The organism is Pseudomonas imperatae (genome assembly GCF_057128625.1).
The window spans coordinates 1-94,474 of record NZ_JBSKHP010000028.1; the positions used below are offsets into that span (position 1 = coordinate 1).

General features: G+C 67.2%; 78 protein-coding genes, 1 pseudogene and 1 riboswitch. Of the genes and pseudogenes, 48 read left to right on the forward strand and 31 right to left on the reverse strand.

The features are described 5' to 3' along the window. Together ACWKWX_RS26730 and ACWKWX_RS26735 are read left to right on the forward strand one after the other, a co-directional pair. The coding region (locus ACWKWX_RS26730) for a hypothetical protein (RefSeq protein ID WP_483829354.1) at window positions 1-182 on the forward strand (182 nt) is incomplete at its 5' end. 105 nt (window positions 183-287) lie between these two features. Further along, window positions 288-1,082, forward strand: a complete 795-nt coding sequence (locus tag ACWKWX_RS26735; RefSeq protein ID WP_483829355.1) for an SDR family NAD(P)-dependent oxidoreductase — start codon at window positions 288-290, stop codon at window positions 1,080-1,082. Window positions 1,083-1,100: 18 nt separating this feature from the next. On the opposite strand, the pseudogene ACWKWX_RS26740 reads toward ACWKWX_RS26735, so the two are convergent. The 5 genes and pseudogenes from ACWKWX_RS26740 to ACWKWX_RS26760 form a co-directional block, all read right to left on the reverse strand. Then, window positions 1,101-1,793 (reverse strand): annotated as a pseudogene (locus ACWKWX_RS26740) (ABC transporter ATP-binding protein); the annotation flags it as partial. An 86-nt stretch (window positions 1,794-1,879) separates the two neighbouring features. Further along, a complete protein-coding gene (locus tag ACWKWX_RS26745; protein WP_483829356.1) occupies window positions 1,880-2,938 on the reverse strand; it encodes a FecCD family ABC transporter permease in 1,059 nt (352 codons plus the stop codon). Then, window positions 2,938-4,041, reverse strand: coding sequence for an ABC transporter substrate-binding protein (locus ACWKWX_RS26750; RefSeq protein WP_416424978.1), 1,104 nt, complete (start codon window positions 4,039-4,041; stop codon window positions 2,938-2,940). Before ACWKWX_RS26750 ends, ACWKWX_RS26745 begins: the two co-directional genes overlap by 1 nt. Window positions 4,042-4,181: 140 nt before the next feature. Then, the gene (locus ACWKWX_RS26755; protein ID WP_483829357.1) at window positions 4,182-4,862 is read right to left on the reverse strand and encodes a Fe2+-dependent dioxygenase; all 681 of its coding nucleotides are present in this window, start codon (window positions 4,860-4,862) and stop codon (window positions 4,182-4,184) included. Between the two features lie 9 nt (window positions 4,863-4,871). Next, window positions 4,872-7,244: a TonB-dependent receptor gene (locus ACWKWX_RS26760; protein WP_483829358.1), complete on the reverse strand. Its 2,373-nt coding sequence runs from the start codon at window positions 7,242-7,244 to the stop codon at window positions 4,872-4,874. A 228-nt stretch (window positions 7,245-7,472) separates the two neighbouring features. On the opposite strand from ACWKWX_RS26760, the gene ACWKWX_RS26765 reads away from it, so the two are divergent. From ACWKWX_RS26765 to ACWKWX_RS26775, 3 genes are all read left to right on the forward strand, one after another. Then, the gene (locus tag ACWKWX_RS26765) at window positions 7,473-8,183 is read left to right on the forward strand and encodes a response regulator (protein WP_416424975.1); all 711 of its coding nucleotides are present in this window, start codon (window positions 7,473-7,475) and stop codon (window positions 8,181-8,183) included. Beyond that, window positions 8,180-9,559: a sensor histidine kinase gene (locus ACWKWX_RS26770; RefSeq protein ID WP_483829359.1), complete on the forward strand. Its 1,380-nt coding sequence runs from the start codon at window positions 8,180-8,182 to the stop codon at window positions 9,557-9,559. The genes ACWKWX_RS26765 and ACWKWX_RS26770 overlap by 4 nt, the downstream gene beginning before the upstream one ends. A 292-nt stretch (window positions 9,560-9,851) precedes the next feature. Continuing rightward, on the forward strand, window positions 9,852-10,607 hold the full coding sequence (locus ACWKWX_RS26775) for a FadR/GntR family transcriptional regulator (protein ID WP_416424973.1): 756 nt from the start codon (window positions 9,852-9,854) through the stop codon (window positions 10,605-10,607). A 3-nt stretch (window positions 10,608-10,610) separates the two neighbouring features. Here ACWKWX_RS26775 and ACWKWX_RS26780 read toward each other — a convergent pair whose 3' ends face one another. Together ACWKWX_RS26780 and ACWKWX_RS26785 are read right to left on the reverse strand one after the other, a co-directional pair. Continuing rightward, a complete protein-coding gene (locus ACWKWX_RS26780; protein ID WP_483829360.1) occupies window positions 10,611-11,447 on the reverse strand; it encodes an NAD-dependent epimerase/dehydratase family protein in 837 nt (278 codons plus the stop codon). Window positions 11,448-11,485: 38 nt separating this feature from the next. Beyond that, window positions 11,486-12,211, reverse strand: coding sequence for an oligogalacturonate-specific porin KdgM family protein (locus ACWKWX_RS26785; protein WP_416424971.1), 726 nt, complete (start codon window positions 12,209-12,211; stop codon window positions 11,486-11,488). Between the two features lie 360 nt (window positions 12,212-12,571). On the opposite strand from ACWKWX_RS26785, the gene ACWKWX_RS26790 reads away from it, so the two are divergent. The 8 genes from ACWKWX_RS26790 to ACWKWX_RS26825 all read left to right on the forward strand — a co-directional run bounded on the left by ACWKWX_RS26790 (window position 12,572) and on the right by ACWKWX_RS26825 (window position 22,465). Beyond that, a complete protein-coding gene (locus ACWKWX_RS26790) occupies window positions 12,572-13,726 on the forward strand; it encodes a mandelate racemase family protein (protein ID WP_483829361.1) in 1,155 nt (384 codons plus the stop codon). Window positions 13,727-13,796: 70 nt separating this feature from the next. Further along, window positions 13,797-15,407 (forward strand): ABC transporter substrate-binding protein, encoded by a 1,611-nt coding sequence (locus tag ACWKWX_RS26795; RefSeq protein WP_483829362.1) that lies wholly within the window; start codon window positions 13,797-13,799, stop codon window positions 15,405-15,407. Between the two features lie 67 nt (window positions 15,408-15,474). After that, entirely contained in the window at window positions 15,475-16,503 is a 1,029-nt protein-coding gene (locus ACWKWX_RS26800; RefSeq protein ID WP_416427410.1) for an ABC transporter permease, read from the forward strand. 36 nt (window positions 16,504-16,539) lie between these two features. Further along, on the forward strand, window positions 16,540-18,144 hold the full coding sequence (locus ACWKWX_RS26805) for an ABC transporter substrate-binding protein (protein WP_483829363.1): 1,605 nt from the start codon (window positions 16,540-16,542) through the stop codon (window positions 18,142-18,144). A 51-nt stretch (window positions 18,145-18,195) separates the two neighbouring features. Continuing rightward, complete coding sequence (locus ACWKWX_RS26810) at window positions 18,196-19,107, forward strand: ABC transporter permease (RefSeq protein ID WP_473002856.1); 912 nt, start codon at window positions 18,196-18,198, stop codon at window positions 19,105-19,107. 10 nt (window positions 19,108-19,117) lie between these two features. Then, window positions 19,118-19,957, forward strand: a complete 840-nt coding sequence (locus tag ACWKWX_RS26815) for an ABC transporter ATP-binding protein (protein ID WP_416424966.1) — start codon at window positions 19,118-19,120, stop codon at window positions 19,955-19,957. Between the two features lie 10 nt (window positions 19,958-19,967). After that, window positions 19,968-20,729 carry an ABC transporter ATP-binding protein gene (locus ACWKWX_RS26820; protein WP_473002854.1) on the forward strand — a complete coding sequence of 254 codons (762 nt, stop codon included), beginning with the start codon at window positions 19,968-19,970 and terminating at the stop codon, window positions 20,727-20,729. A gap of 35 nt (window positions 20,730-20,764) precedes the next feature. Further along, window positions 20,765-22,465 (forward strand): glycosyl hydrolase family 28 protein, encoded by a 1,701-nt coding sequence (locus tag ACWKWX_RS26825; protein WP_483829364.1) that lies wholly within the window; start codon window positions 20,765-20,767, stop codon window positions 22,463-22,465. 38 nt (window positions 22,466-22,503) lie between these two features. Here ACWKWX_RS26825 and ACWKWX_RS26830 read toward each other — a convergent pair whose 3' ends face one another. Next, a complete protein-coding gene (locus ACWKWX_RS26830; RefSeq protein ID WP_483829365.1) occupies window positions 22,504-23,439 on the reverse strand; it encodes a GlxA family transcriptional regulator in 936 nt (311 codons plus the stop codon). A 168-nt stretch (window positions 23,440-23,607) separates the two neighbouring features. Here ACWKWX_RS26830 and ACWKWX_RS26835 point away from each other — a divergent pair, with 168 nt between their 5' ends. From ACWKWX_RS26835 to ACWKWX_RS26845, 3 genes are all read left to right on the forward strand, one after another. Then, complete coding sequence (locus ACWKWX_RS26835; RefSeq protein ID WP_416424962.1) at window positions 23,608-24,285, forward strand: type 1 glutamine amidotransferase domain-containing protein; 678 nt, start codon at window positions 23,608-23,610, stop codon at window positions 24,283-24,285. Between the two features lie 152 nt (window positions 24,286-24,437). Continuing rightward, entirely contained in the window at window positions 24,438-25,622 is a 1,185-nt protein-coding gene (locus ACWKWX_RS26840; RefSeq protein WP_483829366.1) for an aminotransferase class V-fold PLP-dependent enzyme, read from the forward strand. A 65-nt stretch (window positions 25,623-25,687) separates the two neighbouring features. Further along, entirely contained in the window at window positions 25,688-26,632 is a 945-nt protein-coding gene (locus ACWKWX_RS26845) for a tetratricopeptide repeat protein (RefSeq protein ID WP_483829367.1), read from the forward strand. An 11-nt stretch (window positions 26,633-26,643) separates the two neighbouring features. Here the strand turns inward: ACWKWX_RS26845 and ACWKWX_RS26850 are convergent, their stop codons facing one another. Then, entirely contained in the window at window positions 26,644-27,105 is a 462-nt protein-coding gene (locus tag ACWKWX_RS26850; RefSeq protein ID WP_416424959.1) for a nuclear transport factor 2 family protein, read from the reverse strand. A gap of 54 nt (window positions 27,106-27,159) precedes the next feature. Here ACWKWX_RS26850 and ACWKWX_RS26855 point away from each other — a divergent pair, with 54 nt between their 5' ends. Further along, window positions 27,160-27,657 carry a GNAT family N-acetyltransferase gene (locus ACWKWX_RS26855; RefSeq protein ID WP_416424958.1) on the forward strand — a complete coding sequence of 166 codons (498 nt, stop codon included), beginning with the start codon at window positions 27,160-27,162 and terminating at the stop codon, window positions 27,655-27,657. 33 nt (window positions 27,658-27,690) lie between these two features. Here the strand turns inward: ACWKWX_RS26855 and ACWKWX_RS26860 are convergent, their stop codons facing one another. Next, a complete protein-coding gene (locus tag ACWKWX_RS26860) occupies window positions 27,691-28,197 on the reverse strand; it encodes a P-loop NTPase family protein (protein ID WP_483829368.1) in 507 nt (168 codons plus the stop codon). Between the two features lie 231 nt (window positions 28,198-28,428). Here ACWKWX_RS26860 and ACWKWX_RS26865 point away from each other — a divergent pair, with 231 nt between their 5' ends. The 3 genes from ACWKWX_RS26865 to ACWKWX_RS26875 all read left to right on the forward strand — a co-directional run bounded on the left by ACWKWX_RS26865 (window position 28,429) and on the right by ACWKWX_RS26875 (window position 30,421). Continuing rightward, complete coding sequence (locus ACWKWX_RS26865; RefSeq protein WP_483829369.1) at window positions 28,429-28,920, forward strand: hypothetical protein; 492 nt, start codon at window positions 28,429-28,431, stop codon at window positions 28,918-28,920. Between the two features lie 730 nt (window positions 28,921-29,650). After that, the gene (locus ACWKWX_RS26870; protein WP_483829370.1) at window positions 29,651-29,956 is read left to right on the forward strand and encodes an NIPSNAP family protein; all 306 of its coding nucleotides are present in this window, start codon (window positions 29,651-29,653) and stop codon (window positions 29,954-29,956) included. 123 nt (window positions 29,957-30,079) lie between these two features. Beyond that, the gene (locus ACWKWX_RS26875; RefSeq protein WP_483829371.1) at window positions 30,080-30,421 is read left to right on the forward strand and encodes a carboxymuconolactone decarboxylase family protein; all 342 of its coding nucleotides are present in this window, start codon (window positions 30,080-30,082) and stop codon (window positions 30,419-30,421) included. A gap of 6 nt (window positions 30,422-30,427) precedes the next feature. On the opposite strand, the gene ACWKWX_RS26880 is transcribed toward ACWKWX_RS26875, so the two are convergent. Further along, window positions 30,428-31,315, reverse strand: a complete 888-nt coding sequence (locus ACWKWX_RS26880) for a LysR family transcriptional regulator (RefSeq protein ID WP_483829372.1) — start codon at window positions 31,313-31,315, stop codon at window positions 30,428-30,430. 103 nt (window positions 31,316-31,418) lie between these two features. On the opposite strand from ACWKWX_RS26880, the gene ACWKWX_RS26885 reads away from it, so the two are divergent. After that, window positions 31,419-32,408, forward strand: a complete 990-nt coding sequence (locus ACWKWX_RS26885) for a zinc-dependent alcohol dehydrogenase family protein (protein ID WP_483829373.1) — start codon at window positions 31,419-31,421, stop codon at window positions 32,406-32,408. 3 nt (window positions 32,409-32,411) lie between these two features. On the opposite strand, the gene ACWKWX_RS26890 is transcribed toward ACWKWX_RS26885, so the two are convergent. Then, window positions 32,412-33,947 carry a cryptochrome/photolyase family protein gene (locus ACWKWX_RS26890; protein WP_483829374.1) on the reverse strand — a complete coding sequence of 512 codons (1,536 nt, stop codon included), beginning with the start codon at window positions 33,945-33,947 and terminating at the stop codon, window positions 32,412-32,414. A 171-nt stretch (window positions 33,948-34,118) separates the two neighbouring features. Continuing rightward, window positions 34,119-35,006, reverse strand: coding sequence for a LysR family transcriptional regulator (locus ACWKWX_RS26895; RefSeq protein ID WP_483829375.1), 888 nt, complete (start codon window positions 35,004-35,006; stop codon window positions 34,119-34,121). A 134-nt stretch (window positions 35,007-35,140) separates the two neighbouring features. On the opposite strand from ACWKWX_RS26895, the gene ACWKWX_RS26900 reads away from it, so the two are divergent. The 3 genes from ACWKWX_RS26900 (at window position 35,141) to ACWKWX_RS26910 (ending at window position 39,035) form a co-directional block, all read left to right on the forward strand. Beyond that, window positions 35,141-36,499 (forward strand): MFS transporter, encoded by a 1,359-nt coding sequence (locus ACWKWX_RS26900; protein ID WP_483829376.1) that lies wholly within the window; start codon window positions 35,141-35,143, stop codon window positions 36,497-36,499. A 109-nt stretch (window positions 36,500-36,608) separates the two neighbouring features. After that, window positions 36,609-38,810, forward strand: coding sequence for an OsmC domain/YcaO domain-containing protein (locus tag ACWKWX_RS26905; RefSeq protein ID WP_483829377.1), 2,202 nt, complete (start codon window positions 36,609-36,611; stop codon window positions 38,808-38,810). Between the two features lie 15 nt (window positions 38,811-38,825). Beyond that, window positions 38,826-39,035, forward strand: a complete 210-nt coding sequence (locus ACWKWX_RS26910; RefSeq protein WP_416424949.1) for a hypothetical protein — start codon at window positions 38,826-38,828, stop codon at window positions 39,033-39,035. 735 nt (window positions 39,036-39,770) lie between these two features. On the opposite strand, the gene ACWKWX_RS26915 is transcribed toward ACWKWX_RS26910, so the two are convergent. Further along, the gene (locus ACWKWX_RS26915; protein ID WP_416424948.1) at window positions 39,771-40,064 is read right to left on the reverse strand and encodes a DUF3077 domain-containing protein; all 294 of its coding nucleotides are present in this window, start codon (window positions 40,062-40,064) and stop codon (window positions 39,771-39,773) included. Window positions 40,065-40,927: 863 nt separating this feature from the next. Between ACWKWX_RS26915 and ACWKWX_RS26920 the strand changes: the two genes are divergently transcribed. Next, window positions 40,928-42,043 (forward strand): Gfo/Idh/MocA family protein, encoded by a 1,116-nt coding sequence (locus tag ACWKWX_RS26920; protein WP_483829378.1) that lies wholly within the window; start codon window positions 40,928-40,930, stop codon window positions 42,041-42,043. 9 nt (window positions 42,044-42,052) lie between these two features. On the opposite strand, the gene ACWKWX_RS26925 is transcribed toward ACWKWX_RS26920, so the two are convergent. Further along, window positions 42,053-42,907 carry a CAP domain-containing protein gene (locus ACWKWX_RS26925; protein ID WP_483829379.1) on the reverse strand — a complete coding sequence of 285 codons (855 nt, stop codon included), beginning with the start codon at window positions 42,905-42,907 and terminating at the stop codon, window positions 42,053-42,055. A gap of 164 nt (window positions 42,908-43,071) precedes the next feature. Here ACWKWX_RS26925 and ACWKWX_RS26930 point away from each other — a divergent pair, with 164 nt between their 5' ends. From ACWKWX_RS26930 to katG, 3 genes are all read left to right on the forward strand, one after another. Then, window positions 43,072-43,926 carry a sugar phosphate isomerase/epimerase family protein gene (locus ACWKWX_RS26930; protein WP_483829380.1) on the forward strand — a complete coding sequence of 285 codons (855 nt, stop codon included), beginning with the start codon at window positions 43,072-43,074 and terminating at the stop codon, window positions 43,924-43,926. A gap of 108 nt (window positions 43,927-44,034) precedes the next feature. Continuing rightward, window positions 44,035-44,790 (forward strand): YkgJ family cysteine cluster protein, encoded by a 756-nt coding sequence (locus tag ACWKWX_RS26935; RefSeq protein ID WP_483829381.1) that lies wholly within the window; start codon window positions 44,035-44,037, stop codon window positions 44,788-44,790. A gap of 222 nt (window positions 44,791-45,012) precedes the next feature. Further along, window positions 45,013-47,277, forward strand: a complete 2,265-nt coding sequence (gene katG, locus ACWKWX_RS26940; protein WP_473002826.1) for a catalase/peroxidase HPI — start codon at window positions 45,013-45,015, stop codon at window positions 47,275-47,277. A gap of 45 nt (window positions 47,278-47,322) precedes the next feature. Here katG and ACWKWX_RS26945 read toward each other — a convergent pair whose 3' ends face one another. Further along, entirely contained in the window at window positions 47,323-48,498 is a 1,176-nt protein-coding gene (locus tag ACWKWX_RS26945; protein WP_483829382.1) for an AcvB/VirJ family lysyl-phosphatidylglycerol hydrolase, read from the reverse strand. Window positions 48,499-49,348: 850 nt separating this feature from the next. Here ACWKWX_RS26945 and ACWKWX_RS26950 point away from each other — a divergent pair. From ACWKWX_RS26950 to ACWKWX_RS26965, 4 genes are read left to right on the forward strand one after another with little or no spacing between them, the layout of a single operon-like run. After that, window positions 49,349-51,535, forward strand: coding sequence for a TonB-dependent siderophore receptor (locus ACWKWX_RS26950; protein WP_416424941.1), 2,187 nt, complete (start codon window positions 49,349-49,351; stop codon window positions 51,533-51,535). 9 nt (window positions 51,536-51,544) lie between these two features. After that, window positions 51,545-52,783, forward strand: coding sequence for an enterochelin esterase (gene fes, locus ACWKWX_RS26955; RefSeq protein ID WP_483829383.1), 1,239 nt, complete (start codon window positions 51,545-51,547; stop codon window positions 52,781-52,783). A gap of 34 nt (window positions 52,784-52,817) precedes the next feature. Beyond that, window positions 52,818-53,042, forward strand: coding sequence for an MbtH family protein (locus ACWKWX_RS26960; RefSeq protein WP_416424939.1), 225 nt, complete (start codon window positions 52,818-52,820; stop codon window positions 53,040-53,042). 13 nt (window positions 53,043-53,055) lie between these two features. Next, window positions 53,056-57,021 (forward strand): amino acid adenylation domain-containing protein, encoded by a 3,966-nt coding sequence (locus ACWKWX_RS26965; RefSeq protein WP_483829384.1) that lies wholly within the window; start codon window positions 53,056-53,058, stop codon window positions 57,019-57,021. 77 nt (window positions 57,022-57,098) lie between these two features. Here the strand turns inward: ACWKWX_RS26965 and ACWKWX_RS26970 are convergent, their stop codons facing one another. The 3 genes from ACWKWX_RS26970 to fepD are packed head-to-tail and all read right to left on the reverse strand — an operon-like array spanning window position 57,099 to window position 59,874. Beyond that, window positions 57,099-57,896, reverse strand: a complete 798-nt coding sequence (locus ACWKWX_RS26970) for an ATP-binding cassette domain-containing protein (RefSeq protein WP_483829385.1) — start codon at window positions 57,894-57,896, stop codon at window positions 57,099-57,101. Then, window positions 57,893-58,888 (reverse strand): iron-enterobactin ABC transporter permease, encoded by a 996-nt coding sequence (gene fepG / locus ACWKWX_RS26975; protein ID WP_483829386.1) that lies wholly within the window; start codon window positions 58,886-58,888, stop codon window positions 57,893-57,895. Before fepG ends, ACWKWX_RS26970 begins: the two co-directional genes overlap by 4 nt. Continuing rightward, window positions 58,888-59,874, reverse strand: coding sequence for a Fe(3+)-siderophore ABC transporter permease (fepD, locus tag ACWKWX_RS26980; protein ID WP_483829387.1), 987 nt, complete (start codon window positions 59,872-59,874; stop codon window positions 58,888-58,890). The genes fepG and fepD overlap by 1 nt, the downstream gene beginning before the upstream one ends. A gap of 161 nt (window positions 59,875-60,035) precedes the next feature. Between fepD and entS the strand changes: the two genes are divergently transcribed. Then, the gene (gene entS, locus ACWKWX_RS26985) at window positions 60,036-61,271 is read left to right on the forward strand and encodes an enterobactin transporter EntS (protein WP_483829388.1); all 1,236 of its coding nucleotides are present in this window, start codon (window positions 60,036-60,038) and stop codon (window positions 61,269-61,271) included. Here the strand turns inward: entS and fepB are convergent. Next, window positions 61,247-62,254 (reverse strand): Fe2+-enterobactin ABC transporter substrate-binding protein, encoded by a 1,008-nt coding sequence (gene fepB, locus ACWKWX_RS26990; protein WP_473002810.1) that lies wholly within the window; start codon window positions 62,252-62,254, stop codon window positions 61,247-61,249. The genes entS and fepB overlap by 25 nt on opposite strands. Before the next feature lie 288 nt (window positions 62,255-62,542). Between fepB and ACWKWX_RS26995 the strand changes: the two genes are divergently transcribed. Genes ACWKWX_RS26995 through dhbA form a run of 4 tightly spaced genes read left to right on the forward strand, consistent with a single transcriptional unit; the run spans window position 62,543 to window position 67,024 of the window. Further along, on the forward strand, window positions 62,543-63,733 hold the full coding sequence (locus tag ACWKWX_RS26995; RefSeq protein ID WP_416424932.1) for an isochorismate synthase: 1,191 nt from the start codon (window positions 62,543-62,545) through the stop codon (window positions 63,731-63,733). Then, the gene (locus tag ACWKWX_RS27000; protein WP_483829389.1) at window positions 63,730-65,340 is read left to right on the forward strand and encodes a (2,3-dihydroxybenzoyl)adenylate synthase; all 1,611 of its coding nucleotides are present in this window, start codon (window positions 63,730-63,732) and stop codon (window positions 65,338-65,340) included. Before ACWKWX_RS26995 ends, ACWKWX_RS27000 begins: the two co-directional genes overlap by 4 nt. 10 nt (window positions 65,341-65,350) lie before the next feature. Continuing rightward, window positions 65,351-66,223: an isochorismatase gene (locus ACWKWX_RS27005; protein ID WP_416424930.1), complete on the forward strand. Its 873-nt coding sequence runs from the start codon at window positions 65,351-65,353 to the stop codon at window positions 66,221-66,223. Window positions 66,224-66,277: 54 nt separating this feature from the next. Further along, entirely contained in the window at window positions 66,278-67,024 is a 747-nt protein-coding gene (gene dhbA, locus ACWKWX_RS27010) for a 2,3-dihydro-2,3-dihydroxybenzoate dehydrogenase (RefSeq protein ID WP_483829390.1), read from the forward strand. A gap of 81 nt (window positions 67,025-67,105) precedes the next feature. Here the strand turns inward: dhbA and ACWKWX_RS27015 are convergent, their stop codons facing one another. Beyond that, window positions 67,106-68,008 carry a sterol desaturase family protein gene (locus ACWKWX_RS27015; RefSeq protein ID WP_483829391.1) on the reverse strand — a complete coding sequence of 301 codons (903 nt, stop codon included), beginning with the start codon at window positions 68,006-68,008 and terminating at the stop codon, window positions 67,106-67,108. Window positions 68,009-68,288: 280 nt separating this feature from the next. Between ACWKWX_RS27015 and ACWKWX_RS27020 the strand changes: the two genes are divergently transcribed. Then, complete coding sequence (locus ACWKWX_RS27020; RefSeq protein WP_483829392.1) at window positions 68,289-69,839, forward strand: carboxylesterase/lipase family protein; 1,551 nt, start codon at window positions 68,289-68,291, stop codon at window positions 69,837-69,839. 140 nt (window positions 69,840-69,979) lie between these two features. Then, window positions 69,980-70,048, forward strand: a riboswitch (Fluoride riboswitch). A gap of 80 nt (window positions 70,049-70,128) precedes the next feature. Next, window positions 70,129-71,439: a voltage-gated chloride channel family protein gene (locus tag ACWKWX_RS27025; RefSeq protein ID WP_483829393.1), complete on the forward strand. Its 1,311-nt coding sequence runs from the start codon at window positions 70,129-70,131 to the stop codon at window positions 71,437-71,439. Here the strand turns inward: ACWKWX_RS27025 and ACWKWX_RS27030 are convergent. From ACWKWX_RS27030 to ACWKWX_RS27055, 6 genes are read right to left on the reverse strand one after another with little or no spacing between them, the layout of a single operon-like run. Next, window positions 71,390-72,604, reverse strand: coding sequence for a glycosyltransferase family protein (locus ACWKWX_RS27030; protein ID WP_483829394.1), 1,215 nt, complete (start codon window positions 72,602-72,604; stop codon window positions 71,390-71,392). The genes ACWKWX_RS27025 and ACWKWX_RS27030 overlap by 50 nt on opposite strands. After that, entirely contained in the window at window positions 72,577-76,752 is a 4,176-nt protein-coding gene (locus ACWKWX_RS27035; RefSeq protein WP_483829395.1) for a glycosyltransferase, read from the reverse strand. Before ACWKWX_RS27035 ends, ACWKWX_RS27030 begins: the two co-directional genes overlap by 28 nt. Beyond that, the gene (locus ACWKWX_RS27040; RefSeq protein ID WP_483829396.1) at window positions 76,745-77,431 is read right to left on the reverse strand and encodes a 2OG-Fe(II) oxygenase; all 687 of its coding nucleotides are present in this window, start codon (window positions 77,429-77,431) and stop codon (window positions 76,745-76,747) included. The genes ACWKWX_RS27035 and ACWKWX_RS27040 overlap by 8 nt, the downstream gene beginning before the upstream one ends. After that, entirely contained in the window at window positions 77,418-78,743 is a 1,326-nt protein-coding gene (locus ACWKWX_RS27045) for a polysaccharide pyruvyl transferase family protein (protein ID WP_483829397.1), read from the reverse strand. Before ACWKWX_RS27045 ends, ACWKWX_RS27040 begins: the two co-directional genes overlap by 14 nt. Then, the gene (locus ACWKWX_RS27050; protein ID WP_483829398.1) at window positions 78,740-80,020 is read right to left on the reverse strand and encodes an ABC transporter ATP-binding protein; all 1,281 of its coding nucleotides are present in this window, start codon (window positions 80,018-80,020) and stop codon (window positions 78,740-78,742) included. Before ACWKWX_RS27050 ends, ACWKWX_RS27045 begins: the two co-directional genes overlap by 4 nt. Further along, the gene (locus ACWKWX_RS27055; RefSeq protein ID WP_473002790.1) at window positions 80,010-80,819 is read right to left on the reverse strand and encodes an ABC transporter permease; all 810 of its coding nucleotides are present in this window, start codon (window positions 80,817-80,819) and stop codon (window positions 80,010-80,012) included. Before ACWKWX_RS27055 ends, ACWKWX_RS27050 begins: the two co-directional genes overlap by 11 nt. 323 nt (window positions 80,820-81,142) lie before the next feature. On the opposite strand from ACWKWX_RS27055, the gene wecB reads away from it, so the two are divergent. The 3 genes from wecB to ACWKWX_RS27070 all read left to right on the forward strand — a co-directional run bounded on the left by wecB (window position 81,143) and on the right by ACWKWX_RS27070 (window position 85,523). Then, window positions 81,143-82,252, forward strand: coding sequence for a non-hydrolyzing UDP-N-acetylglucosamine 2-epimerase (gene wecB / locus ACWKWX_RS27060; protein ID WP_473006877.1), 1,110 nt, complete (start codon window positions 81,143-81,145; stop codon window positions 82,250-82,252). A 194-nt stretch (window positions 82,253-82,446) separates the two neighbouring features. Further along, window positions 82,447-84,186 (forward strand): ABC transporter permease, encoded by a 1,740-nt coding sequence (locus ACWKWX_RS27065; RefSeq protein ID WP_473002789.1) that lies wholly within the window; start codon window positions 82,447-82,449, stop codon window positions 84,184-84,186. 14 nt (window positions 84,187-84,200) lie between these two features. Then, window positions 84,201-85,523: an ABC transporter ATP-binding protein gene (locus tag ACWKWX_RS27070; protein WP_416424924.1), complete on the forward strand. Its 1,323-nt coding sequence runs from the start codon at window positions 84,201-84,203 to the stop codon at window positions 85,521-85,523. 93 nt (window positions 85,524-85,616) lie between these two features. On the opposite strand, the gene ACWKWX_RS27075 is transcribed toward ACWKWX_RS27070, so the two are convergent. Both ACWKWX_RS27075 and ACWKWX_RS27080 read right to left on the reverse strand, forming a co-directional pair. Next, window positions 85,617-85,937, reverse strand: a complete 321-nt coding sequence (locus ACWKWX_RS27075) for a HigA family addiction module antitoxin (protein ID WP_473002787.1) — start codon at window positions 85,935-85,937, stop codon at window positions 85,617-85,619. Between the two features lie 9 nt (window positions 85,938-85,946). Continuing rightward, entirely contained in the window at window positions 85,947-86,228 is a 282-nt protein-coding gene (locus ACWKWX_RS27080) for a type II toxin-antitoxin system RelE/ParE family toxin (protein ID WP_416424922.1), read from the reverse strand. 208 nt (window positions 86,229-86,436) lie between these two features. Between ACWKWX_RS27080 and ACWKWX_RS27085 the strand changes: the two genes are divergently transcribed. Continuing rightward, window positions 86,437-87,450 carry a sensor domain-containing diguanylate cyclase gene (locus tag ACWKWX_RS27085; protein WP_483829399.1) on the forward strand — a complete coding sequence of 338 codons (1,014 nt, stop codon included), beginning with the start codon at window positions 86,437-86,439 and terminating at the stop codon, window positions 87,448-87,450. Here the strand turns inward: ACWKWX_RS27085 and ACWKWX_RS27090 are convergent. Then, a complete protein-coding gene (locus ACWKWX_RS27090; protein WP_416424920.1) occupies window positions 87,440-88,147 on the reverse strand; it encodes a CerR family C-terminal domain-containing protein in 708 nt (235 codons plus the stop codon). The genes ACWKWX_RS27085 and ACWKWX_RS27090 overlap by 11 nt on opposite strands. Window positions 88,148-88,247: 100 nt before the next feature. On the opposite strand from ACWKWX_RS27090, the gene ACWKWX_RS27095 reads away from it, so the two are divergent. The 4 genes from ACWKWX_RS27095 (at window position 88,248) to ACWKWX_RS27110 (ending at window position 92,950) form a co-directional block, all read left to right on the forward strand. Then, window positions 88,248-89,354: an HlyD family secretion protein gene (locus ACWKWX_RS27095; RefSeq protein WP_483829400.1), complete on the forward strand. Its 1,107-nt coding sequence runs from the start codon at window positions 88,248-88,250 to the stop codon at window positions 89,352-89,354. Continuing rightward, on the forward strand, window positions 89,347-90,915 hold the full coding sequence (locus ACWKWX_RS27100; RefSeq protein ID WP_416424918.1) for an MDR family MFS transporter: 1,569 nt from the start codon (window positions 89,347-89,349) through the stop codon (window positions 90,913-90,915). The genes ACWKWX_RS27095 and ACWKWX_RS27100 overlap by 8 nt, the downstream gene beginning before the upstream one ends. After that, window positions 90,912-92,351, forward strand: coding sequence for an efflux transporter outer membrane subunit (locus ACWKWX_RS27105; protein ID WP_483829401.1), 1,440 nt, complete (start codon window positions 90,912-90,914; stop codon window positions 92,349-92,351). Before ACWKWX_RS27100 ends, ACWKWX_RS27105 begins: the two co-directional genes overlap by 4 nt. A 107-nt stretch (window positions 92,352-92,458) precedes the next feature. Beyond that, entirely contained in the window at window positions 92,459-92,950 is a 492-nt protein-coding gene (locus ACWKWX_RS27110; protein ID WP_483829402.1) for a sterol desaturase family protein, read from the forward strand. A 2-nt stretch (window positions 92,951-92,952) separates the two neighbouring features. On the opposite strand, the gene ACWKWX_RS27115 is transcribed toward ACWKWX_RS27110, so the two are convergent. Continuing rightward, on the reverse strand, window positions 92,953-93,804 hold the full coding sequence (locus ACWKWX_RS27115) for a LysR substrate-binding domain-containing protein (RefSeq protein ID WP_483829403.1): 852 nt from the start codon (window positions 93,802-93,804) through the stop codon (window positions 92,953-92,955). 108 nt (window positions 93,805-93,912) lie between these two features. Between ACWKWX_RS27115 and ACWKWX_RS27120 the strand changes: the two genes are divergently transcribed. Continuing rightward, entirely contained in the window at window positions 93,913-94,305 is a 393-nt protein-coding gene (locus ACWKWX_RS27120; RefSeq protein ID WP_483829404.1) for a tautomerase family protein, read from the forward strand. Window positions 94,306-94,474: the final 169 nt, after the last annotated feature.

Genomic DNA, 94,474 nt, shown 5'->3' on the forward strand with positions numbered 1-94,474 from the left:
AGAAGCGCCTCCGGTTCCGTCTTCCCCGGCTACGCCAGGGACCGCTTGATCAACGCCTCCAGTCGGCCCGGGCGCTTAACGGGGCCAAGATCAAAAGCCAGATCAAGATCAAGATCAAAAGCCAAAGCCAAAGCCAAAGCCAAAGCCAAAGCCAAAGCCAGATCAAGATCACAAACAGTTAGCGCCGATTGAATGCCTTGTCCTAAAAAGGTGGATATACGACATTCGCGCCATTGCCACCCATCGTACTCTCCCCCCACACCCACCCACAATCCCGGAGAGCCACCATGACCACCCCAACCCCCAAAGGCACCGCCCTGATCACCGGCGCATCCACCGGCATCGGCGCCGTGTACGCCGACCGCCTGGCCAGGCGCGGTTACGACCTGATCCTGGTCGCCCGCAACCAACAACGCCTGGCCGCCCTGGCGGAAAAACTGCAGGCCGAGACCGGCCGCACCGTCACTCCGCTGGCGGCCGACCTCAATGACCTGGCCGACCTGGCCAAGGTCGAAGCCGTGCTGCGCGACGACGCCAATATCACCCTGCTGGTGAACAACGCCGGCGTCGGCTCGGTGGCGTCGATCCTCAAGGGTGATGCAGACGCCATGCAGGCCATGATCGGCCTCAACATCACCGCGCTCACGCGCCTGACCTACGCGGTGGCGCCGGCCTTTGTCGCTCGCGGCGCAGGCACGATCGTCAATATCTCCTCGGTGGTCGGCATTGCCGTGGAGATGCTCAACGGTGTCTACAGCGCCTCCAAGTCCTACGTGCTCAGTTTCGGCCACGCGCTGCAACGGGATCTGGGCGACAAGGGCGTGCGCATCCAGACCGTGCTGCCCGGCGCTACGGCCACCGAGTTCTGGGACGTGGCCGGCTACGCGGCGCAGAAGGCCGGGGCCAACACCATGACGGCTGCGCACCTGGTGGATGCCGCGCTGGTGGGGCTGGACCGGGGCGAGCCGGTGACCATCCCCGGCCTGCATGAGGAGCACGAGTGGCAGGCGTGGGAGCAGGGCCGCCGCGCGCTGTCGAGCAAGTTCAGCCATGCCTTGCCGGCGGCGCGCTACGGTGTGTGAGGGATAACCAGGCTGCCCCTACAGCGCGTGGTCTACCACCACCTGCAATGACTGCCGCGAACAACGCTCCACCCGCGCCTGCACGTTGTACACGTCCTGGAACAGCGTGGGGTTGAGCACCTGGTGCGGAGTGCCGCAGCCATAGAGCCGGCCCTGGTCGAGCACGGCCAGTTGGTCGGCGAAGCGCGCCGCCAGGTTGATGTCGTGCAGCACCACCACGCCGATCAACTGGTGCGTCACTACCTGCGCGCGCACGCACTCCATCACCTTGAGCTGGTAATTGAGGTCGAGGGCGCTGGTGGGTTCGTCCAGCAGCATCACCTGGGGCGTGCGCGCCACCACCTGGGCCAGGCTCACCAGCTGCCGCTGGCCACCGGACAAACTGTCCAGGGCCACGTCGCCCAGGTGGGCGATGCCCAGTTGCTGCAGGGCGGCCAGGGCCTGTTGCAGGGCGGGGTCGCCGCGCAGGCTGGGGTCCTTGGCGCGCACCGCGGCCAGCACGCATTCCAGCACGCTCAAGGCCAGGTTCGGCGGCAGCGTCTGCGGCATGTAGGTCACCCGCTGGCCGCGCTCGGACGGCGCCAGGCGGGCCAGGTCGTGGCCGTCCAGCAGCAGCGCGCCGCTGCACGGTTCAAGGCCGGCCATGGCCCGCAGCAGGGTCGACTTGCCGGCGCCGTTGGGGCCGATCAGCGCCGTCAGGGTGCCGCGCCGCAGCAGCGGCAGGCTCAGTTCATGCACCACCTGCCGGCGCCCGTAGCGCACTGACAGTTGGTTGACCGCAAGGCCGGGCAGGCGATTCATGAGCGCGCTCCACGTTTGAACACCAACAACACGAACACCGGCACGCCCACCAGGGCGGTGACGATGCCCACCGGCACCACCACCCCCGGCAGAATCAGCTTGCTGGCGATGGACGACAGCGACAGCAGCAGGCCGCCCACCAGCACGCTCGCCGGTAGCAGGAAGCGCTGGTCTTCACCCACCAGCAGGCGGGCGATGTGCGGGCCCACCAGGCCGATGAAGCCGATGGTGCCGACGAAGGCCACGGCCACGGCGCTGAGCAGGCTGATGCGCAGCAGCGCCAGGAAGCGCAGGCGCCTGACGTTGACGCCGAAGCTCATGGCGCGGTCCTGGCCCATGCGCAGCAGGGTAAGGCGCGGCGCCGCGGCGAAGCTGAACGGCATCACCACGGCCAGCACCGCCGCCAGGATCGACAGCTTGTTCCAGTTGGCCCGGGTGACGCTGCCCAGGGTCCAGAACAGCAGCTGTTGCAGCACGTCCTCGGTGGCCAGCAGTTGCAGCAGCGACACCAGCGCGTTGCAGCTGAACACCAGGGCGATGCCGAACAGCACCAGGCTCTGCACCCCGGCGCCACGTAGCCGCGACATGAACTGCAGCAGGAACACCGAGGCGCAGGCGAACACGAACGCGGCCAGGGAAATGGCGCTGTCGTTGCTCAGCCACGCCGTGGCCAGCGGGAACACAATCACCAGCGAGGCGCCCAGCGCCGCCGCCGAGGACACCCCCAGGGTGAAGGGGCTGGCCAGCGGGTTGTCGAGGATGGCCTGCATCTCGGCGCCGGCCAGCGACAGCGCGGCGCCCACCAGCACCGCCATCAGGGCGTAGGGCAGGCGCACGTTCCACAGGATCACCTGCTGCATGGCGTCCAGGCTCTGCGGCTGGACGATGCCGCGCAGCAGGGTCGCCAGGCCCATGCCCGACGGGCCGCTGGCCAGGTCGACCAGCAGCGCCACCAGCAACAGCAGGGCCAGGCCGCCGATCAATTGGCAGCGCCGTGCCAGGCGCCGCCGGTAGGCCAGGCTGACGCTGGCCAGGTCAGGCAGTGGCACGGCCATCAGCGGGCGTCCACCCAGTACTGCCCTTGCATCGGAATGCTGAGGAATTGCTGGTTGATCTGCGCCTGGGTCGCGGCCGGGTCGAGGTCCTTGAAGGCCTGGGGGTTGACCCACTTGGCCAGGGCTTCGATGGCCAGCAGGTTGTACGGCGAGTTGTAGAAGTCATGCCACAGGCCATGGGCATTGCCGGCCTGGATGGCGCGCAGGGGCTTGAACTCGGGGCGCTCGAGCACCTTGTGCAGTGACGCTTCGGCCTGCTGCGGGGTGACGCCGGCCCCCAGGATCAGCCCCGGCTGGTGGTTGCCGCTGGCCACGTACACGTCCGGGTCGGCCTGCAGGGCGTATTCCACGCTGACGTCGCCCAGGGCGCCGGGCACCACGTCGGCGGCGATGTTGCGCCCGCCGACCAGCTGGATGATCTCACCCAGGCCGCTCTTGCCGGTGGTGTGGCCAGGGGCCTGCCAGACGCCGGCCAGCAGCTCCAGGAACACTTTCGGGCGCTGGGCCAGGGCCGGGTCGCCGACCACGTCGGTGATGTGCTTGATGTGTTGCTGGTAGAAGTCCAGGTAGGCCTGGGCTTGCGGCTCGCGGCCCAGGGCCTGGCCCAGGGCGGTCAGGCTGGTCTCGGTGCCTTGTACCGGGTTGATGCGGAAGTCGACGAACAGCACCGCGACGCCGGCCTTGGCCAGCACGTCGGCCACCGGGCTGTGCTCGGTGGGGCCGTGGCCGGAAATGCTGAAGATGGCCAGGTCGGGTTTCAGCGCCAGGATCTGCTCGGCGCTGACGCTTTGTTCGGAAGCCTGGCCGATCAGGGGGATGTCCTTGATCTGCGGGAATTTCGCCGCATAGACGTCATAGGTGTGGGCGTCCAGCAGGCGCATGTCGTTCTGCCAGCCGACCACGCGGGCGAACGGCGCGTCCTTGTCCAGCAGGGCCAGGGCGCCAATCAGGCGGCCTTCGCCCAGCACCACGCGGTTGACGTGGTCGGGCACCTGCACGTGGCGGCCGAGCACGTCGGTGACCTCGTGGGCCTGGGCAGCCTGGCCGGCCAGGGCCAGCAGCAGGGGGAGGGCGCAGCGCAACAGCGCTTTGGGGGTGAACATGGAATATCTCCTCAGTGAAGGGGGCACTTGTAGCCGCTGCCGCCAGGCTGCGCTGGCCGGTGTGAACCCTGAAAATCTCCAGTGGGGCACAGGGCCAGCGCAGCCTGGCGGCAGCGGCTACGCAGGTGGGGGGTAACCTTCTACACATCGCTCCAGCGGCGCAGCAGGTTGTGGTACACGCCGGTCAGTTGCAGCAGCGATTCGGCGTCGGCCTGCTGCTGGTCGAGGCGCTGGATGGCCACGTCCATGTCCAGCAGCAGGCTGCGCTGGCTGTCCTCGCGCACCAGGCTTTCCACCCAGAAGAACGCCGCCAGGCGTTCGCCACGGGTGACCGGTTCGATACGGTGCACGCTGGTGCCGGGGTACAGCACCAGGCTGCCGGCAGCCAGCTTCACCCGGCGTTCGCCGAAGGTATCGCGGACCACCAACTCGCCGCCGTCGTAGCTGTCAGGGTCGCTGAGGAACAGCGTCGCCGAGAGGTCGGTGCGCACCCGTTCGCGCACGCCCTTGAGGCCACGAATGGCGTTGTCGATATGGAAGCCGAACGATTCCCCCTCACCGTAGCGGTTGAACAACGGCGGGTAGATCTTCTTCGGCAGGGCGGCCGACATGAACAGCGCGTTGTCGCCCAGCCGCGCCAGAATCTGCCCCCCCAGGTGGATGGCCTGGGGGTTGTCCTCGGCCAGCTGGCGGTTGTGCTTGGCCCGCGCCGAACCCACGCCGGCGGTGGCCTTGCCGTCGCCCCAGGGTTGGGGCAGCAGTTGCTGGCGCAGCTGCTGCAGTTCATCGGCGCTAAACAGCGAAGGGATCTCGATCAGCATGGCCAGGCCTCAGAAGCTGTAGTCGACGCTGGCGGTGAGGGTGCGCCCGGCACCCGGCACGCCATACAGCTGGAAGCCGTCCAGCGAGGCACCGATCTGGCTGTAGTAGAAGGTGTTGAAGATGTTGTTGAGGTTGACGTGCACGGTGGTCTGGGCGTTGACCTTGTACTGCGCGGCCAGGTTCTGCAGCCAGTAGCCGGGGGCCTTTTCGTTGTCCTTCACGTACACCGCGTACACGCCCGAGGCGCCGCTGGCGTAGCTGCTGTTGTTGCTCTGGCCACCCACGTACTTGTTGTCGGTGTAGCGGCGGCGGCCCACGTAGTTGGCGCCGTAGCTCAGGCTCAGGTCATCGGTGACGTCGTAGGTGGTCCACAGGTTGAAGGTCAGGTCGGGGACGTTCTTGGCCTCGCTGCCCTTGTTGGCGCCCTTGGTCTGCACGCTCTTCATGGCCGAGAAGCCGGTGAAGGCGGTCCAGCGGTCGGTGATGTTGCCCGACAGCCCCAGCTCCACGCCGTCCACGCGCTTGGCGGGCAGGGCACGCACGGGCGAGGTCTCGCCCTCGGCGTATTCCCAGGAGTTGTCCAGCTCGGTGCGGAACAGCGCGGCGGTGAGGTTCAGGCGGTCGTGGACCAGGTCCCACTTGGTGCCCACCTCGTAGGTCTTGGCGCGGGCCGGGGTGTAGTTGCTGGTGGTGGCGGCGCCGTAGATCTGGTTGTTGGTGGACGCGCCCACCGCCGAGGGTTGCGCCGCCGAGCTGTAGGAGGCGTAGATGCTGCCGTTGGGCAGCGGTTTGTAGACGATGCCGGCGCGGCCGCTGAGGGCGCCGTCGCTGCTGCTGATGGTGGCCACGTCGCGCTGGGTGGTCTGCGCTTTCCAGTAGTCATAGCGCAGCGAGCCCAGCACTTGCCACTGCTCGTTGAGGTTGATGGTGTCGCCGAAATAGACCGCCGAGTCGTCCACCACCGAGCGCGGGTCGCCGGAGCCTTCCACGGTCCAGGTGCTGGGGAAGTCGTGGGACGGGTCGGCCATGTCGAAGACCATGTTGCCGGTCGGCACTTCGGCGTCGCGGGCCAGGCCGCCGTAGGTCTCGTGGTAGAACTCCAGGCCGCTGGCAATCGAGTGCTGCAGCGCGCCGGTGTTGAAGCTGAAGCTGTAGTCGGTCTGGTTGTCGAGGATGGTGTAGCGCTTGGACTGCCCGTAGTTGTTGCCGCGCAGGATGCCGTAGGCGGTGTTGCTGTTGTTGACGTAGTCGGTGTAGGCATTGACGGTGCTGTTGGGCACCTGGCTCACGGCGCCCACGCCGGTGTAGCCCAGGTTGGCGCAGCGGGTGCCGCTGCAGGTCTTGTTGCCGCTGGCGTCGCTGGCAAAGAAGCGCGCCGGCGACAGCACCGAGAAGCTGTCGGTGCGTTCCCAGCGCAGCTGGTTGCGCAGGTGCGAGTCGTTGTCGAAGTCGTGCTCCACGCGCGCGGTCAGCGACATCGTCTTGGTCTGCTGGGTGTACAGGTCAGAGCCGTACCAGTTGCTGCGCTTGACCCCTGGCATGGTGTCGCCGTTGGTGCCGCGCTGGATCGGCAGGCCGGTGTCGGGGGTGTTGTCGTCCTTCTGGTAGAACAGGTCGAGGAAGTAGCGGGTGTCGGTGCCAAGGCCGGTGGCGAACGAGGTGGCCAGGCCGTAGCGGTCGTAGTCGACGTTGTCGCGCTCGCTGACCTGGTTGTAGTGGCGCATCAGGTTGACGCGCACCGCGCTGGTGTCGTTGAGCTGGTAGTTGAAGTCGCCGGTGACGCGCTTGTAGGCGTCGGTGCCGATGCCGGCCGAGACCTTGTTGGCGTTGCCCAGATGGGCTTCCTTGCTCAGCAGGTTGACGCTGCCGCCCACCGCCGACACGCCCGATTCCACCGAGCCGGTGCCTTTGTAGACCTCGGCCTGGGCCAGGTTGAAGGTGTCGGTGCGGGTGGACATGCCGGCGTCGCGCACGCCGTCCACGGTCAGGCTCTGCTCCGAGCTGAAGCCGCGGATGGAGAACAGGTCGCCCCAGCCCAGGTTGCCCTCGCCGGACATGAAGGTGATGCCCGGCACGTTGCGCAGCACTTCCTGCAGGCTCTGGGCGTTCTGCTCGGTGATCACCTGCTGCGGCACCACGGTGACGCTCTGCGGGGCGTCCAGCAGCGGCGCGCCGATCTTGGCCGACGACGCACGGTCGGTCTTGTAGAGGCTGGGGCGGTCGCTGTCGACGTTGATGTCGGGCAGGCTGATGGTGCCGCTGGCCTGGGCCGTGTCGGCCCAGCCAGGGACGGGTACCACGCCCAGGGTGGCGATGCCCAGCAGCGGTGCCAGGGTGCGTTGCAGGGTGAGGCCTGCGGCCGGTGAAGGGGACGACTTCATTTGTACTACCTTGTGTTAAATTGGAATCGATCTTATTTAGATTGGTAGTCTAATGAGCGCTCCCGGCCTGCAAGGCGGGGCTTTGTATCGAAAACGCAGCGTTATTGCGTTCCAACACATTCCATTACATTTGCGCCCGCCAGGGCGGCGAATTTTGACTATTGGTAGCCGCCTGTCCTCGGCCTGTACGGGGCGGGCTTTCATACGCCGAGATAAAAAGCACCTTTGATGAGCAAGCAAGACCACCTGCTGGTCGTCGACGACGACCCCGAAATCCGCCAGTTGCTGGGCGATTACCTGCGCGACGCCGGCTACCAGGTCACCACTGCCGCCGACGGCCGCGAGATGCGCCGGCGCCTGGAGCTGAACGTCATCGACCTGATCGTGCTGGACGTGATGCTGCCCGGCGAGGACGGCCTGAGCCTGTGCCGCGAGCTGCGCGTGACGTCCAACACCCCGGTGATCATGCTCACCGCCCGCGGCACCCTGGTCGACCGCATCGTCGGCCTGGAAATAGGCGCCGACGACTACCTGCCCAAGCCGTTCGACCCGCGCGAGCTGCTGGTGCGCATCAAGGTAGTGCTGCGCCGGGTGCAGAGCTTCCCTGACCGGGCGCGGGTGGACGACGTGGCGCTGATCCGCTTCGGCGCCTGGCAGCTGGACACCCGCGCGCGCCACGTGCTGTCGCCGGCGGGGGTGGTGATCAACCTGGGCAACTCCGATTTCCGCGTGCTGCGCCTGCTGCTGCAGCACCCCAACCGGCCGCTGAGCCGCGAGTTTTTGCTCAACCATGTGTTCGACAAGGCCAGCACGCCGTTCGACCGCGCCATTGACGTGTGCGTCAGCCGCCTGCGCCAGCAGCTGGACCCCGGCCTGATCAAGACGGTGCGCAACGAGGGCTACATGCTCACCGTCGACGTCGACGCACAGCCGTCATGAGGCTGTGGCCACGCACGCTGTTCGGGCGGCTGGTGATCATCCTGGTGGCCGGCATGCTGGCGGCGCAGCTGCTCACCAGCAGCATCTGGTTCGACGTGCGCCACAGCCAGGTGCTGGAGATTCCCACGCGGCTGATCGCCGCGCGGGTCGCCGACATCGTCCGCCAGGCCCACCGTGACCCGGCGCAGGTGGAGGCACTGGTGGCCATGCTCGACTCGCCGCGCTTCCACCTCAGCCTCAGCGACAGCGCCAGCACCCGGCAGGAGCGCCTGGCCGAGAGCGACGAGCCCACCCAACGCCTGCTGGAGAAGGTGGTGTCGCAGCGCACCGGCTACGTGGAAACCCTGCACCTGCTGCGCCTGGACATGGTCGATGGCGAGAACAAACGCGTGGGCTGGACCCAGCTGATGGCCGGGCACCCGGCGGCGGGGCGCTACCTGATTGACGTGCGCCTGCCCGACAACCGCTGGCTGCAGGTGCAGGCCCTGGAAGACCAGGGCTGGAGCAGCCGCACGCCCCAGGACATCGTGCTGGACTACATCCTACGCATTTACCTGCTGCGTATCGTGGTGCTGGTGCTGATCGCCATGGTGGCGGTGCGCCTGGCGATCCGCCCCCTGACCCAGCTCACCGAAGCGGCCCAGCGCCTGGGCCGCGATATTCATCGGGCGCCGCTGCTGTTGACCGGCCCGGTGGAGGTGCGCCGCGCGGCCGAGGCGTTCAACGCCATGCAGCAGCGGCTGATCGCCAACCTGGCCGAGCGCACGCGCTTCTTGGCGGCCATATCCCACGACCTGCGTTCGCCCATCACGCGCCTGCGCCTGCGCGCCGAAAAGGTCGCCGAGCCCGAGCTGCAGGCGCAGCTGCGCCGTGACCTCGACGACATGGAACAGATGGTGGCCAGCACCCTGGAGTTCGTCGCCGGCGGCCAGGTCAGCGAGGAGCGGCAGCCGCTGGACATCAACTCGCTGCTGCTGAGCCTGCAGGCCGACTTCGACGACCTGGGCGAGCACATCGAGGTGCAGGGCCGCGCCCAGCAGCCGATCCCGGCGTTCGCCCGCAGCCTCAAGCGCTGCGTGCACAACCTGCTGGAGAACGCCGTGCGCTATGGCGGCCAGGTGCAGGTGCTGGTGGAAGACAGCGACGAACAGCTGAGCATCACCATCCGCGACCATGGCCCGGGCATTCCCGAGCATTTGTTGCAGCAGGTGCTGGAACCCTTCTACCGCGTGGAAGGCTCGCGCAACGCCAGCTCCGGCGGCTACGGCCTGGGCCTGAGCATCGCCAACACCGTGGCCGGCGCCCACGGCGGCAGCCTGGTGCTGGCCAACGCCGCCGGCGGTGGGTTGCGGGCGGTGCTGCGGCTGCCCCGATGACGCGGCCTGCGCAACGCCTGTAGCAGCTGCCGCCAGGCGGCGTCCGAACGATGATGCGGTGTTGCCGGTGACGCGGCCTGCGGCCGCTGCTACGGGGCGGCGTGGGCAACGCCTGTAGCAGCTGCCGCCAGGCGGCGTCCGAACGATGACGCGGTGTTGCCGGTGACGCGGCCTGCGGCCGCTGCTACGGGGCGGTGTCTGGGCGATGACGCGGTGGCGCGGTGGGATCGTTGTCGTACAACCAAATGAGCTATGATGCGCGTTCATTCGCCTACCGGGATGTTTGCCGCCGATGGATTATCAAGATGCCCCCACCAGTGTTCGCGCCCGGCACCGCAGCCTGGCCGAGGACCTGGTCGCCGAGCTGTCGCGGCGCATCCACAGCGGCGAGATCAAGCCGGCGGCCAAGCTGCCCACCGAATCCCAGGTGATGGCCGAGCACGGGGTCAGCCGCACGGTGGTGCGCGAGGCCATCTCGCGGCTGCAGGCCGCAGGCCTGGTGGAAACCCGCCATGGCATCGGCACCTTCGTCCTCGACCTGCCCAGTCCCACCGGCTTTATCATCGACCCGGCGAGCGTGGTCACCCTGCAGGACGTGCTGGCGGTGCTGGAACTGCGCATCAGCCTGGAAGTGGAGGCCGCCGGCCTGGCCTGCGCGCGGCGCACCGAGGCACAGCTGCAACTGATGCGCGAATCCCTCGACGCCCTCAACTCGCGGGTCATCAGCGTCGAGTACGCAGTGGCGGCAGACTTCCAGTTCCACCAGCAGATCGCCCTGGCCACCGGCAACGCCTACTTCACCGACATCATGCTGCACCTGGGCGTGAGCATTCTGCCGCGGGCGCGCCGGCACTCCACGCGGGTGGTCAACGACAAGACCGAGCCCTACCTGGAGCGCCTGAGCCGCGAGCACGAAGACATCTACCAGGCCATCGCCCGTCGTGACGGCGACGCCGCCCGGGCGGCGATGCGCCTGCACCTGTCCAATAGCCGCGAGCGCATGCGCCGCGCCTACGAGGCCGCCGACGCCGAGGCGTCGAACGCCTGAGCCTCAGCGCCCGGCGCCGTCCTCGAAGGGCCCGGCGGCCGTGAACGGCCCGCCCTGGAACTGGCTGCCGGCCTCGGCCACGGCGGGCAGCGGCTGGCTCTCGATTTTCCCGCGAAACTTCTCCGAACTGTCCTGCGGCGCATAGCCCAAGTGGGCCGCATGGCGGTTGCTCCACCACAGGTCGCGGTTGGCGGAAACGCCGTACACCACGGTATGGCCTACGTCCCTGGTCAGCAGCGCACGCGCCACCAGTTGCTCAAGGTCCGGGTAGCTCAGCCAGGTGGACAACATTCGCCGGTTGCGCGGTTCGGGGAAGGATGAGCCGATGCGCAGGCTCACGGTCTGGATGCCATAGCGGTGGAAGTAGAAGGTGGCCAGGTCCTCGCCATAGGCCTTGGACAAGCCGTAGTAGCCGTCCGGGCGCCGCGGCGAATGGGCATCCAGCGCCTCACCCTGGGGGTAGAACCCGGTGACGTGGTTGGAGCTGGCGAACACGATGCGCTTGATGCCGTGCTGCCGCGCTGCTTCGTACACATGGAAGGTGCCGCGGATGTTGGCCTCCAGGATCTCCTCGAACGGCCGCTCCACCGACACCCCGCCCAGGTGCACGATGGCGTCCACCCCCTGGCACAGCGCGGCGACCCCGGCCTTGTCGGCCAGGTTGCCCGGTCGCACTTCATCGTGGGCGCCCCGGCTGGGCGCCATGGGGCTGATGTCGGTGGCGCGCACGACGTCGGCGTGGGCCTGCAGGGCCTCGCGCAGTATCTGCCCCAGGCCGCCGGCGGCGCCGGTCAGCAGGATGCGTTGGAAAGGTTTGGGTGTGGCGGCTTGCGTGGTCATGGTCAGTTCGTCCATTGAGCTGTGGGAGGGAAGGGGGCTTACATGAAGTTGTAAACGACCCCCAGGCGCCAGCGCACCTGGCGATCGTCGGACGTGGTATCGACCTTGATGTCGCCGATCTCCATGAACGGCACCCATTGCCTGGTCAGTGCGTACTTGATGATCAGGTTCTGTTCGTAGTCGTCTTTCTTGTTGGCGTAGCGGATGTAGTCGGTCTTGAAGTAGATGAACTGGTACTCGTAGGCCCACTTGCTGGCCGGCGTGTAGCCCAGCCAGCCCTCGAAGCGGTTGACGTGCTGGTCGTTCTTGGCGTTGTCGGCCATGTCCTCGTCAATCGCGTCGCGGTTGAGCTTCTTGGTGTCCAGGCGGTAGCGGGTGGCCACGTAGTAGCGGTCGTTGATCCGGTACTTGTACTTGAGGCCGAACTTGTAGGTGGTGGCGTCGCTGGAGCTGTCCATCTGGAAGGCCGGGGTCAGGGTGGCCTGGGGGTTGAGCGTGTAGTTGTAGCTCACGGTGAACTCTTCGCCGTTGTTGACCATGTTGTCGTAGGCCACGTCCCGGCGGTCACCCGCGGTGCGGTACTTCATCTCCGCTTCGAAACCCAGGCCGCTGGCAAGCCGGTAGTTGAGCTTGATGCGGTCGGCATGGGCGCGGTCGCTGTCGGTGTACTGGTGGCGGTAGTCGATGCTGGCGGTATCGGCGCTGGCGGCGAAGGGCAAGCCCAGGGCCGCAAGCGTGGCAAGCGTGCGTAGGGTGGTGTTCATACGGTCTTCTTTTTTGTTTTTGTTGGGGGCGTTGACTAGCACTACTCACAGCAAGGTGTTGCGTTTGGATCTCATTTGTGGCTTGGAAATACGTTATCGTACGACAAGATGACTCGTCTACGAATAAACCACGAATTTTCACTATTTTTTTTCTGATACACATCTGCAATGGGGCTTACAGGCGCACCTTCCAGCGGCTAAGTTATTGCGAATGCTGGACTAAATCGGCGAATGCGCAAGTTTTTGTCGAGATGGCTGGGTTTTTTCAGGGGCTTTTCAAGTGTTGTACGATGACATATGCTCGCCGCCAACAGACGCAAGCTTTCCCACAAATCCAATAAAAAAAGGCTGAAGACGCCCATGAGAATCACCGCAGTCAACGTCCAGGTTTTTGCCTACCCCACCCGCCGCGCCGTCGACAGCGCCGGCCACGCCCACCCCGGTGACGTCACCCAGGCGCAGATGGCCCTGCTGCGCATCCGCACCGAAGGCGGCGACGAGGGCTATGCCTTCGGCGCCCCGGAACTGATCCGCCCCTACGTGCTGGATGGTTTCGTGCGCAAGGTGCTGATCGGCCAGAACGCCTTCGACCGCGAGAAGATCTGGCACGACCTGGCGCACTGGCAGCGGGGCAGCGCCAGCCAGCTCACCGACCGCGCCCTGGCCCTGGTGGAGCAGGCGCTGTGGGACTGGGCAGGGCGCAAGCTGGGGGTGCCGGTGCACAAGCTGATCGGCGGTTTCCGCGACAAGGTGCCGGCCTACGGTTCGACCATGTGCGGCGACGAACTGCCCGGCGGCCTGGCCACCCCGGAAGACTACGGGCGCTTTGCCGAGACCCTGGTGCAGCGCGGCTACAAGGCCATCAAGCTGCACACCTGGATGCCGCCGGTGTCCTTCGCCCCCAGCCCGCGCATCGACGTCAAGGCCTGCGCAGCCGTGCGCGAAGCGGTGGGCCCGGACATCGCGCTGATGCTCGATGGCTACCACTGGTACAACCGCACCGATGCCCTGTACATCGGCCGTGAACTGCAGAAGCTCGACTTCGCCTGGTTCGAGGAACCGATGATGGAGGAGTCGGCCGAGTCCTACGCCTGGCTGGCGGGGCAACTGGACATTCCGGTGCTGGGCCCTGAGACCCTGGCCGGCAAGCACCTGAGCCGCGCCAGTTGGGTCAAGCACGGCGTGTGCGACATCCTGCGCGCCGGGGTGGCCGGGGTCGGGGGCATTGCGCCATGCCTGAAGGTGGCGCACCTGGCGGAGTCGTTCGGCATGGACTGCGAGATCCACGGCAACGGCGCGGCGAACCTGGCGGTGGTCGGCGCCATCAAGAACTGCACCTGGTACGAGCGCGGCCTGCTGCACCCGTACCTGGACTACGACGAGGTGCCGGCCTACCTCAAGCGCCTGGTCGACCCCATGGACAGCGACGGCTTCGTGCACCTGTCGGCTTTGCCGGGGCTGGGCGAGGACATCGACTTCGACTTCATCGAGACGCACACGCTCAACCACTATTGAGTTGCACGCGGGCGCCCGGCGCAAGCCGGTTGCCCCAGGGCCCTATAACTATAAAAAAGGCACTCTCGTCATGACTATTCTTGCTTCGCTGTGGCCACGGCTGCTGGCGGCCGCACTGGCGCTTACCACGCTGCCGGCAGCCCACGGCGCAACGCCCGCCGACCAGTTGATCGTCGGCATGAGCATGGCCAACCTGCTGTCCCTGGACCCGGCCGGGGCCACGGGCCTGGACGTGGCCGAGGTCAACGCCAACCTCTACGACATGCTGCTGGTGCAGGACGCCGCCCAGCCCGATCGGCTGCTGCCCGCCCTGGCGCAGCAATGGCAGGTCAGCGCCGACCGCACCACCCTGACCTTTACCCTGCGCCCGGGCGTGCGCTTCCAGTCCGGCAACCCGCTCACGGCGCAGGACGTGGCTTGGTCGCTGCAACGGGTGCTCACGCTCAACCTGGCGCTGGCGTCCACCTGGAAGGCCTACGGCTTCACCGCCGACAACGCCGGGCGCTACCTGCGCGCACCCGATGCCAGCACTTTCGTGCTGGAGTTGCCGCGGCCCAGCGACCCGCTGCTGGTGCTCAACACCCTGGCCACCTCGCCCAGCGCGTTTATCCTCGACCGCCAGCAGGTGCTGCAACACCAGCAGGGCAACGACCTGGGCGCCGCCTGGCTGAAAACCCACGCAGCCGGCAGCGGCGCCTTCGTGCTCAATGACTGGCGCGCCAACGACGTGATCCTGATGAGCCGCTTCGACGGCTACTGGGGGGGCCCCGCCAGGCTCAAGCGCGTGGTGATGCGCAACATGAGCGAGTCCCAGACCCTGCGCCTGATGATCGAGCGCGGCGACCTGGACATTGCCAAGGGCATGTCCGCGCCCGACATCGCCGCCCTGCGGGGCAACCCCCAGGTGCGCACCGACAGCGTGCCGCGCGCCACCCTGTATTACGTGGCCCTGAGCCTGAAGCAACCGATGTTCGCCGACGTGCGCGTGCGCCAGGCGGTGCGCCTGCTGATCGATTACCAGGGCATCGACCGCACGGTCATGCCGTACTACGGCGTGCTCAACCAGCGGCCGTTGCCCCTGGGCATGCCAGCGCGCCTACCCGACCCCGGCTACCGCCTGGACGTGGCGCAGGCCAAGGCGTTGCTGGCCCAGGCCGGCTACCCCCATGGCTTCAAGACCACCGTGCGGGTGCTGGCCGAGCCGCCCTTCATCAACATCGCCTCCAGCCTGCAGGCCACCCTGGCCCTGGCCGGCATCCAGGCCAGCATCCTCACGGGCACCGGCAACCAGGTCTACGGCGCCATGCGCGAGCGCACCTTCGACATCATCGTCGGCCGTGGCGGTGGCGGCGCCGAGCGGCACCCGCACTCCAGCCTGCGCACCCTGGTGTACAACCCGGACAACCGTGACCAGGCACGGCTGAGCAACTTCCAGGGCTGGCGCACCAGCTTCTACAGCGCCGCGCTGAACCAGCAGATCGAGCGCGCCGAGGTCGAGCCCGACCCCGCGCGACAGACCGCCGACTACCAGCGCATCCAGGCGCAACTCGATGAGCAGGTGGGCGCCATCCTGCCGGTGTCGCAGATGACCGACACCGTGCTGGTGCACGCCGACGTCGCCGGCTACCAGGGCCACACGGCCGCCACCACCCGCTACAAGGATGTCTACAAGCTGCGCTGAGCGGCACGGATGGAACTGGCGCGCCGGCTGCCCCGGTGCGGATTATCAGGAGCTCACAATGTTTGTCATGACTGCCTCTGCCCTGGGCGCTCGCGCGTCCTCCACCGCCCGGCGCGCCAGCACCGTGCTGGTGACCCTGCTGGGCCTTTTGCTGCTGACCTTCTTCATTGGCCGGGTGATGCCGCTGGACCCGGTGCTGGCGGTGGTCGGGCCTGACGCCGACCGCTCCACCTACGCCCAGGTGTACCAGGCCATGGGCCTGGACAAGCCGCTGTGGATGCAGTTCGGCCTGTACCTCAACGACCTGCTGCACGGCAATTTCGGCAACGCCCTGCTCACCGGCCACCCGGTGCTGGACGACATCCGCCGGGTGTTTCCGGCCACCCTGGAACTGGCCACCCTGGCCATCCTGTTCGGCGTGGTGATCGGCCTGCCGCTGGGCGTGTGCGCCGCCAGCAACCAGGGCCGCGCGGGCGACCACCTGGCCCGGGTCATCGGCCTGTTCGGCCACTCCACGCCGATTTTCTGGCTGGGCATGATGGGCCTGCTGGTGTTCTACGCCTGGCTGGGTTGGGCCGGCGGCGCCGGGCGCATCGGCCTGGCCTACGACGGCCTGGTGCCCGAGGTCACCGGCCTGCTGTTGATCGACACCAGCCTGGCCGGGGACTGGGAGGCGTTCGCCAGTGCCCTCAGCCACATCGTGCTGCCGGCGCTGATCCTGGGCCTCAACTCGGTGGCCTATATCAGCCGCATGACCCGCAGCTTCATGCTCGAACAGCTGTCCCAGGAATACATCGTCACTGCCCGGGTCAAGGGTTTGTCGCGCCGCCAGGTGGTGTGGGGCCATGCCTTTCGCAACATCCTCGTGCAGCTGCTGACGGTGGTGGCCCTGGCCTACGGCGCGCTGCTGGAAGGCGCGGTGCTGATCGAGACGGTGTTCGCCTGGCCTGGCTTCGGCCAGTACCTCACCAGCAGCCTGATGCTGGGCGACATGAACGCGGTGATGGGCTGCGTGCTGGTGATCGGCCTGATTTTCGTGGTGCTGAACCTGATCAGCGACGCGCTGTACAAGGTGTTCGACCCACGCACCCGCTGAGCCGGGCTGGCCCTTATAAAAACAAGGATGCTTGAGATGAAGACTGCCTGTTTGAACCGCTGCCTGCTGGCCACCGTGCTGGCCCTGGCGCCCGTGGCCGCGGCTACCGCCAAGACGCCGGTGGACCAGTTGATCGTAGGCATGAGCCTGGTCAGCCTGTTTTCCCTGGACCCCGCCAACGCCCCCGGCCTGGACGCCTCGGGCATCAACGCCAACCTCTACGACACACTGATCAAGCGCGACCGCGGCAACCCGGAGCAGCACCTGCCGCAATTGGCCGAGCGCTGGGAGGTCAGCGAGGACGGCAAGCAGGTGACCTTCCACCTGCGCCCAGGGGTGAAGTTCCATTCGGGCAACCCGCTCACCGCGCACGATGTGGCCTGGTCGCTGTACCGGGTGATGAAACTCAACTACGGCCTGGCCACCACCTGGAAAGCCTACGGCTACAGCGTCGACAACATCCAGGCGCTGATTCGCGCCAGCGATGACCTGACCCTGGTGGTGGAGCTGCCGCGGGCCATGGACCCGCTGCTGGTGATCGACTCCCTGGCCACCTCGCCCAGCGCCGTGGTGGTGGACCGCCAGGCGGCCCTGGCCCATGAGAAGAACGGCGACCTGGGCGCCAGCTGGCTGGTGACCAACGAGGCGGGCAGCGGGCCGTTCGTGCTGGGCAAATGGAACGCCAACGACGTGCTGCTGATGACCCGCTTCGACGGCTACTGGGGCGGCGCCCCGCGGCTCAAGCGCGTGGTGGTGCGCAATATGACCGAGTCCCAGTCCCTGCGGCTGATGCTGGAGCGCAGCGACCTCGACCTGGCGTTCGGTATGGCCGCGCCGGATATCCGCGCCCTTGACGCCGAGCACCGCCTGCAGGTGCAGTCGCTGGCGCGCGGCACGATGTATTACGTGGCCATGAGCATGAAACAGCCCGAGTTCGCCAAGCCCCAGGTGCGCGAGGCGGTGCGCGACCTGATCGACTACCAGGGCCTGGACCAGCGCGTGATGCCGTACTACGGCACCCTCAACCAGCAGCCCATGCAACTGGGCCTGGCCGCACGCCTGCCGGACCCGGGCTACCACCTGGACGTGGCCAAGGCAAAAAAACTGCTGGCTGAGGCCGGCTACCCCAACGGCTTCAGCACCACCATCCGCACCTTGTCCGAGCCGCCCTACATCGACATCGCCGCACGCCTGCAGGCCACCCTGTCCGAAGGCGGGATCAAGGCCAGCATCGTCACTGGCACCGGCAACCAGGTGTACGGCGCCATGCGCGCACGCACCTTCGACATCATTGTCGCCCGTGGTGCCGAGCGTTACCCGCACCCGTATTTCAGCCTGCGCACCTTCGCCTACAACCCCGACAACAGCGACAACGCTGGCCTGGCGAACTTCCAGGGCTGGCGCGCCTCGTTCTACAGCCCGGCGCTCAACCAGCTGATCGACCAGGCCGGCCGCGAGCGCGACGGCGCCAAGCGCCTGGGCCTGTACCACCAGGCGCAGGCGCTGTACGACCAGCAGGTGGGGCCGATCCTGATGATCTCGCAGATGACCGACACCGTGGTCAGCGCCGCCGACGTCAAGGGCTTCGCCGGCGACGACGCCGAGGCCACGCGCTACCTGGGCGTGTACAAGCAACGCTGACGGCTGCCCGGTGCGCCGGGCGATCCTCATTCCCTGAACGAGAACCTGTTCATGAGCAATCTGTCCTCGACCGATGTCCCCGCCGCCCCGCGGCTGGGCACCCCAGGCTCCAGCTTCGACGCGGCCTGCAAGCGCGGCGTGAAACTGCTGCGCCAACTGCTGCGCGACCCCATGACCCTGGCCGGCCTGCTGGTGGCGCTGGTGCTGGTGCTGGTGGCCGCCTTCGCGCCCTGGCTGGCCAGCCACGATCCCGCCGCCCAGGACCTGGCCGCCGCCCTACAGGCGCCAGGCGCCGGGCACTGGCTGGGCACCGACGAATACGGCCGCGATGTCTTCAGCCGGCTGGTCTACGGCGCACGCATCACCCTCTACATCATCACCCTGGTGACGGTGGTGGTCGGCCCCATCGGCCTGCTGGTCGGCACGGTGTCCGGCTATTTCGGCGGGGCAGTGGACACGGTGTTCATGCGCCTGACCGACATCTTCATCTCGTTCCCCAGCCTGGTGCTGGCCCTGGCCTTCATCGCGGCCCTGGGCCCCGGGCTGGAGCACGCGGTGGTGGCCATCGCGCTGACGTCGTGGCCGCCCATCGCGCGCCTGGCGCGGGCGGAGACCCTGGCGCTGCGCCAGGCCGATTTCGTCGTGGCGGTGCAGCTGCAGGGCGCCTCGGCGGCGCGCATCATTGCTCGCCACATCGTGCCCATGTGCCTGTCGTCGGTGATCATCCGCCTGACCATGAACATGGCCAGCATCATCCTGACCGCCGCCGCCCTGGGCTTCCTCGGCCTGGGCGCCCAGGCGCCGTCGCCGGAGTGGGGCGCGATGATCTCCACGGGCCGGCGCTACATGCTCGAGTGCTGGTGGCTGGTGGCCGTGCCGGGGGCCGCGATCATGCTCGTGAGCCTGGCGTTCAACCTGCTGGGCGACGGCCTGCGGGACATTCTTGACCCGCGCAGCGAGTAACGGAGGCGGTATGTCTGACATCAAGTTGAAGGTCGAAGGGCTGGACGTGCGCTTCGTCAACGGCCAGCGGCACACCCACGCGGTGCGCGACGTGTCGTTTACCCTGGGGCGCGAGAAACTGGCCATTGTCGGCGAGTCCGGCTCGGGCAAGTCCACCGTGGGCCGCAGCCTGCTCAAGCTGCACCCGGCCAGCGCGCACATCAGCGCCAGGGCCTTGCAGTTCGGCGAGGTGGACCTGCTGGCCGCCAGCGAAAAGACCATGCAGGGCATTCGTGGCCGGCGCATGTCCATGGTCATGCAAGACCCCAAGTACTCCCTGAACCCGGTGGTGAAGGTGGGCGAGCAGATTGCCGAGGCCTACCTGGCCCACCACAAGGCCAGCCGCCAGGAAGCCCGCGAGCGGGTGCTGGAGATGCTGGCCAAGGTGCACATTCGCGACCCCCAGCGGGTCTATCACCTGTACCCCCACGAGGTGTCCGGCGGCATGGGCCAGCGCATCATGATCGCGATGATGGTCATCACCCGCCCCGAGGTGATCATCGCCGACGAGCCGACCTCGGCCCTGGACGTGTCGGTGCGCCAGCAGGTGCTCAGCGTGCTGCAGGAGCTGGTGGAGCAGCAGGAGATGGGCCTGATCTTCGTCAGCCACGACCTGCACCTGGTGCGCAACTACTGCGACCGCGTGCTGGTGATGTACGCCGGGCGCGTGGTGGAGTCGCTGGCCGCCAGCGACCTGCACAATGCCCAACACCCCTATACCCGTGGCCTGCTGGCCGCCTTGCCGAGCCTGGACAACCGCCGCGAGCGGCTGCCGGTGCTGCAACGCGACCCGCTGTGGCTGACCAACTGAGGAGCCGTTCATGTCCATGATCCACGCACACGCCCTGAACCTGAGCTTCGGCACCGGCGCCGGCGCCAACCAGGTGCTGCACGACGTCAACCTCAGCGTCGCCGATGGCGAGGCCTTCGGCCTGGTGGGGGAGAGCGGCTCGGGCAAGACCACCGTGCTGCGCTGCCTGGCCGGGCAATACCGGCATTGGCTGGGGGCGCTGAGCATCGCCGGCGTGCCGTTGCAGCACACGCTGCCCAAGGCACACTTTCGCCACGTGCAGATGGTCTTCCAGGACCCTTATGGTTCCCTGCATCCGCGGCACACGGTGGACACTGCGCTGCGCGAGCCGCTGGTGATCCACAAGGTGGCCGACAAGGACGATCGCATCCACGAACTGCTGCTCAAGGTCGGCCTCAACGAGAGTTTCCGCTACCGCTACCCCCACCAGCTGTCCGGCGGCCAGCGCCAGCGCGTGGCCATCGCCCGCGCGCTGATCCTCGAACCGCGGGTGCTGCTGCTCGACGAACCGACCTCGGCGCTGGACGTGTCGGTGCAGGCGGAGATTCTCAACCTGTTGGCGGATTTGCGCCGGCGCGAGAAACTCACTTACCTGATGGTCACCCACGACCTGGGCGTGGTGACCCACCTGTGCGACCGCGTGGCGGTGATGCAGCAGGGCCGCATCGTCGAGCAGTTGGACTGCCAGGCGCTGGGCCAGGACCTGGCCAGCCATGCCTACACCCGCCTGCTGGTGCAGGCCAGCCGTGACTTCAGCCAGCTCGCCGGTTGATCGAACTTATTGCTACTGTGCCCAAGGAACCTCACATGCCCTGCAACCCGATACCCCGCTGCCTGCTGGCGACCCTGGCGCTGGCGTGCAGCCTGCCGGCGTGGGCGCTGGACGCCCCGGCCGACCTGCAAGTGCCGACCCTGGCCTACGACGACCACAGCGTCATCCTGGTGTGGCACAAGCCCGCCGGCCACGCCGCCATCCGCGACTACCGGGTGTATGCCAATGGCACGCTGCTGGGCAGCGTCAACGCCAACCATGACCAGGTGTCGCCGGCCAAGCCGCTCATGGACCGCTTCTACGCCCAGGACAGCGGCCAGTTCCACACCCGCATCGGCCTGCACAGCTACACCGCCCAGGGCCTGAAACCCGACACCGCCTACCGCTTCACGGTGCGCGCGGTGGACGCCGGCGGCCACGAGTCGGCGGACAGCCCGGTGCTGGAACAGCGCACCACGCCAGTGGCGCCGGTGTTCGACGTCAAGCGCTACGGCGCCACCGGCGACGGCACCCACCTGGACACCCAGGCCATCCAGCGCGCCATCGACGCCTGCACCCCCGGCTGCAAGGTGCTGCTGCCCCGGGGCACCTACAAGAGCGGCGCGCTCTACCTGAAAAGCAACATGACCCTGGAGATCGCCCAGGGCGCCACGCTGCTGGGCTCCGAGCGGGCCGAGGACTACCCGCTGGCCGGTTACCGCCAGTACCCGTACTCGACCACGCTGCGCCCGGCCTCGCTGCTCAACGCCTTGCCCCGCGACCCCGGCCAGCACCAGGACTTCGAGAACATCCGCATCGTCGGCCTGGGTACTGTCGACGGTAACGGCTGGAAGCAGCACCCCGAGGGCGTCTATGTGGCCAGCAACAACAGCCGCTATGCCCAGGACGGCATCCTCGCCAAGGCCCAGGTGGAGCAGGCGGTGGCGCGCGGCATGAACGTCAAGGACGCCTATGGGCAGATGCGCTCGTCGCTGATCACCCTGCGCAACGTCAGGAACGTCTTCTATGGCGGCTTCACCGCGGTGAACCCGGCGTACCACGGCATCATGAACCTGGAGACGGAAAACGTGGTGCTGGCCAACACCACCCAGCGCACCTACGACGCCAACAACGGCGACGGCATCGAGTTCGCCAACAGCCGCGGCGCCATGGTCTTCAACAACGTCTTCGACACCGGCGACGACTGCGTCAACTTCGCCGCCGGCACAGGCGCCGACGCGGTGCACCAGCCGCCGCAGCAGGGCGCCTGGATCTTCAACAACTACTTCCGCCATGGCCATGGCATGGTGGTGGTCGGCAGCCATACCGGCGCCTGGATCGAGGGCATCGTCGCCGAAGACAACATCGGCGACGGCACTGACGCCGGGCTGCGGATGAAGAGCACCACCTTCATGGGCGGCGGCGGGCGCGACGTGATCTTCCGTGACTCGGCCCTGCGCGACATGGCCAGGCAGGCGTTCATCATCACCCTGGACTACAACGACCCGAACGCCATCCTCGACTACCGGCGCTCGGCGGTGGCGGCGCAGTTTCGCGACGTGCGGGTGAGTGACGTCAGCGTCGAGGGCAACCATGGCGTTGGCATCGAGATCAAGGGCGACAGTGCTCATGGAATTTATCACCGGGACTTGAGCTTTGAGCGGGTGCGTTTCAGCGGGCCGGCGGCGGTGCAGGTCGACGGTGCGCAGGGCGTGCGCTTCGATCAGGTGAGCTTTGGGGCCCCTGCACACCAGTGACGCGGCCTGCGGCCGCTGCTACGGGGGGCACCCAGTGGTTATGGTGTGGCCAGGCGTTTTTGCAACGCTTGCGGCGGCTGGCCGAAGGCGCGCAGGAAGGCCTGGCGCAGCCGTTCGCGGTCGCCGAAGCCGGTCTCCCGGGCAATGACCTCCACCGGGTGGCGGCTGGTTTCCATCAGCGCCCGCGCCGCTTCCACGCGCAACGCCTCGATGGCCTTGGCCGGCGTGCGCCCGGTCTCTTCGCGAAACACCCGGCTGAACTGCCGCGGGCTGAGCCGCGCCACGGCCGCCAGGGCTTCCACCGACAGGTCGTCGCGCAGGTTCTCCCGCGCGTAGGCCAGGGCCAGCTGGATGCGGTCGGAGCGCGGGTCCAGCTCCAGCAGCGCCGACAGCTGCGACTGCTCGCTGCCGCGGCGCTGGGCAATCACCAGCTTGCGCGCCACCTGGCGGGCCAGGTCGTGGCCCAGGTCGCTTTCCACCAGGGCCAGCGCCACGTCGAGGCTGGCGCTCATGCCGGCGCAGGTCCACAGGTTGCCATCCACCACGTACAGGCGGTCTTCTTCCAGGTGCAGGTGGGGGTAGCGCTTGCGCAGGGTAGGGGCGTGCAGCCAGTGGGTGGTGATGCGCTTGTCGTCCAGCAGCCCGGCCTCGGCCAGCACGAAGACGCCCATGCACAGCGACACCACGCGCCGCGAATGCACCGACGCAGCCTTCACCAGCGCCGGCAGGCTGGCCTCGGGCAGGCGGAAGTCCAGATAGCCGCTGACGATCAGCGTGTCGTAGCCCTCGGCGCGCATGGGCGTAGTATTCACCGAGAATCCCTGGGAGCTCATGACCGCGCCGCCGTGCTCCGACACCAGGTGAAAGGCGTAGGCCGGCTCGCCGCGCAGCAGGTTCGCGCACTCGAACACCGAGCCGATGGACAGGCTCAGCGGCTGGAAATTGGGGTAAACCACAAGGGCGACGCTGTGCATGGGCCGGCTTCCGGGAGGGCGGGGCAAAGGCCTGATTGTCGGCCGCAGGGCACGGACTGGCAACGGCTTTGTCAGATGTCCGGAATCCTTGCGGATACGACATTGTGAGTGTCATCCGCCCGCCCTACCATTCACTTCAACAGCTCCCCACCTTGCGAGGCTACGGCAATGAACGTACTGATGGTATTGACCTCCCATGACCAGCTCGGCAACACCGGGCGCAAGACCGGCTTCTGGCTGGAAGAATTCGCCGCTCCCTATTACGCCTTCAAGGACGCCGGCGCCCACGTGGTGCTGGCCTCGCCGGCCGGAGGCCAGCCGCCGCTGGACCCGAAAAGCGACGAGCCGGACTTCCAGACCGCGCTCACCCAGCGCTTCAAGGCCGACCCCGCCGCCCAGCAGGCGCTGGCTAGCACCGTGAAGCTGGACAGCGTCAAGGCCGGCGACTTCGACGCGGTGTTCTACCCCGGCGGCCACGGCCCGCTGTGGGACCTGGCGGAGTCGCCGGTGTCCATTGCCCTGATCGAAGCCTTCGAGCGCGCCGGCAAGCCGATTTCCTTCGTCTGCCACGCGCCGGGCGTGCTGCGCCACGTCAAGGCCGCCGATGGCCAGCCGCTGGTCAAGGGCCGTCGCGTCAGCGGTTTCACCAACTCGGAAGAAGAGGGCGTGGGCCTGACCGACGTGGTGCCGTTCCTGGTCGAAGACGAGTTCAAGGCCCTGGGCGCCCTGTATGAGAAAGGCCCGGACTGGCAGCCCTTCGTCATCGAGGACGGCCTGCTGATCACCGGCCAGAACCCGGCCAGCTCCGAAGCCGTGGCCCACGCGCTGCTCAAGCGTTTGGCCTGACAGGACGCGGCCTGCGGCCGCTGCTACACCTGTAGCAGCGGCCGCAAGGCCGCGTCACGGCCCACCCCGATCCATCAGGTATACTCCTTGCGCCTTCCCCCTGGCCCCGTAGCAGCTGCCGCCAGGCGGCGTCCGCCTTTCAAGGAGATCCCATGCCCACCCCGTTTGAACTGGCCAGCGACGAGGCCTTCTGGGCCGACATCGCCCGCCGTTACCCCCGCGACCCGCAGGTGATCAACCTCGACAATGGCTACTTCGGCCGCATGAGCCAGGGTGTCGTCGAGGCCTACAAGCAGGCCATCGACCAGGTCAACTGCAGCAACGCGGTGCACGTGCGCGAGCTGTTCGACACCCGTGAAAGCCTGGCCATCCGCCAGCAGCTGGCCGAGCTGATGGGCCTGCCTGCCGGCGAGCTGGCGTTCGCCCGCAGCGCCTCCGAAGCGCTGTTCTCGCTGATTCGCAACTACAACCGCCTGCAACCGGGCGACCAGGTGCTGATCAGCGACCTGGACTACCACGCGGTGCAGGATGCCTTCCGCTGGCTGGCCAAGGCGCGTGGCGTGGAGGTGATCGAGATCCGCCACGCGCACCCCGCCAGCCACGACGCCCTGGTAAGTGCCTACACCGACGCCTTCGTCGCCCACCCGCGCCTGAAGCTGATGGCGCTGACCCACGTTACCCACCGCACCGGGCTGATCATGCCGGTCAAGGCCATCGCCCAAGCGGCCAGGGCGCAGGGTATCGACGTGGTGTTCGATGGCGCGCACTCCCTCGGCCAGCTGGAGGTCGACCTGGTCGACATTGGCATCGACTTCGCCGGCTTCAACCTGCAGAAATGGATCGGCGCGCCCCTGAGCCTTGGCGTGATCCACGTGCGCCGCGAACGCCTGCAGGCCTTCGACCCGGACATGGGCAGCCAAAGCTACCCGGCCGACGACATCCGCTGCCTGTCGCCCTACGGCACCCCCAACGTGCCGGCGCTGATGGCCCTGCCCGAGGTGTTCGCCGAGCATGCCGCCATCGGCGGCTGGGCGGTGAAGGGCGCACGCCTGCGCTACCTGCGCGACCTGTGGGTGGGCGAGGCGCGGCAACTGCCGAACCTCGAGGTGCTGACCCCGGATGACCCGCGGCTGTACTGCGGCATCACCTCGCTGCGCTTCACCCAGGCGGCCGATCAAGGGGCCATGGCCGCGCGGCTGCTGAACGAATTCGGTATCTTTACCGTGGCCCGCAGCGGCTCGGCGTGCGGGCCGTGCATTCGCGTCACGCCGGGGCTCAATACCAGCGTGGCGGATATCCAGGCGTTGGTAGCGGCGCTGAAGCAGTTGGCTGGCTGATCACCCCCCCCATGGAAAGGACCACCATGCGCATTATCCGCTTTGAAACCTTAATGGCGTTGCCAATGTTGTTGATGATGCTGTGCTGCCAGGCGGCGCCCTTGGCCACCAGCGACCAGGCCCAGGCACTGTTTGCAGCAGAGCATTATCAGGCAGCGATCGAGGAGGCCGACCGCGTGTTGGCGATAGACCCGGCCGACAGCGAGGCGCTGAATATCAAGGCCCGCGCGGTGTCCGTGCTGGGCGATGACCGCAGCGCCATACGCCTCGTCACCCAGGCACTTGAGGCGGCCGGCAAAACCGGCCGGGCATCCGTCGTCCAGGAGGCAACCTACTGGAACAACCTCGGTTATTTCAATGAGCGTCAGCGCAACTTCGACTACGCGCTGGACTGCTATCAGAAGTCCTTGAAGATGCGCTTGGCCGCCCTGGGGGCCAACGATCTGCAGACCGCCGACAGCTACAACAACCTGGGTACCACCCTGAGCAAGCTGGGGCGCAATGCCGAGGCGTTCGCCAACCTGCGCAAAAGCCTGGCCTTGCGCCAACGCTTGCTGGGTGAGCACGACGCTACCGTCGCCGTCGCCCTGAACAACCTGGGCAACGCCTATGCCCAGCAGGGCGATTACCGCTCGGCCCTGCCATTGTTCCAGCAGGCGCTGGATATCGACATGGCCTTGCACGGCCCCTCGCACCCCACGGTTGCGATTCGCTGGAACAACATGGGTGACGCCTACCGTGGGCTCGGCCAGTATGACCAGGCCGAAGTGTTCCTGAGCAAGGCGCTGGCCAGCGACCTGGCGACCTTCGGGGAAAACCACCCCAAGGTAATATTGCGCTACAGCAACCTGGCACGGGTCTACGAGGCGCAAGGCGACCGGTCCAAGGCCAGCGCGGCCTACACCAAGGCCCTACAGATCGTGCGGCAGGTCGACCCCGACGATGCGGGGCAGATCCATTACCTTCAGGGCCGGCTGCAGGCCCTGCAACACAGCCCCAACCCGGTGTAGCAGCGGCGGGTTCAGAACATGGTGTTGTCGTTCGCCGCATGTTCCGGCACGGCCTGGATCACGTCCCAATGCTCGACGATCTGGCCATCCTTCACGCGGAAGATGTTGACGATGGCCCGCCCGCGGTCATCCGGCCCGCTTTGCGAGTGGTTGTGCAGCCACACAAGGTCGCCGTCCACCGCGCTGCGCAGGATGCGCGAGCTGGCGTGGGGGTACTGCTTGAAGTAACCGGTGAAATAGTTCACGAAGGGCGCCTTGCCGTCCGGCACCTGCGGGTTGTGTTGCTTGTATTGCGGGGCAACCACCGCCGACGCCTCGGCCACCTGGTGCTGGTTGAAGAAGCGGTTGTAGAAGTCCACCACCAGCGCGCGGTTCTGCTCGGCGCTGTTCTGGGGTGCGGCATAGGCGGCAGGCGCTGCCAAGGCGGTGAGCGATAGGGCAAGATAGAGCGTTGCGAAGCGGGGGCGGGTCATGGCGGCAGGTTTCCAATTGGTCGTGAGTATTCATTGAAGCAGGAGCAAGGCGTGATGACGTGCCCGTTTGAGATTACAAGCGTGCGCAGCGCGGACATTCCCGCCGCGCTGGACTTCGTGCTGGCGGCGCGCGAGCAGATGTTCCCCAAGCTGCGCGACAGCGCCATGCCCGACGACCTGGCGGCGTTCGAGGCGGTCTATGTCAACGGGGCAGGGCGGTTCCTGCTGGCCCGTGACCAGGGGCGTATCGTCGGCGTCATCGGCTACCTGCCGTACGACCGCCGTTTCCCCACGCTGGATTACCCGGGACAGCAGGTGGTGGAGGTGGTACGCCTGTTCGTGCTGCCGCCGTACCGCCGGGTCGGCCTGGCCAGGGCCTTGTACGCCGAGCTGCAGCAGGCCGCCCGGCAAGCTGGCGTGCAGGTGATGTACCTGCACACCCATCCCTTCCTCGCCGGGGCGGTAGACTTCTGGCAGCGCCAGGGGTTCGAGCTGGTGAGCGTGGACCCGGATCCGGTGTGGCAAACCACTCACATGCATCTGCCGCTGTAGCAGCGGCGGGGCGGCCATCCGCCGAAGGCCGCGTCAGCGCCCAAGCAACGCGCCCATCTGCTTACGGCCGCGCACGTGCATCACCGGCACCTGCGGCCCGTTTGCCAGGCGCGCGGCCTCGATGCCTGGGCGGTAGCCGCTGTCGAACCCCCACACATAACGCAGGAACGTCACGAACTCGCGGTCGAACCGCTGCGGGCAGCCTGGTGCCATGTCCAGTCGTGGGCGTTTGCTCAGGCTGCGCCGCAGCACCCGGTACAGGCAGAGCCACCGCGGGGTGTCCAGCCAGATCACCAGGTCAGCCCTGGGCAGGCGCAGGTCGAAGGTGCGTCGCGGGTAGTTGCCCTCGCACACCCAGCCGTTCGGCGTAACGGCCTCGCGTACCTGGGCGCGAAACGCCTCGGCGTCGGGTTCTTTCCAGCCGGGTTGCCAGAACAGCGAGTCCAGGTGAATCACGGGCAGGCCAAGCTGTTGGCCAAGGGCGCGAGCCAGGGTAGATTTGCCGCTGCCGGCGTTGCCCAGGATGACAATCCGTTGCATGAAGGCTTCCAGTCAAAAAGGGGCGTAGATAGTGCGCGGTTGTGGTGACGGATTGAAGACCGATAGTTGACTTTTTGAACCAGGGTGCTTCGATGACTTTTTCGAGGTGCACTTGGCTAATGGCAAGGGGCTGCAAATGCGGGGGCTTGAGGCGAGGATGTTCGATTACGAGACAGAAGTACCTTGGACTGGCAATGAATCGTTGGATACGCCTGGTTCAGGAACGGCGCCGTGACCTCACCTTACTCAAGACTGCTCGACGTCATGCCCGCTGGCGTGCTGCACGGTTTCATTTCGGCCTTCATCGTGATCCTGGCCATCACCCTGATCGGAACCGATGAGCCACGTGATTTCCCCTTGGAGACAGCGGACGGTGTGGTGGCCAGGTACGAGGCGGGGCGGGGCAGCGATTCGATATGGCTGCGAACGACCGGCCCGGAGGACCGACAACTGAGGTTTTTCCCGCAGCGCAGCGCGCTGTTGGGTCATTGGGCAGATTACGAAGGCAAGGCGCTGCGCTTTGAACACTACGGTGGGTATATTGCCAATTGCTGGTTGGGCACCACCCAGGTGTGTTTCTCGAAATGCCGCAGCGACCTGCAGTGCAAGCAGGACCAGGACGTACGGGAACCCCGGCTGTTGCGGTGGGTCTGCGCGGTGATGGCGGCGACCTACGCAGCGGTGTACGTGTGGGCCGTCCACCTGCGCCGCCGCCCGTCGTAGCAGCAACTGTCTTGAAACCGCGTTGCCTGCATCGCGACTAAAGTCGGCTCCTACGCCGTGCGTGGTAGGAGCCGGCCTTGGCCGCGATGCAGGCGACGCGATCGGCGGGCTGCACGCCCCCCCCCCTGTAGCAGCGGCCGCAGGCCGCGTCCAGCCTCACCGCAGTATGCCGGGAAAAGCGCGGCGCCCTGGACGCGGCCTGCGGCGGATGGCCGCCCCGCCGCTGCTACAGAAAGCGAGCGTCGTGCGTGGTAGGAGCCGGCCTTGGCCGCGATGCAGGGAAAGGCAATCGGCGGGGTGCGCGCGTCCCCCGTAGCAGCTGCCGAAGGCGGCGTCCAGGCTCACCGCAGTATGCCGGGGAAAGCGCGGCGCCCTGGACGCGGCCTTCGGCCGCTGCTACAGAAAGCGAGCGTCGTGCGTGGTAGGAGCCGGCCTTGGCCGCGATGCAGGCAAACGCAATCGGCGGGGTGCGCGCGTCCCCCGTAGCAGCTGCCGAAGGCGGCGTCCAGGCTCACCGCAGTATGCCGGGAAAAGCGCGGCGCCCTGGACGCGGCCTGCGGCGGATGGCCGCCCCGCCGCTGCTACAGAAACCGCGTCGTGTGCATCGTGATCGGCGGGCTGCGCGCGTCCCCGTAGCAGCTGCCGCAGGCGGCGTCCGAGGCCCGACGCGGCCTGGTGGCCGCTGCTACGGGGGCGGGTACAATGGCGGTTTACTCAAGGGACTGTTGCCATGATCACCTGCCACGTCAAATACGTCATCGACCCCTACCAGCTCGCCGCGTTCGAGCGCTACTCGCGGCAATGGATCGGCCTGGTGACCCGCCTGGGCGGCCAGCACCACGGTTATTTCCTGCCGGCCGAAGGCGCGAACAACATCGCCTATTGCCTGTTCAGCTTCCCCAGCCTTGCCGATTACGAGCGCTACCGCCACGCGGCGGCCGAGGACGCGGAGTGCGTGAGGCTGGTGGAAGAGGCGACCGAGCTCAAGTTTATCCTGAGCTATGAGCGCAGCTTCTTGCGGCCGGTGCTTGAGTGACGCAGTGCGCGCCTGCGACGCCTGGACAATAAATCGGACCACTGGGACAAGACCGTACCCAGCAGCAGGTAGACACTGAGGTGCTCGCGGCGCAACCCCGCGCCGACCTCAGGAGATACCACCATGTTCAGCCATTGGCCAGACCTGCTCGGCACTGTCAAAAAATCCTTTGGTGCCCTGTCGCAATCCAACCCCAAGATGGTCAAGGCCTACATGGCCCTTGGCGACGCCGCGGCGGAAAACAACGTGCTGGACGCCAAGACCCGCGAGCTGATTGCCCTGGCGGTGGCCATCACCACGCGCTGCGACGGTTGTATCGGCAGCCACTCGGCAGCAGCCATTGCCGCCGGGGCTACCCGCGAAGAGGTTGCCGCGGCCCTGGCCACGGCGATTTCCCTGAATGCCGGCGCGGCGTATATCTATTCGCTGCACGCGCTGGAGGCGTATGACGCGCTGAAGCAATGACGGCGCTCAATACTCCCTGAACGCCGCCGTGGCGAAGTCCAGGAAGCTGCGCAGCTTGGGCGTCAGCTGCCGGTCCGGGGCGTACAGCAGGTGCATTGGCGAGGCGGGGGCCTGGTATTGCGGCAGCAGCGCCAACAGGGTGCCATCGCGCAGGGCATCGCGTACCAGCTCCTGGGGTTGCAGCACCACGCCCAGGCCGGCGATGGCGGCGGCCAGCAGCGGGTCGCCCTGATTGATGGTCAATCTGCTTGTAATCGGCACATCGATCAGGCCTTCCGGGCCTTCGAAACTCCAGTGCGAGCGGCCATCGGCGAAGGCGAAGCCCAGGCATTCGTGCTGTTGCAGGTCCCAGGGGCTGGTCAAGGCCGGGCGCCGCCCCAGGTACGAGGGGGCGGCGCACAGCACCAGCCGGTACGGCGCCAGGGGGATGGCCTTGAGGCTGCTGTCGGGCAGCTCACCGATGCGGAACACGGCGTCGTAGCCGCCGTCCACCAGGTCGACTATGTCGTTGTCCAGGGCCAGGTCCACGGCCACCTGCGGGTAGCGCACCATGTATTCGAGCAGGCGCGGCGACAGGCTGCGCATGCCGAAGGTCACCGGCGCATTGATGCGCAGGCGCCCGCTGGGCACGCCACGGGTCACCGCCGCCAGGTTTTCCGCGGCCTCCATGTCGGCCAGGATCAGCTTGGCCCGCTGGTAGAAGGCCCGGCCGAAGTCGGTGACGCTCTGCCGCCGGGTGGTGCGGCTGAGCAGCGACACCCCCAGGTGTTCTTCCAGCAGTTTCACCTGTTTGCCCACCAGCTGCGGCGACAGCTTGAGCTCGTCCGCGGCGGCGCTGAAGGAGCCCAGCTCCACGGCCTTGACGAAGGTGGCCATTTGGGTCAAGCGGTCCATTCCAAACCTTTTGTTTCTAGTGTCGGCCTATCCTAGGCCTTTATCCCGCTGCCACCAACCACTAGATTGGCGGCCATGTCACCCATCATCTGGAGTTAAGCCCATGGCACGCATTGTCAGGATTCATCAATACGGCGACGCCAGCGTCCTCGCCCTGGAAGCACTGGACGTCCCGGCGCCGGCGGCGGACGAGGTGCAGATCAACGTCAAGGCCATCGGCCTGAACCGCGCGGAAGTGATGTTCCGCAACCACGCTTATTTACAGGAAGCCGAGTTTCCCTCGCGCCTGGGCTACGAGGCGGCCGGCGTTGTCGCCGCGGTGGGCAGCGCCGTAACCGACGTGGCCGTGGGCGACGCGGTCAGCCTGATTCCGCCGCTGGACATCGCCCGCTGGGGCACCTACGGCGAGGTGGCCAACGTGCCGGCGTACCTGGTGGTGAAGCACCCGGCCACCCTCAGCTTCGAGCAGGCGGCCGCGTCGTGGATGCAGTACGTCACCGCCTGGGGCGCGCTGATCGAGCAGGCAAACCTGCAGCGCGGCGACACCGTGCTGGTGACCGCCGCCTCCAGCAGCGTCGGCCTGGCCGCCCTGCAAATCGCGCGCAGGGTCGGCGCCACGGCGGTGGCCATCACCCGCACCCGCGCCAAGGCCCAGGCGCTGCTGGACGCCGGCGCGGCCCAGGTGATTGTCAGCGATGAAGAAGACATCGTCACGCGGGTCATGGCCCTGACCGGCGGCGAGGGCGCCCGTGTGGTGTTCGACCCCATCGGCGGCCCCGGTTTCGAGGCGCTGACCCAGAGCATGGCCCGCGGCGGCATCCTCCTCGAATACGGTGCCCTGAGCCCCGAGCCGACGCCGTTCCCGCTGTTCACCGTGCTGGGCAAGAGCCTGACGCTCAAGGGTTACCTGTACGCGGAAATTGTCAGCGACCCGGCGGCGCTGGCCCGCGCCAAGGCCTTTATCCTCGCCGGGCTGGCATCGGGTGAGCTGGCGCCGATCATCGCCAAGACCTTCACCCTGGACGAGATCCAGCAGGCGCACCGTTACCTGGAAGCCAACCAGCAGGTGGGCAAGGTGGTCGTCAGCGTTTAAACCCTACAGCTGCTGGCCGGCATCCAGCCGGGCCAGCAGCGTCTGCCCGCGGTCCCACAGCGCCAGCTGTTTCTCCTCGGTCATCCGCGCCAGGTTCTTGTAGACCATGGCCATGCGTGGGTTGTGGCCCAGGCGGTCGCGGTGGCGGATCACGAAATGCCAGTACAGCGCGTTGAACGGGCAGGCGTCCTCGGTGGTGCTCTCGCTGACCTTGTACGCGCAGTCGCCGCAGTAGTTGGACATGCGCTTGATGTACTGGCCGCTGGCGCAGTAGGGCTTGGAGCCAAGGTAGCCGCCGTCGGCGTGCATCACCATGCCCAGGGTGTTGGGCAGCTCCACCCATTCGAACGCGTCCATGTAGATGGCCAGGTACCACTCGCAGATCTCGCTGGGGGTGATGCCCGCCAGCAGGGCGAAGTTGCCGGTGACCATCAGCCGCTGGATATGGTGGGCGTAGGCGTGGGTGAGGCTCTGGCCGATGGCCTGGCGCATGCAGTGCATGCGGGTGTCGGCAGTCCAGTAGAACTCGGGCAGCGGGCGGCTGTTGCCGAACAGGTTGCCCTGGGCGTACTCGGGCATCTGCAGCCAGTACACGCCACGCACGTATTCGCGCCAGCCGATCAACTGGCGAATGAAACCCTCGGCGGCGTTCAGCGGCACGCTGCCGGCCCAGTAGGCGGCTTCGACGTCGCTGCACAGCTGGCGCAGATCGAGCAGGCCGATGTTCAGCGCCGCGCTGATGCGCGCGTGGAACAGGTACGGCTCATTGCTGGCCATGGCGTCCTGGTAGTCGCCGAACGCGGCCAGGCCAAAGTCGAGGAAGTGCGCCCACAGCGCCTGCGCCTCGGCGTGGGTCACCGGGTAGTCGAAGCTGGCCAGGCTGCCGTAATGGCTGGCGAAGCGCCGCGCCACCAGGCTGATCACCTCTTCGGTGATGGCGTCGCGGGGCACGTGCAGCGGGTAGGGCGCCACCACCTTTTTCGGCAGCGGCTTGCGGTTGTCCTCGTCGAAATTCCACGCGCCGCCCACCGGGCTGCCGTCGCCGTTGAGCAGCAGCCGGCTCTTGCGGCGCATCTCGCGGTAAAAGAATTCCATGCGCAGCTGCTGCTTGCCCTTGGCCCAGCGGCGGAACTCGTCGCGGCTGCACAGGAAGCGGCTGTCGCTGTGCCAGTGAATGGGCAGGCCGCAGTCACGCATCGACTGTTCCAGGCGCCAGTCGCCGCATTCGGTGACGTGCACCTCGGCGGCCTGGGTCAGCGCCTGCCAGCGCAGCAGTTCGCCGGGTATCGAGCCGCTGTTGTCGGGGGCTTCCAGGTGCACGTACTGCACCGTGAAACCGCGCTGGCGCAAGGCGTCGGCGAAGTGGCGCATGGCGCTGAACACCAGGGCGATTTTCTGCGGGTGGTGGGGGACGTGGGTGGCTTCCTCCATGACTTCCACCAGCAGGATGCAGTCGTGCCGGGGGGCGATGCCCTGCAGCGAGGGCAGGTCGAAGGACAGCTGGTCGCCCAGTACCAGGCAGAGGCGGCGGGTGGTCATGGGGGTGGTCGCTGGTTGAAAACTTATACCAATATAGGTTTTTGTATAAGTCCTGTATAGCGCGCATTCCGTAGCAGCGGCCGCCAGGCCGCGTCACGGGCAGCGCGTTGTGCCTGGCGCACCGCAGGTGCAAGACGCAGCCTGGCGGCAGCTGCTACAGGGGGAGGGGTGTCAGGGATTGGCGAAGTAGGTTGCGGCCATGCGCAGGAACGGCCCCACCGCCGGGTTGGCGTTGTCGCGGCGGACCACCATGTACACCTCGGCGTGGGGCTGGGTGCCTTGCAGCGGCCGGAACTGCAGGTGCCCCAGGTACAGCTCGCGCGCCGCCGCCGGCACGATGGCCAGGCCCAGGCCGGCTTTCACCAGGCCCAGGATCGAGTGGGTCTGGCCCAGGAAGTAGCGGTAGTCGGGGCACACCCCGGCCAGGCTGAACAGCCCGGCAATGCGGTCGTAGAAATAGCCGCCTTCGTCCTGGGAATACATCACGAACGGATGGCGGTCGAGGTCGCCGAGGGCGATCTCGGCCTGGACCGCCAACGGGTGGCGTTCGGGCAGCGCCACCAGCAGCGGCTCCTGGCTGATCAGTTGGTAGTCGATACCGGGGCGGGCGGCGGCGCGGCGCACGAAGCCGATGTCAATCATGCCGGCTTCCAGCGCCTCCATCTGCGCGCCGGAGACCATCTCGCGCAGGTCCACGCCAACGTTGGGCAGCACTTGGGTGGCGTGCTCCAGCAACTGCGGGATCAGCCGGTAGCCGCTCACCGCGGTGAAGCCCAGCAGCAGCTGGCCCAGCTCGCCGTGCTCCAGGCGCCGGGCGCTGTCGGCGGCCTGCTCGGTGTAGGCCAGCACATGGCGGGCGTCGCGCAAAAAGTGCTGGCCGGCGGTGGTCAACCTGACCTGGCGGTTGCCACGGTCGAACAGGGTCACCCCCAGCGAGCGCTCCAGCAGCTGGATCTGCCGGCTCAGCGGCGGCTGGGTCATGAACAGGCGCTGGGCCGCCCGACCAAAGTGCAGCTCCTCGGCCACCATGACGAAACAACGCAGTTGGTGCAGTTCCACGATTCAATTCTTGTATGGGTCGATTCAGTCTCTATGTTAGACGCGCATCGATGAATTTCCTACCCTGAAGCCACCCCGTTCCTACCGCTCTATTCCAACAATAAAGCTTCCCACCGAGGAGGCCGGAGAGACCCATGAACGTCAAGACCGCTTCGTTGGCAACCCCCATTGCCGAGGCCAGGGTGGGCCGCCGCCGCTTCGTCATCCTCTCGCTGATCTTCATCGTCACCGTGCTCAACTACGCCGACCGCGCCACCATGTCCATCGCCGGCACCGGCGTGGTCAAGGACCTGGGCCTGGACCCGGTGATGCTGGGCATGATCTTCTCCGCGTTCGCCTGGGCCTACGCCCTGGGGCAGATTCCCGGCGGCTGGCTGCTGGACAAGTTCGGCGCGCGCCGGGTGTACGGCTGCAGCCTGTTGCTGTGGTCGCTGTTCACCATGATGCAGGGCACCGTGGGCTGGTTCGGCGTGGTCGGTTCCAGCGCCGCCATCACCCTGTTCGGCATGCGCTTCATGCTGGGCCTGGTGGAATCACCGGCGTTCCCGGCCAACAACCGCATCGTCTCCTGCTGGTTCCCCACCAGTGAGCGCGGCACCGCCTCGGCGCTGTTCAACTCGGCGCAGTACATGGCCGTGGTGGTGTTCGCGCCGCTGATGGCCTGGCTGACCCACGCCCTGGGCTGGGAGCACGTGTTTTTGTGGATGGGCGCGCTGGGCCTGGTGGCCACGGTGTGCTGGTTCCTGCTGTACCGCGAGCCCCACAGCGACCCGCACCTGAGCCGCGCCGAGCTGGACTACATGCGCGAAGGCGGCGCGCTGGTGGACCTGGAAGCCACGCGCAAGGCCAGCAAGCCGAAGTTCACCTTCGCCGAAGTGGCGCAGCTGTTCACCAACCGCACCCTGTGGGCCATCTACCTGGGCCAGTACTGCATCACCGCGCTGACGTATTTCTTCATCACCTGGTTTCCCATCTACCTGATCAAGGGCCGCGGCCTGACCATCATGGAAGCCGGCTGGGTGGCGGCGTTGCCGGCCATCTGCGGCTTCTCCGGCGGCGTGCTGGGCGGGGTGGTGTCGGACTACCTGATCCGCCGCGGCATGCACCCTTCCACCGCGCGCAAGACGCCGTTCGTGATCGGCATGACCCTGGCCGCCAGCCTGGTGTCGGCCAACTTCGTCGACGCCAACTGGCTGGTGATCGCGCTGATGGCCCTGGCCTTCTTCGGCAAGGGCCTGGCGGCGGTGGGCTGGGCGGTGCTGTCGGACACCGCGCCCAAGGGCATGGTCGGCCTGAGCGGCGGGGTGTTCAACGGCATCGGCAACATCGCCGGCATCGTCACCCCGGTGGTGATCGGCTTCGTGGTGGCGTCCACCGGCTCGTTCGACAAGGCCCTGTGGTTCGTGGCGGCCCACGGCGTGCTGGGTATCTTCGCCTACGTGGTGCTGGCCGGGCGCTTCGAGCGGGTGGAGATCCGCCCGCCGCAGGCGTGACGAAAAAGCGATGAAGCGGGGCGGGGGAGGGGGATTGGCCAAGACTTTTGGCGTGGAACACCGGATAATGCGGGCCATATTGTATCGCTCGTAATTATGGTAATTCCGCATGGAAATCAAGGTCAACTTTCTCGACAACCTCCGTCTCGAAGCCAAGTTCGATGACTTCACGGTGGTGGCCGACCAACCCATCCGCTACAAGGGCGACGGCTCGGCCCCCGGCCCGTTCGACTACTTCCTGGCGTCGTCGGCGTTGTGCGCGGCCTATTTCGTGAAGTTGTACTGCGAAACCCGCAACATCCCCACCGACAACATTCGCCTGTCGCAGAACAACATTGTCGACCCGGAAAACCGCTACAACCAGATCTTCAAGATCCAGGTCGAGCTGCCCGCCGACATCTCCGCCAAGGACCGCCAGGGCATCCTGCGTTCCATCGACCGCTGCACGGTGAAGAAGGTGGTGCAGACCGGCCCCGAGTTCATCATCGAGGAAGTCGAGAACCTCGACGCCGACGCCCAGGCCCTGCTGATGCTGGACGCCGCGGCGCAGACCAGCACCTACATCGCCGGCAAGGACCTGCCGCTGGAGCAGACCATCGCCAACATGTCCGGCATCCTCGCCGGCCTGGGCATGAAGATCGAAATCGCCTCGTGGCGCAACATCGTGCCCAACGTCTGGTCGCTGCACATCCGCGACGCGCAGTCGCCGCTGTGCTTCACCAACGGCAAGGGCGCCACCAAGGAAAGCGCGCTGGCCTCGGCCCTGGGCGAGTTCATCGAGCGCCTGAACTGCAACTTCTTCTACAACGACCAGTTCTGGGGCCAGGACATCGCCAACGCGCCGTTCGTGCATTACCCCAACGAGCGCTGGTTCCAGCCCGGCCGCAAGGACGCGCTGCCCAAGGAAATCCTCGACGAGCACTGCCTGGCCATCTACAACGCCGACGGTGAGCTGCGCGGCTCGCACCTGTACGACACCAACTCGGGCAACATCGAGCGCGGCATCTGCTCGCTGCCGTACGTGCGCCAGTCGGACGGTGAGACGGTGTACTTCCCGTCCAACCTGATCGAGAACCTGTTCCTGAGCAACGGCATGAGCGCCGGCAACACCCTGGCCGAAGCCCAGGTGCAGTGCCTGTCGGAGATCTTCGAACGCGCGGTGAAACGCGAGATCCTCGAAGGCGAGCTGGCGCTGCCGGACGTGCCCCAGGAGGTGCTGGCCAAGTACCCGGGCATCGTCGCCGGCATCGAGGGCCTCGAGGCCCAGGGCTTCCCGGTGCTGGTCAAGGACGCGTCCCTGGGCGGTGAATTCCCGGTGATGTGCGTGACCCTGATGAACCCGCGCACCGGCGGCGTCTTCGCCTCCTTCGGCGCCCACCCAAGCCTGGAAGTGGCGGTGGAGCGCAGCCTCACCGAACTGCTGCAAGGCCGCAGCTTCGAAGGCCTGAACGACCTGCCGCAGCCGACCTTCGAAAGCCACGCGGTGATGGAGCCGAACAACTTCGTTGAGCATTTCATTGACTCGAGCGGCGTGGTGTCGTGGCGCTTCTTCAGCGCCAAGTCCGACTTCGAGTTCGTCGAGTGGGACTTCTCCGGCCAGGGCGAGAACTCCAACGAGGAAGAGGCCGCCACCCTGTTCGGCATCCTCGAAGGCCTGGGCAAGGAAGTGTACATGGCCGTCTACGACGACCTGGGTGCCACCGCCTGCCGCATCCTGGTGCCCGGTTATTCCGAGATCTACCCGGTGGAAGACCTGATCTGGGACAACACCAACAAGGCGCTGTTCTTCCGCGAAGACATCCTCAACCTGCACCAGCAGGATGACGACGGCCTGCGCGACCTGGTGGGGCTGCTGGAAGAAAGCGAGCTGGATGACTACACCGACATCAAGACCCTGATCGGCATCGAATTCGATGAAAACACCGCCTGGGGCCAGCTGACCATCCTGGAACTGAAGCTGCTGATCCACCTGGCGCTGAAGAACTTCGAAGAAGCCAAGGAACTGGTGGAAACCTTCCTGCAGTTCAACGACAACACCGTCGAGCGCGGGCTGTTCTACCAGGCCGTGAACGTGGTGCTGGAAGTGGAGATGGACAGCGACCTGGCGCTGGAAGACTACGAAGTGAACTTCCGTCGCATGTTCGGCAACGAGCGCATGGACGCGGTCATCGGCACGGTCAACGGCAGCGTGCGCTTCCATGGCCTGGCCCCCACCAACATGCAGCTCGAAGGCCTGGACCGTCACCTGCGCCTGGTGGAAAGCTACAAGAAACTGCACGCGGCGCGCGCCAAAGCCGCCGGCATTCTGTAAAGACAAGGAAATACCGTGAAGCAACGCATCGTCGAAGAAATCGCCCAGCACCGTCGTGATGGCGAAAAAGTGGTAGAGCTGCACCTGTGGTCCAAGGCCGCCGCCGACGCGGTCACCAAGGCCAAGGAATACGTGGACGGCGAGTTCATGGGCATCCCCGTGCAGCTGCCCCAGGATGGCGTGAACATCCCGGGCATGGACTTCATCGTCATCGTCGAGGGGTGATGCGGCCCGTAGCAGCTGCCGCAGGCTGCGTCGCTGGCAACGCCGCCCCATCAGGCCATGGCACGTTTCAACAGATGTAGCAGCAACTGTCTTGTGGGAGCTGGCTTGCCAGCGAGCTTTTAGGCCCCAACAGCTCGCTGGCAAGCCAGCTCCCACAGGATGTAGCAGCTGCCGCAGGCTGCGTCGCGCCGCGCGGGCGGCGCTCGATCTCGAGCGCGCCGCCTAACCCAAGACAAGCGCCCGCAGGCCACCCCGCAATCCGCGTAGCCGCTGCCGCCAGGCGGCGCTGGCCCTGGCGTGCGCTGGAGATTTCCGGTGTACACGAGGCCCGACGCAGCCTGCGGCAGCTGCTACGCCTATACCGCGTTACGGAGCGTCGCGGTCGTGAACGGCCCAGGCCCGCCTTGGGAAGGGGCAACCCAGGCAGAGCAAATCAGATTGGTCCTACACAGGGGACTACAGAAGATGAGGGCCTTGTGCCAAAGGCTGGCAACGCCGACCCATCAGGCCATGGCACGGTGCAACAAACGTGGGAGGGGGTTCTACCCCCGAAGCGCCGCGCGGGCGGCGCTCGATCGCCAGCGCGCCGCCTAACCCAAGACAAGCGCCTGCAAGCCACCCCGCAACCCGCGTAGCCGCTGCCGCCAGACTGCGCTGGCCCTGGCGTGCGCTGGAGATTTCCGGTGTACACAAGGCCCAGCGCAGCCTGGCGGCAGCGGCTACGTTCATACCGCGTTACCGAGCGCTGCGTTCGTGCTCGGCCAAGCCATTGATCAGCGCATCTGCAAGACCTTTCGCCGTTTCAATCTGATGCAACGCCGACCACACGAGCCCTCGTTGTGGCAAGTCGCTGTCGGTGAGTTCGTAAGCGGCTTCGTGCGCGGATTTGAGCAACTGGGAGATTTGCACCAAGGTGTCTTCCAGCGAGATGCCAGCGCGTACGAGGTAGAAGGGTTGGTCCTGGGCGTCGCACGCGCCGAAAGGGGTAGCGGTGGTGGTGGGCAAGCGGCTGGGGATTTCGAAATTCATGTCATTTCCTATTCCATCATGGATAAACCCCTCGCTACCAAACGAAAGGAGGTGGCAATACGCAGGTTGGTAGACCGGGGAAATGATCCGGCGCACGCGAACGTGCCCTACGCATGCCACCATAACGGGGCGCTGCGTAATTTCCTTCGGGCTACCACACCCGGCTGCTGAGGATTCAACAACCGGCGCAGATTAGTACCGCTGCCCGGGGCCCACAACCTTACCCGAGCAAATCAGAATCGTCCTACGCTTGGTCCTACAGACGTATGTCAAAACAATACGGTTCCGGGCAGCAACGGTGGCAACGTCGATCCAGCGGGCTCAGCTTGGGACGGTGCAAAAATGTAGCACCGGCCATCAGGCCGGGTCGCGCCGCGCGGGCGGCGCTCGATCGCCAGCGCGCCGCCTAACCCAAGACAAGCACCTGCAAGCCACCCCACAACCCGCGTAGCCGCTGCCGCCAGGCTGCGCTGGCCCTGGCGTGCGCTGGAGATTTCCCGTGTACACAAGGCCCAGCGCAGCCTGGCGGCAGCGGCTACGCGGATTGTTGTGGATCTGATGGGTATATCGGATGATCGCGTGATGGCTCTGGGGTGCATGCCTTGAGGCTTCTGGCGCACTTGAGATCGAGCGCCGCCCGCGCGGCGCTTCGGGGGTAGAACCCCCTCCCACGTTTGTTGCACCGTGCCATGGCCTGACAGATAGGCGTTGCCAGCCTTTGTTTGATTGCCTGATGGGTTGGTGTTGCCAGCCTGGGTTGCATGCCAAGGGAATGGGTTTAAAAATAAAAATTCTGTCCTTGATTAAACAGAATTTATATTCCATAACTAGCTCATCCCAAAAACAACAACAGGCACCCCTTCATGCGCGAACTCGGCATCGGTCTCATTGGCACAGGCTTCATGGGGCGTGCCCACGCCCTGGCGTTTCGCAATGTCAGCGCAGCGTTCGAGCTGCCCGTTTCCCTGCGCCTGGCGGCGCTGGCCGACGCCGACCCGCAGCGGGCCAGCCAGTGCGCGCAGGCCTGGGGCTTTGCCACGGCGCACAGCGACTGGCAAAAGCTGATCGATGACCCGGCGGTGAACGTCGTTGCCATCACCACCCCCAACCACTTGCATTTCCCCATGGCCATGGCCGCGCTGGCAGCAGGCAAGGCGGTGTATTGCGAAAAGCCGCTGGCGGTCAGCCTGGAGCAGGCCGAGCAGATGCACCAGGCCGCCAAGGCTGCCGGGGTGGTGACGCGGGTGGGCTACAACTATCAGCACAACCCCATGATCGAGTGGGCGCGGCAGATGGTGCGCGACGGCGAGCTGGGGCAGATCATCAGCTTCGACGGCGAGTTCTGCGAAGACTTCATGGCCGACGGCCAATCTCCCTGGTCATGGCGCTGTGAGGCGCAGCACGCCGGCGGCGCGCTGGCCGACCTGGGCAGCCACCTGCTGGCCATGGCTCGCTACCTGATCGGTGACGTGCAGGCAGTGTGCGCCGACAGCCAGACCGTGCACCGCCAGCGCCCGGTGCAGGCCGGCAGCGCTGAACTCAAGCCCATCGTCGTCGATGACCATACCCAGGCCTTGTTGCGCTTCGCCAACGGCGCGCGCGGCACGGTCAGCAGTAGCTGGCTCAAGCACGGCTACAAGAACCACCTCAGTTTCGAAATCAGCGGCACCCTGGGCACCCTGAAGTTCGACCAGGAACGCCTGAATGAACTGCAACTGTGCCGCGCCGGCCAGGCCGGTTTCCAGCGGCTGCTGGCAGGCCCGGCGCTGCCAGGCTACGCGGCGTTCAGCCCGGCGCCTGGCCATCAGTTGGGTTACAACGAACTCAAGACCCTGGAAGTGCACGCGCTGATCATGGCGCTGGCCGGGGAAGGGCAGGTGGGCACCGACTTCGCCGAGGCGCTGGCGGTGGAGCGCCTGGCCGCCGCCATTCGCGTGGCGGCCCGTGAACAGCGCTGGGTGCAGGTGCAGTCGGTATAGCGCCAGGCGTTATTGCTGGCTGCCGAACATCCCGGTCCAGTAGATACCCGCGTCGCTCTTAGGGTCGGTGGCATAGGCGGCGCCCAGGTCACGGAACTGCGGGTTCATCAGGTTGGCGCAGTGGCCCGGGCTGGCCAGCCAGCCGGCCACCACCTTGCGCACGCTGTCCTGGCCGGCGGCGATGTTCTCGCCCAGCGCCTGGGCGCTGTAGCCGGCCAGCTCGGCGCGGTCGCCGGGGGTGTGGCCGTCGCGGTCCAGGTGGTCGAAGTAGTTGCGGTTGGCCATGTCCTGGGCGTGCGCCTGGGCCGCGCCGGCCAGGGTGGCGTTCCAGGCCAGGGGCGGCGCCGGGTTGAACGCCTGGGCGCCGCAGGTATGGGCCTGGGCGCGGGCGCTGTTGATCTGCGCCAGCAGCTTCTGGCCCTCGGCGGGCGAGTCGCCCAGGCCGCCGGCCAGCAACGGCCGCGCCACCACGATGCGCCAGTCGCGACCCTCGTGGCTCACGCCAATGTCGATGAACTGCGGGTCGAGCACTACCTTGCAGAAGCTTTCCTGCACCGCCGCCATGGCCGCTGGCGCGTCGCGCGGGCCCGACAGGCTGATGGCCTGCACGCTGACCATGGGGTAGCCGGCGCGGGCCATGGCGTCGCGCAGGTCGCCGCCGCCGCTGGCAGGCAGTATCAGCCGCGGGTCCTGGTTCAGGGGCGGCAGCTCATGGGACGCCTGGCCGTCGCAACGTTGCACCTGGCCACGAAACTGGTTGATCGAGTCCATGAGCAGCGACTCGTCACTGGCAGCGGCGTGGGCAGCCAGCGTCAGGCCCAGGGACAGGGTGGCCAGGCGCAGGGCAGGTGACAAAGCGGGCATGGTGTTCTCCATGGTCAAGCAGCAATAGACGATTCTAGCGTAACCGCAAGTCGAGACTGAGTGGTCGTTTACCGCACATTTTTAAACAAAGAATGAAGAAGGAAATTGGAATTTAATTCCACTTTGGCGCATGTTCAGTGTCCAGAACAATAAGGAGCGCCCTGATGAAAGTCGCCATCGATTCCTACTGCTATCACCGTTTCTTCGGCGAAGTCTATCCAGACCTCGAAACCGACCCCGGGGTTCGCATGAACCTCGCAGATTTCATTCAGCGCGCGCAAAACCACAATGTACAAGGGGTTTCCATCGAGTCGTTCATGCTGACCGACGCCTCGCCCCAAACGCTGGCCAGCCTGGCCGGGCAACTGCAGGACGCCGGGCAGGAGCTGGTCTGGGCCTGGGGCCACCCCCATGGCCTGGGCTCGGGCAGCCGCCCCGAAGCATTGGCCGACCTCAAGGCCCACGTCGATATCGCCCGCACCCTGGGCGCGCGCGTGATGCGCATCTGCGCCGGCGGGCGGCGCACCCGGCCAGCCTCGTGGGCCGAGCACAAGGCCGGCTTGATCCCGCTGCTCGAAGCCGCGGCCGATTACGCCGGGGCGCGAGGCGTGACCCTGGCCATGGAAAATCACGTCGACCTGCACGCGCCGGAAATCCTGGAACTGCTGGCCGCCGTGGCCAACCCGGCCCTGGGCGTGTGCCTGGACACCGCCAACAACCTGCGCCTGTTCGACGACCCGCAGCGGGTGGTCGAGCAACTGGCGCCCCACGCCAAGGCCACCCACCTCAAGGACATCTGCGCCTGGCGCGGCAGCCCGCGGGAGTTCGGCTTCTGGCCTAGCGTGCCGTTGGGGCAGGGGTTGATCGACATCCCACGGACCCTGGCGGTGCTGCGCGACCACGGCTTCGAGGGCCTGCTGGCGCTGGAGCTGGATTTCCTCCACCCCGACCATGGCCCGGAGGAAGCGGCCATCACCCGCAGCCTGGCCTACCTGCGCGAGGCGCTGGCCAGGCTGTAGGCGCGACCGATGAAACCACCTCAGCAATGCATAAAGGGAGTTTCATTAACGCAATCGTGTCGGGTGTGTATGCTTTTCGACACAGTTGTCTGGATCGTGCCCGCCTGTATGACCTTGCTTGCCCCACCCCCTGTACACCCGCCCTTCCACTGTGTGGGGTGTGGCGCCTGCTGCAAGGGCCGCTTCATTCCCCTGACCCTGGACGAGGCCCGCCACTGGCTGCGCCGCGGCCATGACGTGGCGGTGCTGCTGGAAGCGTTCGAGCAGGGCACCTGGCCGCAGTCGGCCGAGGCCTACGCCTACAACGTGCGCCGCGCAACGCCGGTCGAATGTGGCGGCCAGACCCTGCAGGTGACGGCGATTTTCGCCGGCCGGGCCATCCCGCGCTGCCCCAACCTGCGCGAGGACGACCTGTGCGGCATCTACGCCGAGCGCCCGCAGGTGTGCCGCATCTACCCCATGGAGATCAACCCGTTCATTGAGCTGCGCACCGGCGACAAGGCCTGCCCGCCACAGGCCTGGGCACCGGAACGCCTGCTGGCCACTGACGGCGACGCCGAGCTGAACCGCGCCATCGAGCATTCGCGCCAGGCCGACCGCGCCGACGCGGCGCGCAAGGTCGCCGCTTGTGTGGCGCTGGGCCTGACCACGGCGGCCTGGAAGGGCAATGGCCTGGCCATTTATTTCCCCGCCCGCGAGGCGCTGCAGGGTGCCCTTGATGCGCTGGATACCCCGGCCACGGTAGCCGCGACGGCCAGCTGGCAGGTGCGTGCGCAGGCGCCCCAGTTGCGCGCACGGTTGACCGGCATGGGCGTCGCCCTGGATGACCGCGAAACGGTCGATTACCTGTTCCACCCGGTGTGAGAGCGCGGCTCTATCGCCCCCCAAGACCCAGGCTATTAGCCCTAACGCCCACACCCGTCTAGGCTGTCTCTACCGCCGTCGCCCGTCGACCGGCCGGAACCTGATAGGGAGATAATAATGAGCCAGGTGGCCCCGCCAACCCGTTGATCGTCAGCGCTTTTCCCATTCACCTGGCCAGCACCTCATGTCATTGATTTACATCGACAATAAGGTAAAGCAATCATGGCAAACGAATCGAAATGCCCGTTCAACCATGCCGCCGGCGGCGGCACCACCAACCGTGACTGGTGGCCCAACCAGCTGAACCTGAAAATCCTCCACCAGCACACCGTCAAATCCGACCCCATGGGCGATGGCTTCGACTACGCCAAAGAGTTCAAGAGCCTGGACTTCGCCGCGGTGAAGCAGGACCTGCTGGCGGTGATGACCCATTCCCAGGAGTGGTGGCCGGCCGACTTCGGCCACTACGGCCCGCTGTTCATCCGCATGGCCTGGCACAGCGCCGGCACCTACCGCACCGGTGACGGCCGCGGCGGTGCAGGGGCCGGGCAGCAACGCTTCGCACCGCTCAACAGCTGGCCCGACAACGTCAGCCTGGACAAGGCCCGGCGGCTGATCTGGCCGGTGAAACAGAAGTACGGGCGCAAGATCTCCTGGGCCGACCTGATCGTGCTTACCGGCAACGTCGCCCTCGAATCCATGGGCTTCAAGACCTTCGGCTTCTCCGGCGGCCGTGCCGACGTGTGGGAACCGGACGAGGACGTGTACTGGGGCAATGAAAAAACCTGGCTGGGCGGCGACGTGCGCTACGGCAACGAACAGCAGAAAGCCCAGCCGCCCGGCGACGGCACCCTGGTGGCCGAGCCTGACCTGCACGGCAGCGAAAGTAGCCGCACCGACGGCGGCCGCCACCTGGAAAACCCCCTGGCCGCGGTGCAGATGGGCCTGATCTACGTCAACCCCGAAGGCCCGGACGGGCAGCCTGACCCGGTCAAGTCGGGGCTGGACATTCGCGAGACCTTCGGCCGCATGGCCATGAACGACGAGGAAACCGTGGCGCTGATCGCCGGTGGCCACGCCTTCGGCAAGACCCACGGCGCCGGCCCCGCCGACAACGTCGGGCCAGAGCCCGAAGCCGCCGGCCTGGAAGAGCAGGGCCTGGGCTGGCGCAACAGTTTCCGCAGCGGCAAGGGCGGCGACGCCATCACCAGCGGCCTGGAAGTGACCTGGACCTCCACCCCCACCAAGTGGAGCAACGAATACCTGGAGAACCTCTTCGGCTTCGAGTGGGAGCTGACCAAAAGCCCGGCCGGCGCCCACCAGTGGACGCCGAAAAACGGCGCTGGCGCCGGCAAGATCCCCGACGCCCACGACCCGAGCAAACGCCGTGCGCCGACCATGCTGACCTCGGACCTGGCGCTGCGCTTCGACCCTGTCTACGAACCCATCGCCCGCCGTTTCCTGGCCAACCCCGACCAGCTGAGCGACGCCTTCGCCCGTGCCTGGTTCAAGCTCACCCACCGCGACATGGGCCCGCTGGCCCGCTACCTGGGCCCGGAAACGCCCAGCGAAGAGTTGCTGTGGCAAGACCCGCTGCCAGCTGTTAACCACGCGCTGGTCGACGACAACGACGTGGCCGCACTGAAAGCCAAGGTGCTGGCCTCGGGCCTGAGCGTTGCACAGCTGGTGTCCACCGCCTGGGCGGCGGCGTCCACCTTCCGCGGTTCGGACAAACGCGGCGGCGCCAACGGCGGCCGCCTGCGCCTGGCGCCGCAAAAGGACTGGGAAGCCAACCAGCCGCAGCAGCTGGCCAAGGTGCTGGGCACCCTGGAAGGTATCCAGCGTGACTTCAACAGCGCGGCGGCGGGGGGCAAGCAGGTATCCCTGGCCGACCTGATCGTGCTGGCCGGCAACGCCGGTGTCGAGCAGGCGGCGAAAAACGCCGGCCACAGCGTCACCGTGCCGTTCCGGCCGGGCCGCGTGGACGCGTCCCAGGCGCAGACCGACGTCGAATCGTTCGGCTTCCTGGAGCCCATCGCCGATGGCTTCCGCAACTACCTCAAAGGCAAATACCGGGTATCGGCCGAGCACCTGCTGGTAGACAAGGCGCAACTGCTGACCCTCACCGGCCCCGAACTGACCGTGCTGCTGGGCGGCCTGCGGGTGCTGGGCGCCAACGTCGGCGAGAGCAAGCACGGGGTCTTCACCCAGCGGCCGGGGACGTTGACCAACGACTTCTTCGTCAACCTGCTGGACATGGGCGTGGAGTGGCGGCCGCTGTCGGCCGACAACGACACCTTCGAGGCCCGCGACCGCAAGACCGGCGCGGTGAAATGGACCGGCACCCGGGTTGACCTGGTGTTCGGCTCCCACGCGCAGCTGCGCGCCTACGCGGAAGTCTACGGCAGCGCGGATGCGCAGCAGCAGTTCGTCGGCGACTTCGTGGCGGCCTGGGACAAGGTCATGAACCTCGACCGGTTCGACTGACGGTGCAGCGCTGCGACGGCTCCCACGGAGCCGTCGCAGCGCGGTTCATGGGCGGTTGATAACGCCCAGCAGTTTCCCCGAGACGGTCTCGTAATCGTCGTTGAAATGATGGTTGCCGGCGAACGCCATCACATTGCCGACGATACTGGTGTCGGTGCAGCCGCTCTTGCGGCTTTCGTCCGTGCCGTACAGGCAGGTGACCTTGTCGGCGGGCAGTTTGGCTATTTCAGGGCCGGTGGCATATCGGCCGACGTCCTTGCCCATGATGCCTTCTATGTGAATTTCAAAGTTGGTCTGGCGCGCCAGCGACAGCAGGATAATGTTGCCCACGGCCTCCTGGTCGGCAACCGGCAGGCGGTTATACAGGGCCGGCATCACATCGGCGCCAAACGAATAACCAATCAGCACGAAACGCTTGATGCCCCAGGCCTGGCGATAATGCTGCATGATTTCCGCCAGGTCCGTGGCCGCCAGTTCGGCGGGCTTGGTGTCCCAGAAGTACTCCAGGCTGTCGACGCCCACCACCGAGATGCCGCTATCGCCAAACTTCTCCGAGACGTATTTGTCCAGCCCGCGCCAACCCCCATCCCCCGAGTAGAAGATGGCCAAGGTGCCGCTTGGCGTGTGTGCCGGCAGCTCGATCAGCGGGAAGCGCTTGAAGTCCTTGCCCTGCACCACGCCCAGCAGCTTGCGCAGGGTGTCGAGGGTGGCCGCCGAGGCGGTGGTGCCATCGACGTCGAGGGCAATGGTGGTCACGCCTTCCTGTTGGGCGGGCGCCTGCCAGGCTTGCGCCAGCGCCCCCAGCTCGTTGATGCCGATGACCACCTTGAGATCGGCCGCGAACGGCTGCAACTGCTTGGCAAATTCGGCGCTGGAGGCCTGGCCGCCAGCCGTGGGCAAGTGCAACTCGACGATGTTGGCGGTGGCATCGAAGCTCAGCTTTCTCAATGCCTTTGCGTCAAGTTCCAGGCCTGTGGGCGTGGCGATGACGATCGTCTTCGACGCACCTTTTGCCGCAAAGCGGGTGAGCGTAGCGGCGTTCCCCAGGTCCTGTTGGGTGACGACCGGCAACAGCTGCGGGCGCAGCGCCCTGCGCGCCTTGCGTTCCGCCACGCAGTGGGTGTGGATCATGGGTGTTGCGACCAGCGTGACGATAAAGAGGGTGAGGCTGATCATCGCTCGGTATTTGTTCTTGCGCGACGACAGTATTCCAATGCTCATGGTACGAAGTGCTCGGGGCAATGCTGTTTGCTGGAATTATTATCAGGTAGGCATATGGGTTATGGGGCAGGCGTGATCACCCTCGACGCGGTTGGTTCGAGGGCGGCAAAGATGGCACAGGTAATGGCTAAAAGCCATTAGCTTGCTTGGTATTCCCCGGCTCGTCTTGTGACCGCAGCTACGCTTCCTTTTCCCTCCCCAGACGCCGCGATCAACGCGTTGCGCGCACCCCTGTAGCAGCTGCCGCAGGCGGCGTCGGGGCCCTACGCGGTGTGCCAGGTGACGCGGCCTGCGGCCGCTGCTACGCAACCGCCGCGCTCAGCGGGTTGCGCGCCCCTGTAGCAGCCGCCGCAGGCGGCGTCCGGGCCCTACGCGGTGTGCCAGGTGACGCGGCCTGTGGCCGCTGCTACGCAACCGCCGCGCTCAGCGGGTTGCGCACGAGGTGACGACAGGCCGGCGGTATTGGTCCTGATACGCACCCACCACCCCCCGCGCACCACGCGGCCTCGCCGCGTAACCCATCTACGTCAATGTAACAATCAAGAAATACTACCAATTGCGTTTGCGATTGTTATTGAGAGTTATTACCATCAACGCGCCGCACCATGCCGCACCTCGTTTCACAGCGCCTCACCAGGCGCGGGTAACCGCCCCCGACGCTTCGCCCAATCGTCTCGCTCACGCCTGCAAAAGCCTGGCCGGCAGACGTTTGCCCAGAAAAAGTGGCGGGGGCCACTGGCGAAGCGGGGCAGGGCGGGTACCTGAGGGCTGCATGACGCGGCATCACAAAGGCTGCGCCCGGGGCGCAGGAAAAAGACATCTGTCGAACAGATCATGCAAAGGAAGTGGTATGAACGGAAGTAAACGTAGCGGTGCCCTGCGACGCACCCATGGGTTGGTACTGGTTGGCCTGCTGGCGCCATTCCCGCTCAGTGCCCTGGCCGAGACCGTTGCCCAGCCCCAGGCCCAGGCCAGCGCGCCGCTGGAGCTGGACACCCTGACCATCGAGGGCAACAAGCTCTACGACATGCCACCGTCCGAACAGACCGGCGGCTACACCGTGCAGGGCGCCACCGTGGGCACCAAGACCCCGGCACCGCTCAAGGACATTCCGCAATCCATTTCCACCTACACCAGCGAGTACATCAAGGACCGCAAGTTCGTCCACCTCGATGACCTGGCCAAGTACACCGCCGGCCTGCGCGTGCTGACCAACGACAGCGGTCGCTCGTCCATCTACTCGCGCGGCTACGAGTACGACGAATACCAGATCGACGGCCTGCCGGCGCCCATGACCAGCATCTTCGGCACCGTGCCGTCGCTGGTCGCCTACGACCGCGTGGAAGTGATGCGCGGCCCGGCCGGCCTGTTCAGCAGCACCAGCGAGCTGGGCGGCATCGTCAACATGGTGCGCAAGCGCCCCACCGCCGACTTCCAGGGCAGCGTCGAGGCCAGCTACGGCACCTTCGACACCAACCACGAGCAGGTCGACGTCTCTGGCCCACTGGATTCCGAAGGTCGCGTGCGGGGCCGCTTCATCGCCTCGCGTGACGCCAGCAACGGCATGGTCGACTACAACGCCAGCGACAGCGAAACCTACTACGGCGCCCTCGACATCGACCTCGACGACGCCACCCAGCTGTCGTTCGGCCTGAACCACGAAGTGAAGAACATCACGCCCAACAACGGCTACCCGACCGACACCAAGGGCAACCTGCTGGACTTCAGCCGCTCCAAGTTCCTGGGCGCCGACTGGAACTACTTCGACGGCAAGACCACCGACTTCACCGCCGAACTGACCCACCACTTCGACAACGGCGGCAACGGCCGCGTCGCCCTGCGCACCTCGGACCGCGACGCCGACTACCTGTACGCCTTCACCCGCAGCGGCGTGTCCAGCACCGGCACCGCCACCGAAGGCTACACCGGCCGCGAGTTCACCGAGAACACCGTGTCCATGGACGCCAGCTACAGCCAGCCGTTCGAGGCCATGGGCAACGTCAGCGAGTTCGTGGTGGGCACCGACTACAAGAACTACCACAACTACTACAAGAACGCCGCCGGCACCCTGGGCACCATTAACGTCAACAGCTACGACCCGACGTCGTTCGCCAAGCCGACCGATATCTACGCCAGCAGCACCGCCACCAAGGTCGGCACCCAGTCCGAAGAGTATGGCCTGTACTCCAAGCTGACCTTCCGCCCCATCGCCGACCTGGCGCTGATCGGCGGTGCGCGCCTGAGCTACTACAAGGGCAGTGGCTACACCACCACCCTCAAGACCGGCGCGCAGACCGACTACGACCAGACCATCAGCGCCCACGTCACCCCGTACGGCGGCGCGGTGTACGACCTGGACGCCAACAACTCGCTGTATTTCAGCTACTCCCAGGTGTACAAGCCGCAGACCGAGACCAACCAGGCCGGCAACGTGCTCAAGCCGCGCACCGGCGAGCAGTATGAAGCCGGTATCAAGGGCAGCTACTTCGGCGGCGACCTGAACACCCGCGTCTCGGTGTTCCAGCTGACCGACAAGAACCGTGCGACCACCCCCGAGGATGATCCGACCGCGACCTATGACGTAGCGTCCGGCAAGACCCGCATCCGCGGCGCCGAGTTCGAAGTCAGCGGCAAGCTGCTGCCCAACTGGGACGTGCTGGCCGGCTACACCTACATGGACACCCAGGTGCTCAGCGGCGACGCGGTCAGCACCTTCCAGACCATGCCCAAGCACTCCGCCTCGCTGTGGAACAAGTACACCGTCGCCAGCGGCCCACTGGAAGGCCTGGCCATCGGCAGCGGCGTGACCGCCATGAGCGACTTCTACATGACCACCAGCACCTACACCGTGGCTGCGCCTGGCTACGCCACCGTGGATGCCAAGCTGTCCTACCCGATCACCAAGAAACTCACCGCGACCCTGGACGGTACCAACCTGCTGAACCGCGACTACTACTCGCGCGTCGGCTCGGCGGCCACCTTCAACTTCCTCGGCCAGTCCCGCGCCTTCAGCGTCGGCGCCCGGTACGAGTTCTAAGAGGTCCCCATGGACAAGCTCCTGGCACGCAAGGATCTGGGCAGCGAGTCGTGGTGGCAGGCGCTGGCCGAGCAGGGTACCCCCCTGGTCGGCCCGGCGCAGGCCGGGGAGCACGCCGTGACCTTCGTCTGGCGTGACCCCCGCGGCACGGCCGCGACGTCGGCTACCCGACGCGTCTGGATCAACATCACCGGTCTCACCGACCACCACCGCCAATGCGCGCCGCAAAGCCTGGCGCGCATCGACGGCACCGACATCTGGCTGTGGCAGACGCGCATCGACGCGAACTGGCGCGGCAGCTACAGTTTCATGCCCTGCGACGACGACCGCGATTTCGACGCCGTCGACGCCCACGGCAACCCCGATTTGAACGCGCTGCGCCCCTGGTGGCGGGCCATGTTCCCGCGCGCGCAGCACGACCCCCTGAACCCCATGCGCCCCTGGACCGGCGGCCGCGGCCTGGGCGTGTCCGGCCTGCACATGCCACAGGCACCCGCGCACCCGGCCTGGCTTCCGGTGGACGCCGGCCAGGCGCCGGCCGCCAGCCTGCAGCAATACCACTGGCACAGCCCGCGCCTGGGCAACAGCCGCCGGGTGTGGCTGCTGAGTACCGGCCGCGCCCAGGACCCCAGCCGGCCCCTGGCCGTGCTGCTGGACGGCGCCTTCTGGACCGCCAGCCTGCCTCTGGCCGAGCCGTTGCAGGCGCTGACCGCCAACGGCACGTTGCCGGGTGCGGTGTACCTGTTCGTCGACAGCATCGACACCGCCCACCGCAGCGCCGAACTGGCCTGCAACCCGGCCTTCTGGGAAGCCCTGCAGGAGGAATTGCTGCCGCAGGTCATGAGCTGGCAGGCCCACTCGCCGAACCCCGCCACCACCGTGGTCGCCGGGCAGAGCTTCGGCGGCCTGGCGGCGCTGTACGCCGGCCTGCAGTGGCCGCGGCGCTTTGGCTGCGTGCTGGCCCAGTCCGGCTCGTTCTGGTGGCCCCGCGATGACCTTGCGCGGCAGTTGCCCCAGCGCGTCGACGCCGGGCTTGGCCACGGCCAGCCACTGAAACTGTTTATCGAAGCCGGGCTGCGCGAACCGGTGATCCACCGCGCCAACCAACGCATGGTGCAAGCGCTGCGCGACGCAGGCCTGGCCCCGCAATACCGCGTGGTCAACGGCGGCCACGATGCCCTGTGCTGGCGCCAGGGCCTGCTCGATGGCCTGGCGGCACTGTGGGCCGAACTGTGCGCGGCGGGTTGAACCGCCGCGACCCTCTCACGACAAGGAACATTCCGTGGAGCAACTCAACCCTTTCGACGACCCGCAACAGGGCTGTCACGTGCTGATCAACGACCAGGGCCAGCACAGCCTGTGGCCGGACTTCTGCGCCGTGCCACCGGGCTGGACCATCGTCCACGGCCCCGCCAGCCGCGAAGCCTGCGGGCAGTGGCTGGAACTGCACTGGCGCGACCTGCGTCCCGCTTCCCTGCGCCGCGCCTTGGGCGCCAACGCTTCCTGAACCGGAGTCACGGATGAACCTGTCAAACCCCGCACCTGTGACCCCCCTGGTCGCTACCCGCCACGAAATGCCCCTGGTGGCTGCCCAGCCAGGTATCTGGATGGCCGACCAACTGTCGCCGCACCACAACGCCTACGCCGTGGCCCACTACGTGGAACTGGCCGGCGCGCTGGACAGCGACCTGCTGCTGCAAGCCATCGAGGCGGGCCTGGCCGAGGTCGATACCCTGCACCTGCACGTCGCCGAGCGCGACGGCCAGCCGCTGCAATGGTTCGACTTCAGCCGCGCCCCGGCACGCCCCACCTGCGCCGACCTGCGCGGCGCGGCCGACCCGGCGGCCGCCGCACTGGCGTGGATGCGCCAGGACCTGCAGGGCGACCTGCGCGTGGCCAGCGGTGGGCTTGAGTGCGTGAACCGGCTGATGCAGGTAGGCGAGGGCCGCTGGTTCTGGTACCAGCGCTATCACCACCTGGCCGTGGACGGCTACAGCTTCGCCGCCATTACCCGGCGCATCGCCGAACACTACAACGCCCTGCGCCGTGGCGAGGCCGCCGGCCCCACGCCGTTCACCCCGTTCAGCCAGGTGGTGGCCGAGTACCAGGCCTACCGCCAGGGCGCGACGTGCGAGCGCGACGCGCAGTTCTGGCGGGAGAAAGGCCGGCAGCTGCCGCCGCCGGCCACCTTGTCGAGCCAGCCGCTGGGCGGCCAGAGCGCCAGCAGCCGCGTGCTGCGCCACACCCTGAGCTTTGACACCCAGGCCTTCGACCGCCTGATGGCCGACCAGCCGGCCGCCATCAGCCGCGCCGACATGGCCCTGGCCCTGGTCAACCTGTGGCTGTCGCGCCTCAGCGGCCAGGACGCCTTCACCGCCGGTTTCATCTTCATGCGCCGCATGGGCTCGGCCGCCGCCAGCGCCAGTGGCGCGGTGATCAACGTACTGCCCATGCAGATCAAGGTCGAGCCCCAGGCCACCCTGGCGGAGCTGGCGCAGAGCATCGCCGCCGAGCTCAAGCGCCTGCGCAAGCACCAGCGCTACGACGCCGAACAGATCCAGCGCGACCTGGGCCGCATCGGCGACGCCGAGCCGCTGTACGGCGTGGTGCAGAACCTCAAGCTGTTCGACTTTGCCCTGGACCTGGACGGCATCGCCGGCGTCACCCACACCCTGGCCTCGGGCCCGGTGCGCGACCTGGAGGTGGCGCTGTTCCTCACCCCGCGCGGCGAGCTGTCGCTGGAGCTGCTGGCCAACGCCGAGCGCTACGACGACGCCACCCTGGCCCGCCACCTGCGCCGCCTGAGCCTGTTGATGACGCAGTTCGGCGCCAACCCGCAGCTGCGCTGCGAGGCCGCCAACCTGCTGGACATCCAGGACCTGGCGCTGCTGGCCCGCGCCAACGCCACCGAGCAGCCGCTGACCGACGACACCCTGGTCAGCCTGATGGCCGCCCAGGCGCTGCTGACGCCCCACGCGCCGGCGCTGTCGGACGCCCAGTATCAGTTCGACTATCAACAGGTGCGCGAACAGGTGCAGGCCCTGGCCCAACGGCTGGTGACCCAGGGCGTGGAGCCTGGCGATATCGTCGCCGTGGCCTTGCCACGCTCGGTGTTCCTGTCCCTGGCGCTGATGGCCATCCTGGAGGTGGGCGCCGCCTACCTGCCGCTGGACACCGGCTACCCCGACGACCGCCTGCAGCTGATGCTGGAGGACGCCGCGCCGCGCCTGATCATCACCGACACCGCCCAGGCCGCGCGCTTCGCCGGCGTGGCCAGCTGCCCGGCGCTGCTGCTGGAAGCGCCGCTGCAGCTGGACCCGCACGGCCCGCTGCAGTTCGCCCAGCCGACGCCCGAGCACGCCGCCTACATCATCTACACCTCCGGCTCCACCGGCCGGCCCAAGGGCGTGATCGTCGGCCACCAGGCCATCGTCAACCGCCTGCTGTGGATGCAGCACCAGTACCCCTTGGGCAGCACCGACGTGGTGCTGCAGAAGACCCCGTGCAGCTTCGACGTGTCGGTGTGGGAGTTCTTCTGGCCGCTGATCACCGGCGCGCGCCTGCACATGGCGCCGCCCGAGGCGCACCGTGATCCGGAAGCGCTGCAGCGGCTGTTCAGCGAGCAGGGCGTGACCACCACGCACTTCGTGCCCTCGATGCTCGCGGCGTTCGTCAGTGCCTTGAACGACGACGCCGCCATCGCCCATTGCCGCAGCCTGCGCCAGGTGTTCTGCAGCGGCGAGGCGTTACCGACCGATCTGTCGCAATTGTGGCAGCGCCGCACCGGCGTGCCGCTGCATAACCTCTACGGCCCCACCGAAGCGGCCGTCGACGTCAGCTGGTACCCGGCCCACGGTGACACCCTGGCCGGCGTGCAGGGCGCCAGCGTGCCCATCGGTTTCCCGGTGTGGAACACCGGCCTGCGCATCCTCGACCGGCGCCTGCGCATGGTGCCGCCTGGCGTTGCCGGCGACCTGTACCTGACCGGCGTGCAACTGGCCCACGCCTACCTGGGCCGCGCCGACCTGACCGCCAGCCGCTTCGTCGCCGACCCCTACGGCAACGGCGGGCGCATGTACCGCACCGGCGACGTGGCGCGCTGGCTGGACAACGGCGCGGTGGAATACCTGGGCCGCAGCGACGACCAATTGAAGATTCGCGGCCAGCGCATCGAGCTGAGCGAAATCGACCACGCGCTGCTGGCCTTGCCGGGCGTCGAGCAGGCCGTGACCCACGCCCGGGTGCTGGGCGAGGCCCCGGTGGGCGGTGGGGATGCGCGCCAACTGGTGGGCTATGTGATCGCCCAGGGCAGCCGCGAGCTGGACCTGGTTGCCCTGCGCATGGCCCTGGTGGACCGCCTGCCGGCGCACATGGTGCCGGTGGCCTTGGTGCAGTTGGATGAGTTCCCGCTGGGCGCCACCGGCAAGCTGGACCGCAAGGCGTTGCCGTTGCCGCAGGCCAGCGCCAAGGCCTGCGGGCGCGCCCCGGCCGAAGGCCTGGAAACGCAGATCGCCGGGGCTTTCGCCCGGGTGTTGGAGCGCGACGGTGTCAACGCCGAGGACGACTTCTTCGCCTTGGGCGGCCATTCCTTGTTGGCCATGAGCCTGGCCGCCACCTTGCGCCGCGAACTGCAGCGGCCGGTGGCGGTGGGGCAGGTGATGATCGCCTCCACCGTGGAGCGCCTGGCCCAGCTGCTGGCCAGCGAGCAGAGCGAAGATGAAACCCGCCGCGCCGGTTTCGAGAGCGTGCTGCCACTGCGCCAGGGCAACGGCCCGACGCTGTTCTGCTTCCACCCGGCCTCGGGTTTTGCCTGGCAGTTCAGCGTGCTGCAGCGCTACATCGACCCGCACTGGTCGCTGGTGGGTATCCAGTCGCCGCGCGGCAATGGCCCGTTGCACAGCTGCGCCAACCTCGACGCTGCCTGCGACGCACACTTGCTCACCGTACGCGCCTTGCAACCCCACGGCCCGTACCATTTCGCCGGCTATTCGTTGGGCGGCACCCTGGCCCAGGGCGTGGCCGCGCGGTTGCAGGCAGAGGGCGAGCAGGTGGCCTTCCTGGGCCTGCTCGACACCTACCCGCCGGAGACCCAGAACTGGGACGAACGCCAGGGCCGTAACGTGCTCAAGCAGGAGGTGCTGGACGAGGTCAATCGCGAGCGCGAGCTGTTCCTGGCGGCCCAGCAGGGCCTGCAGGATGCGGCCATGGCGGCAGGCGGTGGCGGCATGTTCGACGACATCGAAGCCAACTACGCCGACTCCGTGCGCCTGCTGGCCACGGCGCGCAGCTCGGCCTATAGCGGCGAGGCAACCTTGTTCGTGGCCGAGAAAACCCTGCCTGAAGGCATGGACGTGCAGCAGACCTGGGGGCCGTTCGTGGGCAGCCTCAAGGTGCACCGCCTGCCGTGCGCGCACGTGGACATCATCTCGCCGGCGTCGATGGCGCAGGTGGGGCCGTTGATCAACCGGGCGTTGAAGGCGCTCTGACCCATGACGCGGCCTGCGGCCGCTGCTACAGAAACTCTGCGCTGTGCGGGGCCCTGTAGCAGCGGCCGCAGGCCGCGTCAGCGCCCCAGCGGCACGATCATTGGCGTGCCCGCCACGGGGTCGTCGATGATCACGCACTTCAAGCCATACACCGCTTCGATCAACTGGGGTGTGACGATGTCGGCTGGCTTGCCGCTGGCGAGCACCTTGCCCCCGCGCATGGCGATCAGGTGCGTGGCGTAGCGGCAGGCGTGGTTCAGGTCGTGCAGTACCACCACCAGCGTATGTCCTTGGTCGCGGTTGAGTTCGCGCAGCAGCTCCAGCAGGTCGATCTGGTGGGCGATGTCGAGCCAGGTGGTGGGTTCGTCCATCAGCACCAGCGGTGTCTGCTGGGCCAGCACCATGGCGATCCACACGCGCTGGCGCTGGCCGCCGGACAGGGTGTCCACCGGTTTTTCCGCAAGCTCGGCAACGCCGGTGGCGGCCATGGCGCCTTGCACCGCGGCTTCGTCGGCGGCGCTCCAGCGGCTGAACAGGGCCTGGTGCGGGTAGCGCCCGCGGGCCACCAGGTCGCGCACCAGAATGTCGCTGGGCGCGGTGGAGCTTTGCGGCAGCAGGCTCAGGCGCCGCGCCACCTCCTTGGTGGGGTAGCGGCTGATGGCCTGGCCGTCCAGCCACACCTGGCCGGCCGTGGGTTGCAGCAGGCGGCTGAGGGTGCGCAGCAAGGTCGACTTGCCGCAGGCGTTGGGGCCGATGATCACGGTCAGTTCGCCGTCGGGGATGTGCACGGACAGGTCGCGGGCAACGACCTTGTCGTCGTAGCCCAGGGTCAGTTGCTCGGCCCAGAGGCGCGAAGGGGCGGGCAGGGCGGTCATCGCTTGCGGGTTTCCCGAATCAGAAGGCCAATCAGGTAGAGCCCGCCGAGGCTGACGGTAATCAGCCCGACGTGCAGTTGGTAGGGCAGGAACAGGCGCTGGGCGGCCAGGTCGGCGGCCAGCAACAAGGCCGCGCCGGTCAGCGCCGCCAGCGGCAGAGTCAGGTTTTGCGAGGGGCTCAGGCGCCGGGCAATCTGCGGCGCCGCCAGGGCCAGGAACGAAATAGGCCCGGCCACGGCGGTGGCGGCGGCGGTAAGTATCACGCCCATCAACAGCAGCAGCAGGCGCGAGCGCTCCACCGGCACGCCCAGGGCGTTGGCGGTGTCATCGCCCATTTCCAGCAGGCGCATGCGCTGGCTCAGCACCAGGCTGCCGGCCAGCGCCACGGCGATGCACAGCAGCGCCGGCACGGCCTTGGCCCAGGTGATGCCGTTGAGCGTGCCGGCGTTCCACAGGCCCGCCGACAGCGTGGCTTCCAGCGAGCCGTTGACCACGACCCAGGTATTGAACGACACCAGCATGGCGCGCACGCCCAGGGCGATGATGATCAGCCGCAAGGTGCTGATGCCGTTGCGCCAGGCCAGGCGGTAGACCACCACGGCGGTCAGCAGGCCGCCAATCAGCGCCGCCGAGGCGCTGTCCAGGGTGCTGCCGTGGAACAGCACCAGGGCCACCAGCACGCCGCTGTAGGCGCCGGTGTTGAAGCCCATGATGTCGGGGCTGCCCAGCGGGTTGCGCATCAACGACTGGAAGATCGCGCCGCTGACCGCCAGCGCCGCGCCCAGCACCAGTGCCGCCACCACCCGCGGCAGGCGCCATTGCAGCACGATCAGCTGGGTGCCCGGCGCGCCCTGGCCGCGCAGGGCGTCCAGCACCTGGCCCAGGTTCAGCGCCAGGCTGCCGCTGGCCAGCGCCCAGGCGGCCAGGGCCAGGCACAGCAGGGCGAGGGCGGTGGCGGTGAACAGCGGGCGTCTGCTGTGCAATGTGCTCATCAGTTGGCCCCCAGGCGCTGGCGGCGCGCCAACCAGATCAGCACCGGCGCGCCGATAAAGGCGGTCATCACCGACACCCGCAGCTCGCCAACGGTGATCACCCGGCCCAGGGTGTCGGCCAACAGCAGCACGGTGGGCGTCAGCAGCAGGGTGAACGGCAGCTGCCGGCCATGCTCGGGCCCGGCCAGCCAGCGCGCCAGGTGCGGCATCATCAGGCCGACGAAGGCGATGGGGCCGACCATCGCCGTGGCCGCGCCGCACAGCAGGGTAATCGCCAGCAGCCCCAGCAGCTGCGTGCGCAGCACCCGGGTGCCGAGCGCAGCGGCCATGTCCAGGCCCATGCCCAGGCTGTCCAGCGCCCGGCTCAGCCCCAGCGCCAGCAGCACGCCGGCGCCGATGGGCAGGGCGGCGGCCTTGATCAGCTCAAGATTGCGCACGTCCAGCGAACCCGCTTGCCAGTAGCGGATCTGGTCGAACACCAGCGGGTTGAGCAGGGTGATGCCCGAGCCGATGCCTTCCAGCACCGCGGTCAGTGCCACGCCCATGAGTGTCAGGCGCATGGGGCTCACGCGGCCCCCGCCGGTGAAGCCGCTGAGGGTTACCAGCAGGTTGGCCAGCAGCGCGCCGATGACCGCGCACACCACGTACTGGTCCGGGCCGTTGACGCCCAGCCAGGCCATGCCCACCACCAGGGCGAAGCTGGCGCCGGCGTTGATACCCAGGATGCCGGGGTCGGCCAGCGGGTTGCGGGTCAGGGTCTGCATCAGCGCGCCGGCCACCCCCAGCGCCGCGCCCGCCAGCAGCCCGGCCAGGGTGCGCGGCAGGCGCGCGTCGGTGATGACCACGCAATCGACGCTGGTGCAGGTGCCGGTCAGGGCGTCCAGTACCTGTGACAGCGGGGCCAGGTGGGCGCCCACCTGGAGGCTGGCCAGCACGGCGCCCAGCAGCGCCAGGGCGGTGAGGGGCAGGCGCAGGGAAGCTCTCATGGGCGGCCCTGCCGGAGCGGTGCGAACATCGTGAATCGCCTTAATGTATCGATACAAATACGAAGCATTCGTTTATACGACTGATTGGCGAATGCTATCATGTGGCCCGCTTGATAGGTAGTTCGCCTATCGATACAGGCCTGTCGATACCAGGGAGTTTCATGGCCAGACCGTCGATTTTTCTCAACCTCAGCCTCCTGCGCAGCCACCCGGCGTTCCGCGCGGTGTTCCTCGCCCGCCTGCTGTCACTGATCTCCCTGGGCCTGCTGGCGATTGCCATGCCGGTGCAGATCCAGGCCCTCACCCATTCCCCCCTGCAGGTTGGCCTGGCCGTGACACTGGCCGGCACCGGCATGTTCGTTGGGCTGATGTTCGGCGGCGTGCTGGCCGACCGCTATGAGCGGCGCCGGCTGATTCTGCTGGCGCGCTCCACCTGCGGCATCGCCTTTGTCGGCCTGTGCCTCAACGCGTGCCTGGCGCAGCCGTCGCTGCTGGCTATCTACGGGCTGTCGCTGTGGGACGGCTTCTTCGGCGCCATTGGCGTCACCGCCTTGCTGGCCGCGACGCCGGCGCTGGTGGGCCGCGAGCACATGGTGCAGGCGGGGGCCATCAGCATGCTCACCGTGCGCATCGGCTCGATTCTCTCGCCCTTGCTGGGCGGGCTGTTGATCAGCGTTGGTGGCGTGGCCTGGAACTATGGCCTGGCGGCGTTCGGCACGTTGATTACGGTGCTGCTGTTGCTGCGCCTGCCGGCGTTGCCGCCACCGCCGGTGCCGCGCGAACACCCGCTGAAGGCGCTGGCCACCGGCATCGGCTTCCTGTTCGAAAACCGCGTGGTGGGCACCGTGGCACTGATCGGCGCCTTGCTGACCCTGGCCAGCGCCGTGCGCGTGCTGTACCCGGCGCTGGGCCTGGCCTGGCAGCTGGACCCCGGGAACCTGGGCCTGATGTACGCCGCCACGCCCCTGGGCGCGGCCATCGGTGCCATCACCAGCGGCCGCCTGGCGGCCACGCCGCGCCCGGGCAAGCGCATGCTGGCCACGGCGTTGCTGGCGTTTGCCGCCATCGCCGGGTTCAGCGTGGTGCCGTCGTTCTGGCTGGCGCTGCTGTGCCTGGTCGGCTTCGGTTATTTGAGTGCGGTGAACGCGCTGCTGCAGTACGCGCTGATTCAGGCGCAGACCCCGGACCACCTGCTGGGCCGGGTCAACGGCCTGTGGACCGCGCAGAACGTCAGTGGTGACGCCCTGGGCGCGGCGTTGCTGGGTGGCTTGGGCTCGTGGCTGCTACCGGCCAACGCCGCCCTGGCGTTCGGCCTGGCGGCGATGGCGGTGGGGCTGGTGCTGGCGCTGGGCATGCGCCAGCTGCGCCGGGTTCAGTTCGACGCCGTGGCGGCCTGAGCGCCGGGCGTGCCGAACTGCGCCTGCAGGCGGTCGAGCAGGTGGTTGGCGCTGTAGTAGTCGAGGCGGAAGGTGTCGGCGCCCAGGGCGTATACGCGCTGGCTATCGATGGCCGGCAGGTGCGCCAGCAGCGTGTTGCCGAGGATGGCTTTGGTGTCCGCCGGTTCCGCGGCGAACATCAGGAAGCTCTGGCCAGTGAGCGCGTCGGCCATGTGCTCGCCGCCGGCCTGGATGATGTCCTTGCGCTTGCCCATGTTCTGGCTGTTGGCCAGGGCCGGCGATGGCTCGGCCAGTTCGAAGCCCAGCTGCGCCAACAATTGGCCCTGGGGCGAGGCGGCGGTCCAGATGTTGGCCTGGCGCGCGGCCGGGTTGTAGACGAACGCCGACACCGGCTGCGGCGGCAGCTTGAGGCTGTTGCGCAGCTGCGCCTGGCGCTCGGCGAAGGCTTCGATCAACTGGCCGGACTGGGCTTCATGGCCGGTGGCCTCGCCCAACAGGGTTTCCAGCTGCTGCCAGCTTTTATCGTCGTAGTTCACCACCAGGGTCGGGGCGATGGCCGAGAGTTGGTCGTACAGGGCAATGGCCGAGTCGCCGCCGGTGGCGCTGATCAAAATCAGGTCCGGGGCCTGGGCCGCCACTGCTTCGGCGTTGGCTTCGCCGATGTACAGGCGCTGCACGTTGCGCGCCTTGGCCACCGCGCCCCATTGGCGCAGGTAGCCCTGGTCGTCGGCGACGCGGTTGTTGGGCGTGGTGGCGCCGCTGGCGATCACCGGCGCGTCGATGGCCAGCAGCGCGCCGGTGAGGGTCACGCTGGTGGATACGATGCGCGTGGGCGCGTGGTTGAGCACCACGCTGCCGTGCTCGCCGTTAATGGTGCGCGGCCAACCGGCGTCGGCGTAGGCGCTGCCGGCCAGCAGCGGCAGGCAGGCGGCCAGCAGGCACAGGCCGGCGCGCAGGGAAGGGCGGGGGAATCGGATGGGCATGAAGGTAGGCGTCCCTGGTGGAGAATAAATCTCATTTTTATCAATGAGGTGTGTGCCTGCAACCACAAGCACGTATCGCCGCCGATACACGCCCCGTAGCAGCTGCCGCCGGGCGGCGTCCGGGCCCGGAATGGAAATCGTGGCGGCCCTGACACGGCCTGGCGGCCGCTGCTACAGGGTGGGTTTGTACCGGCTGTGAGACCGAGGTCTCGTTGACAACGTTTCCTGCTATCCATAACCTTAACATGATTGATAGCAATTCTCATTACGAGTCACGAGGCGAACGTCATGACGACACACCACCTGGAAAACGAGCGATACCGTACGCCAGACGGTAGCAAAGAGGCGCAGTTCCTCTTCCGTTCCGGCACGCGCAGCCTGCGCGGCCAAGGTATCTTCAGCCGTATCAATAGCGCGGCCGGCAGCGGCGGCGTGTCCTCCAGCGCGTTCCTCGCCGAAGTCGGCGCCGCGCTGGCGCGGGCCCGCGAGGCCGGCATCGACAACCCCATTGTGATGGGCGCGATTCCCTTCGACACCACCCAGCCGTCCTGCCTGTACATTCCCCGCCAGTGCGCCTGGCGCGACGAGCAGCCAGCGGCTGCTACCCAGGCCGAGGCCGCGCGCCCGGCGGTGCTGAACCAGCGCAGCATTCCCGACGAAGCCGGCTTCAAGGCCGCCGTCAACCAGGCCATCGCCAACTTCCGCTCCAGCACCATCCGCAAGGCCGTGCTGTCGCGTCAGCTCGACGTGCAGCTGACCCAGCCGGTGGATGTGGAGCAGGTGCTGGCCAACCTGGCCGCCCAGAACCCCTCGGGCTACCACTTCCGCGTGCCCATGGCCGACGGCGCCGAGCTGATCGGCGTGAGCCCCGAGCTGTTGGTGCGCAAGACCGACGACCAGGTGTTCACCAACCCCCTGGCCGGCTCTGCCAAGCGCCGCGTCGACCCGGTGCAGGACCGCGAAGTGGGCGAGGCGCTGCTGGTGTCGGAAAAGGACCAGTACGAGCACAGCCTGGTGATCGACGACATCCGCCGCGTGCTGGAACCGGTGTGCAGCCAGCTGGACGTGCCGCCTGGCCCGTCGCTGCTGAGCACCGCCGCCATGTGGCACCTGTCCACCGCCTTGCAGGGGCAACTGCGCGACCCCAACACCTCGGCGCTGCAGTTGGCCTGCCAGATCCACCCCACGCCGGCCGTGTGCGGCGCGCCCACGCAACTGGCGCGCAAGCTGATCGACCTGGTCGAACCCGAGACCCGCGGCCTGTTCAGCGGCATGGTGGGCTGGTGCGACAGCCACGGCAACGGCGAGTGGGTGGTGACCATCCGCTGCGGCACCGTGCAGCATGACCGCATTCGCCTGTTCGCCGGCGCCGGCATCGTCGAGGCCTCGTGCCCCGAATCGGAATGGAAGGAAACCCAGGCCAAGCTCGGCACCATGCTGGCCGCCTGCGGCCTCGACGCACAGGCGGGCTGCGCATGAGCATCGCTTTCACGCCCTGGCCGGCTGACCTGGCCGCCCATTACCGCGCCCAGGGTCACTGGCTGGACCGGCCGATGACCGACATTCTTGCCCAGCAGGTGCAGGCGCGCCCGGACGCCCCGGCGATCATCTGCGGCGAGCGTACCCTCAGCTACGCCGAGCTGGACCGCCAGTCCGACAACCTCGCGGCCTACCTGCACGCCAGCGGCCTGCGCACTCACGACGCGGCGCTGGTGCAGCTGCCCAACATCGCCGAGTTCTACGTCACCTTCTTCGCCCTGTTGAAGCTGGGCGTGGCGCCGGTCAACGCACTGTTCAGCCACCAGCGCCAGGAACTGCTGGCCTACGCCCGGCAGATCCAGCCCAAGGTGCTGATTGCTTCCAGCCGCCACGCCCTGTTCGCCAACGACGTGTTCCTCGACGAACTGCGTGACGTGGCACCGAGCCTGGCCACCGTGGTGCTCGACGGCGCCGACCTGCAGACGCACCTGCAAACCCCAGCGCGCCACTTCGTCGCCAGCCCCAGCGAAGGCGGCCAGGTGGCGTTCTTCCAGCTGTCGGGCGGCAGCACCGGCACGCCGAAGCTGATCCCGCGCACCCACAACGACTACTACTACAGCCTGCGCCGCAGCGTGGAACTGTGCGGCCTGACCCCGGCCACGCGCTTCCTCAGCGCCTTGCCGGCCGGCCACAACTACACCATGAGTTCGCCCGGCGCCCTGGGCGTGTTCATCGCCGGCGGCTGCGTGGTGATGGCCAGCGACCCCGAGCCGCTGAACTGCTTTGCGCTGATCGAGCGCCATGGCGTCGACTGGGTGCCGCTGGTGCCGCCGGCGGTGGCCCTGTGGCTGCGCGCCGCGCCCGAGCATCGCGGGCGCCTGCACAGCCTGAAAGTACTGCAAGTGGGCGGCGCCAACTTCTCCGAGGCCCTGGCGCGTCGCGTGCCTGAAGAATTGGGCTGCCAGCTGCAGCAGGTGTTCGGCATGGCCGAGGGCCTGGTCAACTACACCCGCCTGGACGACGACAGCGAGCGGGTGTTCACCACCCAAGGCTGCCCGATGAGCGCCGACGACGAGGTCCGTGTGCTCGACGAAGAGGGCCGCGCCGTGCCGCCGGGTGAGCCGGGCATGCTCGCCACCCGTGGCCCGTACACCTTCCGCGGCTATTACCTGGCCCCCGAGCACAACGCCCAGGTGTTCGACGCCGAAGGCTTCTACTACTCCGGCGACGTGGTGCAGCAGGACGCCGACGGCTACCTGAAAGTAGTCGGCCGGGTGAAGGACGTGATCAACCGCGGCGGCGAGAAAATCGCCGCCGAGGAAATCGAGAACCTGCTGCTGCACCACCAGGCCGTGACCCACGTGGCCCTGGTGGCCATCCCCGACGAGCTGATGGGCGAGAAGAGCTGCGCCTGCGTGGTGGCCAACGACCCTGCGCTGAAACCCTCGGACCTGCGCAAGTACCTGCGCGCCCAGGGCGTGGCCGACTACAAGCTGCCCGACCGCTTCCAGTTCATGGCCGAGCTGCCCTTGACCGCCGTCGGCAAGATCAACAAGAAGCAGCTGCGCGAGACCCTGCGCGCAGCCCTCGACAACGCATCCGCATAAGGCTTTACCCATGGCTATCCCGAAACTCGCCAGCTACCCCATGCCCACGGTCGCCAGCTTCCCGGCCAACAAGGTCAACTGGGCCCTCGATCCGTCGCGGGCGGTGCTGCTGATTCACGACATGCAGGAATACTTCCTCGACTTCTACGGCGAAGACAGCCCGCTGGTGGCCCAGCTGGTGGCCAACGTCGTGGCCCTGCGCGCCTGGTGCCACGCCCAGGGCATCCCGGTGGTGTACACCGCCCAGCCGTCCGAGCAGAGCCCCCAGGACCGTGCGCTGCTCAACGACATGTGGGGTCCGGGCCTGACCACCGCCAGCCGCCAGGTGCAGCAGGTGGTGGCGCCGCTGCGCCCGCTGCCCCAGGACACGGTGCTGGTGAAATGGCGCTACAGCGCGTTCATTCGCTCGCCGCTGGAGCAGATGATCAAGGAAGGCGGGCGCGACCAACTGATCATCTGCGGCGTGTACGCCCACATCGGCTGCATGGTCAGCGCCACCGAGGCGTTCATGCGTGACATCAAGCCGTTCTTCGTCGGCGACGCGCTGGCCGATTTCTCCGAGGAAGAGCACCGCATGGCCCTGCGCTACGTGGCCACCCGTTCGGGCTTCGTCACCGACGTGCAGAGCATCATTGGCCAGCAGGGCCAGGCGCTGGACCAGGCCTGGCTGCTGGCCCAGCTCACGCCGTTCCTGGACGCCGACGACGGCGAGCCGGGCGCCGACGACAACCTGATGGACTACGGCCTGGACTCGGTGCAGGTGATGACCCTGATCGGCAACTGGCAGCGCGACGGCCTGGACGTCAGCTTTGCCGAGCTGGCGAGCAAGCCGACCCTGGCCGGCTGGTTGGCGGTGCTGTCGGCCAAGCGCCAGGCCGCCTGATTTCTCTTTGATTCGCCGCCCCGAGTGTGGGGCGGCTTGCCGTGAGTAGCTGCAATGGATTTTACCAACAAGTGCGTATGGGTGACGGGCGCGGGGCAGGGCATTGGCTTGCAGGTGGCGTTGCGTTTCCAGGCCGCCGGCGCTCAAGTGATCGGTTTCGACCGTGCCTTCAATGAGCCCGCGTACAGCTTCCAGACTGTGGTGCTGGACGTCACCGACCCCATCGCCGTGGAGCAGGTGTGCCAGGAAATGCTTGGCCAGCAGCCGCGCATCGACGTGCTGGTGAACGGTGCCGGCGTGCTGCGCCTGGGCAATAGCGATGAGCTGTCGGTGGACGACTGGCAGGCCTGCTTCGACGTCAACGTCTCCGGGCCGTTCTACCTGTTCCGCCAGCTGGTGCCGGTGTTCAAGGCCCAGCGCCAGGGCGCGGTGGTGAGCATCGCCTCCAACGCCGCCCACGTGCCGCGCCTGAACATGGCCGCCTACTGCGCGTCGAAAGCGGCCATGGTGGCGCTGAACAACTGCATCGGCCTGGAACTGGCCGAACACGGCGTGCGTTGCAACCTGGTGTCGCCAGGCAGCACCGACACGCCGATGCTGCGCGACATGGTCGGCGGCCCCCAGGGCTTCACGCGCCTGGTGGCCGGCCTGCCCGAGCAATACAAGCTGGGTATCCCGTTGCGCAAGATCGCCACGCCGGACGAGATCGCCAACGTGGTGCTGTTCCTGGCCTCGGACCTGGCCAGCCACGTGACCATGCAGGACCTGGTGGTGGACGGCGGGGCAACGCTGACCGCCTGACGTTTTATGTGGGAGCTGGTTTGCCAGCGAGCTTTCAGGGCCTGAACATCTCGCTGGCAAGCCAGCTCCCACAAAGGCGTGTCAGTTGCGCCGCCCACCCAACGCCGCGCGCAACGCTTCCGGCACTACCGCCGCGTCCTGCTTGCGCTGCGCCCGAAACGGCTCCACGCACTGGGCCACATACCCCACCGGGTAATCCGGCCGGTCGCCAATGCCCACGTCATCGCCCAGGCGGTAGCCGGGCAGGTGCAGCGCCGTGCCCAGCAGCCGGTCCCAGCAGGTGAAGAACAGGCCGAAATTCACGTCCCCCACACGCCCGTATTTCAGGTGGTGCAGGCGGTGCACCGGCGCCCAGGCGAACACATGGCGCAGCGCACCGATGCGCATGTCGACATTGCTGTGCTGCAGCAGCAATTGAATGCCCACGGCAAAGCCCAGCAACGCCGCCAACTGCGGCGGCAGCCCCAGCAACAGCAACGGCAGCACGCCGCCCAGCGCTTCCAGGGTCTGGTGCAGCGGGTGCTTCATCAACCCATTGAAACCGTACATGCGCGGCACGCTGTGGTGCACGCTGTGCAGGCGCCACAGCACCGGCAAGCGGTGGCTGGCGAAATGCACCAGGGTAATGCCCAGGTCGGCGATCGGCACCGCCAGCGCCAGTTGCAGCCACAGTGGCCAGTGGCTGGGCCACAGCCCGGGGTTGGGCAACAGGAACGCCAGCAGCGGAATGGTGATGACGCCCAGACCATTGATGCCCTCGTTGACCAGCGCGTGTAGCAGGTCGCGCGGCTCGTCCTGGTGGCTGGCGTTCCATTGCGGGCGGTAGGGCAGCCAGCGTTCGGCCAGGGTGGCGACGATGACGGCTGTGGCCAGCAGGACCAGCAGCAGGGGCAGCGGCAAGCCGTCGCCGACCAGCCACAGGCCGGCGGCGAGGAAACCGAAGAAAAACAGCGGGGCGTAGAGACGGGCGAACAGCAGGCGCATGGGTAACTCCCTTGGGGTCATCGGGCCGGCAGCATCCGTGGCTGACGGGCTTGCGCGCTTGAACAGACGGCGCAAGGGGACGGTAACGGCGCAACCCAGCCAGTTACGTAGGACGTTTCCTAAAGATCTGAAGAAAATTCCTACGCCATTTAAAGCGTGCGCTGATCGCCCCGTTGGCAATTTATTTTCTGTCGGGTCATTAGCTCACTATCTATTCTTCCAAGGCCGCTCGCCGGCGCATAACAACAAGCAAGGAGCTGATGCTCCAAGGAAGGTCTTGATGCCACTCGAATCATCCCGTCGCCGTTTTCTCCAGCACTGCCTCAGCGTTTCCACCGCCGCCCTGTTGCCGCCGTTCGCCCTCGCCGACCTGGCTTCGCCTACTCAGGTGACCGTCGCCCAGGGCGTGCTGCAAGGCCAGCAGCAGGCCGACGGCACCCGCACCTGGAAGGGCGTGCCCTTCGCCCGGCCACCGGTGGGCAAGTTGCGCTTCAAGGCACCGCAGCCGCTGCAGGCCTGGTACGCACCCCTGAGGGCCGAGGCCTATGGCCCTTGGGCGGTGCAGCAACCCTATCCGCCGGTGTTGCAGGACAAGCCCAAGGGCGAGGAGGACTGCCTGTACCTCAACGTCTGGGCGCCCGCCAGCCCGGCAGTGCACGTGCGCCCGGTGCTGGTGTGGCTGCATGGCGGCGCGTTCGTGCTGGGCAGTGGTGGCGACCCGCGCTTCGATGGCAGCGACTATGCCCGCCGGGGTGACCTGATTTTCGTCACGGTGAACTACCGCATGGGCGGCTTTGGCTACCTGGGTGTGCATGCGGAGCCGGGCGCCGCCAACCTTGGCCTGCAGGACCAGGTCGCCGCGCTGCGCTGGGTGCGCGACAACATCAGCGCCTTCGGCGGCGACCCACACAACGTGACGGTGATGGGCGAGTCGGCCGGGGCCATGTCCATCGGCTGCCTGCTGGGCGTGCCGGCGGCCAAGGGCCTGTTCGCTCGCGCGATTATCCAGAGCGGCGGCGCGCGGCCGTTGTTCCAGGCCGACGAGGCCGCGCAGGTGCTGCACCAGGTGCTGCAGGCGGGCGGCGTGGATGCCGCGCAGTTGCAGCAGATGCCGGTGGCCGAGCTGAACAACCTGTTCATCAAGGTGGCGGAGCAGTCGAATACGCCGCTGTTGGGCGGCGAGGCCTACCACCCGGCGGTGGACGGCAGCCTGCTGCCCGTGCACCCGCTGGAGGCGCTCCACGCGGTGCCGACGCTGATTGGCCACTGCCGCGACGAAAGCGGGCTGTTCGTCGCCGGCAAGGCGGTGAACCTGCTGGAGGGGTTGCCGGCGCGGGTGCGCGCCAAGGTCGGCGAGGCCACCTGGGCGCAGGTTGAGCAGACCTACCAGCAGAGCACGGGCGCCGGGGGCGACTGGCAGCGCGAGCTGTTCAGCGACATCTTCGTCGGCGTGCCGGCCCTGCGCCTGGCCGACCGCCTGGCCGCCGCGGGTGCGCCGGTGTGGGCGTATCGTTTCGACTACGCCAATGCCGGGCCCTACGGACCGTGCCATGGCAGCGACATTCCCTACACCTTTGGCCTGGGCCAGCCGGGCAAGGGGCGTGGCAGTTTCACCGCGGCGGAGCAGAGGCTGTCCGAGCAGATGCGCGACAGCTTCATCGCCTTCGCCCACACCGGCAGCCCACAGACCGCGGCGCTGCCCACCTGGCCACGGCATGAGCCGCAGGCGCTGGCCTACCTGCGCTTCGACACTCCGGTAAGCGTGGCCAGCGATTACCTCGGCGCCGCGCGCCGCGCGGTGTGGGAAACCGTCCCCATCGCCGCCCTATAACACCGTAGCAGCGGCCGCAGGCCGCGTCCTGGGCCCTGTGCGGTACCTGGGACGCGGCCTGCGGCCGCTGCTACGGGGGTGAATATTCCGTAGGGAGCGGTGGGGCCGCTGTTGTGTGCGGCTGGAGTCTTTGGCTATGATGCCACCCCGGAGATGGCATTCCTCCTTGAACCGCCGCGCTGGCCGCAGCTGATGATGCCTACAGACACCTGATCACAGGGGCTGTAGGCGTACGCGCAACAAATCCCTCCTGGTCAGGCACCTTCTTTTCCTTGTGGCTGACCCCTTCATGTCAAGATTCAAGCGTTTCGAACAACTGCAACTGCTGCCCTACCTGGGTAAATGGCTGCTGCTGGCAAGCCTGGTGGCCGTGCTGGCCGGCAGTGCCTCGGCGTTTTTCCTGTTTGCCCTGGACTACGTCACCGGCACCCGCGAAAGCCACCGCTGGCTGATCGCGCTGCTGCCCGTGGCTGGCTTCGTGGTGGGCTGGATCTACTACCGGCTGGGCAAGTCGGTGGAGGCGGGCAACAACCTGCTGATCGACGAAATCCACGACCCGAAAAACGTTGTGCCGCTGCGCATGGTGCCGCTGGTGCTGGGCGGCACCCTGGTGTCGCACCTGTTCGGCGCCTCGGTGGGCCGCGAGGGCACGGCGGTGCAGATGGGCGGGGCGCTGGCCGACCAGCTCACGCACCTGCTGCGCCTGCGCCGCGAAGACCGGCGCATCATCCTCATGGCCGGTATTGCTGCAGGCTTTGCCTCGGTGTTCGGCACGCCGCTGGCCGGCGCGGTGTTCGGCCTGGAGGTGCTGGCCATCGGGCGCATGCGCTACGACGCCTTGTTCCCGTGCATGGTGGCGGCCATCGTCGCCGACCAGGTGGGCCTGCTGTGGGGCGTGCACCACGTGCACTACGCCATCGGTGAGATCGTCCCGGTGGGTGCCTGGAGCCTGGTGGCAGTGCTGATCGCCGGGGTGATATTCGGCCTCGCCGGGCTGCTGTTCGCCAGCGCCACCCACCGCCTGGGCGCGCTGGTGAAACGCCTGATCGGCTACCCGCCACTGCGGCCGTTCGTGGGCGGCATCGTCATTGCCCTGGCGGTGTGGGCGCTGGGCGCCTACGACTACATCGGGCTGGGCATTCCCGGCATTGTCCAGGCCTTCCAGGTGCCCGTGGCGCCGTGGGACTGGGCCGGCAAGCTGGTGTTCACCGTGGCGTCCCTGGGCTCGGGTTTCAAGGGCGGCGAAGTGACGCCACTGTTCTACATCGGCGCCACCCTGGGCAACGCCCTGGCACCGCTGCTGCACCTGCCGTTCGCGATGCTGGCGGGCATCGGTTTCGTCGCCGTGTTCGCCGGCGCCGCCAACACCCCGCTGGCGACCATCATCATGGCCATGGAGCTGTTCGGCGCCGACATCGGACCGCTGGCAGCGGTGGCGTGCATCGCCAGCTACCTGGTGTCGGGGCACACCGGCATCTACAACGCCCAGCGCGTGGGCCACAGCAAGCGGCGTGCTGGCGAACTGCCCGAGGACTTGCGCCTGGGCGAGCTCAAACAGTATCGAGCGACGCAGGCCGAGGCGCGCAAGCGTCAGCCGTAGCGGGCGCCCGCACGAACAACCGCGCCTGGGCAAAGCGCGTCGACCAGGCGTTGGCGGCGCGAAAGCGCTGCACGCTGGCCAGCGGCTCGCGGTAGCCCAGGGCGCGCGCAAGCGTCGGCCCCAATGGCTGGCCAGGGTCGGCCAGAAACACGCCATCGGCCTTGGCGTGCTGGCGCATTTCACCAAACGCCGAACTGATGACCGGAATGCCCAAGGCCCGGTATTCGTAATATTTGATCGGGTCGACCGACTCGGTCAGCGTGTCGATCTTGAACGGGATCAGCCCCACGTCGAAGTCGCGCATGGCGCGCATGGCGTCGGTGTGGCTGCACTGCGGGCGCAGGTGAATGTTGGCGGGCAAATGTGCCGGCACCTGCCCAAACACCGGGCCTATCAGGCGCACGCAGGCGTCGGGGCGCGCCTGGGCCAAGGCAATGACCAACGACCAGTCGAACCACTTGGCGATAGCCCCCACGTAACCGATGAGCGGTGCGGTGCCCGCGGCCCGCGCTGACCTGGAAGGTGCCAGCAGGCGCTCCGCAGCACAGGCATTGGCCACCCACTGTGGCGTTGCCCCCAACTGCTGGACGCGCTGCATCAGGGCGCTGGACGAGCACCAGACCCTGCGCGCCGCCAGCACCGTCTGCTGCTCGCGGCGGGCCATGGCCCATCGTGACCAGCCTTTGTAGAACAGCGACACGTCATCCATGGCGTCGTAGCAGTTGTCGCTCAGCAGCGGGCAGGCCATCAGTTGCAGGGCCAGATGCGAGGGCTTGCCCACTACCAGCAAGGCAGGCTGGCGGGCGAAGGCCTGCACGGCGCGCACTGTGCCTCGCCACAGCCAGCGGTTCAGCCACGCGGACAGTGGCAGGGGTTCGATGGGCAACGCCAGCGGCTTGATCACCTTTAGCCAGGGCGGCACGGGCACGTGTGGCAGGGCGGCTTGGGACGGGCCGAGCACGTCGTCCAGGTTGGGCAGGCGGGTGGGGTAGGGGTCTACCCACAGCACCTGCCCGCCGGTTTGCCGGTGGAAGCAGGCGACCATCTCGTGGGGCCGCTGGGTGACGCTCTGCCAGGCGATGGGCGCCAGGTAGACCATGCGCTCGTGCAGCCCCGCAGGGTGCGGTTGCTCTGGTTTCAGGGGCGGTAGGTGTGCGGTTGCCATGGGCCCCACTTGGTTTCGTAGTGTTTGCGGTTGCGCTCGAACAGCGCCTGGCGCGCGGGCGCCTGCATGGCGTCGAACGAGGCGGACAGGTGGTGGTGGATGAAGGCGTCTTCGGCGCACACGCACCTGAGCCCGGCCTGTTCCACCCGGCGGCAGTAGTCATCGTCCTCGAAAAACCCCAGGCCGAAGATTTCGTCCAACGGGCCGAGGGTGTCGTAGGTGCTGCGCGGCATCATCACGGCGAAGAAGGCCAGGGTGCGCAGGTCAAAGTGCTGCCCACAGTGGCCACGGGTGTAGCGCGCCGCCGCTTGCCGCAGGTCATCGCCGGGGGCCATGGGCAGGGTGACTCTGGCCTCGTTGCCGATGTTGTCGGTCACCGGCCCGATCAGGCCGATGCCCGGGTCGCGGCGCAGGTGCTGTTGCAGCGTGCGCAGGGCGCCGGGCATCACCTGGGTGTCATTGTTGAGCAGCATCAGGTAGGCGCCCCGGGCCAGGGCCAGGCCCTGGTTGTTGGCGGCAGAGAAGCCGCGGTTGTCGGCGTTGAGCACGATGTGCCGGCCCTGGCCCTGGCCGGCCCATTGGCTGAGGTAGGCCGGTGTGCCGTCGCTGGAGGCGTTGTCCACCACTATCACCTCCAGCACCGCGTCGTCGCCTTCCAGGCTGGCCAGGCACTGGCGGGTGAGCGCCAGGTTGTTGTAGGTCACCACGATCACGCTGAGGCTGGGCTGGTGGGTGGCAGCCTGCACTGCCTGCACCAGCGTCTGGGCGCGATGGCCCCAGGTCTGCTGGCGGGCAAAAGCCTGGCGCGCGGCCTGGGCCTGGGGCAGGTCGGGGGTGCCCAGCACGGCGTGGATGGCCGCCAGATACTCGGGAATTTGCCGTGCAGTGCTGACGTGGCCGGCAAACTGCTGCAGCTCGGGCAGGTCGGTGGCCACCACCGGCTTGCCGGCGCTCAGGTATTCGTAGACTTTTACCGGGTTGGTGGCCAGCGTCAGCGGGATGACCTGGAACGGCAGCAGGCACACGTCGAAGGCATGCAGGTAATAGGGCAACTGCGCGTACGGCACCTCGCCGGTGAACACCACGTTGGCGTGGCCGCGCAGGTGCGCCGCGGCGTTCACGGTGTCGGCGCCCACCAGCAGGATGCAGCAGTCGTGGAAATGCTCGGCGATGGCCGCCACCACCGCCAGGTCGAACCACTCGGCGATGGCACCGTAGTAGCCGATGATGCGCCGCTGGCCGGGGTCCTGGTAGCGCTGGGCGGGTACCTGGGCGAAGTAATCATAGTCGGCGGCGTTGCGCACCACGCACGTTTGCCGGGCCTGGCCGGCCCAGGCCTGCTCCAGCCAGGTCGAGGTGAACAGCGTCAGGTCGGCGCTGGCCAGCAGCGCTTTTTCCATGGCCAGCAGGTGGGCGTTGTCGTTGCCGAAGCCTTCGTGGTTGTCCATGCAGTCATAGACCAGGCAATGGTCGGGCAGGGCCTGGGCCACCCCGGTCCAGAAGGGGTGGTTGACCAGCGATACGCAGGCCTGGCCGTCGGCCCATTGCAGCAACTGCCCCAGGCCCTGGTGCAGTTGCCGCAGGTGCGCCGCGCTGGCGGCGTCGCGGTAGATGTTCGGCGCGCGGCGGGCAAAGAGCTTGATCTGCATGAGGCGGCCGTGGGTGTCCAGGGCCTCGGCCTGGAAGCCGGGCTCGTCGCGGTCCAGCAGCTCGCTGGACACGTAGAATACCCGGTGGCCCTGGCTGGCCAGCACCTTGGCCAGCTGCTGGGGGCGCTGGTGGCGGAAGTGCCAGTCGATCACGCCCCACACGAAGTAGTCGGGGCTGCCCGCCACGGCCGGGGCCAGCGCGGGCAGGTCGGCCGGCGGCGTGCGGGCTTCCAGCACCTGGCGCACCGGGCGCAACGCGGGCTTTACCAGGCGCCGGTAGAGGGTGCCGAGGCGATAGCGGGCGCTGGGCGAGAGTGGCAAGCGGTAATAGAGCTGGCGCAACAGTTGCCGGGGCGGCGGGGGCGGTAGCAGGGGCTCGGCCGCCGACGGGCCGGCGGGCTCGGCGCCACGCGGCCGGTGCGCCTGCCAGGCGCCCCATTTGCTTTCGAAGTAGGCCTGGTTGCGGTCCCACAAGGCCTGGTATTCGCCGGTGGCGATCAGCTGCTTGAAGGTGGCCTGGCCGTAATGGTGGATGTAGGCGTTCTCCACGCACACCGTGCGCAACCCGGCGGCCTGCACGCGGCGGCTGTAGTCGTCGTCCTCGAACAGGCCGATGCCGAACTGCTCGTCCAGTTCGCCTACCTGCTCGAACACCTCGCGGCGCATGGCCACGCAGAACATCGCCAGCATGGGAATGTCGAAACTGGCGTTGGCCTGGGCGGCCTGGTGGCGGTCGGCGAAACCTTGTAGCTGGGCGATGTCGGTGTAGTCCACCGCGACCCTGGCTTCATTGCCGACGTTGTTGGTGACCGGCCCCACCAGGCCCACGGTGGGGTCCTGCAGGCGCCGCAGCAGCGGCTTGAGCCAGCCGCGCGGCACCACGGTGTCGTTGTTGAGCAACAACAGGACCTGGCCGTCGGCTCGGCGCAAGCCCTGGTTGTTGGCAGCGGCGAAGCCACGATTGTCAGGGTTGAGGATCACCTCCAGGCCCGGCATGCGCTCGCGCAGGGCCGCCAGGTAGGTGGGGGTGGCATCCTGGGAGCCATTGTCGACCACGATCACCTGCAACGCCGGCCAGTGGCTGTTGCGCGCCACGCTGTCCAGGCACTGGGCGGTCAGGGCCAGGTTGCCGTGGGTGACGATGATGATCGACACCTTCGGCGCCTGCACCTGCATGGCCTGTTCGCACGCCAGGCGGCGCTGCTGCCAGGTGTTGTCCCGCGCCAGGGCCACCCGGGCGGCGCGATGGCTGGCGGGTTCTTCCAGGGCGCGGGCGATCTGTTCGACGAAGGCCGGGGCGTCGCTGGCGAAATAGACGTGCTCGCCATAATGGCGAATCTCCTCCAGCGGCACACTGACCACCGGCTTGCCGGCGCTGAGGTATTCGTACAGCTTCACCGGGTCCACCGCGTGGGTCACGTTGTAGAGCCGGAAGGGAATCAGGCACACGTCGAAGTGGTGCAGGTACAGCGGCATCTGCGCGTAGGGCCGGGGGCCTTCCAGCCTGACGTTGGGCAGTTGGTCGAGGCCGCCCAGGTCATCGACGAACACATCGCCCACCAGCACGAAGGTCCAGTCGGGGCGCTGGCGCGCTACCTCGGCCAGCAGGCCGAAGTCGAACCAGGCCGCGAGCGCGCCGTAATAGCCGATCACCGGGCCGGGGAAGGCCGGCAGCAGGGTGTTGGGCTGGCAGTGCTGCTGGAAGAAGCCGAAGTCCACGCCGTTGCGCACCACGGTGCAGGCCTGGGCGCGGCCCTGCCACTTTTCCAGCAGCAGGCGTGCCGAGACGCTGGTCAGCTCGGCAGCCGTGACCAGTTGTTGCTCGGCGGCCAGCAGTTGCGGGCCGATATTGGGGAAGCCATCCCAGTCGTCCATGCAGTCATAGGCCACCGGCCAACCGAGGCCCAGCACCAGGGGCGTCCAGTAGGCCAGGTGCACCACCGCCCAGGCGTGGCTGATCTGCTGGTCGGCGTACAGCGCTTGCAGGGTGTCGTGGAAGTGGCCACACAGCGCCGCGTCCGGCAGTTGGGTGTAGTAGTCGTGGGGCACGGGGCAGTCCAGGCGCACCTGCGTCACGTTGGTGCGCGGGTGTTCGAGTTCGTAGGGCTGGCCCCGCAGGTCTTCGGTTGAGGGCACGATGTAGAACACCCGCCAGCCGTTGTCGGCAAATTGCGCCATCAACTGCTGGGGGCGTTGGTAGCGCGCCTCCCAGCGGATGTTGGCGAAGCACAGCAGGGTCGGTTGGGCCGCGCGCCCGGGGTGGTTGGCGAGGCGTTGGCTGGCAGCGGCCGTCAACGGGTTGCGTACGGGTAGCTCAGGGTACCGCCAGACACCATGGCGCACCCGTCGAGACACCCTGCGCAGCGGTTCGCCCAGGCGCCAGGTGTGGCTGCCCAGCAGGTCCTCGACCTGGGCGCGGGCGGCATCGCGCTCGCTGCGCGCCAACGCGAGTTCGGCCTCGAGGATTTCCAGGGAAACAGGCGGGTGTTGCTCAGCCATGATGGTACTCGTGCAGGGGGCTTGGGTCGTTTTCCGGCCACATGGAGCTCAGCGAGCCGGGCCGGTAGAAGGTCACGGTCATGCTGCGCCGGGAATGGCTGCAGCCCTCCACCACGGGCGACACGGCATGCCAGGAGTCATCGGAGCGCACCAGCACCGCCGAGTTGCCCACCCGTGGCTCGATGACCGCGCTTACCGCGTTGATGTCCTTGCTGTGCAGAATGTTCAGGCAGCCGCCGTCGGCACGTTCCCAGGTGGCGTTGAAGTAGAGAATGTGGGTGACCACTTTGTCGCCCAGGTCGGGGTGGGCGCCCAGGCTGGCGCCGGGCCCATAGTGGAAGACGTTGACCTCCATGGGCGCGTTGCTCAGGTCGCGGTCGGTCAGGTGCGACAGCGCCGCGCGGTAGGCGGGTGAGCCCAGGTCGCGGGCCAGCGCCCGCCAGGCCTCGCTCAAGTGCTCGGCGTGGGCGATGGCGTCGCTGCCCATGGGCTTGAGCGCCCGGGCCTCGTATTCGTAGTCTTTCTCACCGCCGTAACCTTTCACGGTCTTGAAGTGGTCGCGCGGGAAGGTCAGGGCCAGGCCCTCGGCGTCGTGCACGGCAAACAGGCGGTCGATCTGCGCCCAGGCGTAGGGCTGGGCGTTGAGTTCGGCAGTGCGGATGCGGTCAATATTGAGCATGGGTCCCCCGATTTTTCCGTAGGTGTCTGAGTGCACGGGCAATGGCGCGCAGGGGCGCGGTCAGGCGCAACGACCTGGACCCCTGCAGGTGGCGGACCCTGGCTTCACTGTGGGCCAGCTGTGCTCGCAAGCTGGCCACGGTGGCCTGGCTCGGGTCTTCGAGTAGGTTGGGCAGGTCCTGCCACAGCGCGCCAAGGGCCGGTGCCGGGCGGCTGCGGCCCTGGCGCAGCAGGTGCGCGACGTGGTCCCAGTAGCGGTCCAGCGCCTGCATGGCCGCCTGGGCCTGGGCGCTGGGGCGGGTTTTGCCACAGCGCGCCAGGAACCAGGCCGTCGTCGCTGCCTGCCCGGGCGCCAGCGCATGCAGGCCCGAGTAGGGGGCCAGGGCGGTGTACTTGCCGCCGGCAAGGTCGGCCAGGCAGAACACCGGCACGCCAAAGGCCAGGCCGGTGATCGCCAGGTGGTAGCTGTAGCCGATCAGCGCCTGGGCGTTGCCCAGTATCTCGGCCAGCAGCAGCGGTTCGGGCCAGTACGGCAGGCGAATGGCCTGGGGCAGCCGCGCGGCCAGCAGGGCCGAGTCATCGTCCAGCACCGGGCCGATGGGAATCAGCACGACCTGCAGGTGGGCGAAGCCCTGGGGGTCGCTTTCCAGCAGGCGAACGTAGGGCTCGGCCAGCGTCAGTGCGTGGATGACGATGTAGCGCGGGCCCAGGCCCACCTCGGCGCATAGCTGGCGGAAGGCGGCGCTGGGCTGCTCGATGTCCAGCGCCCGGGGCAGGGCGAACGCGGTGTCGGGCAGCACCTCGATGGCGGCGTCGGGGCATACGGCCTGCAGTGCATCGCGCGACAGCGCATCACGTACCCGCACGCAGGCGCTGTGCGCCAAGGCCACGCGCAGCAGCGGTGCGGCCCAGTCCGGGATGGGGTTGCAGTGCATGCCCGGGGCGTTCCACACCACCGGGATACCCTGTTGCAGCGCAATCAACGCCGGGGTCAGCCAGTAGCCGGTGGGGTGGTGGATGCCGGGGTGGGGCGGCAGGTAGTCGGGGGCCACCAGCTTGTCGAAGCGAATCAGGAAGCCGCCACCAATCAGCAGCCCGTCCAGCGAGCTGGCCAGCGCCGGCAGGTCGCTGAGCGAGGTCACGGCAAAGGGCCAGGTTTGCGCCTCACGTGCGTGGTAGGACAGGCGGTGCAGCTGGATCGGCCCCAGGCGCCGGCGCAGCTCGGCCTCGGCCAGCAGCGGGAACAGCAGGTCGCCGTAATTCTGCACGTCGAAGGTGCCGACGATGGCGATGTGGCGGGTCGCTTCAGTCACAGGGGGGTTACCTCGTCCAGGCGCTTACTGCCGGTGCTCGCGCCGTCGTGGCCTTGCAGCCCCAGGTCGACCACGCCGAGAAAATGCTTGTCGTTGGGCAGCACGTCGAAGGCCAGCAGGCCGACCTGTTTTTCGATCAGTTGCGAGCTGTCTTCGGTGAAGCCGTTCATCAATTTCAGGGTGATGTGGTAGCGCCCCGGCCCCAGGCGCGCCGGGAAGCGCACGGTCAGGCTGGCCGGGTACCAGCCGTCTTCCTCGGGGCCAGGGCGCAGGGCGAAATTGGCGCCGCCGATCACCAGCAGGCGCGCTTCCTGGATGGTCACGCTGAGGTTGGGCCGTGCCACGCTGGCGCGCAGCCGCGCCTGCACCTGGAGCTCGATCTCGTCGCCGTGGCGGTAACTGCAGAACAACTGCCCGGTCACGGTGAAACAGGCCGCGCTGATGTGGCCCTCGTCGGTGCCGAAGGCCATGCCGTCGCGGGTGTCGAGAAAGGCCTTGCGCGTGACCGGCGTGCCCCCACCGCTGGCCCAGCGCCGTTGCTCGTCGCGCATGTCCAGCAGGTACAGCTCGGCCATTTCCTCCGCCGGCCCGCTGGCCAGCAACTGGCCGTCGCGCAGGTAATACACGCGCTGGCAGAAGCGCTTGACCATGCTCATGTCGTGGGACACGAACAGCAGGGTGGCGCCGCTGGCGGTCAGGCTTTCCAGGCGGTTGAGGCATTTGAACTGGAAGGAGGCGTCGCCCACCGACAAGGCCTCGTCGATGATCAGGATGTCGGGCTCCACGCACACCGACACGGCGAAGGCCAGGCGCACCAGCATGCCGCTGGAGTAGGTCTTGGTGGGCTGGTGGATAAACTCGCCAATATTGGCGAAGGCGCAGATTTCCTCGTAGCGCGCGTCGATCTGCGCACGGCTGAGGCCCAGCACCGCAGCGTTCATGTAGACGTTCTCGCGGCCGGTGAACTCGGGGTTGAAGCCCGAGCCCAGCTCCAGCAGCGCCGCCACCCGGCCCTGGCGGTGCACGCTGCCGCTGGTGGCCGTGAGGGTGCCGCACAGCAGCTGCAGCAGGGTCGACTTGCCGCTGCCGTTGCGGCCAATGATGCCCACCGTCTCGCCGCGACGAATCTGCAGCGACACCTGGTGCAGCGCATGGAACTCGCGGTAGAAGCGCTTGCGGTTGCGCAGCAGCAATTGCAGCAGGCGATGGCTGGGGCGGTCGTAGATCTGGTAGCACTTGCTCAGTGCCTGGGCGTCGATCAGCAGTTCAGAGGACATCGGCAAACGCCTTGCGGGTTTTCTGGAACCACAGGAAGCCCAGCCAGGCCACGGCCGTGCACGCCAGCAGTTCAATGCACCAGCTTTGCAGGCTGGGCAGCTGGCCCTGGATCAGCACGGCCCGTGCCTGGTCGATGAACAGCGCCATGGGGTTGAGGAACAGCCAGTGCTGCCAGCTGCCGGGCAGGGCAGAAGGCGGGTAGAAGATCGCCGAGACGAACATCAGCGCGGTGGTCAGCACCCCGGTCAGTTGGCCAATGTCGCGCAGGAACACCCCCAGCGAGCTGAGGGCCCAGCACAGGCCTTGGGTAAACAGCACCAGCGGCAGCAACAGCACCGGCAGGGCCAGCACCGTCAGCGGTGGCCAACCGGCCACGCACAGGTGGAACAGCAGCCACACCGCAAGGCCCGCGACGGTATGGAACAGCGCCGCGCCGAGGCTGACCCACGGCAGGATCTCCAGCGGGAACAGCACTTTCTTCACGTAGTTGGCGTTGCCCACCACCAGCCCGGGGGCGGCGTTGACGCACTCGGCAAACAGGTTGAACACCAGGAAGCCGGCGAACACGATCAGGGCGAAGCTGGCGTTGGAGTCGCTGCCCTGCCAGCGCGCCTTGAACAGGGCGCTGAACACCAGCGTGTAGATAGACAACAGGAAGATGGGGTGGAGCAGCGACCACAAGGTGCCGGCGATGGAGCCGCGATAGCGGCCGCTGACCTGGCGCCTGATCATCGCCACCAGCAATTCGCGGTGCCGCCATGGGCTGCTGAACATCCCTGCCTGCAACTCTTCAATCATTGAAGCCGACCCTTTGGAGCATGCGTCCCGCACACATGGCCGCCATGTTAGCCGAGCCGCGAGGCTGCGCAAGTGCGTTGGATCAACAATAGAATAAATACTTGAATGTATCCATTTTGCTACTAAGTTTAGCCAAATGACGACATATTCGCCGAAGAAGCTTTTTTTGAAATATTTTGCATAAAATTCAAAGGGTTGTGCAGGACGTTGCAGGGTGGCAACCCATTGGCGGCCGGCCCTGGCTGCGGCGGGGCAATTGACGCCCTTGCCCGCTCTGGCATCCTGCGCGGTGCAGATGGCATAGGGATATGACAGTGGACAGGATTCGGCACAAGGTAGTCTGCGTGATCGGCACGCGCCCGGAGGCCATCAAGATGGCGCCGGTGATCAATCAATTGAAGCAACATCCACGGTTCGACTGCCGCGTGGTGGCCACCGCCCAGCACCGCGGGCTACTGGACCAGGTGCTGGCGTTGTTCGACATCCAGCCCGATATCGACCTGGACATCATGCAGCCCAACCAGACCCTGGCCAGCCTCAACGCCCGGCTGCTGCTGGAGCTGGACCGGGTGTTGCGCGACGAAGCCCCCGACGTGGTGCTGGCCCAGGGTGACACCACCACGGTGTTGAGCGCCGCCATGGCCAGCTTCTACCAGCGCATTGCGTTCGGCCACATCGAGGCTGGGCTGCGCACCTTCGACCTCGACAGCCCGTTTCCCGAGGAGGCCAACCGGCTGATGGCCAGCCGCCTGGCGCGCTGGCACTTCGCGCCCACCGACGGGGCAGTGGCCAACCTTGTGGCCGAGGGGGTGGACCGGGCGGCCATCACCCTGACCGGCAACACTGTGATCGACGCCTTGCTGGCCGTCAGCGCTCGCCAACCAACCCTCGACGTCAAGCTGGCGCCGGGGGCGCGGATGATTTTGGTGACGGCCCACCGCCGGGAAAACTTCGGTGCGCCCATCGTGGCGATCTGCACGGCGCTCAAACTGCTGGCCGAGCGCAATGCCGACCTGCAGTTCCTGTACCCGGTGCACCCCAACCCCAACGTGCGCGAAGTGGCCTATGGCATGCTCGCCGACTGCCCGAACATTGTGCTGTGCGACCCGCTCGACTACGCCTCGTTCGTGGCCGCCATGCAGCGCGCCTACCTGATCATCAGTGACTCGGGCGGCGTGCAGGAGGAGGCGCCGGCGCTGGGCCGGCCGGTGCTGGTGCTGCGCGAGGACACCGAGCGGCCGGAGGCGGTGGCCTGTGGCGTGGTGAAACTGGTGGGCACCGACACCCAGCACCTGGTGGAGCAGGTGCAGCTGTTGCTGGACGACCACCAGGCCTACGCCGCCATGGCCCGTGGCGTGTCGCCCTACGGTGATGGCCACAGCGCCGCGCGCATTGTCGAGGTGCTGGCGGCGAGCCTGGCAGGGCAGGGGTAGCGCCGAACCTGAACGAACGGCAAACGTGACGCTTATTTTACGCCATTGTAACAATCACCTACCTATACTCCGCGGCGACGGCGCCCACCCGGCGCCGCGCCGACATTATTTTACCAACCCCTGATCTTGTGCTGTGCTGTAACGGTCCGCGTGGCCGTGCGGCGTGCGCGCAGGTTAATGCCGGAACTTGCCCTATGAACAAGGTACTGCGTCACTACATTCCGGCGTCGACGCTACGGTTGCTGCCCAACCGCTGGGACCTCATGGCCCTGCCACTGGTGGTGGGCTTCCTGCTGTTCTTCTCCATTGGCGCCCACCAGACCTGGGCACCGATCTCCACCCTGCAGACCCAGGTGATTTCCCTGGACCCGGCCGACCTGCCCGAGTACGCCGTGCGCACCACCTTGCGCATGCTCGCGGCCATGGCCGCGTCGCTGGTGTTCACCTTGATTTATGGCACCCTGGCGGCAAAGAGCCGGCGTGCGGAGAAGCTGCTGGTGCCGGTGCTGGACATTCTCCAGTCGGTGCCGGTGCTGGGCTATATCTCGTTCACCGTGACCTTCTTCCTGCTGCTGTTCCCCGGCCGGGTGCTGGGCGCCGAGTGCGCGGCCATCTTCGCCATCTTCACCAGCCAGGCGTGGAACATGACGTTCAGCTTCTACCAGTCGCTGCGCATGGTGCCCAACGACCTGGCCGAGGTGGCCAGCAACATGCAGCTGTCGGCCTGGCAGCGCTTCTGGAAGCTGGACGTGCCGTTCGCCATCCCGGGCCTGGTGTGGAACATGATGATGAGCATGTCCGGCGGCTGGTTCTTCGTGGTGGCGTCCGAGGCGATCACCGTGGGCGACAAGACCATCACCCTGCCGGGCGTGGGCGCGTACCTGGCCACCGCCATCCTGCAGCAGGACCTCAAGGCCGTGGGCTACGTGATTTTGGCCATGGTGGTGGTGATCCTGCTGTACGACCAGTTCCTGTTCCGCCCGCTGGTGGCCTGGGCCGACAAGTTCCGCATGGAAAACACCGCCTCCCAGGCCGGCGCGCCGGAGTCCTGGGTGCTCAACCTGATCCAGCGCACGCGCCTGGTACAGCGCATGCTGCGGCCCGTCACCCGCACCATCGGCCGCCTGGGCAACCGCCGCTTCAGCCTGCCACGCCGTCAACGCCGGGCCAGCGTCAACCCGGCGGCGTCGCGGCTGGTGGACTGGGTGTGGAACCTGGCCATCGGTGCGCTGACCTTGTATGCGCTGTGGCACATCGTCGAGTACGTGGGCAGTGAAGTGGGCCTGGATGAATGCCTGCACGTGGTGGGCCTGGGCCTGATCACCCTGCTGCGGGTGCTGTTGCTGATCGTCGTGGCGTCGCTGATCTGGGTGCCGCTGGGGGTGATGATCGGCCTGCGGCCCAAGTGGGCGGAGAAGGTCCAGCCGCTGGCGCAGTTCCTCGCGGCGTTCCCGGCCAACCTGCTGTTCCCGGTGTTCGTCATCGTCATTTTGCGCTACCAGCTGAACCCGGACGTGTGGCTGAGCCCGCTGATCGTGCTGGGCACCCAGTGGTACATCCTGTTCAACGTCATCGCCGGCGCCAGTGCCTTCCCCAACGATTTCCGCGAGGCGGCGGCGAACTTCCGCATCCGCGGCTGGCAGTGGTGGCGCACGGTGATGCTGCCGGGGATTTTCCCCTATTACGTGACGGGTGCGATCACTGCGTCGGGCGGTGCCTGGAACGCCAGCATCGTTTCCGAATTCGTCGCCTGGGGCCAGGACAAGGTCGTGGCCCACGGGCTGGGCGCCTATATCGCGCAAACCACGGCAGACGGCGACTTCCCCAAGATCACCCTGGGGGTGGTGGTGATGTCGCTGTTCGTGGTGCTGTTCAACCGGGTGGTGTGGCGCCCGATGTACGCCATGGCTGAAAACAAGCTGCGCATGAATTGAATGGGGAACCGTGGATGAATACCTTGAACCAACACCCGGGCAACACCGCGCAGATTTTCTCGCTGAGCAACGTCAGCCGCGGCTTCGGCAAGGGCAAGGAGACCCTGCAGGTGCTCAGCGACGTCGACCTGACCCTGCGCGAGGGTGAAATCGTTGGCTTGCTGGGGCGTTCCGGCTCGGGCAAGTCGACCCTGCTGCGCATCATCGCCGGCCTGATCGAGCCCAGCGCGGGCGAGGTGCTGTACCGCGGCGAGCCGCTGACCGGCCCGGCCGAGGGCGTGGCCATGGTGTTCCAGACCTTTGCGCTGTTCCCCTGGCTGACGGTGCTTGAGAACGTGGAAGCCGGCCTGCATGCGCTCAAGGTGCCGCGCAAGGAAGCCCGCCAGCGGGCCCTGGCGGCCATCGACCTGATCGGCCTGGACGGTTTCGAGAACGCCTACCCGCGCGAGCTGTCCGGCGGCATGCGCCAGCGCGTGGGCTTCGCCCGGGGGCTGGTGGTGAACCCCACGCTGCTGCTGATGGACGAGCCGTTCTCGGCGCTGGACGTGCTCACCGCAGAGACCCTGCGCACCGACCTGCTGGACTTGTGGAGCGACAAGCAGCTGCCGATCAAGTCGATCCTGATCGTCACCCACAACATCGAGGAGGCGGTGCTGATGTGCGACCGCATCCTGGTGCTGTCGTCCAACCCCGGGCGCGTGGTGGCGCAGATCCGCGTGCCGTTCGCGCACCCGCGCAACCGCCTGGACCCCACCTTCCGCAACATGATCGACGACATCTACGCGCTGATGACCGACCGCCGCAGCGCCGACGCCAGCAAGGGCAGGGCCGAGCTGAAAGTCGGCAGCCCGTTGCCCGACGTGTCCACCAACCTCATGGCCGGTTTGATGGAAGCCCTGGCGGCCGAGCCGTACCACGGCCACGCCGGCATGCCCATGGTGGCCGAGCGTTTGCTGCTGGAGGTGGACGACCTGTTCCCGGTGGCGGAAATGCTCGAGCACCTGGGCTTCGTCGAGCTCAAGGGCGCGGACATCACCCTGACCGAGCCGGGCAAGCTGTTCGCCGACTTCGGCACCCAGGAGCGCAAGACCCTGTTCGCCGAGCACCTGGTGCGCAACGTGCCGCTGGCGGCGCGCATCCGCCTGATCCTGCAGGAACGCCGCGGCCACCACGCCCCGCGCGTGCGTTTCGAGCAGGAGCTGGAAGATTCGTTGACCGAAGCCTTCGTCGAGCAGACCCTGGAAAGCGTGATCAGCTGGGGGCGGTACGCGGAGATCTTCTCCTACGACGACCACACCGAAACGTTCAGCCTTGAGGATGTGGAAGGGGAGAGCTGACGCCGTGACGCGGCCTGCGGCCGCTGCTACAAGTCGGCGTAGCAGCTGCCGCAGGCTGCGTCAGGGTCGCAATGAATTCGATCAGGTGCGCTCCTACGCAGCATAGCGAGGAATGTTTTCATAGTGCCCCGCACGTTTGGCAGCCTCCAGGTCATGGGTGCACTGCAGCGCCAGCCAGTAGCCTTCCGAGGTGCCAAAGAACCGTGAAAGCCGAAGATCAGTGTCGGCGCTGATGGCACGGGTGCCGCGAACGATTTCGCCAATGCGAGTGGCGGGTACGCCGATGGCGGTAGCTACTGCATTTTTGGTAAGGCCCAGAGGCGTGATGAATTCCTCCATCAGGATTTCACCAGGGTGAATGTTGGGCAATTGCTCGCCAGAGGTTTCGGCCAGCAGGTCTGGGCGGATTGTCATGTTATGTCCTCAGTGGTAGTCCACGATTTGCACGTCGTAAGCATCGCCGTCGATCCAGCGGAAACAGACGCGCCATTGAGCGTTGATTCGGATGCTGTGTTGACCCGCCCGATCATCATGCAGCGGCTCCAGCTTATTACCCGGTGGTACACGCAAATCGTCCAGTGCCTTGGCGGCTTCCAGCTGGCGAAGTTTGCGCAAGGCAACGCGCTGAATGTCCCGGGGCAATCTTCTGGCGACCAATCCGCTGGCGACCGCTTCGGTTTGCTTGTCCCTGAAAGTCTTGATCATCGGTCCGTGCCTGATTGAATACGGTAGCACTATAACGTTTCGCAGCATATGCTGTTTCGCGTTATATTTTCACGATGTGTCTGCCTTTTGGAGAGGCGATCAGGGTGGTTGATTCGACGGTATCGTCATCGCCATACCCGACCACCGGACTCAAGCTTGTCGAACGCATGTCGATACGATCACATCCCCATCCGTTCAGAGGCATGTCGTGAGTCTCATCTCCTCCCTGGATCGCCCCGCCAGCCGTGTGCACACAGCCGCCAGCGCGCCGCCCGAGCCCGAGCACGGGATCATCGAATGGCTGCTGCACGACGACCAGGTGATGCGCGAATGCTTCCGCCACGCCGTGGCGATTTTGAAGACGGTGCTGGGCACTGCCTACAGCGCGGTGATCTTGCTGGACGCCGAGCACCAGCATTACCGCGCCGAGGCCGGCGTGGTGCTGGACAGTATTCCGCGCGGGCGCTCGCTGGCCGACCACGTGGTGCGCCAGCAGGATGTGTTCGTGGTCGAGGACGCGCGCGCGGATGCCCGCTATGCCGAGTGCCAGCTGGTGAGCGCGGCGCCTTTCGTGCGCTTTTACGCCGCCATTCCCCTGCGCGCCCCCGGCGGCGAGCTGGTGGGTGCGCTGTGTGCCATGGACCCGCAGCCGGGCGAGCTGGACGAGCCGCGCCGCGAGGTGTTCCGCCACCTGCGCGCGATGATCGAGAACGACCTGACCCTGCGCACGGCCACCGCCATCGACCCGCTGACCCAGCTGTTCAACCGCCGCTTCATGCTCGAGAGCATCCAGCGCAAATGGCAGGAAGCCCCGGCGGGCCAGCCCCTGGCCGCGGTGATGGTGGATATCGATTACTTCAAGCAGTACAACGACACCTACGGCCACCCGGCCGGCGACGATTGCCTGCGCCAGGTGGCGACGGTGATCCAGGCGGTGGCTGACGCGCACCATATGATCGCCGGGCGCCTGGGCGGTGAGGAATTCGGCTTGCTGGCCAGCAGCGCCCAGCCGAACGCGTTGCGGGAGGCGCTGGAGGCCCTGCGCAAGGGCATCCAGCAGCTGGGCATCGAACACCGGCGCTCAAGTTTCGGCCACGTCACGGTCAGCATCGGCGCCGCCTTCGCCACCCCGGCCAGCGTGCCCCGGGACAGCTTCACTGTCGCCGACCAGGCGCTGTACCAGGCCAAGGCCCAGGGCCGCAACCAGGTGGTCATCGGCTAGCGTCGCGCTCGCGCACTAGCGCTTCCAGGGTCAGGCGGTTCTGCGAGAGCAGTGTGTCGCGCACGGTTTCCATGCGCGCCCGGTCGATGGTGTCCCAGTTCAGCGCCCGCAGCACTGGCCGGCGCAGCACGCGGAAGGCCATGCCCTGGCTGTTGAAGGCCATCGCCCGAATGATCGTCACCTCGTCGTCGGCGCTGCGCCCGGTCAGGCGGCCGAGGATGCCGCGGGTCACCGCGCTGAGGCGCTGGTTGAAGCCCTGGTTCATCATCTCGAACGCCGCCGGCGGGCCAAGGCCGGCCTGCTCGCGCGCCATGAAACGGCGCCAGTCGCTGCTTTGCGGGGTGTCGTGGATGAAGCTGACGAAGCCGCCCAGCACCTCCAGGTAGGCGTCGATCAACGCCTCATCGCTGGCGTCGGCGTCTTCCAGCAGCGCCTCGGCGTGCAGCACCACGCCGCTCAGCTGTTCCCAGATGTGCGTGAGGATGTGGTCCACGCAGGCCACGTACACGCCTTCCTTGTTGTCGAAGTAGTACTGCAGCGCCGGGGCGTTGACCCCGGCGGCGGTGGCGATGTCGCGGGTGGAGGCGCCGTCGAAGCCGCGTTCGGCGAACAGCCCGAGGGCGGCGTCGATGATGCGCGAGCGCGTCTCTTCGCCGCGTTGGTAGCCGCCTTCCTTAGCCGGTCGATGTCGTGCCATGTCGAAGTGCCTTGAGTGAGTCAGGTGCAAAATATATCACTTGACATAAATTCGCTACCGTCACATTTTGTATCGACTGGAATATTTTGGAGCCCCTGGCATGTCCGTCGATCGCCCTCTCGGTCCGCAAGAGCAACTTTCCCCCGTGGCCGAAGACCCCAAGGAGCCCCAGCGCGCCGGCCCGCGCAAGGTGCTGCTGGGCCTGGGGCTGCTGATTGTGCTGGCTGCGCTGGCGTGGGGCGGCTACTGGTGGCTGCACGGGCGCTTCATCGAAAGCACCGATGACGCCTACCTGGCCGCCGACAGCATGACCGTGGCGCCCAAGGTGGGCGGCTACGTGACCGAGGTGCTGGTGGCCGACAACCAGACCGTCGACGTGGGCCAGCCGCTGGTGCGCCTCGACGCGCGCAAATACCAGGCGGCCCTGGACGAGGCGCTGGCCACCGTGGCCTCGCGCGAGGCTGACGTGGCCAAGGCCCAGGCCGACCTGGTGCAGCAGGACGCCAGCATTGCCCAGGCCCGCGCCGAACTGGCCGGGGCCGGCGCCGACACCCAGCACGCCCGCGCCGAGGTGAACCGCTACGCGCCGCTGGCCAAGTCCGGCGCCGAGACCGAAGAACGCCTGGCCGAGCTGACCAACAAACTGGCCCAGGCCAGCACCAGCCAGGCCGCGCGCCAGGCGGCGCTGGAGTCGGCGCAGACGCGCACCGGCATCCTCAAGGCGCAGCTGCAGCAGGCCCGTGCGCAACTGGTGGTGGCCCAGGCCAGCGCCCGCCAGTCGCAGCTGGACCTGGACGACACCACCGTGGTCAGCACCCTGGCCGGGCGCGTGGCCGACCGCAGCGTGCGGGTCGGGCAGTTCACCCAGCCGGGCACGCGGCTGCTGACCGTGGTGCCGGTGCAGGCGCTGTACCTGACCGCCAACTTCAAGGAAACCCAGATCGGCGACATGCGCCCTGGGCAGAAGGTCACCGTGCACGTCGACGCGCTGCCGGGCCAGGACCTGGCCGGGCACATCGACAGCCTGTCGCCGGGCACCGGTTCGCAGTTCGCCCTGTTGCCGTCGCAGAACGCCACCGGCAACTTCACCAAGATCGTCCAGCGGGTGCCGGTGCGCATCCAGATGGACGTGCCCGATGACGTGCGCAAGGTGCTGGTGCCAGGCCTGTCGGTGACCGTCGACGTGGACGTGCGCACCCATGGCTGAGGCACTGGCTGCACCGGCCGCCGCGCCGCGCGAGGCCAACGCCTCGCTCAGTGACTGGGTGGCCGTGGCCGCCGGCTCCCTGGGCGCGCTGCTGGCGACGCTGGACATTTCGATCACCAACTCGGCGCTGCCGCAGATCCAGGGCCAGATCGGCGCCTCGGGCACCGAAGGCACGTGGATTTCCACCGGCTACCTGATGTCCGAGATCGTCATGATCCCGCTGGCAGCCTGGCTGACCCGGGTGTTCGGCCTGCGCCGCTTCCTGATGGGCAACGCCATCATCTTCACCCTGTTTTCCATGTACTGCGGCCTGTCCACCAGCCTGTTGGCCATGGTGCTGGGGCGCATCGGCCAGGGCTTTGCCGGCGGCGCGATGATCCCCACGGCGCAGACCATCATCCGCACCCGGCTGCCCAAGCACCAGATGTCGGCGGGCATGGCGATCTTCGGCCTGACTGTGCTGCTGGGGCCGCTGATGGGGCCGGTGGTGGGCGGCTGGCTGACCGAAAACGCCAGCTGGCGCTGGTGCTTCTTCCTCAACCTGCCCATCAGCCTGGCGCTGGTGGCGCTGCTGTGGAGCGGCCTGCGCCCGGAAAAGGCCGACCTGCAGCAATTCATCAAGGCTGACTGGATCGGCATCCTCGGCCTGGCGCTGGGCCTGAGCACCCTGACCGTGGTGCTGGAGGAGGGCCAGCGTGAGCACTGGTTCGAGTCGCACATGATCGTGTGGCTGAGCCTGCTGTCGTTCCTGGGCTTCTGCCTGGTGGCGGTGGGGCAGGTCACGGCCAGTAAGCCCATCGTGCGCTTGAATCTGCTGCGCAACCCGCGCTACGCCAGCGTCATTCTCATCGTTTCGACGGTGGGCGCGGCGATCTACAGTATCTCCTACCTGCTGCCGCAGTTCCTCGGCACCGTGGCCGGCTACAACGCCCAGCAGGCGGGCTCGATCATGCTGCTGTCGGGGCTGCCGGCGTTCCTGTTGATGCCGGTGCTGCCGGCGCTGCTGCAACGTTATGACAGCCGCTGGCTGGTGAGCATCGGCCTGGTGATGTTCGCCATCAGTTGCGCCATGGACGTGGGCCTCACGGCGCTCAGCGTCGGCCATGACTTCTACGGCTCGCAGTTGCTGCGCGGTTTCGCGCAGATTCTGGCGATGATGCCGTTGAACCAGGCGTCCATGGCGGCGGTGGCCACCCACGAGGCAGGGGATGCGGCGGGGCTGTACAACATGTCGCGCAACCTGGGGGGCTCCATCGGCCTGGCGCTGATGGGGGTGATGATCGACCGCCGCAACACCTACCACGACGACGTCATCCGCGAGTCGCTGACCGCCAACAGCACCCAGGGCCAGGACTACATGGCCAGCCAGACCGCCTCGTTCCTGGCGCAGACCGGTGACCAGGCGCTGGCGCAGCTCAAGGCCTCGGCGCAGCTGGCCAGCAACATCGCCACCCAGGCGACGGTGATGACCTTCAACGAATGCTTCTACCTGCTGGGCATTGCCCTGGTGGTCTGCGTGCCTTTGGCGCTTCTTCTGAAAAAACCGGCGAGCCATCCATGAGCGACAGCGGCAAGTTCGACAAGACCCTGATTGGCGCCCTGGCGCTGGCCCTGCTGGCCGGCTGCACGGTGGGCCCTGATTACCACGGCGCACCCACGGTGGCCGACAAGACCCTGGCCGCCGGCAAGCTGCCCCACGCCGACGCCGGTGCCGCGACGATGCCTGCCGCCGCCGACTGGTGGCGCGGCCTGGGCGACCCGCAGCTGGACGCGCTGGTGGACGCCGCGCTGAAGGGCAGCCCCGATATCGCCTCGGCCGAGGCGCGCTTGCGTGAATCGCGTGCCGGCCTGCACAGCCAGCAGGCCGACGCCATGCCCAAGCTCAGCGCCAACGCCACCAGCCTGCGCATGCGCTCGCCGGACCTGTCGTCGCTGACCGGTGGCGACAGCGGCGGCGGCCGTGGGCCGGTGCAGTTCTACCTGGCCGACTTCGACGCCAGCTGGGAGGTCGACTTGTTCGGCGGCACCCGCCGCGCCATCGAGGCGGCGTCGGCCAGCGCCGAAGCGTCCATGGCCGACCTCGCCGACGCCCAGGTGCAGTTGGCCGCCGAAGTGGTGCAGGCCTACGTCGACCTGCGCGACCGCCAGGCGCGCCTGGCCCTGGTGGACGCCACCGCCGACCTCGAAAGCCAGGTGCTCGACCTCACCCAGCAGCGCCGCGCCCGCGGCGTGGCCTCGCAGTTGCAGCTGGAGCAGGTGACCACCCAGCTGCAGACCACCCAGGCCCAGCGCTTGCCGTTGCAGGCGCAGATCGTCGAGTCGCTGGACGAACTGGCAGTGTTGTGTGGCCAGGAGCCGGGCCAGCTCGACGCCCAGCTGGGCCAGCCCAAGGACCTGCCCAAGGTGCCGGCGCAGGTGCCGGTGGCGGATCCGGCGGCCCTGCTCAAGGCGCGTCCGGACATCCGCACGGCCGAACGCCAGCTGGCCTCGGCCAACGCGCAGATCGGCGAGAAGAAGGCTGACTGGTTCCCCAAACTGTCGCTGATGGGCGACCTGGGCTTCAGCGCCGCCGAACCCTCGCACCTGTTGCGCAAGGACAACGGCACCTGGCTGCTGCTGCCGCGCCTGACCTGGAACGCCCTGGACTTCGGCCGCGTGGCCGCCAGCGTCGACAGCGCCACCGCCGGCCGCGACGAAGCCCAGGCGCATTACCGCAGCGTGGTGCTGCAAGCCCTCAAGGACGCCGACACCGCCCTGGCGCGCTACGGCCACCAGCGCCAGAACGTGGTGCTGCTGCGCGATATCGAAGCCTCCTCGGGCCGCGCCGCCAGCCTCACCCGCGAGCGCTACAAGGCCGGCACCGCCAGCACCCTGGACTGGCTGGACGCCGAGCGCACGCGCTTCGACGCCGAGCAGAACCGCATCAGCGGCGATGCGCAGCTGCTCAAGGACTTCGCGGCGTTGCACAAGGCGCTGGGGCTAGGGTGGCGCGTCTGACGCGGCCTGCGGCCGCTGCTACAGGTCATGCGTAGCAGCTGCCGCAGGCTGCGTCCTGGGCGCCGCCCACGGGACATTTACCTGGCGCACAGGTATTCTTCCACCCCATGATCACCCACTTCCTCATCTTCCTCAGTACCCTGTGCGCCATGGAGGCCGTCGGCACCCTGGCGCACAAGTACATCATGCACGGCCCCGGCTGGTGGCTGCACCGCTCCCATCACGAGGCACAACTGGGCGCGCTGGAGCACAACGACCTGTTCCTGCTGGTGCTGGCGCTGGTGGCGGTGAGCCTGCTGGTGCTGGGCAGCGCCACGGTGCAGTGCGTCGGCGCCGGGGTGGCGGGGTATGGGCTGGTCTACGTGTTCTTCCACGACGGCATCGTCCACCGCCACTGGCCGGTGCGCCCCAGCCCGCGGCATCCGTACCTGCAGCGCCTGTACCAGGCCCACCTGATGCACCACAAGGTCAAGGGCCGGCACAACAGCGTGTCGTTCGGCTTCCTCTACGCGCCGCCCATCGCCACCCTGGAAAAACAGCTGCGCGACCGGCCCGTAGCCGCTGCCGAAGGCTGCGCGGGCCCTGCGCAACAGCGCTGACTTCACCTGTTGTGCATCACCTGCGCCGTCATCCGCGCCAGGTCATCCACCGCCATACCCCCTTGCTTGCGGGCGCGATGCAGCACATAGCCGAGCCGCGGCACCGCGGGCATGCCGGCCATCACCCTTAGCTGCGCCGGCAGGCCCACGCGGGTGCGCAACGTCACCCCCAGCCCGGCACTCACCGCTGCCCACAACCCCGCCACGCTAGGGCTGGTCAGCGCTATGCGCCAGGCAATGCCGGCGGCGTCCAGCGCCTGAATGGCGGCACTGCGCAGCACGCACGGGGCGTCGAACAGCACCAGCGGCAAGGGCTCGTCCATGAACGCCTGCTCGCTGCGCCCGATCCATTGCATGGGTGTGTCGCCCAGCCGCGTTGCCCACGGTGTCATGGCCCCGGTGTCCCAGGTCAGCGCCAGGTCCAGGCGCGCGCTTTCAATCAGCGGCAGCAGTTCGGCGCTGCGGCCTACCCGCACCTCCAGGTCGATGCGCGGGTAGACGCTGGCGAAGCGCTGCAGCAGTTCGCTGAGCAGGTGCTCGCCAAAATCTTCCTGCACGCCCAGGCGCAGCGTGCCATGGGCCTGGGTGCCGTGCAGGTGGCCGAAGATCTCGTCATTGAGTGCCAGCAACCTTCGCGCGTGGCTGAGCAGCAACTCCCCCAGCGGCGTCAACACCAGCCCGCGCCCCGAGCGCGCCAGCACCGGCGCGCCTACTTGCTCCTCCAGCTTCTTCAATTGCGCGCTCACCGCCGAGGTAGAGCGGCCCAGGCGCTCGGCGGCCTTGGCGAAGCTATCCAGTTCGACACCGGTGACGAAGGTGCGCAGTACGTCGAGGTCGAAGGCGGGCAGGCGCATGTTAATAATCCTGAAAAAGTGGATTGATGCTTTCGATTTATCTGATATTCGGAAGTATCGTCCCTTGCTAGCCTGCTGGACGTCAACCGCCTATCAAGGATTTCAGCCATGCCGTTCGTGCGTATTTCCCTGCTGCAGGGCCGCTCCCCGGAGTACCTGCAGGCCTTGTCCACCGGTATCCATCAGGCCATGGTCGACACCTTCGATGTACCGCCCAGCGACCGCTTCCAGCTGATTCACCAGCACGCCCCGGGCGAGCTGCTGTTTGACCGCAATTACCTGGCCGGCCCGCGCAGCGATGCTTTCGTGCTGATTGCCATCACCGCCGGCAAGCCGCGCAGCGAAGGTACGCGGCGGGCGTTTTACCAGACGCTGGTGCGGCGTTTACAGCATGCGGTGGACCTGGACCCTGAGGACGTGATGGTGGTGATCACCACCACGGCGGCGCAGGAATGGTCGTTTGGGGGAGGGCGGATGAATGGGGAGGGGGGACGATCGTGATTGCCATGCAGTATGAGTTTTCTTCTTCCGCAGGCCTTTAGCAGCCAGGCTGACCTTGGCTTTTGCTCTGGCTTTTGCTCTGGCTTGTGATCTTGATCTGGCTTTTGATCTTGATTGTATGCCCCGTAAAGCGCCCGGGCCGACTGGAGGCGTCGATCAACGGGCTGCC

Excerpts from the sequence above, each read along its gene's own strand:
- ACWKWX_RS27015 (WP_483829391.1), bottom strand. The coding sequence starts at position 68,008 with ATGCGCCTGCTGTTCGCCCGTCTCTACGCCCCGCTGTTTTTCTTCGGT.
- katG (WP_473002826.1), top strand. The coding sequence starts at position 45,013 with ATGGCAAACGAATCGAAATGCCCGTTCAACCATGCCGCCGGCGGCGGC.
- ACWKWX_RS26810 (WP_473002856.1), top strand. The coding sequence starts at position 18,196 with ATGAGCAATCTGTCCTCGACCGATGTCCCCGCCGCCCCGCGGCTGGGC.
- ACWKWX_RS26790 (WP_483829361.1), top strand. The coding sequence starts at position 12,572 with ATGAGAATCACCGCAGTCAACGTCCAGGTTTTTGCCTACCCCACCCGC.
- ACWKWX_RS26900 (WP_483829376.1), top strand. The coding sequence starts at position 35,141 with ATGAACGTCAAGACCGCTTCGTTGGCAACCCCCATTGCCGAGGCCAGG.
- ACWKWX_RS26815 (WP_416424966.1), top strand. The coding sequence starts at position 19,118 with ATGTCTGACATCAAGTTGAAGGTCGAAGGGCTGGACGTGCGCTTCGTC.
- ACWKWX_RS26905 (WP_483829377.1), top strand. The coding sequence starts at position 36,609 with ATGGAAATCAAGGTCAACTTTCTCGACAACCTCCGTCTCGAAGCCAAG.
- ACWKWX_RS26915 (WP_416424948.1), bottom strand. The coding sequence starts at position 40,064 with ATGAATTTCGAAATCCCCAGCCGCTTGCCCACCACCACCGCTACCCCT.
- ACWKWX_RS26770 (WP_483829359.1), top strand. The coding sequence starts at position 8,180 with ATGAGGCTGTGGCCACGCACGCTGTTCGGGCGGCTGGTGATCATCCTG.
- fepD (WP_483829387.1), bottom strand. The coding sequence starts at position 59,874 with ATGAGAGCTTCCCTGCGCCTGCCCCTCACCGCCCTGGCGCTGCTGGGC.
- ACWKWX_RS26945 (WP_483829382.1), bottom strand. The coding sequence starts at position 48,498 with ATGAGCATTGGAATACTGTCGTCGCGCAAGAACAAATACCGAGCGATG.
- ACWKWX_RS26735 (WP_483829355.1), top strand. The coding sequence starts at position 288 with ATGACCACCCCAACCCCCAAAGGCACCGCCCTGATCACCGGCGCATCC.
- ACWKWX_RS26750 (WP_416424978.1), bottom strand. The coding sequence starts at position 4,041 with ATGTTCACCCCCAAAGCGCTGTTGCGCTGCGCCCTCCCCCTGCTGCTG.
- ACWKWX_RS26935 (WP_483829381.1), top strand. The coding sequence starts at position 44,035 with ATGACCTTGCTTGCCCCACCCCCTGTACACCCGCCCTTCCACTGTGTG.
- ACWKWX_RS27110 (WP_483829402.1), top strand. The coding sequence starts at position 92,459 with ATGATCACCCACTTCCTCATCTTCCTCAGTACCCTGTGCGCCATGGAG.
- ACWKWX_RS27050 (WP_483829398.1), bottom strand. The coding sequence starts at position 80,020 with ATGTCCTCTGAACTGCTGATCGACGCCCAGGCACTGAGCAAGTGCTAC.
- ACWKWX_RS26965 (WP_483829384.1), top strand. The coding sequence starts at position 53,056 with ATGAACCTGTCAAACCCCGCACCTGTGACCCCCCTGGTCGCTACCCGC.
- ACWKWX_RS26850 (WP_416424959.1), bottom strand. The coding sequence starts at position 27,105 with ATGACCCGCCCCCGCTTCGCAACGCTCTATCTTGCCCTATCGCTCACC.
- ACWKWX_RS26795 (WP_483829362.1), top strand. The coding sequence starts at position 13,797 with ATGACTATTCTTGCTTCGCTGTGGCCACGGCTGCTGGCGGCCGCACTG.
- ACWKWX_RS26885 (WP_483829373.1), top strand. The coding sequence starts at position 31,419 with ATGGCACGCATTGTCAGGATTCATCAATACGGCGACGCCAGCGTCCTC.
- ACWKWX_RS27080 (WP_416424922.1), bottom strand. The coding sequence starts at position 86,228 with ATGATCAAGACTTTCAGGGACAAGCAAACCGAAGCGGTCGCCAGCGGA.
- ACWKWX_RS26875 (WP_483829371.1), top strand. The coding sequence starts at position 30,080 with ATGTTCAGCCATTGGCCAGACCTGCTCGGCACTGTCAAAAAATCCTTT.
- ACWKWX_RS26835 (WP_416424962.1), top strand. The coding sequence starts at position 23,608 with ATGAACGTACTGATGGTATTGACCTCCCATGACCAGCTCGGCAACACC.
- ACWKWX_RS27005 (WP_416424930.1), top strand. The coding sequence starts at position 65,351 with ATGGCTATCCCGAAACTCGCCAGCTACCCCATGCCCACGGTCGCCAGC.
- ACWKWX_RS26995 (WP_416424932.1), top strand. The coding sequence starts at position 62,543 with ATGACGACACACCACCTGGAAAACGAGCGATACCGTACGCCAGACGGT.
- fepG (WP_483829386.1), bottom strand. The coding sequence starts at position 58,888 with ATGAGCACATTGCACAGCAGACGCCCGCTGTTCACCGCCACCGCCCTC.
- ACWKWX_RS26800 (WP_416427410.1), top strand. The coding sequence starts at position 15,475 with ATGACTGCCTCTGCCCTGGGCGCTCGCGCGTCCTCCACCGCCCGGCGC.
- ACWKWX_RS26920 (WP_483829378.1), top strand. The coding sequence starts at position 40,928 with ATGCGCGAACTCGGCATCGGTCTCATTGGCACAGGCTTCATGGGGCGT.
- ACWKWX_RS27105 (WP_483829401.1), top strand. The coding sequence starts at position 90,912 with ATGAGCGACAGCGGCAAGTTCGACAAGACCCTGATTGGCGCCCTGGCG.
- ACWKWX_RS26780 (WP_483829360.1), bottom strand. The coding sequence starts at position 11,447 with ATGACCACGCAAGCCGCCACACCCAAACCTTTCCAACGCATCCTGCTG.
- entS (WP_483829388.1), top strand. The coding sequence starts at position 60,036 with ATGGCCAGACCGTCGATTTTTCTCAACCTCAGCCTCCTGCGCAGCCAC.
- fes (WP_483829383.1), top strand. The coding sequence starts at position 51,545 with ATGGACAAGCTCCTGGCACGCAAGGATCTGGGCAGCGAGTCGTGGTGG.
- dhbA (WP_483829390.1), top strand. The coding sequence starts at position 66,278 with ATGGATTTTACCAACAAGTGCGTATGGGTGACGGGCGCGGGGCAGGGC.
- ACWKWX_RS26845 (WP_483829367.1), top strand. The coding sequence starts at position 25,688 with ATGTTGTTGATGATGCTGTGCTGCCAGGCGGCGCCCTTGGCCACCAGC.
- ACWKWX_RS27055 (WP_473002790.1), bottom strand. The coding sequence starts at position 80,819 with ATGATTGAAGAGTTGCAGGCAGGGATGTTCAGCAGCCCATGGCGGCAC.
- ACWKWX_RS27095 (WP_483829400.1), top strand. The coding sequence starts at position 88,248 with ATGTCCGTCGATCGCCCTCTCGGTCCGCAAGAGCAACTTTCCCCCGTG.
- ACWKWX_RS26820 (WP_473002854.1), top strand. The coding sequence starts at position 19,968 with ATGTCCATGATCCACGCACACGCCCTGAACCTGAGCTTCGGCACCGGC.
- ACWKWX_RS27075 (WP_473002787.1), bottom strand. The coding sequence starts at position 85,937 with ATGACAATCCGCCCAGACCTGCTGGCCGAAACCTCTGGCGAGCAATTG.
- ACWKWX_RS26925 (WP_483829379.1), bottom strand. The coding sequence starts at position 42,907 with ATGCCCGCTTTGTCACCTGCCCTGCGCCTGGCCACCCTGTCCCTGGGC.
- ACWKWX_RS26775 (WP_416424973.1), top strand. The coding sequence starts at position 9,852 with ATGGATTATCAAGATGCCCCCACCAGTGTTCGCGCCCGGCACCGCAGC.
- ACWKWX_RS26830 (WP_483829365.1), bottom strand. The coding sequence starts at position 23,439 with ATGCACAGCGTCGCCCTTGTGGTTTACCCCAATTTCCAGCCGCTGAGC.
- ACWKWX_RS26950 (WP_416424941.1), top strand. The coding sequence starts at position 49,349 with ATGAACGGAAGTAAACGTAGCGGTGCCCTGCGACGCACCCATGGGTTG.
- ACWKWX_RS26930 (WP_483829380.1), top strand. The coding sequence starts at position 43,072 with ATGAAAGTCGCCATCGATTCCTACTGCTATCACCGTTTCTTCGGCGAA.
- ACWKWX_RS26760 (WP_483829358.1), bottom strand. The coding sequence starts at position 7,244 with ATGAAGTCGTCCCCTTCACCGGCCGCAGGCCTCACCCTGCAACGCACC.
- ACWKWX_RS27000 (WP_483829389.1), top strand. The coding sequence starts at position 63,730 with ATGAGCATCGCTTTCACGCCCTGGCCGGCTGACCTGGCCGCCCATTAC.
- ACWKWX_RS26745 (WP_483829356.1), bottom strand. The coding sequence starts at position 2,938 with ATGGCCGTGCCACTGCCTGACCTGGCCAGCGTCAGCCTGGCCTACCGG.
- ACWKWX_RS26870 (WP_483829370.1), top strand. The coding sequence starts at position 29,651 with ATGATCACCTGCCACGTCAAATACGTCATCGACCCCTACCAGCTCGCC.
- ACWKWX_RS26825 (WP_483829364.1), top strand. The coding sequence starts at position 20,765 with ATGCCCTGCAACCCGATACCCCGCTGCCTGCTGGCGACCCTGGCGCTG.
- ACWKWX_RS26890 (WP_483829374.1), bottom strand. The coding sequence starts at position 33,947 with ATGACCACCCGCCGCCTCTGCCTGGTACTGGGCGACCAGCTGTCCTTC.
- ACWKWX_RS26805 (WP_483829363.1), top strand. The coding sequence starts at position 16,540 with ATGAAGACTGCCTGTTTGAACCGCTGCCTGCTGGCCACCGTGCTGGCC.
- ACWKWX_RS27065 (WP_473002789.1), top strand. The coding sequence starts at position 82,447 with ATGAACAAGGTACTGCGTCACTACATTCCGGCGTCGACGCTACGGTTG.
- fepB (WP_473002810.1), bottom strand. The coding sequence starts at position 62,254 with ATGCCCATCCGATTCCCCCGCCCTTCCCTGCGCGCCGGCCTGTGCCTG.
- ACWKWX_RS26880 (WP_483829372.1), bottom strand. The coding sequence starts at position 31,315 with ATGGACCGCTTGACCCAAATGGCCACCTTCGTCAAGGCCGTGGAGCTG.
- ACWKWX_RS26860 (WP_483829368.1), bottom strand. The coding sequence starts at position 28,197 with ATGCAACGGATTGTCATCCTGGGCAACGCCGGCAGCGGCAAATCTACC.
- ACWKWX_RS27040 (WP_483829396.1), bottom strand. The coding sequence starts at position 77,431 with ATGCTCAATATTGACCGCATCCGCACTGCCGAACTCAACGCCCAGCCC.
- ACWKWX_RS27030 (WP_483829394.1), bottom strand. The coding sequence starts at position 72,604 with ATGGCAACCGCACACCTACCGCCCCTGAAACCAGAGCAACCGCACCCT.
- ACWKWX_RS26765 (WP_416424975.1), top strand. The coding sequence starts at position 7,473 with ATGAGCAAGCAAGACCACCTGCTGGTCGTCGACGACGACCCCGAAATC.
- ACWKWX_RS27025 (WP_483829393.1), top strand. The coding sequence starts at position 70,129 with ATGTCAAGATTCAAGCGTTTCGAACAACTGCAACTGCTGCCCTACCTG.
- ACWKWX_RS26855 (WP_416424958.1), top strand. The coding sequence starts at position 27,160 with ATGACGTGCCCGTTTGAGATTACAAGCGTGCGCAGCGCGGACATTCCC.
- ACWKWX_RS27035 (WP_483829395.1), bottom strand. The coding sequence starts at position 76,752 with ATGGCTGAGCAACACCCGCCTGTTTCCCTGGAAATCCTCGAGGCCGAA.
- ACWKWX_RS27120 (WP_483829404.1), top strand. The coding sequence starts at position 93,913 with ATGCCGTTCGTGCGTATTTCCCTGCTGCAGGGCCGCTCCCCGGAGTAC.
- ACWKWX_RS26970 (WP_483829385.1), bottom strand. The coding sequence starts at position 57,896 with ATGACCGCCCTGCCCGCCCCTTCGCGCCTCTGGGCCGAGCAACTGACC.
- ACWKWX_RS27100 (WP_416424918.1), top strand. The coding sequence starts at position 89,347 with ATGGCTGAGGCACTGGCTGCACCGGCCGCCGCGCCGCGCGAGGCCAAC.
- ACWKWX_RS27070 (WP_416424924.1), top strand. The coding sequence starts at position 84,201 with ATGAATACCTTGAACCAACACCCGGGCAACACCGCGCAGATTTTCTCG.
- ACWKWX_RS27090 (WP_416424920.1), bottom strand. The coding sequence starts at position 88,147 with ATGGCACGACATCGACCGGCTAAGGAAGGCGGCTACCAACGCGGCGAA.
- ACWKWX_RS26755 (WP_483829357.1), bottom strand. The coding sequence starts at position 4,862 with ATGCTGATCGAGATCCCTTCGCTGTTTAGCGCCGATGAACTGCAGCAG.
- ACWKWX_RS26840 (WP_483829366.1), top strand. The coding sequence starts at position 24,438 with ATGCCCACCCCGTTTGAACTGGCCAGCGACGAGGCCTTCTGGGCCGAC.
- ACWKWX_RS26785 (WP_416424971.1), bottom strand. The coding sequence starts at position 12,211 with ATGAACACCACCCTACGCACGCTTGCCACGCTTGCGGCCCTGGGCTTG.
- ACWKWX_RS27115 (WP_483829403.1), bottom strand. The coding sequence starts at position 93,804 with ATGCGCCTGCCCGCCTTCGACCTCGACGTACTGCGCACCTTCGTCACC.
- ACWKWX_RS27020 (WP_483829392.1), top strand. The coding sequence starts at position 68,289 with ATGCCACTCGAATCATCCCGTCGCCGTTTTCTCCAGCACTGCCTCAGC.